The organism is Pseudomonas sp. 5.2, from assembly GCF_059025405.1.
Window position 1 is genome coordinate 569,046 of record NZ_JBYBHH010000001.1, and the last position, 107,374, is coordinate 676,419.

A 107,374-nucleotide genomic window follows, 5' to 3' on the forward strand; every position below is an offset into this window, starting at 1 on the left:
TGCGTCCTTCTCCAGTGATGGAAGATAAGTAATCGACCAGGCCTGCGCATTGTTCAATGATTCGGTGGGGGAGGGGCGAACTGCCCTTGCCCTCATCGAGCTTCGTTTCCGATCATTTCAGGAGTTTTGGTGTCTGCTAATGGACGCTGTGGTTGCCAGCCAGGCAGCTGCTCAAACGGAGTAATTATGAAAGCCGACAAAGAAATTTTCGTCTCCGTAGATATCGAGGCATCAGGCCCGATCCCGGGCAAGTACAGCATGCTGTCAATCGGCGCGTGCCTGACCTCCAACCCGAAGGAGCAGTTTTCTTGCTACCTGAAGCCAATCTCTGACGAGTTTGTTCCTGCAGCCCTGGAGGTTACGGGCTTGTCCTTGGAAAAGCTTCGCGAGGAAGGCTTGGAACCCGCTGAAGCGATGTCACAGTTCAAGGCTTGGGTTGAGTCTCTAGCGGGCGTTGACCAGTCGGTAGTGTTCGTGGGCTTCAATGCATCCTTCGATTGGAGCTTTGTGAATTACTACTTCCACCATTTCCTAGGTGAGAACCCTTTCGGTATCGCGGCGCTGGACATCAAGTCGATGTTCTTCGGTACCGCTCAGTGCACCTGGAAATCGACTCGGTCGAGTGAGATTGAAAAAGTTGTGAATCCTGAAAGCTCTGGCAATCACGATGCGTTGGACGATGCCGTGTACCAGGCTGAGCTGTTCAATTTGATTCGAGATAAGCTGGTAGCTAGTAAGCGGTCATAGGTTTTCTGGAAGCGCTGCTCGGTACCCTATGGTTACTTTTACGGGGAGAGCTAAAGCACATTCCTAGCTTGCAGAGCCTAAATGCAAGCGTGGTGACCGGGCGCACCCGAGCGCTACCATGGATTAGGTGGCCTCGGGTGCGAAGGCTTTCAGGGGATCCTAAAGTAGCTCAGCCTTGTTGTGATACTCGAAGAATTTCCGAATGATTCCAGAAAGCCGCGAACTGGGTTCAGCTCTCAAAATGCTTCGGCATGCCTTAACAAAGCGATCACCCACATCGCCAAAGTCCTGGTATGCCGTCTTGTGAAGCACAAACTGCATGCTTTGATTGAAGATCACTTCAAGATTACGACCTTTGGCCTTAGAAATTTCAGCTTGGTACTCAGTTGCCTTGATGTGCTTGAGCAGATGCTCCTCAGCGTCGCCCCACCCTTTGGTCTTGCGGATGTGAGAGCATGCCTCGGCAAGGGTTGTTGTGGAGGACAGGCGCGCATATGCAGCGTTCAACACAGCTTCCACCTCAGGGCGAATCGGCCGAGTGGATGGCCACTGTGGGGGTACTAACCCGTCGGGATGGGCGGCGTCTAGAGCTGTCGACCAGGAAGATAAAAATTCTTCGCTCAATTCCGGGCCGCCTGTAAGCTCCTCTGACAGATCCATGAGGTAGCTGAGAGTCGGAGGCTCGATAAATTCTGCGCCTGGAACCAAGCTGCGTAGCTCAGCTACCAGTTGCTCCGTTGAGAATTCAGGATGCCAGTTGTAGTGCTGGATAAACTGCGCAACGCTCTTGCTTGTACCCAAAATTCTTCCGTCGAGCTGGTAGCGCTCGATCAGCTCTCGGACAGCCTGCGTATCCATCAACCCGGTGCGAAGAACCTCAACGACCAGTTTTTCAAACTCACCACAGCTGTAAATATTCAAGGATCTCAGTAGAGAGTCCCACTGTCCATGCTGAGCATCATCTTCGCTTTCATCTTGATCGCCTTGCTGCGCTCGGATGGCTCTGAGGGTTGCTGACACCGTACCATTGTAATCAACCAGATACTCGAACGTAGGGCCATCCGGTAGCGATTTAAAATGAATAGTGCTCAGTAGGACGACTGAAGGGATAACTTTCTCGATGACCTCGGCCTGAAGATTGCCGTGGCCCTCAAGAAGTCGATTGGCAAGGCGTATAATCTTGCAAAGAATGCGGATGTTGGTGACGCCGCAGGTGATCGTGGCCTTTTCCAGTGCTTCAGTCCAGTCGGTCTTGACAATATCTTTGGCAATGTCGAACGCTTCTGCCGGAGATGTGTCGAGCCGTAGCTCTTGGTCGATTACCTTTTCCCGGAACTGCTCCCAGATTTCCTTATCCTTCAGCTTGTCATCGTTGAGCACGAGCAGTACCCGACATTTGTGCACTTGGACGCACTCATCAATGAATCCGAGGATTTCGTCAATGTGCAGCTTGTCGTGCTTGCGCTCGATATCATCTATGACAAGTAATTTACCCTTTAGGAGGGTAGGAAGAACGACGAGGGGCAAGTCATCCAAAGCGTTAAAGCTACGATGGAGTCCCTGCGCGACTTTTTTGAGCCCGTTGAGAGTGCCATTAACCGTAGCTGCGACACCCTCGTCATTCAGGCTAGGGAGTAGGGCGTAAGCTACTTTGCTCTTGAGGTCAGCTAGTGAACTCACCCCAAAGAGGGAGATGGAGGCTGCTTTCTTGATCGTATCGTCCTTCGAGGTGTCACGAACCTGCTGCCATAGGTGCGTCTTGCCCGTACCCCATTTGCCTGTGAGAGCGATGACTCGATTATCCTGAGAAGCAAGGGTCAACAGTAAATTTTGCTTGCAACGTTCGATGGTCATCTAAGCTCCGAATGATAAAAGGGTATCCTTATGCGGTGAGGTGGTGGCGGACTGTAGGATTTCAAGTGTTTTAAGAGGATTTTTTTGCAATGGTGTGGCGTGCTTGGCATCGAGGTTATTTATGATTGATAGGGAAACGGTTGTAAACTCTCATAGCAAGGGGATATTCAAAGCTTCTAACTGGAAGAAAGAAGGTGATGGCCTGTTGGTGGCAGCAAAAGCTCTGAGGCAGCAGTGGCTTTCAAATAGAGAGGAAGTCATCAGAATCATTACTGACCAAAGCCCTAGGTCTTCTGAAGTATTTACTAAGGACTCCGCTTTGGCTCGGTCATCAATGCTACTGCTTGGCTATGCGGTTGAAATGTTTTTGAAGGGCGGGGTGGTCAAACTTTATTCACACTGTCCAGAAAACCTGGTTGAGCGTGTAGTTCGAAAAATTGGGCATGACTACGAATGCATGGCCGAGCGGCTGGATATAAACCTTGAGCCTGATCAGTTCAAGCAATTGAAAGATCTGTCTAGAAGTGTCGTAAACGACGCGCGATACCCAATCACACCGTCACTGGGTACAGACTTTTTCGAACAGACCAACCAAGTCACCCGATTCAACAATCGACAGCCAAACTTTGAGAGCCTAGTAGGATTGGTCGAACAGATACGTGATTTCGCACGGAAGATTGACTCGGACAGTTCCAATCCTGCCTGGTTTCAGCATCGCTGGACAGACTGGGGTTACGTGGTTGTAAGGTCGGGTGGGAACTTGCCTCCTACCATCGTATTTAGACATGAAGATCAACTGGTAGGGTCTGATTTGCGCAGTGCGATCGAAGCAGTGGTAACGCTATCTGCAGACTTTGATTGCTTTCAGATTTACGAGGACACGGGTAATGGTAGGAGTCGTCGATGCGAGCGGTGGAGTCTGCAGGAGTGAGTGGTATGAGAAAAACTATCCGACATATAAGTTTGCGCCACACAGGTTTCTCGTGATGGCAATTCTTTTGAGACCGAGGCGCTCAAAGCTTTGTGTGCTTCAGCACTGGGGTCGAGTCTGTCTGGAAAGTTACTAACCGTATTTTAGCGATAAAAATTCGCTCAGGACTACCGTCAGGGGAGTACGGTAGAGGTGATTTTTCTTATTTTTTGGTGGCAAAACCCTTCAGATAAATTTTGGGGATTTCATAGCTTTGGTGCCTCATGATTTCTTTAATCTCTTCTGCCGAAAAGGTAGAGAGTTCGAGTGCATATGCTTTTGCCACGGCCTGTCTCGATTTGTGGTCGGCCGGCTGATGGAGGTGGTGAAAATATGAGGTTTCTGTATTGTCGTATTTCATTAAATGCCTCCAAGGTTAGGGCTCCATTAAAATAGCTTCATGGTGGTCGCGTCAAGGGGTTTAGGAATTTTTCGTGATCGGTCATATATATTAAGAGTACGCTATAAATGTACTCTTAATTATCGAGTTGTTGAGTTTTTGGTTTGACATTCCCCTTGGGATGCTCGGCGCATTGATGACATTTGCGTTGCCGTCAATTCTTCAAGAAATAGCGGGACTACCTACCCCCAGCTTCATCTAGCTCCATGTTAGGTGCTTGGTACAGGGGCGAAGAAGACAGGTGCCAGTGTATAGGCAGTAGGCAGCTGAAAATTGGTGAAAATTGATACCTGGCTTTCCAAAAGGTTGGCACTACACGTTGGTGCTCCCTTCGAGAGTCATCGTTGGGGCATAGCGCGGCTGACGGAGTCGGCTGAGTCATTTCTACAGTGGTGAAAATGATTGGGCGACAATGGAAATTGCGCCTGTGGTAGGGACGCCCACAAGGGTCAATAGGCAAGCGTCATGACAGGGCTTCAAGCGCTGCGGGCCTTGAAATAAGGCGCAACTGCTAAGGTGCAACGAATTGCATCTTGTGAGACGGCAAGGCTTCAGAAATGGGGTTTCGTTGGAGGCCGCGAATTATTTGGTGTTGACAGCTGAGGTGGGTGAGGTCATCATGTCGTCCAAGGAAAGGGTAATAGGTTGAACCAGATATAACCGTTCGAATCTCTACGCTTCCGCCATATTCAAAGCCCTGATTATTCAGGGCTTTTTGCGTTTTTGGGGCATAGAAAAATTTCCCATGGGGCACGCCCGGGAATGGTTATTTCGGAAGCGCTTCCGATACTTTCTCTATTTAGTGGGTTTCGCGAGCGCCCCTACTCGGCGGTAAACCCGCTCCGTTATGTCGCCCTTGGTGTGGCCTTGATGCAGGCTGGCGTGGTCGACATCGACGATCTCGGATGCTGTTCTCGGGTGGATGACGCACAGCTGGAATCGGCTGATGCGGCCAGCCAACACCCGGTCGCCTACGGCAACCGCTTCCTTCATTACTTCCTCAGGGGCATCGTCCCAGCGAAGCGAAGAGTCTGGCGTCAAAGTCGGTATGGGAGGCGGGGCGGCGGTGCCAGGGGCGTTACCTTCTCATATCAGCGCTCTCTCAACTCGACAATATGCATGGCTTCCAGAGCCCAAGCATGCCGTCGAGTCGTTACAGGTCGCGCGCTCTATTTTAACGTTACAGCGCCTGATTTGTGCCAGGCGCTGTGTGGCGGTGGGTGCGTGAGGGGGGCTTAAGCTTTGATAGGTGGTCTCTCGAGTACTGAGGCCGGTGGTGCATGATCTGCGGAGTTAGGCTCTAAGGAATCGCAGGAGGGTGCTGTGCCCGGCTTTGGTTTGAAAAGAGGGAAAATACCGTAGCAAAACAGTATGAAGCCCAGTCCGCCGAGGAGGGAGATGCGCTGGCCTGGGTCTACAGCCATGCATGCGATCAGTAGCAGGCAGACGACGATGCAAGCGACAGTTAAGTACGGGAAGCCCGGAGCCGCATATTTGAGGTCTTTGCTCTTTCCACCCAGGCGCTCATAGCCTCGTCTGAATCTGTATTGGATTACAGCAATCATCAGCCAAGTAACGGTACCGGCCAGGCCGGCGATGGCAGCTAGTAAAACAAACAAGGTATCGGCTGCGATTACACTGCTGAGCAAGCAAACCAGCGACCCTGCTATGGTTGCAGCGAGTGCGATAACAGGTACGTTACGACGGTTTAACCTTCCGAATGCCGTCGGTGCCATACCGGAGCGCGACATTGACCAGAGAACGCGGGTAGCTGCGTACAGTCCCGAGTTTGCAACCGATAAAATAGCGGTGAGAATTACAAAGTTCATGACGTCGGCTGCATAAGGGATGCCGACTCGGTCGAACACCTGTACAAATGGACTTGCAACCAAGCCGGCTTCTGTCCAAGGAATCAGGCAGGAAAGAATAATAATGGAAAGAACATAAAATATGAGGACGCGGTAAACCATGTTGCGTGCGGCGCGCGGTATGCTTTTCTCTGGATTTTCAGTTTCACCTGCTGCCACCCCCATGATTTCGCAGCCTTGGAAAGAGTAAACGACGGCCATCATCAGCGTCAGGAGTGCTCCGATGCCGTTGGGGAAAATGTCTTCAGTCACAAAGTTTTTAAAGTAGGGTGCTGCTTCGCCGCTGGCCATAGGAATAACCCCGATCATTGCCAGCCCGCCAATCACGATGAATGCCAGGATTGCACTAACTTTGATCGCTGAAAACCAGTACTCGACCTCGCCAAAGAGCTTGGTGGTCAGCGCATTGATGCCAAAAAGCATGGCGGCAAAAAAACCGGACCAGAACCACACCGGCACGCCTGGGAACCACCGGGTCATGAGCATGCCTGCAGCAGTGAACTCTAAACCGACTGTCACAACCCAGCAGACCCAGTAAACCCACCCGAGCATGAACCCAGTTGCCGGGCCAATATAGCGGGTTGCATGAGCTTGAAAAGAGCCCGACACCGGCATTTCTACTGAAAGCTCTGCCAAACAAACCATCACCAGGTACATCACCAGGCCCGCGAATAAGTAAGCGAGCACGGCGCCCATCGGGCCACCTTGATTGATTATCAAACCGGAGCCCTGAAAGAGCCCCGTGCCAATGACTCCTCCCAGGGAAAGCATAAAAATATGTCGGCTTTTCAGGACACGCTGAAGCTGTGTTTTAGAGGACATGCGATGCCTCCGCAAAGGAGGTCAGCGGAGTTGTAGCGATTGGGGTCATTATTCTTATCTCCAAATACCATCGCGTGCAGGGGTGTTCGCGTTGCGCGCCCGACAGCGTGGCTGCTTGCAAGGGTTTTAGACCGTTCTTGTCACCTTGAGGGCTGAGCGCCACTGTACGGTGCCAGGATGGTGGACAAAAAGTACACCTAGAGAGATTTTGTGTCTATATTCTTGTGGGTGTCTAGAGCGAAAAGGGATTGGAGATGGCCGCTGATTGAGCCTTAAGTGTCTGTAATCAATAGGTTTTTGTGAAAAAGCTTGGTAGCTGGAAATCAACCAGGGCTACGTTTTTGTTATACGTATTGTCGAAAAAAATAGACATTCCTCTGTCCGGTAGGTATGTTTTGGGTTCAATAGCACCCCCACACCAAAACCGATAACGAATGGAGTGTTGCCCATGGCCCATCTTCCCGATTTCCGGCTTGAAACCTATTTCTCAAAATGGGAGTTCACGGCTCGCTACCACATGACGGCCTCTGACGCCCAGAGCATGACCATTAAGGAATTGCTTGAATTGGGGACGGAGCAAGACAGGGAGGACTTCCTCAATCTAGGCCTTGGCTACACTCAGACATGGGGTGAGCCCTCGCTAAGAGAGCTGATTGCCTCCACCTACGACCATCAAGCGCGTGCCGACATCCTGTGTTTCGCTGGTGCAGAAGAGGGGCTTTACATTGCGATGCATTCGATGCTCTCTGCAGAGGATCATGCGATCGTCATCACTCCAAATTACCAGTCAGCTGAGACTATTCCGCTGAGTATCTGCGAGGTAACCGGCGTCCCTTTGGATCCGGAGCAGAATTGGACTCTTGATATCGATGCCGTGGCCAAAGCGATTAGGCCAAATACACGGTTGATTTCGGTCAATTTTCCACATAACCCGACTGGGAAAATCTTGGAGCATGACCGGTTCCAAGCACTTGTTGAACTGTGTCGAAAACACGGGATTTATCTGTTCAGTGACGAGGCATATCGCCTGTTAGGCGTCGGATCAACGCCACAATTACCTGCTGCAGCGGATGCCTATGAGCTGGGCGTCTCGCTGTCGGTTATGTCTAAGCCATTTGGTCTGCCGGGGTTACGTATCGGTTGGATCGCTTGCCATGATCGCGAGCTACTCCTGCGAATGGAGCGCATGAAGCATTACCTCTCCATCTCCAACTCTGGCCCTTCAGAAGCTTTGGCTGCCATTGCGCTTCGTGCAAAAGATGTGATCCTGGGTCGTATCCAAACCCTCATGAGGGCCAATCTGAAAAAGCTGGATAGTTTCTTCGGTGACTACAGCGATCTTTTCGAGTGGTATCGCCCAGACGGAGGCTGTATCGCTTACCCTCGTTACATGGGTCCAGGTTCGGTAGAGGCGTTTACTACCCGCCTAGTCGAAGCCTCCGGCGTGCTCTTGCTCCCCTCTACGATTTACACCTCGGAACTGGGTGAAACTCCTAACGATCGGTTCCGAATCGGTTACGGTCGAGTGGGTATTGATCAGGGCTTGAACGTGATGCGCGAGTATATCGAGAGGAACCTGCGATGAACCAGTTTCCACTTTATGATTTAACGCAAATCCGCGGTTTGCTGAGGCAGGGAGATGTTCTAGCAGCTGTGCGAAATTCTTTTATTATACACAGCCGAGATGAAACGATTTGCCCGCCGGCAGGAGAGCTTCTCTTTAGCAAGCCACCTGGGGATTGCCATATTAAATATGGGCATCTTAAAGACGATGACTTCTTCATTGTGAAGGTGGCAACCGGGTTTTATCATAATCCGCAGTTGGGGCTTCCCACCAACAGCGGTCTGGTGGGCGTGTTTAGTAAACTGACAGGCGAAACGCTTGCCATTTTCGACGATCAGGGTTGGTTGACGAGCTGGCGAACGGCCGCGTCCGGAGTGATCGCTGCTCAGATAGGTGCGCCCTCGGGCAAGAATCGCCTGGGCATCATCGGAACGGGGCACCAGGCTGAGTTGCAGGCGATGTGGATCGCCCAAAACATGGACATCGAGGATGTTGTGGTCTGGGGGCGAAGTTTTGAAAAGGCTCAAGAGCTTTGCACTAAACTCAAAGCTGCGGATATTCGTGCCACCCCGGTTGTCACTGTCAAAGATGTATTCCAGGTTTGTCGGGTAGTGGTCACATGTACACCGTCTTCTGAACCACTCGTGCGTGCGGAATATGTGCAGCCCGGTACACATATTGTTGCCCTGGGTGCAGATAGCGGAGGCAAGCAAGAAGTGGCAGAAGCGGTACTTGGTATTGCTGATATTGTATATGTGGATGACGTGAAGCAAAGCAGTGGCTATGGTGAGCTCAGCCACGCTATCAAAGCGGGCACTATTTCTCTAGATGCTGTTTTCACAATAGGTGAAGCACTGTCTGGAATGGGGCCTCAGCGAAAAAATCGTGAGCAGATCACAGTTGCCGACTTGACGGGGCTGGCTGCGCACGACATCGCGATGGCTGGCCTGCTGCTCAAGCGTTCCGAGCATATCAAAAAACTGGCTGGCCAATTCTGTGAGACAGCTAGATGAGTTTTAATTTTCGAGCCTAACTAAGAGTCGGTCATGAAACCAATTTCCAGCGATCTTATTGTTTGCGATATTAGTGTTACTGAGCAACTTTTACCTTTCGAGGAGTTGGTGTCAGCTCTTAAAATTGCAGTGGCTGAGCATGCGCGCGGAGAAATCCTTTGCCCTGGGCGCGTCAGTGTTTCTCTGCCAGGTAGCGGGCTGCTCTTGAGCATGCCGGCAACTTCGCATGATATTGCAGTCGTTAAATTAATAACCTATCAGCCGGATAACACGGTTATTGGTCTGCCAACCCTTCATGGCCAGGTCTCGGTGTATGACGCTGTCCGTGGTACTCCGCTGATGTCGTTGGATGGCCCTACCGTAACAGGGAGGCGCACCGCAGCTGTCACACTGCTGGGTGTGCAGGAGCTCAGTGTTCAGCCGCCGAAGCGTTTCGTTATTTTCGGGACGGGGGCTCAGGCCGCTTATCATTTACAGGGGCTTGCTTGTCTTTACCCCGAGGCAGAAGTCTCTATCGCAGGGCTGACACGAGCAGATGAGGCTGCATTCTGCGAACGCATGCGGGGCGTACACGCTGGGCTGGCTCCTGCTACACGCGATGCTATTGATGTTGCGGACGTTGTCATCACTGTTACGACGAGCCTGGAGCCGGTTTATGATTTGGAGGCAAAACCTGGGAAGTTGATCATTGGTGTTGGCGCATTCACGCCCGAGATGGCAGAAATTGGCTCCCGTACGTTATTAGGTAGCAAGGTTTACGTAGATGATATCAACAGTACCCGGGTTGAGGCGGGTGATCTAATCCAGGCCGGAATCCCTTTTGATGCTGTCAGCGCGCTGGCAGACTTCATTTCAGAGGGGCGCCGCGTGGAACAGCCTATCGTGTTCAAGTGCGTTGGTAACGCGGCGTGGGACTTGGCGGCCGCCAGGGTGGCTATGAAAAGGGTGGCGAATACCATCGTTACTGAAGAGCGCTGTGCCTCGTAGGTGTCGGCCTGCGGCAGGGTTCATTATACAGTGCACCCTGCCTGCATATTTATTCTGTCATGCAGTCAGGCGGCTGGGGTCGTCGCTGGGAGTTAATATGCATAACCTCCTTCATTGGAAGCTTCTACTCCTGGCGGTGGAGCTCAAAAGCATGTCAAAGGCGGCTGTTGCGATGGGCGTTAGCCAGTCGGCGACGAGTCAAGCGATAGCGCATATCGAACATGGGTTAGGGGTGCAAATTCTATGCAGGACCAGGGAGGGCGTTACACCAACGCTGGCAGGAATCACTGTCATTGATGATGCGAGAGTAATGCTAGATGTATTCGCATCGTTGAAAAGTAAAGCCGTTGCTGAAGTGGATTACTTTCCAAGCACTGAGAAGGCTGCCCGAGCCACCTCTTTGCATCATGCTGATGCACGCCAATCCACCCCTGCTCGCAAATGATTACAGCGTGCGATATACTATCTCGTACCCACGTGTATTTTTGAGTGCGCGTAAGTTTCTGAATTGCAAAGAGATAGGTGAATATGAGTCAGTTGGTATTACTGAAAAATGTTTCCGATGCAATCGCTGCGCTGCTTTATCCAAATGTGGAAGCAGTCGTGCATGATCGAGTCAGTGGTTCAATTGTTCATATCGCCAATCCACAATCAAACAGACGAGTAGGTGACCCATCGCTGATAACTGATTTTTCCGATGAGGATGCATACAAGGATGTTATCGGGCCTTATAAAACCATTGGGCTCGCCGGAAAGGAATTGAGATCTATTACTGTGGTTGCCAGGGGTGATGACGGTGGCGTGGTTGCCTATTTGTGTCTTAACTTTGATAATGGCGTTCTTGATCAAATTCAGGGTCTGCTTGCAAATTTCACTCGCGGTCATTCTCTTGAGCAAAAGCCTGCTCCGCTGTTTAAGGCTGACTGGCGCGACGCCTTTAATGGTATTGTTGGAGAAGTGGCGCGCGAGTGCTCAGTTGCACCGGCAGCATTTACGAAGCGAGAGATTTTGAGGGTTCTTGCTCGTGCTGATGGTCAAGAGCTATTTCAAGTTAGAGGCTTTGTGGAGTTTTTGGGTAAATATTTCGGGCTTTCGAGAGCTACCATTTATAACTATATAAAGCTCTCATCCAATAAACAGGTAGGTTAGTGGTTGTAGCTTATAGCCTCCGCTTGCACAGAGTGGTATTCCAAATCAAGTGCTTCTGAGCGAGGCAGGTGTCGTCAAATTAAAAGCTTTGGTGGCGGTGCCTCTCTAGGATCCCCTCACCACCAACGCTAGTTTTCTTCCTACCTAGAAGCGAACCCAGCAAACCGCTTGTTGAACCCGGCTACCCGTCCTTCAGTTTTGGCCTTACGTTCTTGCCCGGTATACACCGGATGCGACGCGCTTGAGACGTCGAGCGTGACGTAGGGATAGCGTTCGCCATCGCTGTGAACGTAGGTCTTGTCGGTATCAATGGTGGATCCGACCAACCAGAACGCGTTCGCCGATACGTCATGAAAAAGGACGGGGCGGTAATTGGGGTGAATGCCAGGCTTCATCAGAATCTCCATTTGCAATGATATAAAGTAACAACATAAATGATATCGATTCTGATTTCAACGGGCAAAACAAAGCCCGCCAAGGCGGGCTAGGGCGGTTCCGTCAGAGGGCGAGCGTTATACTTTTTGCTGTTGCCGGCGCTGGAAACGGGTCACGGCGATCTGCACGGCAGCCGCTACGACGCAAAGCAGGCCGATTTTCCAGCTGCCCTCCAGCCCGAAATGCTCGGAGGCCTTCCCAGCGATGAGTACGCTAAAGAAGATGGCGACAGGCAGGATCAATTTATTCATTAGGGCTTCCAGCAGAGAACGACAAAAGGCGTAAAAGGCATGCGGTTCGGATCATTAGACTTGGTCAGCCTTGGCGGAGTGCATCTTGCGCACGATCACATCGATCCGATGCCAATTCACGGATTCAGAATCGATGATCATAGGGGATTCCGTTTCACGCAACAGGATAACCTCAAGCCCTTCTGAAAGCCGCCGAACGTCTTCCACGCTTTGAAATGACATCTGCACTTGGCTCGCCCAGCTGTGCCTCAGGCCGAAGAAATGGCCCACGAAGACGCCACCTGGCAGTAGTGCATCGCGCACCTGGCTCCAGAGGTAATCGAATCGGCCAGGGTGGCAAAAAGGCAGTGAAAGGCCGGCGTGGATCAAGTTCGAGGCAGGCAACTCGGTGAGGTGCTCAAAGTCTGCGACTTTCGCGTCGAGCATGCGGGCGTCGCTCAATGAGCACTTGCGGATCGTCCTGGCGATGGCTTCAGGTTCTTTGTCTATTGCCAGAACCTGCCAGCCTGCCTGGATGAGTTGCCAAGCCTCATTGCCGGCGCCGCACCCCAGGTCGACTGCGTGACGGGGGTATTGATCTTTGACGTGGTCAATCGCGTAACTGAGCAGTGGGGAGGGGGCACGTTTGTCCGTGCGCTCATAGAAAGCGTTCCAGCTCGTCATCGATAAAGCGTCCTGACCAGTCCATTGTTCATCAGGCCATTGAGGGAGTGGCCCTGCATCATCGATGGATATTATCTCGGTAACTCACCCCGCCTGGGTTCGGTGTATTACCGCACGTTACCGAGTACATCTAGCTTGAGTTAACCCCTCACCCTCAGCGCGCCAAATTCAAAGATGGGTACGTATCCACCCGTCAGCCACGTCGCCCATCGTCAACGGCTCGCCGCTCTTGATCCAGGCCATGAAGGTGCGATCAAACTTGAATGCGCTTCCGCACTCATCCGTCAGGAACCGTCGAACTTTTTGCGTGCTCCGGTAGTGTTTGTCCAGCGGGGTGCTTCTGGTGATCGGCCCTGCGTGCCAGTCAACGCTCATTTCCCTATTCCCGTACGAAGGCATGAGCAAAGAGCTTACCCGCGCAGACGCTAGAAATCACTGATGCGCTGGCCGCTGGCTGAACAGGGGCTACTGCAAGGTCGGTGGTTTGACCGTGCCCGCCATCTTGCTCAACACCGCCTCTATTCGCGCGATCGACTTATCAAGGTCATCGGCTTCCTTGTCATAGCCCTCCTTTCTAAATCGATCACGCGACTGGCGCAGGGTGAGCAGGTTCTTTTGCAGTTTCAGGGCCGAGGCATCGAACGGGTCCATGCTTTTCTCATGCGGTGGGCATCCGTGCCGTTGTAGGAAAATGGGACCGTAGCAGCTCGATTTTGCCGATGAAACTGATGTTTCATACAGGGAAATGCCACTGCTTGGATTTCTCCTACGATGCACGGGTAAAGATCCTACAAACTTCGCATCAGACCGTTTCAAATCGTGTGCTGCAGAAGGTCCTCAACGCCCCAGGCTCAAGGGTTTTGAGCAATTTCGGACGCGCCGTCGCCCGCAGCGGTGTAAAGCAAGGTTACCGAACGTTGTGAAACCTTATGTAACAATTACAGCCCCTGAAGTAGGGGCTGCTGACGCGGGAAACACGTCGGTGACTACAGGTGGTCCGCGTCGATCACTGCTTGAGCGAACGCATCGGGGGCTTCCTGGGGCAGGTTGTGGCCAATGCCGCCACTGATCAGGCGGTACGCGTACTTGCCGGTGAAGCGTTGTGCATAGCTTTCTGCCGGTGGGTGCGGTGCTCCGTTGGCATCACCTTCCAAGGTAATGGTCGGCACACTGATGCTGGGGAAGGTGGCCAGTTTCGCTTCCAGTGGGGCGTAGCGGGCCTCGCCTTGTGCCAGCCCCAAGCGCCAGCGGTAGTTGTGCACGGTGATGGCAACCTGATCGGGGTTGTCCAGCGCCTTGGCACTGCGCTCGAAGGTGGTGTCATCGAAGGCCCACTTGGGTGAGGCGGTTTGCCAGATCAGCTTGGCGAACGCATGGCGGTTCTTGTCATAACCGGCTTGGCCGCGCTCGGTGGCGAAGTAGTACTGGTACCACCATTGCAGTTCGGCACTGGGCGGGAGCGGCGCCTTGGCGGCTTCCTGGCTGCTGATCAGGTAGCCACTGACTGACACCAGTGCTTTGACCCGCTCGGGCCACAGGGCCGAGACGATGTCGGCAGTACGGGCGCCCCAGTCGAAACCGGCGAGCACGGCGTGCTGGATGTGAAGGGCGTCCATGAAGGCGATGACGTCGCTGGCCAGGGCCGAGGGCTGGGCATTGCGTAGGGTCTGCGCTGAAAGGAAGCGGGTCTGCCCATAGCCCCGTACGTACGGCACGAGCACGCGGTAGCCTTTTGCGGCGAGCTTCGGTGCCACCGCCTCGAAACTGTGAATGTCGTAGGGCCACCCATGCAGCAAGATGACCACAGGGCCATCGGCTGGGCCTTGCTCGACATAGGCCACATCGAGAACGCCAGCTTCAACGTGCTTGAGTGGGCCGAAGCGCTCCGCTGGGGTGGCCGTTGCCTGAGCCGGTGCTGACGCAGCCGAACAGGCGGCAGTCGCCATCAGGCCAAGGGGAAGAAGGGCACAGGCGAGGAGGTGGCGGATGCGGCGTGTTGGGTGGCGTGAAGGTGTCGAGGGGTGGGCAAGCATCGGGCATCTCCTTGGCAAGGCCATAGGTATGGGTTGATGCAAGCCAGTAAAGAGGACCTCTGTATCGAGGGTATGTCCGATTTAACTGTAGGAAACGTTCTTGTGTATCAGGTCTCAGTTTGTACACATAAAGATACAACCATGCCGTCGCAGCGTGTCAGACCGCTTCTGCTACGATCGATAATTTCCCCCAGGCCAAGGAGAGGCCCTATGCATTACGTCGTGATTGAGCGCCACCGCAGCGAATACCCAAGGCCGATTCGTTTTGCCAAAGGCACGCTGCTGGATATCGGCCCGCGCTATGAAGGCGAGCCGGGCTGGCAGGACTGGTACTTGTGTTCATGCCCTGGGCAGGAGCCGGGGTGGGTACCGGCGCAATTGATCGAGCGGTTCAGTGTGGAGAAAGGCAGGGCGCTTGATCACTACTCGGCCCATGAGCTGGATGCCGACCCCGGGCAACTGGTGCAGCAGGTGCGCTCGCTCAATGGCTGGATGTGGTGCCGGCGCCATGACGATGATGAGTTCGGTTGGTTGCCGCTGGCAAAACTGGAGCAATTGAGTTGAGGTGGGTCGCGCCGCTGTGCTGATCACTGGCATCTGATCCGCTTTTTTTCTACAAACCTGCATCTGTAACCGTATCAGCCATGGACCGACAATAGGCCCATCCCCGCATCACACTGTAGAGGTTCCGATGGGCAAGCTGACGCTGTTCCTGGGTGGTTTTCTGCTCCTGACCATTCTGATAGGTATTTTGGGCACCATTCCGCCAAGCTGACTTTCACCCGACTCCTCCCTTCGCGGCCCGTCTGATTCGCCAGATGGGCCCACCCGCCTGCGCCCTCGGCTACTCCGTTCATTCACCATGACTGATTAGTGGTACCTGCAAGTAATTCTCAAGTGCGAATGGCTCGTGTAATCTCCCGCCGCCGTCCTGCGGCCCACGTTGATGGGCCGGTCTTTTGCCTTGGAGTCGAAACACACATGGAATGCAAGAAAGGCACTTCAGCCATGCTGGAGTGGCGTAGCCGTTTTCTCGCTGAAGGCACGCTCGATGAGGACGCGTACGACGAGGCACTGCGCAGCGCGGGCGTATTGGAACAGGCGGGTGAGATCAGCACGCTTGAGTGGATCGAGTTGGTCAGGCTGGCCAATACAGCGTTGCTGCATGTGCGATAAGTCGTTCTTTGCGCTGGGAAATCTGTCCACAAAAAACGTGGGTAGGTCTGTGGATAAAATGCTGCAAGCCAAGCCGGAAGCGGGCTCTGTTAAATTGAGCAGAATTTGAACAGTCCTTTTGAGCCGTCGCCGTTAGGCCGACAGGCCGGCGCGGCGCAGGGCCTGCAGCAGCTCACGAACCCGCGCGGGCAACTCGCCGGCCGGGTACAGCGCGTGCATTTGCGGGTCTTGGCCGGTGCTTGAGGTCAAGCGGTATTGCGGGCACACCCGCACCAGGCGCCCGGCCTTGACCTGAGTTTCGCCCACCCAGGCCGCCAGGCGGGCGATACCGGCCCCGGCCAGTGTGCTGTGGTACACCGCATCGCCGGAATCCAGCCGAAGCCGTGGCGTCGGGCGCATGTTGGTGATCAGGCCATCTCGGCAAAAATGCCAGGCTTTGAGTATGCGTGGGGCGGTATGCAGAATCAGTGCGTGGTGTTCCAGGTCTTCTGGGTGTTGCGGGTTGCCGGCCCTGGCCAGGTAAGCCGGGCTCGCATAAAGATGGCGCTGGTAACCCCACAGCGGATAGCCGATCAGTTCGCTGGATTGCGGAAAGGCACCGCGTACCACGAAGTCAAACTTGTCCAGCAGCGGGTCCAGGGCGGCATCGCTGTACTGCACGTCCAGGGTCACCTGTGGATGACGCTGGGAAAACTCAGCGAGCACCCGGGGCAACACATGCTCACCCAGCAATTGCGGCACGGCGAAACGGATCCAGCCTTGGGCGCTACCGCTTAGCGCGGCCAACTCGTCGACGGCATCACGTTGCACATCCAGCAAGCGTTCGGCATGGGGGAGCAGGCGCTCGCCAGCTTCGGTCAGGGTCACCGCGTTGGCGTTGCGGTTGAGCAGTTTACTGCCGGCGTTGTCCTCCAGCGTTTGCACCGCTCGGGTTACCGCGCTGGGTGAACGCCCTAGGGCGCGTGCCGCAGCGACGAAGCTGCGCTTGTGGGCGACACTGACGAACGCCTGAATCTCCCGCAGCATGTCCAAGGCCATTGCCTGCTCCTCATTGCAGTTTTCGCAATGTGGCATTTCAACACAAGCGCGGCACTTTGATTAGCCTTGCAGCCTGTCTTACTGCCTGGAGCCGCGTCATGATGGATATCGCTGTACTTTCTGTGTTCGCCTTTGCCGCCGGGTTGATCGATGCCGCCGTAGGCGGTGGCGGGCTTATTCAGATCCCGGCGCTGTTCAACGTGCTGCCCACCGCGCAACCGGCGGCCTTGCTGGGCACCAACAAACTGGCCTCGGTGTGCGGCACTGCCTTTGCGGCCCGCTCGTTCATCCGCAAGGTCACATTGGACTGGGGGCTGATCGTGCCGGCGGCGCTCAGTGCCTTTGTCATGTCGTTTGCCGGCGCCGCCACGGTATCGCTGGTGCCGCCCAGCGTGATGCGCCCCGCCGTACTGGTGATGATCGTGCTGATGGCGATCTACACGTTCTGCAAAAAGGACTTCGGCACGTTGCACAAGCCCACGCAGATCGGCCGCAAGGAGCAATGCCTGGCGGTGTTGATCGGTGGGGCCATTGGTTTTTACGATGGCCTGTTCGGGCCAGGGACCGGCAGCTTCCTGATCTTTCTGTTCATTCGTTTTTTTGCCCTGGACTTCCTGCACGCCTCGGCTTCGGCCAAGGTGGTGAACATCGCCACCAACTTGGCGGCGCTGGTGTTCTTCGTGCCGTCGGGCAACGTGCTGTATGCCATCGCCTTGCCCATGGCGGCCTGCAACATCCTCGGTGCATTGACCGGCACCTGGCTGGCGGTGCGCAAGGGCGCAGGCTTCGTACGTGGGCTGTTCCTGATTTTGTTGTGCGTACTGATTGCCAAGCTGTCCTGGGATTTGCTGGCCGGTTGAGTCAGACCACTTGGCGCTGTGCCTCGGCCTGTTCGACGCGGTTGCGGCCGTGGGCCTTGGCCCGGTACAGCGCTTGGTCGGCACGCGCCAGCAGCTCGTCCAGGCTTGGCGCCGGGGTGTCGGCAGCGCAGCCGTCCAGGCCGATGCTCACGGTGATCTGCAGGCGATGGTCGGCGTGCACCACGTGCAGGTCCTGTACGGCCCGGCGCAGGCGTTCGGCAGTGAATTTGGCGCGATCTGGCGCAAGGCCTGGGAGGATCACGACGAACTCCTCGCCGCCCATGCGCGCGAACAGCTCGCCTTCGTGCAACTGGTCTTGCAGGGTGCGGGCGAACTGGCGCAGTACCTGGTCACCGATTGCGTGGCCATGCGCGTCGTTGATCGCCTTGAAGTGATCGATATCCAGCATCATCAACGTCAGCGGCAGCGCTTGGGCATGTTGCTGGCGGCTATCGAGCAGTGCATTGGCGCGGCGGGTGAACGCGCTGCGGGTCAGCACCCCGGTCAGGTGGTCGATGGTGGCCTGGTGCGCCAGGCGTACCATGAGGCTGCGATTGGCCTGGCTGACGCAGGCCACCACCAGCGGCCCGAGCACCAGCATGGCGATGCCCAAGCGCGCCGACATCAGGGTGGTGACCCCGGGTTCGCTCTGCGGCACGCTGAAGTGCATGAGGTTTTGCGCGACTGCGACGATGAGGGTGCTGCCGGCGGTGAGCGTCAGCATCGAGACCAGAAACGGCGGGTAGGTCCAGGCACACCACAGCAGGGCGGCGATCGGGAAGGCAATCGCCCCCGGCCCACCGAAGGCGATGCTGAAGGCCAGCGAGCCAAGCAGCACCAGCAGCGGCGGCAAACGCACTGCCTGGGCGCCACTGCGCACCATTGCCCGCACCGAGGGCGCCGTCAGCAGCACCGGCAGCACCAGTATACTGGTCGAGAATTGTTCACTGAACCAGGCCAGCCAGGTGGCCTGCAGCGATTGCTCGAACCACGGTGCGGCCATCACCGAGGCCATGCTCGCGGCAACCATCGCGCCAGCGGCGCATGCGGCAAATACACTGAGTACGCCATGCGGGCTGCGCATGCGTCGGTGCAGGCGCGGCACGCGTGACAACAACTGCCACACGGTGAACACCATGCCGAGGTTGCACAGGTTGAACCACAACGCCGGCTTCCAGGCGCTGCCGCACAGCAGGTCTGCCAGCACCATGGCCAGCCACACCAGCATGAAGCCGAGGGCGTTGGCCTGGCGGGGGTAGCGCAACAGCACGCCGACCAATACCGCATTCACCGGCCAGAACAGGGAGAGGGACTCGATGGGGCGTGCCAGGATGCCGCCGAGGGTCAGGGCAAACGTGAGGCAAAGCAGCGCGACATAGGGCAACAAGCGCGATTGGGCTGGAAAAACCATGAACTCGACCGGCAAGCGGAAACGAAATCCAGGACAACGGCTTGAAGCACCTGGGGCAATTACGTGTCAGTGTGTTTCGACAGGGTACTTGATGTCAATCTGCCGCGATCCTGCAAGATAATGCCAAATTGCCGGTATCCCCAGTCGATTTCCTTACAAGCCGAAGAACCACGGGACCATCACCACAGTCACCAGCATCACCAGCAAGGTGAATGGCACGCCGACTTTGACGAAATCACCGAACCGGTATTGCCCCGGGCCCAGCACCAGGGTGTTGACCGGTGACGAGACGGGCGTCATGAACGCAGCCGATGCGGCGAGGGCCACGGTCATGGCGAAGGGGTAGGGCGACATGCCCAGTTGCGTGGCCGTGCTGATTGCCACCGGCGCCATCAGCACGGCAGTGGCGGTGTTGGAAATGAACAGGCCAATCACCGCCGTCACGGCAAACAGGCAGGCAAGAATGGCACTGGGGCCGGCCCCGCCCAGCACACTGACCAGCCCGGTCACGGCCAAGTCGATGCCGCCGGTTTTTTGCAGGGCCTGGGCGAACGGCAGCATGCCGACGATCAGTACCAGGCTCTGCCAATGGATTGCCCGGTAGGCGCTGTTCATGTCGATGCACCGGCCTGCGCCCATCAGCAGGCAGCCGATCAGCGCGGCGATCACATTGGGCACCGCGCCGCTGACCATCAGCCCGACCATCACCGCCAGGCTCAACAAGGCCTGCGGCGCACGCGTGCGGGCCGGGGCGACCTGGTCGATCTCGGCGGGCAAGCTCAACACCAGAAAGTCGTGCGGTTTGCTCTGCAGTTGACGCACGGCTTTCCAGGGCCCGACCACCAGCAGGGTATCGCCCAGGCGCAGCTTTTCTTCCACCAGTTGCTCTTCGATGGCCACCTGATCGCGGCGCAAGCCGACCACGTTGAGGTCGAAACGGGTGCGGAACGCCAGCTCGAGGATGCTCTTGCCGATCAGCTGCGAGCCGGGTGGCAGCGACACTTCGGCCATGCCCAGTTCCTGCGACTGATCGATGAAGTAGGCCGCCTTGAAATGCAGGGGCTCCAGTTGCATGGTCTGGCACAGGCTGCGCAGGTCGTCGCGGTTGGCGAACAGGTCGAGCAGCAGCACGTCGCCCTGGTGCAGCACGGTATTGGAGTCGGCGGTGATCACCCGTGTGCTGAATTTGTGCTGGCGCTCGATGCCGATCACGTTGGCGCCATGCTTTGTACGCAGCTCCAGCTCGCCCAGGGTGTGGCCAATCAGCGGTGAGTGCGGGCGGATGCGCAGGCGCCGCTCGCGGCCGCTGAGCTTGTAATCCAGTACCAGGTCAAGCAACGTGCGGCGGGTTTCCACCCGGCCGTCCTTGCGCACTTCGCCGTTGAGCCAGTGACGGGTGAGCAGCATGTAGCCGATGCCCAGCACCAGCACCACCAGGCCGAACGGGGTAAAGCTGAAGAAGTTGAAGCCCTGTTCGCCATGGCGCACCAGTTCGCTGTGCACCACCACGTTGGGTGGCGTGGCCACCAGGCTGAGCATGCCGCTGATCAGGCCGGCAAAGCTAAGCGGCATCATCAGGCGGCTGGGTGAGAGCTTGAGGCGTGCGGCGATGCTCAGCACCACCGGGATGAAGATCGCCACCACTCCTGTAGAACTCATCACCGACCCCAGGCCCGCCACCGCCACCATCAGCAGTATCAGCAAGCGCGCCTCACTGTTGCCGGCGCGTTCGCTCATCCATTCGCCGATGCGGTAGGCAATGCCGGTGCGTACCAGGCCTTCGCCGATCACGAACAGGGCAGCGATCAGTACCACGTTGGGGTCGCTGAAACCGGCCAGCGCCTGTTCCACCGTGAGGATGCCCGATAACGGCAGGGCGAGGATCACCATGAGGGCGACCACGTCCATGCGCGGGCGGTTGATGATGAAGAGGACGACGACGATGGCCAGCAGGCCGAGGACCCAGAGCAGCTCGTGGTTCATGGGGAGGGGGTGTTCCTTCACACAGGGGCACGGTAGACATTAGCAGCCAGTGTGCCAGCTTGGGATGAAGGGTGTGTTGATGTGTTGCAGGGTTTAAGACGCAAAAGGGGCCGCTATGCGGCCCCTGTTTATCACTTGGATCAGTGACGGTGACGGTGGTGCTTCTTGCCGTTGTTGTCGCCCATGTGGTTACCGATGGCACCACCGGCCGCGCCACCCAGGCCGGCACCAATGGTGGAGCCGGCAGAACCGCCGACTTTGCCACCGAGCAGCGAACCGCCCGCAGAACCCAGGCCACCGCCGATGGCAGCCTCGGTGCGGTTGCCCTTGCGAGCGCCTACCGCACTGCCGGCAGCGCCGCCGACACCGGCGCCGATGGCAGCGCCTGTGCTGCCGCCGATCTGTTGGCCGACAACGTTACCCAGTACACCACCCAGGCCACCGCCAATGGCGGCGGTACCGTCACCGGCGAAAGCGCCCTGGCACAGCAGCAGGCCGAGGGCAAGGGAAGGCAGAGTCAGACGCATGGTACGAACCTCAAAAGGAATCATCAGGTTAAGGTGCCGCGCAGCGGGCGGCGGGTCAGGGTTGCAAAGACGCTTCAGCGGTAGTAGCGGTCACCGCGGTATTGACGGTCGTCGTCATCGTCACGGTCATGCCGATGATGGTGGCCATGGCCACGGTCGCGATCACGCCAGCCATCGTCGTCGTCATGGTAGCGATGGCTGTGGCAGCCAGCAGTCAGCAGGATGGCGGCAATCAGCGAAAAGCTTGCAAGGCGGGTCATTACGATATAGGTCCTTGATCCGCAAAGGTTTACGGGACACTTCCTGAGACTGGGATCGATCCATTTGGTTTCCTGGGCGGGCAAAAAATTGTCCTGCCAGCGATGAGTGGCGTGCTTGCCGGCTGCTGTTCTGTCTCGCTCGGTCATGGCCGAGCCGGCCGTCGGCACCTAGACTGCACGGTAAGCCGCAGCCAAGACGGCAAACTGCCACACGGTGAATCACGATGATCGCCCACACCCCCACGCTGTTCGCCGCGGTCGCCCTGGTAGCGACCATTCTGGCTTTCTGCCTGCTGCTGGTCGGCCGCAGCAACCGCCGCGACAACCTGCTGCTTACCGGCTGCGGGCTGCTGGTGCATGCCTTGGCGTATGTCTGCTACACCGTTTACGCGCAAGCGCCGCTGTGGCTCAGCTATGGCCTGGGCAACAGCTTGCTGTCACTGGCCCTGGCGTTTTATTCGGCCAGCTTGTTCCGGGTGCGTGAGCAAGTGATCCCGTGGCGGCTGATCTTCATCATCCCGGCGTGCATGCTGGTCGGGCTGATGCTGCTGCTCGACACCCTCGAACCACGCATGCTGCTGGCGACGCTGGTGCTGATGTTGCAATGCTCGATGATCCTTTACTGGGCCAGGCGGTACGTCGAGCGGCCAGGCAGGGCGCACCTGCTGCTGCAGATCGGTGCGCTGATCAGCCTGGTCGGGTTGGGCATGCGGGCCGTGGCGGTGGCCAATGGCACGGCGGTGGAAATGCGCTATGACACCAGCAACCTCAAACAGAGCATTTCGGTGGCGATCGGCACAGTCACGGTGATGATGTATTCCATCGGCCTGGTCTTGATGGCCAAGGAGCGTAGCGAATCGCGCTTGCAGCACTTGGCCTTGCGCGATGTGTTGACCGGCACCTACAACCGCCGGGCGATCCTCGAACGCTTCGGCGTCGAGTTGGACCGCGCCCGCGAGGCGCAGAGCAGCCTGGCCGTGGCCATGATCGATATCGATCACTTCAAGCGGATCAACGACCTGTATGGGCACTTGGCGGGTGACGAGGTGTTGTGCCATTGCGTGCGTCAGTTGCAGCAGCGTTTGCGCCAGGGGGACAGCCTTGGGCGCTATGGCGGGGAGGAATTCCTGCTGCTGTTGCCAGGTACTGACAGAAGCGGGGCGATGGCCGCGTTGCAGGGCTTGCGGGAAGCGATTGCCAACAGCCCCGCGCGTTTTGCCGGTGATGAGATCGAGCTGCGTTTCAGTGTCGGGCTGTGGTGCGGTGTGCCAGGGCCCAGGGACAGCACCTCCAGCCTGCTGGCGCAGGCGGATGCAGCGCTTTATCAGGCCAAGGCCGCCGGGCGCAACACCGTGCACATGGCGGCCTTGGTGCAGGTCATTTGATTCAGCTGGCCGGGTGGATCGCCAACACTACCCCATTGGTGATCTGCACCAGCACGAAGTGCTCGCCCATGCGTACCCAATGGCTTTCCTTTTCTGGGGTGGGCAGGCCTTTGGCCTTCCAGTCTTTTACCGTCTGATCATCGCGCTTGTATTGGTCGGGGGCCTTGTCACCCACCTTGAGTTCACGGTTGTGGGTTTCTGGCCCCGTAATGCTTTCTTCGGCGGACGGGGCGGCAGAAGCGGCCAACGGCAGGCAGGGCAGGGCGGCGAGCAGCAAGGCGGGTATCAGGTGATGCTTTTTCATCGCGGTTTCCTTGTGACGGCATGTTCCTACTGCGACAGCAGCATGCGCCCGACAATTCACTCGCGGTGCCCGCCAATGCTAGAGTCGCCTTCTTTTTTGCCCTGAGGATTGAACATGCGAGCGATTCTGCCGATGGCCGCAGTACTGATGCTGGTCGGTTGCGCTTCCGCGACCATGGAAACGGCACGTGGCGGCAAGCCGACCGCGCAGCTCGATTCGCACAAGGCGCCAGAATTGGTAGCCCAATGCATTCAGTTCAGCTGGCAGGAAGAGGCGGTGTTCGGGGACGATGCCAGTGGCTACCTGGAGCCGCGCAAACAGGGTGGTTTCACCGTGTATACCCGCGAGGCCGAGGCGTTCGTGGACGTTTATCCGCAGGCGGGTGGGGCGCGGGTCGATTACTACGCGCAAAAAAATGACGGCGTGGCGCTGCAGCGGCGTGCTGCTGCGGCGACGTGCCTGTAATAAAACAGTACGAGCAGACAAGGACGTCAACCATGGACCGATCGCTGCAACTCAACCGCACCAGCTGGGACGAACGCGCCCCCTTGCACGCTGCCTCGAAAGACTATGAGGTCGAGTTGCTGGTCGAACGCCCCGCGCATCTTTCCGAAACCGTTCGTTTCGACTTGCCGCTGCTGGGCGATATCCACGGGCTCAACGCCGTTCACCTGCAGTGCCACATCGGCACCGATACCCTGTCGCTCGCGCGCCTTGGCGCGCAGGTATGCGGCCTGGATTATTCTGCAGCTTCGCTGGCGCAGGCGCGGGCGTTGGCCGAACGCTGCGCAGCGCCAATCGCGTATGTGGAGTCAGATGTCTACGCCGCCGACCAGGTGCTGCCAGCGGGCACGTTCGACCTGGTCTACACCGGCATCGGCGCGCTCTGCTGGCTGCCCCGCATCGAGCCGTGGGCGCGCGCTGTGGCGGCCTTGTTGAAACCGGGTGGGCGGCTGTTCCTGCGTGATGGCCACCCGATGCTGATGGCCGTCAACGAAGACCACCAGGACCGCCTGTTGATCGAGTATCCGTACTTCGAGCACGAAACCCCGACGGTGTGGCACACCGACCAGACGTACGTCGAAACCGACCAGCGCCTCGTCCATACCGAGACCCATGAGTGGAACCACGGCCTGGGCGAGGTTATCAGTGCCTTGCTGGCGCACGGGCTGCAACTGACAGGTCTGGTCGAGCACCCGAGCATCCCTTGGGAAGCGCTGCCTGGGCAGATGGACAAGGGCGCCGACGGCGAGTGGCGTTTGCGCCACCAGCCGTCACGCCTGCCCTTGAGCTACACCTTGCAGGCGATCAAGGCCTGATCAGGACAAGTAACCACCGTCGACGTTGAGTGCGGTGCCGGTGGTGTAGCTGGAGGCGTCGCTGGCCAGGTACAGCACCGCGCCGGCCATTTCCTTGGGGTCGGCTACGCGCTTGAGCGGGATTTGCTGCAGGGCGGCGTTGAGGATGGCCTCGTTCTTCACCAGCGCCGAGGCGAACTTGGTATCGGTCAGGCCGGGTAGCAGGGCATTGCAGCGGATGCCGAATGGCGCGCATTCCTTGGCGAAGACCTTGGTCATGTTGATCACCGCAGCCTTGGTCACCGAATAGATGCCTTGGAAGTGCCCAGGCGAAACACCGTTGATCGACGCCACGTTGATGATGCTGCCGCCGCCGTGTTCGCGCATCAGCTTGCCGGCTTCCACCGACATGAAAAAGTAACCGCGGATATTGACGTCGACGGTCTTCTGGAAGGCGAGCAGGTCGGTGTCCAGCACGTTGCCGAACTGCGGGTTGGTGGCCGCGTTGTTGACCAGGATATCCAGGCGCCCGAACTGTTCGCGTATCCCCGCGAACACCTGCTGGATCTGCTCCATTTCGCCGATATGGCAGGCCACCGCGGTGGCCTTGCCCCCGGCGGCGATGATCGCGTCGGCAACGTGCTGGCAGCCGTCCAGTTTGCGGCTGGAGACAATGACATGGGCGCCCTGCTGCGCCAGCAGATGGGCAATGGCCTCGCCGATGCCGCGGCTGGCGCCGGAAACGAAGGCGATCTTGCCGTCAAGGTCGAACAAGTGGGTCTTGGACATGCTGTTTTCCTTGTTATCTGTCGTCAGAGCGTGGAGGTGCGTGTCACCTGCAAGGCCATCTGCTCCAGCAGCCGGTTCATGTGGATGAACTGAGCGAAGCGTTTGTCCTGGGTTTGGCCGTGGTAGTAGCGGTAGTAGATCTGCTGGACGATGCCGGCGAGGCGGAACAGGCCATAGCAATAGTAGTAATCGAAGTTGTCGAGGCGAATGCCGGCGCGCTCGGCGTAGTAGTCGACGAACTGCCGGCGGGTGAGCATGCCGGGGGCGTTACTGGGTTGGCGGCGCATCAGTTGCACGGGCGCCGGGTCTGCTGCCTCGATCCAGTAGGCCAGGCTGTTGCCCAAGTCCATCAGCGGGTCACCGAGGGTGGCCATCTCCCAATCCAGCACACCGATGATGCGCATCGGGTTGTCGGCATCGAGTATCACGTTATCGAAGCGGTAGTCGTTGTGGACGATGCCGGGGCGTGGGTGGTCGGCGGGCATCTTGTCGTGCAACCAGGCAATCACATGCTCCCAGCGCGGGGCATCATCGGTGATGGCTTTGGCGTAGCGGCTGGTCCACCCCTCGATCTGGCGTTGCACATAGCCTTCCGGCTTGCCCAGGTCGGCCAGGCCGCAGGCTTGGTAGTCGACCTGATGCAGCTCGACCAGGCGGTCGATGAAGCTTTTGCACAAGGCTTCGGTGCTGGCTGCGTCGAGATTGAGTTCAGCCGGGATGTCCGAGCGCAGGATGATGCCGTTGACCCGCTCCATCACATAGAACTCGCCGCCGATCAGGGTCTCGTCGGTGCAGTGCACGTACGCCTTGGGGCAGTAAGGGAAGCCACTGTTGAGCTGATTAAGGATGCGAAATTCACGGCCCATGTCGTGGGCCGACTTGGCCTTCTGCCCGAATGGCGGGCGGCGCAGCACGAAATCTCGGCCCGGGTAGGTGACCAGGTAGGTGAGGTTGGAGGCGCCGCCGGGGAACTGGCTGATGCTCGGCAAGCCTTCGAGGCCGGGAATATGGGCCTTGAGATAAGGGTCGATGACGGCCGCGTCGAGTTCTTCGCCGGGGCGGACCTGGGTGGACTGATCGGTGAGCGTCATGCGTTTTCCTTATTTTCGTTCGCAACAACTATTGGCTAATCTAATGGCCTGCCGGCGTTGGAACAAGCGTGCCAGCCGTCATATAGGTAAGGGTGTTGCTGATCGATCAATGGCCTTGATGTGATCGGGCAAAAAAAAACCGAAGCCGGTCAGGCTTCGGTTTTTTGATCAATCGGCGTGCCCTTCACTCAGGACGGGAACAGCTCGCTGAGCTTCATCGACAGCATCATGTCGCCCTCGACGCGCAGCTTGCCGCCCATGAAGGCCTGCATGCCGTCGGTCTCGCCACTGACGATACCCTTGAGGGTCTCGCTGTCCAGCACCAGGGTGCAGTTGGCGTCTGGGTTTTCGCCTTCTTGGATGTCACACGTACCGTCCTTGATGATCAGGGCGTACTTTTTGTCTTCGTCGGTGATGTCGAAGCCGAACACCAGGTCCAGACCGGCAGCGGCAGCTGGATTGAACTTTGCTTTCATCGCTTCGACGGCTTTAGCTACATCGCTCATGGCGTAATCCTTATTAAGTTATATTCGCGTCCGCAGGGACACAACAAGCCGGGCTCATCGGTAGGTGACAAGCTCCGGCGCCCTCAACAGCTGCACGTGGGCTTGGCTGTTGAAGGAGGCCAGTGCCACGTCGCGGCCCCGAAACTTCAGTTGGCTGAGCGACGTGTTGATGATCTGCCAGTTCAGCGCGAAGGCTTGGCTGGGGGTAATGCCGGTAACCAGATGGAGCAGGGCCGCAATGGTGCCGCCGGAGGTGAAGATGGCGATGTTGTCGCCACTGCCTGCGCCTTCGAGCACACGTTGCAGGCCACGCTGGACGCGCGCGGTGAAGGCCTGCCAGGTCTCCAGGCCATCGTCGGCAGAATGATCGCCAGCGTGCCAGCGCTGCACCATCAGCGCGAACAGGCGCTGGAATTCGCTGCGATGCTGCGCGCCATTGCGCAGGATGTGCAGGGCATCGGGTTCTTGCGCCAGCAGGCCGGGCAGCAGGGCACGGATCACGCCATCGGCATCGAACTCATTGAATGCCGCATCGGTCTCAACAGCCGGAACCGGGCAGCCTGTGGCGTGCAAGGCCTCCAGGGCCAGGCGTGCGGTGTCCTGCTGGCGGCGCAGGTCGCCGGCCACGCAACGATCCAGCTGCACGCCGAGCAGGGCCAGGTGTTCACCTAGGGCTTGGCTCTGACGCACACCGATGGTCGAGAGGACGTCGTAGTCCTCGGCACCGAAGGAGGCTTGGCCATGTCGGATCAGGTAGAGGTTGCCCACGGAGGTATCCGGCCTGTTGGAGGTTGCTGCGAGGTTAGGATGTGCCACACAGGCTGTCAACGAAAAAACATACAAGCGTTTGAAAAGGTTGTTTGAACTGTGTTGCCAGCGTTTACACCGGCTGGCAGCGCCTCAGGCGCACCGGTATGCTTGCAGCAGTTACGCGCCGAACTGGCGCTGGTCTATGAAGGAGTCAACGTGGAGTTTCTTGCCGAATACGCAAGCTTTCTCGCCAAAACCGCCACCTTGGTGATTGCCATCCTGGTAGTGCTGTCGGCCATCGCCGGTTTGCGCGGTAAAGGGCGGCGCAAACCGGGCGGGCAATTGCAGGTCACCCGCCTCAATGAGTTCTATAAAGAGCTGCGTGAGCGCTTGGAGTCGGGCCTGCTCGACAAGGCCCAGCTCAAGGCCCTGCGCAAACAGCAGGCCAAGGCGGAAAAACAGCAGAAAAAAGGCAAGGCCGAAGAAAAGGGCCGAGTTTTCGTGCTCGATTTCGATGGCGACATCAAGGCCTCGGCCACTGAGAGCCTGCGCAACGAAATCACCGCGCTGCTGACCCTCGCCACCCCGCAGGACGAAGTGGTGCTGCGCCTGGAGAGTGGCGGCGGCCTGGTACACAGCTACGGCCTGGCGGCTTCGCAGCTGGCGCGTATTCGCCAGGCGGGCATCCCGTTGACCGTGTGCATCGACAAGGTGGCGGCCAGCGGCGGCTACATGATGGCCTGCATTGGCGAGAAGATCATCAGCGCGCCATTTGCCGTGCTGGGTTCGATTGGTGTGGTGGCGCAACTGCCTAACGTCAATCGCCTGTTGAAGAAGCATGACATCGATTTCGAAGTGCTCACAGCGGGCGAATACAAGCGCACCCTCACCGTGTTCGGCGAAAACACCGAAAAGGGCAGGGAGAAATTCCAGGAAGACCTGGACATCACCCACCAGCTGTTCAAAGACTTTGTCTCGCGCTATCGCCCGCAGTTGCACATCGACGAAGTGGCCACCGGCGAAGTCTGGCTGGGCGTGGCGGCTCTCAACCGCAAGCTGGTTGACGAGCTGCAGACCAGCGACGAGTACCTCAGCGACCGCGCTCGCAACGCCAACCTGTTCCACCTGCACTACGCCGAACGCAAGAGCCTGCAGGAGCGTATCGGCATGGCTGCCAGCGGCACGGTGGAGAACACCGTGGTGGGGCTTTGGAGCAAACTCGGCCGCTTGCGCTAACACCTTGAACCCCTTGAAATTTTTTTATGTTCAGGGGGTTGCAAGGTTTGATGATTGAAGACATAATGGCGCCCATCGAAACGCAGCGAACTTTGAAAAAGGTTCAGTGTTTCAAGGAGATAGCAAAGCGCAAGCAGCTAGATCCGACTTTGAGGCCGAGTAGCAAAGTGGTTATGCTCCGGATTGCAAATCCGTCTACGCCGGTTCGATTCCGACCTCGGCCTCCATTATTCGAAAGCCCCGCAGATTAACGTCTGCGGGGTTTTTCTTTGTGGGGCGGAAAATACAGAAGCCCCTTGAGGCGTGACGCCTAAGCTCAGCACGTGTTGGGCTTTTCCGTTTTTAGCGACAGGGTTATTTTTCAAGGTGTACCGACTGTTGCGATTCACAAAAAAGAAACTCTCCAGAGCGCTGCGAAAATGGTTCGTCTACCTCGCTATTGCAGGTGTCGCGGGCCATTCCAGCCGAGTGTTCGACCACCTTTCCCTGTGGAAACCCTGGCGTTTAGCTAAGGGCGTTGCCGCATACCTCATTGCCTTTTGATGACGTTTTATACTGAAAGGGGTACTGCAGCATGAAGCGGTGTGCCAGGGTACAAATTTATAAGTAGCGCTTCCGACCCTGGAGGAGTATTGATGGCTTCCCGGCGCAATGTCGGAGGGAGTCACCTCAATGGATCGCAAGCCAAGCAATCAGGAAGTCGCTGTGGCGATCGGCATTAGCGAAGCGGAAGTCATTCGGTACAGAAGCGAGACGTTGTTGCTCGGCGATGGGTCATGGCTCATCCACTTCACATTCTTGATGCCCAAAGAGCTTCGGTTCGGCCTGACCGGGAGCTTTACCCACATCTTGAAAGCGGCGCCGCCGGCCGGTGACCGGCGAGTGGAGGCCCTGTAAAGGTAGTCTCTGGTGGCAAGGGCAGGGGATTTCGCCCATTCTGTGGCCGATGCAGCGTATAGTGACAAACGAGTTGCTGCATTTCAGTGACTCCTCTATCGAGGTTCAGTCATGAATGCCTCCCATCAGTCCCCCACGCACAAAGCCCATCTGCGGCTAGACGAGCAGATCAAAGCATTCCTTTCTAAGGGCGGAGCCATCCAGGAAGTGGCGTCTGGCATTGGTGCATCCGATCGTGTTGGCCCCAAGCTGCCATCGGCGAGGTGGCCCAGCTCCAAAGTCGTCAGATAAGGCGAATGGGGTCGCACAGCGACCCCAATGACGGCTGAAGAAGCGTTATTGAGGTGGGTAGCGTGCCAAGTCCGCTTCCAGCTTTTCAGCGTCGCCTACCCGCTTGCGCACTTCGGCGTAAAACTGCTGGCTTTGGTTCTGAAACCGAATGTAGTCGCGGTCGCACGCTTCTTGCGCGGCCGTGAGTTCGTGGCCGGCAAGCCCTTGGATGGATTGGCGTGACAGGATGTAGGCCTGCCAGCAGTTCTCTACTTTGAGTAACCCGCGAGCGAACGCTTTTGTCTCGATTGTCGCCATTGGAGCACCCTCTTTGTGCCGAAAATCGGCACGTCGGTGTGAATCGCCAGAGCGACGATGGGCAATGTGTGGAAAAGCCGAATACCCGAGTATCGGATAGTGGAGCTTAGTGCGTTTTGAAGGGGGCGCTCGTTGGTCAGCCGGTCGGGCGATGCAATAGAAAAGAAAAGCCCGCCTACAAGGGGCGGGCTAAAAGAACGTACGGAGCAAGGTCAGTGTGCCGCCCCTATTGTCGGTAATACGTGAAGCGGGGGTCATTAGGCTGTCGTTTTGGTGTGGGTAGGGTTCAATTCTGGCGGGGGTATGTGGGCTGCGAAGTGTAAGGCGTTGGCGTTTCTGCGCTTATAAGATCGAGCGCCGCCCCCGCGGCGCTTCGCAGCACAAGGCTGCTCCTACATCTGTTTCGGGCCAGTTATTCCTGGGGCATTGGCGCGCGGCTCCTTGGCGCATGGCGCGATATCGGGTCGGGCAACCAAGGCAGATGCCATAGGCGTGACTGGCCCGAAACAGATGTAGGAGCAGCCTTGTGCTGCGAAGCGCCGCGCGGGCGGCGCTCGATCTCAAAGGCGCTAAAAATCTCAAGCCAGGCCCTTCGCCCCGCTATCAAAAAATCACCGCCCAAAAAAAGCCCGCCATGAAAAGGCGGGCAAATAACGTTTGAAGGGAGAGCCTGCAGATTGCGCCCGCTCCGTTAACTCAGCATTAAGTCGCAACCCATTGACCTCGCCCCCTGTTCAGCCTATACAAGCCTCCCGCCATTCCAGGAGCCCGCCCCGCATGCGCGACGAAGACGATCTGCACGAGCCCGAGCATGACCACCTGCTCGACCACGAATTCCTTTACGACGGCATCGACCCCGAGGCAGACGCCCAAGGCGCGGAAGACCCTGTCGAGGAGGATGAGGAAACGCTGGATGACCTCGATGACGAGGAACGTGATCATCCAGCCTGGTTCGACGACTGCGAAGACGCGTGAGTCAGCGACGGTCCAGTGAGAAGCGGCCGGGGCCACTCACGGCCAGCAACAGCAAGCCGCCAATGATGCTCAGGTTTTTCAGGAACTGGGTCATGTTGGCGCTGCGCTCGGGGTCGACCATGTTCCAGAACGGGTGGCCGATCAATGCGGTGCCCAGCACGAACAGTGCAAACAGGAAGGCCAGCGGGCGCGTGTAGAACCCCAGAATCAGCACGATGCCGACGAAAAACTCCATGATCACCGCAACGGCCGCGGCGATCGTAGGGGCGGGGGCGCCGAGGGAGGTCATGTAGCTGACCGTGCCTTCAAAGCCGGTCAACTTGGCCCACCCGGACACAACAAACAGAATCATCAGCAGAATGCGGGCAACCAAGATGATGAAGTCGCGTTGACCATCGAACAGGGAGTAGCGCATGGCGGCATACCAGTGGACGGGGACAAGCTCCACTCTAGCAGTTGCACCGGGGATTTCCGCTGGGCAGCAAAAAGGCGCCACCAGGGCGCCTTTTCGAAGGAATTTGGTGCGAGTGGCGGGACTCGAACCCGCAAGGCTCACGCCGGCAGATTTTAAGTCTGCTGTGTATACCAATTCCACCACACTCGCACTTGAATGGGCCTTGACGACCGACGGGCTTCTAAGCAGAGGTATCTAAGTAGAAAGCGCGTTGCATTCAAGCGCGCTTTATAACCCATTGTTATAGTTGCGTCAACCGCAGCACCTATGATCAAGGGAAGACAGCCCTCACCCGTGGCCGCAATGCCTGTACTCGTCGACCGAGAACGCTGACAATCAGTTGCCACAAGGGCGGCTGCAGAGGACACTCCTGATCACGCCCAATTCCTCCCCGCTGTGCCTGTGGAGTTTGCATGGTTTCAGCTGACTGTCTCGAACACCCTGTCATGCCCGCGCACCGCTACGAACAGCTGGTTCAGTCGGTGGTGGACTACGCCATCTACATGCTCGACCCGACGGGGCATGTGGTGTCGTGGAACGCTGGCGCCGAACGCATCAAGGGCTACCGGGCCGATGAAGTGATCGGCCAGCATTTCTCGTTGTTCTTCACCCCCCAGGATTGCGCGCAAGGGCGCCCCGAGCGCTTGCTGCGCCAGGCGCTCGAGCAAGGCGTGGCGCAGGATGAGGGGTGGCGCGTGCGCAAGGACGGCTCGCAATTCTGGGCGCTGGCCGCGCTGGATGTGATTCGCGATGACCTTGGGCAGATCATTGGCCTGGCCAAGGTCACCCGGGACATTACCGACCGGCGCGAATCGGCACTGCAGCTCGACGCTGTGCGTGCGCAGCTGTTCCAGGCGCAGAAGCTCGAAGCGCTCGGCCAGCTGACGGGTGGGCTGGCGCATGATTTCAACAACATGCTCACGATCATCCTGAGTTCCGCCCGGCTGGCCCTCACCTCCCATGACCCGGAGCGCGTCCAGCGCCTGTTGCATCACATCCTCGAGGCCGGCGAGCGGGGCACCGAGCTGACCCAGCAACTGCTCAGCTTTGCCCGCCACCGCAAACTGGATGTCACGCGCATCGCGCCCCTGGAATTGATCGCTGCCACGCGTGGCTTGCTCGAGCATTCGCTGACAAGTGAAATCGACCTGCAACACCATTTGCCCGCGAGTCTGCCCGCCATCGAAGTGGATGCCGGGCAGTTGCAGATGGTGCTGCTCAATTTGCTGTTCAACGCCCGTGATGCCATCGAGGGTAAAGGCAGCATTGGCCTGGCGGTCGATGTTGTTGAACTGGCCGGGGATGTGGAAGGGTTGCGGGGCCGTTATGTGTGCTTCGAGGTGCAGGACAGCGGCAGCGGGATTGCTCCCGACGTACTGCCACGCATCTTCGAGCCGTTTTTCACCACCAAGGCCTTCGGCAAGGGCACCGGCCTTGGCCTCAGCCAGGTCTATGGCTTTGCCAAGCAGAGCAATGGCGCCATCAGTGTCGACAGCGTGCCTGGCCAAGGCACGTGCATGCGTCTCTATTTGCCCGCGTGTGACCCATAAGCGGATCGCCAACCTACAGGTACACACCATGGCACAAGCACTCAAGCGGCTGGTGACGGGGATCGAAGGGCTCGATGCCCTGCTCAAGGGCGGGCTGGTCGCGGGCGCGTCCTACATCATTCAAGGCCCGCCTGGCGCGGGCAAAACCATCCTCGCCAATCAGTTGGCCTGTGGCCACGTACAGGGTGGCGGCAGGGTGTTGGTGGCGACGTTGCTCAGTGAATCGCACGAGCGGCTGTTCCAATACCTTGGGACGCTGGCGTTTTTTGATCCGACCCTGGTGGGCGACCAGATCCAGTTTGTCAGTGCCTTCGATACCCTGGAGCAGGAAGGGCTCGATGCCGTGGTCAAGCTGCTGCGCCAGGAAATCAACCGGCAGCAGGCCAGCCTGCTGATCGTCGATGGGGTGCTCAATGCCCGCGTGCGCGCCGAAACGACCCTGGACACCAAGAAATTCGTGTCGGAACTGCAAGGCCACGCGGCCTTTGCCGGCTGCACCCTGCTGTTGTTGACCAGCGCCCGGCTGGACGAGGGCAGCCCGGAGCACACCATGGTCGATGGCGTGATCGAGCTGGGTGAGCAACTGGTGGGCAGCCGTGCCGTGCGCCATATTCAACTGCGCAAGACGCGTGGTAGCGCAGCCCTGTCGGGGCGCCATGAATGCTTGATCGATGAAGTGGGCATGCATGTTTTTCCACGTCTGGAATCGCTGTTCAGCCACCCCAGCCACTTGGGCAGCGCCAGCCTGAGCCGTGTTTCTTCGGGTATTCCGAGCCTGGATGGGATGCTCGACGGCGGGCTGGCCACAGGCTCGGTCAGCCTCATCATGGGGCCCTCCGGTATCGGCAAGACGTCCCTGGGCCTGGCCTTCCTTAGCGCGTGCACGAAAGAAGCCCCTGGTGTGCATTTCGGCTTCTACGAAACGCCCGAACGCCTGCGCCTCAAGGCGGCATCGCTGGGCTACGATTTTGCCGCTCTGGAACGCGAAGGTGCGCTGCAGATGTGCTGGCAGCCCACCACGGAGGGTTTGCTGGACCAGGTTGGTGCGCGCTTGCTTGAGCATATCGAGGCACAAGGCAGCAAGCGTGTGGTGATCGACAGCTTGGGCGCCTTCAGCCGTCTGGCAATCGACCCGACTCGGCTCAACGCGTTTTTCCGCGCCTTGACCGGCGAGTTGCGGGCGCGAGACGTCAGTGTGCTGCTGACCTGGGAGATGCGTGACATGTTCGGGTCGGAAATCATGGCCCCGGCACCGGACCTGTCGAGCATCGTCGACAACTTGATGCTGATGCGTTTCGTCGAACTGGATTCCCAGCTGCGGCGCATGCTGTCGATTCTCAAGGTGCGTGACAGCCACCATGACCCCGCGCTGCACGAGCTGTTGCTCGGCCCGCAGGGCATTACCTTGCGCAAGGCCTTCGAGGGCGCCAGCGGCGTGCTCTCGGGGACGCCAGTGCAGCAAGGGGGCGGGTGACGGGGCGGCTGATGAACACCATTCTGATCGTCGATGACGAATACCTGATCGCCGACATCCTCGGCTTTGCCCTGGAGGATGAAGGTTATCTGGTGGAAAAGGCGAGCAATGGCCTGAAGGCGCTGGAAGCACTGAAGGAAAAACGCGTCGAGCTGGTGATCACCGACTACATGATGCCATTGCTCAATGGTGAAGAGCTGGCACGCAGGATGCGCGATGAGCTGCAGCTAAGCGACTTGCCGGTCATTCTCATGAGCGGCGCGCAGGCCAGCCAAGGATGCCCGGAGCTGTTCGCCGCGGTGTTCGACAAGCCCTTCGATATGGACAGGATGATCGCCAAGGTGCGCGAACTGCTGGGCACCTGAGGCGCAGGTCGATCAAGCGCGTCCGTGCGGCTTGAGGCAGTGTGTTCAGTGCGAGTCGTCGTGTTTTTCCGGGGCTGGGTTGCCAGCCTGGATACGCTTGAAGATCTCTTCGCGGTGCACCTGAACATCTTTCGGTGCATCGATGCCAATCCTCACCTGCATCCCTTTGACGCCCAGAATGGTGACTTTGATGTCATCGTTGATGACGATGCTTTCGCCAACCTTACGGGTGAGTATCAGCATGTAGTTCTCCTTGGTAATGTTGAAATCCGTCGGGCTAATTGCCGCGGCGGTGGGAGCCAGTCCCTCTTCCTTCTCATTAAAGACGCTTTCGGCGGATAGGAATTCCCCGACAGACAAATTCTGTTGCGTATCTTCAGGTGCAGGCGCCGGTAACTGCCGCAAGCGGTGTCCCGGCGAAGGTGCTCGGTGGCAAGAATAGGGGGGTTCAGCCCGGATGGGAAATTTCTCTGCATCATGGCCTAAATAGACAGTGTCAATGATCGTCCTGTTCCTCCAGCGCCTGTAGAAATAACAACAGCGCCACTTCTTCTGGATCCAGGCCTTTGCGATTACGTTTGCGGGGCAAGCTGGCCAGGCGGCCGAGGGCAAAGTGTTCCAGCACGGCTGGGTGGATGTAGCAGCGCCGGCATACCGCTGGGGTATTGCCCAGGCGCGTGGCGACCTGCTTGACGATGGCAGCGACCTGGCGTTTCGCTTCGGTTTCCGGCTCCCAGGCCAGCGGCCTGAGCAGGTTCAGCGCAAGGCTGCTGCCAGCCCAGGTGCGGTAGTCTTTGGCGGTAAAGTCAGCGCCAGTAAGCGCCTGCAAGAACTGGTTGATATCGCTGGAACCGATGCTGTGGCGTTGCCCCTCTTCGTCGAGGTACTGGAACAGCGCTTGGCCCGGCAGCTCCATGCAGCGCTTGAGTAGGTTGGCCAGGCGCCTGTCGTGCAAGGTGACATCGTGCTCGACGCCGCGCTTGCCACGGAACTGGAAGCGGATGGTGCCGCCTTGCACCTTGACGTGACGGTTGCGCAGCGTGGTCAACCCGTATGACTGGTTGTCACGCAGGTAACGCTGGTTGCCGATGCGGATCAGGGTGTGGTCCAGCAGGCTGACGACCAGTGCCATCACCTTTTCCCGGTCCAGGCCCGGTCTGGCCAGGTGGGTCTCCAGTTGCGAGCGCAATTTCGGCAGTGCCTGGGCAAATGCCAACATGCGCCCGTATTTGTGCTGGTCGCGCAGTTCGCGCCATTGCTCATGGTAGCGGTACTGCTTGCGGCCACGGGCGTCGCGGCCGGTGGCTTGCAGATGGCCTTGCGGGTCAGCGCAGATCCACACATCGCTATAGGCCGGAGGGATCACCAGTGCGGCAATGCGTGCGAGGGTGTCGGCGTCGCGAACCCGCTGCCCCTCGATGTCCAGGTAGATGAAGCGGTCGCGCCAGCGCCGTCGGCTCAGGCCCGGTTGGCTGTCGTCAACGTAATGCAGGGTGCGGGGCAGGGGGCAGTCGAGCATTGGCGGCAGGCCTCGATCAGGTCTCTGATCAATGGACAACGGCCGCGTCAGGGTTGCTCAGCCCAATAAAGCCACCGATTTGATCTGGGCGACCAGGGCCTGGCCTGGGTGTAGGCCAAGCTGGTCTGCCGAGAAGCGGGTGATGCGCGCCAGCAAGGCATTGCCCCCGGCATCCAGGCTCACCAGCACATGGGCCGGATTGTCTGCCGGGCGGGTTTCGCGCACCTGCACCGGTAGCCGGTTGAGAATGCTGGAGGCGCTGTCTGCCGTCAGGGCCAGGCTCACGTCGCGCGCCTGCACCTTTACCCGCAGGGTGCTGCCCATGACGTGAGCGGGGTGGGCGATGCGCAGTATCGGCGCGCCGCTGCCGGGCAGGCGCAGGTCGAGCAGGTCGTAGTTGGGGTCATGCCCGACTACCAAGCCTTCGAACACCACCCCGGCATCTTCGCCCTGGGCCAGCGACAGGTCCAGGCGTGCAAGCGTTTCGCCAATCGGGCCGCTGGCCACGGCCTGGCCTTGCTCCAGCAGCACCAGGTGGTCGGCAAGGCGCGCTACTTCGTCCTGGGCATGGCTGACATACACCAGCGGAATATCCAGCTCGTCATGCAGGCGCTCCAGGTACGGCAGGATTTCGCGCTTGCGCGGCCCATCGAGGGCAGCCAACGGCTCGTCCATCAACAACAGCCGTGGGCTGCTCAGCAGCGCGCGGGCGATACCGACGCGCTGCGCCTCACCGCCGGACAACGTGGCGGGCCGACGTGCGAGCAGGTGGCCGATGCCCAGCAACTGGCACGCCTGTTCGAGGCTGACCTTGCGCTCGGTTGGTGCGACCCGGCGCCAGCCAAATTCCAGGTTGCCGCGCACCGACAAGTGCGGGAACAGGCTGGCTTCTTGGAATACATAGCCCACCGGGCGCAGGTGAGGCGCTTGAAAATAGCCGCGGCTGCTGTCTTCCCAGACCTCGCCATTGACTTCGATGTAGGCGCTGGCGGCGCGCTCCAGCCCTGCCAGGCAGCGCAGGCAGGAGGTTTTACCAGACCCGGAGTGGCCGAACAACGCGCTGATCCCGCGCCCTGGCAGTTGCAGGTCGACATCCAGGGTAAAGTCGTCGCGTGCCAGTTTCAGCCGCGCCACAATCGATGCAGTCATTTCAGCTCCAGCCAGCTTTGCCGCGGCGCCCAGCGTACAGCAGGAGCAGCACCAAGAACGAGAACACCAGCATGGCACCGGCCAGCCAGTGGGCTTGCGCATACTCCATGGCCTCGACGTGATCGAAGATCTGCACCGAGACCACGCGGGTTTTGTCGGGGATATTGCCACCGATCATCAGCACCACGCCGAACTCGCCGACGGTATGGGCAAAGCCCAAAATGCTGGCGGTGATGAACCCGGGGCGGGCCAGCGGCAGCACCACATGGACGAAGGTGTCCCATGGGCTGGCGCGCAGGGTGGCAGCGACTTCCAGCGGCCGTTGGCCGATCGCGCCAAAGGCGTTTTGCAAGGGCTGCACCACAAAGGGCATGGAGTAAATCACCGAGCCGATCACCAACCCGCTGAAGCTGAATACCACGCTGCCCAGGCCCAATGCCTGGGTGGCCTGGCCAAGCCAGCCATGGGGGCCGAGGGCGATCAGCAGGTAGAAGCCGATGACCGTCGGTGGCAGCACCAGCGGCAGGGCCACCACCGCGCCCACCGGCCCGCGCAGCCAAGAGCGCGTGCGCGCCAGCCACCAGGCGATGGGCGTGCCGACGATCAGCAGGATCAAGGTGGTCAGGCTGGCCAGTTTGATGGTCAGCCAGATGGCACCCAGGTCACTGGCGTCCAGTGGCATCAGAGCTCATAACCGTAGGATTTGATTACCGCGGCGGCTTTCGGGCCTTTCAGGTACTCGACCAGCGCCTTGGCAGCGGCACTGTCCTTGCCTTTGTTGAGGATCACAGCGTCCTGGCGGATCGGGTCGTGCAGGTTGGATGGCACGATCCAGGCCGAGCCGCTGGTGACTTTGCCGTCCTTGTAGATCTGCGACAGCGCGACGAAGCCCAGCTCGGCATTGCCGGTGGACACGAACTGGAAGGCCTGGGTGATGTTCTGCCCTTCGACGATCTTGCCCTTGGTGGCCTCGGTCAGTTTCAGCTTGTCGAGCACCTGGGTCGCCGCCAGGCCGTAGGGGGCGGCTTTAGGGTTGGCGATGGACAGGTGCTTGTACGTGTTCTGCTTCAGCACGTCCCCCTTGGCATCCACGTAACCTTCTTTCGCCGACCACAGGGCCAGGGTGCCGATGGCGTAGGTGAAACGCGAGCCTGGGACGATTTCCTTTTCCTGCTCGAGCTTGGCCGGGGTGCTGTCGTCGGCGGCGAGGAACACTTCGAACGGCGCGCCATTCTTGATCTGGGCGTAGAACTGCCCGGTAGCACCATAGGCGGCGACCAGCGTGTGGCCGGTGTCCTTTTCAAAGTCTTTGGCTATGGCCTGGATGGGGGCTGTGAAGTTCGCTGCGACCGCGACCTGGACTTCGTCGGCCCAGGCAGTGTTAAGGCAGATCAGGCTGGCCAGTGCAGTGGCGGCCAGGTGGAATGGGCGGATACGCATGAAGACAGCTCCTTGGGTTATCGTTATAGCGTGAACTATATAGCGATAGGCCATTGGCCGGGAAGGGGGCTGGACGACGACGACGGTAATGGCCTGCAAGTGCTGTTCAACGCGATAGCGTTTGCAGTGCCTTGCTGGCAATTTCCTGGGTCAGTTCAGCTGCCGGCATGTGCCTGCCTAAGCGCAGCGCCTGGCCCGACCACAGGTTGCTGAAGTCGCTGTTGCCTTGCGGGTCGGTGATTGCACGCAGTGGCATCAGCGCGCCACCTGCCAGCGGGAAGCGCGGTGCCAGGTCGCTCATCGGCCCCAGCTCACGCATGATGCGGTTGTTGATGCCCCGCGCTGGGCGGCCGGTGAACAGGTTGGTCAGGGCCGTGTCGCTGGCGGGCGCGGTGTCCAGCGCGCGGCGGTGGGCCGCAGACACCTTGGCCTCGGGGCAGAACAGGTAGGCCGTGCCGATCTGCACGGCCGATGCGCCCAACGCAAGGGCCGCGACCAGGCCACGGTGGTCGGCGATGCCCCCGGCTGCAATCACCGGCACCGTGACCGCGTCGACGATCTGTGGCACCAGGGCGAAGGTGCCAATCTGGCTGGTGATGTCTTCGCTGAGGAACATGCCGCGATGGCCGCCCGCTTCATAGCCCATGGCAATGATCGCGTCACAGCCGTTGCGCTCCAGCCACAGTGCTTCTGCCACCGTGGTAGCACTGGACAGCACCTTGGCGCCACTGGCCTTGACCCGTTGCAGCAGGTGGGGCTCGGGCAGGCCGAAGTGAAAGCTCACCACTTCAGGGCGCAACTGTTCGACCAGCTGGCAGCTTTGCTCATCGAACGGCGCACGGTTGGAGACCGGCGTAGGGGCGTCGAAATCGGCACCCACCTCGCTGTAGTAAGGCTTGAGTACCTGCTTCCAGCGCGCCTCGCGGATCGCGTCGGGCGGTGGTGGTTGGTGGCAGAAGAAGTTCAGGTTCAGCGGCCGCCCAGGGCAGCCGGCGCGGAACGCTTCGATCTCATCACGTACCTGGTCACTGCTCAACATGGCGCAGGGCAGTGCGCCAAGGCCGCCCGCAGCGCCCACGGCAATGGCCATGGCCGAGCCCGTCGCACCTGCCATCGGCGCCTGCAGAATAGGCACTTCAATGCCCAGCAGATCGAGAATACGGCGGTCGGGCCAAGGGCTCATGCGGGTCTCCTTGCGGGCGGCGTGATCGGTGCGGCAGTACCTGCGGGGCGTTTACAGGGCCTTGCTGACCTGGATGTCGCTGATCTTTTCGGCGTCTTCGCCGTGGATCTTGCGCAGCGCTTGCAGCGCCTGCTCCTGGGAAGCATCGCTCATGAGTGCGAAATCCCAACGGCGCTCGCCGTCGATTTTGTATTTGATGACGTACTTGATGGTCTGGGTCATGGCGGTCTTATCTGAGTTTCGACGACGAGCGACGGATGATCTTGATCTTGTGGGTCAAGGTCGGCTTGCGCGTTACCGAGATCGGGCGCGTGGTCACGGTATCGAGGGTGATGTTCCAGAAACCGGTACTTGGAACGGTGATCTTGGCCGGGAACTTGTCGAAGGCACCACCATGGTAGGTGTGTCGACCGCCATTTTTGAAGCTGCGGAAGTTGGCGTCGTTCATCAGGCGGATGTTGCAGCGCTGGGAGCACTCGATGACGACGATATCGTCCTCGTTGAGGTGCTCGCGCTGGTGTACGAATTTCATGTGATGCTCCGCAAGGTTTGGATCTGCAAAGGCGAAAGATACCACGATGTCACGCTAAGCTGCCGCGCTCGATGGCCAGGCGTAGATAATTCTGCCAAAGCAGGGAGCAAACAGGCCTGGCTGTGGTCGAACTGGATTCTTGATGGCAGAGGTGCTGCAAATGAAGTGGATGGTGGCGGCGTTGTTCCTGGGGCTTGGGGGCTGTGTCAGCGTTTCGGAGCTTGAGCAGTCGCACGAAACGCTGGATGTGATGTCTGGCAAGACACCGCGTGAATACGCCGATTGCGTCAAGCAGAAGCTGGCCGATACCCGTGATCCGTTGGTCGAGGAGCAACGCGGTGATGGCTTGCGCCTGATCGTCCCGCAAAAGCTCACGGCCGGGGCTGGGCCGGCGGCACTGGTCGATATCGACTCGCGTGGCAGCGGCAGCAGCATCAAATTGCATGAACGGTTGAACAACTTCCCGTTGCGCCTGGGTGATGTGCGCACCGCAGCGACGCAGTGCATTTCTGGCCATTGATCTGGCGCAACGGATGCGCGGTTAAAAGGCCAATAGCTGTCACCTGGTAGGTGTTGGCGTTGTTGCGACTTGCCCTACGGGTCTAGTATCCATTTGCTTATGTTTTTTAAGCCTAAGCTTATAACAAAAGAAATGGAGATTCGTGATGACCCCGTTGAGTCGAGTCGTGATCGGCAGCCTGCTGATCCTGGCCTGGCCCACGGCGCATGCCGCCGATGGCCAGAAGATCTTCACCCAGGGCGGGGCGAACCCCGCCGCCATGGCCTGTATAGGTTGCCATGGCCCAGACGGCAAGGGCATTGCCGCTGCCGGGTTCCCTCGCTTGGCCGGCCTGCCGGCCGGTTACCTCAGCAAGCAATTGCAGGATTGGCGCAATGGCACCCGCAAGCAGCCGGTCATGGAACCGCTTGCCAAGGCCCTGAGCGACGACGAAATCAAAGCCGTCAGTGCCTACCTGGCCAGCCTCCCGGCTGAGCCAGCAGCCGATCTGCGCCGCCAGCAGATAGCCGATGACCCCACCACGCGCCTGGCACTGTATGGCGACTGGGGGCGGCAGATTCCGGGGTGTGTGCAATGCCACGGCCCAGGCGGCAGCGGCGTGGGTGAGCATTTCCCACCGCTGGCAGGCCAGCCTGCGGCTTACCTGGTAGCCCAACTGAATGCCTGGCGCGACGGCAGCCGCAGCAATGACCCCAACCAACTGATGGTCGGCGTGGCCAAGGCCATGACCGATGACGAGGTCAAGGCGATTGCCGCGTTCTTCGCCCGTCCCGCCCACCCGGAGGTCACGCCATGAAGCCGATGATTCCAGCCGTGCTGCTGCTGGCAATGGGCAGTGCCCAGGCAGCCCCGATCGCCATGGAAGACCAGTCGCAGTTGAAAGTGCCGGGCGTGCAGGCCGCGCCCCAGTTCGTGCCGCCAGCCGAGAGCGAGTTGCCGGACAATGCCTTTGGCAAGATGGTCCGCCAGGGCCATGCGCTGTTTGTCGATACCCGGCGGCTGATGCCCGAAGCCGTGGGCAACGGCATGAACTGCAGCAACTGCCACCTTGATCAGGGGCGCCTGGCCCACTCCGCGCCGATGTGGGGTGCGTATCCGATGTACCCGGCGTATCGCAAGAAAAACGACAAGGTCAACACCTATGCCGAGCGCATTCAGGGGTGTTTCCAGTTCAGCATGAATGGCAAGCCACCGGCAGCTGACAGCCCGCAGATGACGGCGTTGTCGGTGTATGCCTACTGGTTGTCGACCAAGGCGCCGACAGGCGTGGAGATCGCCGGGCGCGGCTACCCGGATGTCCCTCAGCCCAAGGGTGGCTACGACTTCAAGCGTGGCCAGCAGGTCTACCGTGACCAATGTGCGATTTGCCACGGCGACAATGGGGAAGGGCAGCAGGTGGCCGGCGAGTATGTGATGCCGCCGCTGTGGGGCAAGAATTCCTACAACTGGGGGGCCGGGATGCACCGTATCAATACGGCGGCGTCCTTCATCAAATACAACATGCCGCTGGGCAAGCCTGGCAGCCTGAGCGATGAACAGGCCTGGGATGTGGCGGCATGGATCAACCGCCATGAGCGCCCGCAGGACCCGCGGTTGGTGGAGGGCTCTATCGAGAAGACGCGGCTGAAGTTTCATGCCAATGACGGGGTGAACCTGTATGGGCAGAAGGTCGAGGGGGTGCTGATCGGGCAGGGAACCGGTAGCTGACGGGGTTGCTGTGCTGGCCTCTTCGCGGGCTTTCCCACGAGGAGGCCAGCACAGGCAACAACCGTTTTTGTCATCTACCCGTCACCGCCCTGCAACCACTGCCGGGTTGCAATGGCCGCCATCATCCTCAAGGAGCGCGGCCATGGAACTCTGTGTGATCGGGGCGGGGTATGTTGGTTTGGTGACGGCGGCCTGTTTTGCCGAAATGGGCAATCGCGTGGTCTGCCTGGAACGCGACCCGCAGCGCCTGATGCAACTGCGCCAAGGCCACTGCCCGATCCACGAGCCAGGCCTGCAGGCGCTGTTGCACAGCGCCATGCAGGCGGGCCGGCTGGCCTTCAGCGATGACTGGCAGCTAGCCCTGGCCGCCGCCGAGGTGGTGTTCATCGCAGTGGGCACACCGAGCCAGGAAGACGGCTCCGCCGACCTGCAGCATGTGCTGGCCGTGGCCGACAGCCTGGGGCGGCACCTGACCCACCCGTGCCTGGTGGTAAACAAGTCGACTGTTCCCGTAGGCACCGCGGAACGCGTAGCCCGGCACATTGCGCTTGGCCTGCGCGAGCGTGGCGCAGGCTTCGTTGTCGAGGTGGCGAGCAACCCCGAGTTTCTCAAGGAGGGTAGCGCCCTCGAAGACTTCATGCGCCCGGACCGCATCCTCATCGGCACCGACAGCGCAGCCGCCAGCCAGTGCCTGCAGCGGCTGTATGCGCCGTTTGTGCGTAACCGTGAACGCATCCTGTTGATGGCGCCGCGCGCCGCCGAATTCAGCAAATACGCCGCCAATGCCTTTCTGGCCACCAAGATCTCCTTCATCAACGAGCTGGCCGGGCTTTGCGCGCAGCTGGACGTGGATATCGAGCAGGTGCGACGAGGCATTGGCAGCGACCGGCGCATCGGCAGCCATTTCATCTATGCCGGGTGTGGCTATGGCGGCTCATGCTTCCCCAAGGATGTCCGGGCGCTGATCCGCACCGCCGAGCAGCTTGGCTACCCGGCGGGTATCCTGCAGGCGGTGCAAGCCCGTAACGAAGCGCAGAAGACCTTGCTGTTCAAGGCGCTGCACCAGCATTTTGGCGGCTTCATGCGTGGGCGTAGCGTGGCGCTGTGGGGGTTGGCCTTCAAACCCGGTACCGACGACCTGCGCGAGGCGCCCAGCCTGGTACTGATCGACGCCTTGCTGGCGGCCGGTGCGCGGGTACAGGCCTGCGACCCGGTGGCGCTGGGCGGCATGGCAGGGCGCTACCCGCACGCCTTGGCCACTGGCCAACTGCGCCTGAGCGAAGACCCTTACGCCTGCGTCGAAGGCGCGGACGCCCTGGTACTGGTGACCGAATGGAAGCAATTCAGGCAGCCGGATTTCCTACGGGTGCGGGGGCTTATGCGCATGCCAGTGGTATTCGATGGTCGCAATATTTACGATGCTCAGGAACTATCTACACTGGGTTATCTCTATCATGGCATCGGTCGGCCTCAGGTGGGGCATTGTAAGGTGACTGCCGCCTGATTAGACTGCGCCGAATTCCACAGGCCTAGCCTTCGTTAAGGACGTATATGATCAAAAAATGCTTGTTCCCGGCCGCCGGCTACGGCACCCGCTTCCTGCCCGCTACCAAAGCCATGCCCAAGGAAATGCTGCCGGTGGTCAACAAGCCGCTGATCCAGTATGGCGTTGAGGAAGCGCTGGATGCCGGGCTGAACGAGATCTCCATCGTGACTGGCCGTGGCAAGCGTGCCTTGGAAGACCACTTCGACATCAGCTACGAGCTGGAAAACCAGATCAAGGGCACCGACAAGGAAAAATACCTGGTCGGCATCCGTCGTCTGCTCAACGAGTGCTCTTTCTCCTACACCCGTCAGACCGAAATGAAGGGCCTGGGCCACGCGATCCTCACCGGCCGCCCGCTGATCGGCGACGAACCGTTCGCCGTCGTCCTGGCCGATGACCTGTGCGTCAACCCGGAAGGTGACGGTGTTCTGACCCAGATGGTCAAACTGTACAAGCAGTACCGCTGCTCGATCGTTGCCATTCAGGAAGTCGACCCGCAGGAAACCAACAAGTACGGTGTGATCGCCGGCGAGATGATCCGCGACGACATCTTCCGCGTTACCGACATGGTCGAAAAACCGGCCCCTGAAGACGCGCCATCGAACCTGGCGATCATTGGTCGCTACATCCTGACCCCGGATATCTTCGATATCATCGCCAACACCAAGCCGGGCAAAGGCGGTGAAATCCAGATCACCGACGCCCTGCTGCAGCAGGCCAAAGATGGCTGCGTGATCGCCTACAAGTTCAAGGGCAAGCGTTTCGACTGCGGTGGCGCCGAAGGCTACATCGACGCGACCAACTTCTGCTTCGAGAACTACTACAAGACGGGCAAGGCTTACTGATAAGCCTGGCAGGTCTGAGAGCCACCCTTCGGGGTGGCTTTTTTGTTTGCGGCGGCCAACGGCGGTATGCTGGGCGCCAGCCTAGGAGACTGAATAAATGGCCTACGATTTTGATCTGTTCGTGATTGGTGCCGGGTCCGGCGGTGTGCGCGCCGCGCGCTTTGCCGCGGGCTTTGGCGCGAAAGTGGCAGTGGCCGAGAGCCGCTACCTGGGCGGTACCTGCGTCAACGTCGGCTGCGTGCCGAAAAAGCTGCTGGTGTATGGCGCGCACGTCGCTGACGAGCTGGAACAAGCCGCAGGCTTCGGCTGGACCCTGGAAGAAGGGCATTTCGACTGGGGCACCTTGATTGCCAACAAGAACCGGGAAATCGAGCGCCTCAACGGCATCTACCGTAACCTGCTGGTCAACAGCGGGGTGACCTTGTTGCAAGGCCATGCACGGCTCACCGGCGCCAACGAAGTGGACGTCGATGGCCAGCGCTACACGGCCGAGCACATCCTCATCGCCACCGGTGGCTGGCCGCAGGTGCCAGACATCCCAGGCAAGGAACTGGCCATCACCTCCAACGAGGCGTTCTACCTCAAGGCATTGCCACGCCGTGTGCTGGTGGTGGGCGGTGGTTACATTGCCGTCGAGTTTGCCGGCATCTTCCAGGGCCTGGGTGCCGCCACCACCTTGCTGTACCGCGGCGACCTGTTCCTGCGTGGCTTCGACGGCTCGGTGCGCACGCACCTGAAAGAAGAGCTGGAAAAACGCGGCCTCGATCTGCAGTTCAACGCGGACATCCAGCGTATCGACAAGCTGGATGACGGCAGCCTCAAGGCCACCCTCAAGGACGGCCGCGAGCTGGTTGCCGACTGCGTGTTCTACGCCACCGGTCGCCGGCCGATGCTGGACAACCTGGGCCTGGAAAACACCGGCGTCGAGCTGGATGCCCGCGGCTACATTCGCGTTGACGACCAGTACCAGACCACTGCGCCATCGATCCTCGCCATCGGCGATGTGATCGGCCGGGTGCAGCTTACCCCCGTGGCCCTGGCCGAGGGCATGGCCGTTGCACGGCGGTTGTTCAAGCCCGAGCAGTACCGCCCGGTGGACTACCAGAACATCCCCACCGCAGTGTTCAGCCAGCCGCCGATCGGTACCGTCGGCCTGACCGAAGAGCAGGCGCTGGAAGCCGGGCATAAGGTGCAGATCTTCGAGAGCCGTTTCCGGGCCATGAAGCTGACCCTTACCGACATCCAGGAAAAGACCCTGATGAAGCTGGTGGTCGATGCCGAGACCGACAAGGTCCTGGGTTGCCACATGGTTGGGCCGGATGCCGGTGAGATCGTCCAGGGCCTGGGGATTGCGCTGAAGGCCGGGGCGACCAAGCAGCAGTTCGACGAGACCATCGGTGTGCACCCGACGGCGGCCGAAGAGTTCGTGACCATGCGTACCGTTACCCGCTGATAATCGCGTGTGACGACACCACCCTGTGGGAGCGGGTTTACCCGCGAAGAATACAACGCGGTGTATGGCACCGGCTTTGCCGGTGTTCGCGGGTAAACCCGCTCCCACAGGGTTCTGCTGCACAAGCAGCAGCTGCGTTGTTCAGCGCAATCTCTTCTATTAATAAACCTTGGTTATAGCCAAAACCAATCACCAGCATCAGCTTTGCCAATGAGCCTTCAATGGGATGAACGGTTAGGATTCTCTCCATCAACTGATTCCAACCCCATGAAGGAGCGTCTCTCATGCCTATCATCAACAGCCAAGTCAAACCGTTCAACGCCACTGCCTACCACAAAGGCGAGTTCGTCCAGGTCAGCGAAGCCGACCTGAAAGGCAAGTGGTCTGTCGTGTTCTTCTACCCGGCTGACTTCACCTTCGTCTGCCCAACCGAACTGGGTGACCTCGCTGATAACTACGCCGAGTTCCAGAAGCTGGGCGTCGAGATCTACGGCGTGTCCACCGACACCCACTTCACCCACAAAGCCTGGCACGACACTTCGGACACCATCGGCAAGATCGAATACCCGCTGATCGGTGACCCGACCCACATCATCTCGCGCAACTTCGACGTACTGATCGAAGAAGCCGGCCTGGCCGATCGCGGTACCTTCGTGATCAACCCAGAAGGCCAGATCAAGATCGTCGAACTCAACGACGGTGGTGTAGGCCGTGACGCCAGCGAGCTGCTGCGCAAGGTCAAGGCTGCCCAGTACGTTGCCGCCCACCCAGGCGAAGTCTGCCCGGCCAAGTGGAAAGAAGGCGAAGCCACCCTGGCACCGTCGCTGGACCTGGTTGGCAAGATCTAAGGTCGTGCGCCAGTCGCGGGCGGTAAGCAGCCGCCAAAGCTGAAGTACCTACCGCCCCGCCAAACGCCCGGGCGCTACTGCCTGGGCGTTTTTGTATCTGAAGATTGAAAAAGGAATCGCCCGTATGTTGGACGCCACGCTTAAATCGCAACTGAAAACCTACCTGGAGCGGGTCACCCAGCCGATCGAGATCGTTGCCTCCCTCGACGACGGCGCGAAGTCCCGCGAACTGCACGACCTGCTGGTGGAAATCGCCGGCCTGTCGAACCTGATTACCCTGCGCGCGGACGGAAGCGACGCCCGTCGTCCTTCGTTCTCGCTCAACCGCCCGGGGGCTGACATCAGCCTGCGTTTCGCCGGCATCCCCATGGGCCACGAATTCACCTCCCTGGTGCTTGCGCTGCTGCAAGTCGGCGGCCACCCGTCCAAGGCCAGCGCCGACGTGATCGAGCAGATCCAAGGGCTGCAAGGCGAATTCACCTTCGAAACCTACTTCTCGCTGTCGTGCCAGAACTGCCCGGACGTGGTCCAGGCGCTGAACCTGATGGCGGTGCTCAACCCCAACGTGCGCCATGTGGCCATTGATGGCGCGCTGTTCCAGGACGAAGTCGAAGCGCGCAAGATCATGGCGGTGCCGAGCGTTTACCTGAACGGCGAAGTGTTTGGCCAGGGCCGCATGGGCCTGGAAGAGATTCTGGGCAAGATCGACACCAGCGCCGGCACCCGCCAGGCCGAGAAGATCAACGCCAAGGACGCATTCGACGTATTGGTGGTCGGTGGTGGCCCTGCTGGCGCCGCGGCGGCGATCTATGCCGCGCGTAAAGGCATCCGCACCGGTGTTGCCGCCGAGCGCTTTGGTGGGCAGGTGCTCGACACCCTGGCCATCGAAAACTTCATTTCAGTGCAGGAAACCGAAGGGCCGAAGCTGGCCACCGCGCTGGAAGAACACGTCAAGCAGTACGACGTCGACATCATGAACCTGCAGCGCGGTGAGGCGTTGATCCCTGCCACCGACGGCGGTCTGCACGAAGTACGCCTGGCCGGTGGTGCCTCGCTCAAGGCCAAGACCGTGATCCTGGCCACCGGTGCCCGCTGGCGCGAAATGAACGTGCCGGGTGAACAGGAATACCGCGGTCGCGGCGTGGCCTACTGCCCGCACTGTGACGGCCCGCTGTTCAAGGGCAAGCGTGTGGCGGTGATCGGCGGCGGCAACTCTGGTGTGGAAGCGGCCATCGACCTGGCCGGCATTGTCGCCCAGGTGACGCTGATCGAGTTCGACAGCCAACTGCGTGCTGACGCCGTGTTGCAACGCAAGCTGCACAGCTTGCCGAACGTGAAGGTGATCACCAGTGCGCTGACCACCGAAGTGCTGGGCAATGGTGAGAAAGTGTCCGGTTTGCGCTACAAGGATCGCACCACCGATGAGCTGCATGACCTGGCGCTGGAGGGCATCTTCGTACAGATCGGTCTGCTGCCGAACACTGACTGGCTGAAAGGTACGGTCGAGCTGTCGCCGCGTGGCGAGATCATTGTCGATGCCAAGGGCGCGACCAACATCCCAGGCGTGTTTGCCGCCGGTGACGTGACCACAGTGCCGTACAAGCAGATCGTCATCGCAGTAGGCGAGGGCGCCAAGGCTTCGCTGGCAGCCTTCGATCACCTGATCCGCACCTCGGCGCCGGCGTAAGCCAAGCGCAAGCCTGAGGGTGTCTATGATTACCCCAGACACTCTCAGGAATCTCACCCATGACCCTGATCAGCCGCGAACCCTGGTGGCTAGTGCCACCCAAGCCCGGGCAAAAGGAGCAGGACCTGCACTGGGGCTATCTGGAAATCTACGCCGACGGCCGCACTGTGTTCGTCGACCAGCGCCCCAGCGATAAAGAACTGGCCGAGCGCAAAAGCTGCCGCAACTTCCCCGACCCCGAGCACTGAAGGGCTTAGCCTTCGAGTTCGGCCAGGCGCGCCTCCAGCGCTGCAATCCGGGCTTCCAAGGCCTCCATGCGCTCCTCCGAAACACTGCCGCCACTGCTGCGGGCGCCCCCCTCCTGCTGGCGCGCAGCCAAAATCGCCTCGATTTCTGCCGGGTCACCCAGCGCATGGGTATAGCGGTCTTCGCGTTGGCCTGCCTGGCGCGGCAGGTGCAAAGCTAAATTCCGTGAAATCAGGCGCTCCAGCTGGTGCTGGATTTGTTCAGTGTCGTCGAAGTCGTGCAGGCGGTTGCTGCGGCTGAGCAGCTCGTTGAGGGTTTGCGGCCCGCGCAGGAACATCAGGCCCATCAGCACCAGCTGCGCCGGCACCAGCTCCAGGGCCTTGTCCACGCGTTGCTCCCAGCGGTCGGCGCGGCTGCCCATCTGCAAGCGTGTCATGCCCTGGCCTTCGAGTGCGCGCAAGGCCTGGCCGACCTGGCCTTGGGTGAGGTTCATCACCGGCTCGCGGCTGGTCTTCTGGTTACAGGCCAGGACCAGGGCATTGAGAGTCAGTGGGTAGCTTTCCGGGCTGGTGGCCTGTTTTTCGATCAGCGAGCCGAGAATGCGGATCTCGGTGCTGTTGAAACGGCCTTCACCTGCGGGTTCGTGTTCTGACATGGCCCAGTCTCATTGCGAGGAAAAGGCCACTAGCGTAGGTAAAGCCGCTGCATTAGGCAATTGGCAGCGCTTGTTGAACGGCCTTGCCGGGGCTCCGGGCTGGTCGAAAGGGCCGCAAAGCGGCCCCAACACGCTTAAGCCCCGCGTCGCTCTTCAGCCTGGCACGCCGCCGCCGTGAACAGCACGTCGGTCGAAGAATTCAGCGCAGTCTCGGCCGAGTCCTGCAGCACGCCAATGATGAAGCCCACGGCAACCACCTGCATGGCGATCTCGCTGGGGATGCCAAACAGGCTGCAAGCCAGCGGAATCAACAGCAGCGAACCACCAGCCACGCCCGAAGCGCCGCACGCGCAGACCGCTGCCACCACACTCAGCAACACCGCAGTCGGCAAGTCGACCGGGATACCCAGGGTATGCACGGCCGCCAGGGTCAGCACGGTGATGGTGATCGCGGCGCCGGCCATGTTGATGGTCGCGCCCAGTGGGATCGACACCGAATAGGTGTCTTCATGCAGGCCAAGGCGCTCCGAAAGTGCCAGGTTGACCGGAATGTTGGCGGCCGAGCTGCGGGTGAAGAACGCCGTGATACCGCTTTCGCGCAGGCACAACAACGTCAGTGGGTACGGGTTGCGGCGAATCTTCCAGAACACGATCAGCGGGTTCATCACCAGGGCCACGAACAGCATGCAGCCAATCAGCACGGCCAGCAGGTGCAAGTAGCCGAGCAGAGCGTTCAAGCCTGACTGGGCCAGGGTCGCGCTGACCAGGCCGAAGATGCCCAGCGGTGCGAAGCGGATGACCACGCGCACGATCAGGGTCACGCCGTTGGACAGGTCCTCGACCACAGTGCGGGTGGTTTCGCCGGCATGGCGCAGCGCCACGCCCAGGCCGATCGCCCAGGTCAGCACGCCGATGAAGTTAGCGTTGAGCAAGGCATTGACCGGGTTGTCGACGGCGCTCAGCAGCAGGTTCTGCAGCACTTCCGTGATGCCGCCCGGCGCACTCAAGGCGGCGTCGCCGGCGCTCAGTGCCAGGTGCGAAGGGAACAGCATACTGGCGACCACGGCCACCACGGCTGCGGCAAAGGTACCCAGCAGGTACAGCCACAGGATCGGGCGGATGTGGGTTTCCTGGCCGTGGCGGTGGTTGGCGATCGAGGCCATGACCAGGATGAACACCAGGATCGGCGCCACGGCCTTGAGGGCGCTGACGAACACCTTGCCGAGGAAGGCCAGGTTGCGGGCGACGTCGGGCGCCAGCAGTGCCAGGGCGATGCCCGCGAGCAGGCCGATGACGATCTGCGTCACCAGGCTGGTGCGGTTGAGGAGGCGGAAGACAGGGGTCATGTGCAGCGCAGTCTCGGTTTTTGAAAGGGCGGGACTTTACCACAGACCGCTGTAGGGCTTGCCGGCAATGAAGTGGGAAAAATTACCAGTGGAACAGCTCCCGCCGCGCCCCCTCGGTAATGGCCACGATGCCCGGGTGCTTGACCTTGCGCTCCACTGAGATGGCATAGAACGACTCATGCACCGCCTCGGTCTGCCCGATCAACTGCACGCCATACTGGCGGCACACCTCCTCGGCGATGACGCTGGGCGCGACGAAAATGCCGCTACCCGATTGCCCGAATGCCTGCATCAAGGCGCTGTCGTCGAACTCGCCAACGATGCGCGGCTGCACCTGTTGCTCGCCCAGCCAACGCAGCAAGCGGCTGCGCACCACGGTTTCCTGGCCTGGAATCAACAGCGGCGCATCTTGCAGGCAGGCCGGGAAGGGGCCGGCATGGCGTTGTGCCAAGGCCTGGGTGGCGAAGAAACTCAGGCCGCACTCGCCCAGCTTCTGGCTGTAGCCCTTGATGTCTAGGTGGCTGGGCATCGGGCTGTCGGAGATGACCAAATCCAGGCGCTGGATCGCCAGGTCTGCCAGCAGCCGCTCGAGCTTGTCTTCGCGGCAGTTGATGCGCAGCACTTCGTCCAGCTCCATGGTCGGCGCCAGCAGGCGGTAGACGATGGATTTGGGGACCACGTCGGCCACGCCCACACGGAACAGGATCTGTTCCTGTGGGCCGGCACGCAGCAGGGCTTCGAGCTCGCCGCCGATCTGGAACATCTGCTCGGCATACACCAGCGTCTGGCGGCCGGTCTCGGTCAACTCCAGTTGCCGCCCGACCCGTTGAAACAGCTCCAGGCCATAGGTCTGCTCGAACAGGCTGATCTGCCCGCTGATGGTCTGGGGCGTCAGGTTCAATTGCTCACTGGCCCGCGCAATGCTGCCGGTCTTGGCCACGGCCCAGAAGTAGTGCAACTGGCGGTAGTTGAGCATCGGGTTTTTCTCGATTCGTAAAAATCGAAGTATAACCGCTGAAAATACGAATTTTCCTGATGTATTGGCCTCTTTAGAATGCGACCCCATCAGGCGCTGCGTGCGCCGCCGGAATATCGACAAGCGAGGAACCCATGTTGCAGCTTAAATCCATTGGCACGCCTTTGGTGTTGGCCCTGGCCCTGTTCACCCTGGCCGGCTGCGATCAGGCCGAGAAATCCGCCCAGCAGATGCTCGACCAGGCCGCCCAGTCCGCCAAGCAGGCCATCGACAAGACCAACGAAGCGGCGCAGCAGGCCCTGAGCGATGCCATCGGCAGCGAAGGCCAGCCGCCAAAAGACGTTGAAAAGCAAGAAAAGACCCAGGACATCTGACCCCAAGACCCGATGCAGGATTGATTAAATGGAATATTTGCTGGAACTCGCCGCAAGCCCGACCGCCTGGGTCGCCCTCGCCACGCTGGTGGCCATGGAGATCGTGCTGGGTATCGACAACCTGATCTTCATCTCCATCCTCACCAACAAACTGCCCCTGGAGTACCGCTCCAAGGCGCGGCGCATTGGTATCAGCATGGCCTTGGTCATGCGCCTGGCGCTGCTCAGCACTGTGGCCTGGATCGTCCAGCTGACCGAGCCTGTGGTCGATGTGTTCGGCCATAGCTTCTCGTGGAAGGACATGATCCTGATCGCCGGTGGCCTGTTCCTGCTGTGGAAGGCGACCAAGGAAATTCACGAAAACGTCGACCCGCACGGCGCCAAGGAAGAATCCAAGGCCGGTTCCACCATCACCTTGGGCTTCGCTGCGGCCATCGGCCAGATCCTGTTGCTGGATATCGTCTTCTCGATCGACAGCATCATCACCGCCGTGGGCATGACCGAACACCTGCCGATCATGATCATTGCCGTGATCGCTGCTGTGATCGTGATGTTGGTGGCGGCCGACCCGCTGGCCAAGTTCATCAATGACAACCCGACCGTGGTGATGCTGGCCCTGGGCTTCCTGATCATGATCGGCATGACCCTGATTGCCGAAGGCATGGGCGCTCACGTGCCGAAAGGGTATGTGTATGCGGCGATGGCGTTCTCGACCTTGATCGAGATCCTCAACATCATGGCCCGTCGGGCGCGGATGAAGCGCGAAGCGGCTGAGGGTTGATCTAGAAACAGCGGGGCCATGTGGGAGCGGGCTTGCCCCGCGAACACCGGCGAAGCCGGTGCCAACCACCGCGTGGCCCCATTCGCGGGTCACGCCCGCTCCCACAGGTATACATCAAATACGTGCGTTTAATGTGCCTCAACCTGCCGCCGCGCCCTGGGCACAGCCTGAGGTTCGGCCACACCCTGCGGTGGCAGGTGATGATGGGAATGACGCCGTACGATACGCAGTACACCCCACAGCATGGCGGCTGCGACGCTCAGCCACATACCTACCAGCATGAGGATTGCCAGGGTCAGGCTCATGTGTGCCTCCTTCTCTCGGGCCAGCGCGCTGTCAGCCAGGGCTCGCCTTACAGACACTTCATTAGTCTAGCCTGCCCCTTGTGACGTTCCATTGACCTTAGGTCTATTGCTGAGGCCGATTCGCTACAAGCCGGTGTCGGACTATACCCGCGCACCTGTGGGCCCTATGATCGGTGCCCAGAGCCGGGCGCTGCCTGCCTGGCATCGGAACAAGCGAGTGCCCATGGAGCAAGTTTCCTTCAAATCGCTGGCTTCAGCCCCACGCCGGTTGCTGCTGGCTGGCCTGGTGGCAGTCAGCCTGGCCGGTTGCGCCAGCGCACCGCCCGCTAGCCTCAAAGGCCTGCCGCAGCGGGTCGAAATCAGCAGCGTGCCGTTCTACCGGGGTAACGCCAACCACAGCGGGGCCATGGCGCTGGCGGCGCTGCTTTCGCAACAGGGCGCGCCGATCACCCCCGGGCTGCTGGATAAACCTTTGAACCTGCCCCAAGGCGCCGAGACCCTGGATACCAGTATCCCCCGTGTCGCACGGGACTATGGCATGGTGGTGTATGCGCTGGACAAACAACTGGACGCCTTGCTCACACAAGTGGCGGCGGGCAACCCGGTGTTGCTGCGTTACGAGGAGGGTTCGGCCTGGTGGAGCGAGCCACGCTACGCCGTGCTGATCGGTTATGACCGCTACAAGCAACGGGTGCTGCTGCGCTCAGGCATGCACCGTCGGCAACTGATGGCCTTTGATGACTTTGCCTCGGCCTGGGCCAAGCAGGGGAGTTGGGCGGTGCTGCTGCAACCGCCGCGGCAACTGCCCGCCCAGGTTGACCGGCAACGCTGGTTGCAGGCTGCCGATGAGCTAGCCCGCGCAGGGCAGGAAGTCGCCGCCAAACAGGCGGTGAACAGCCTGGGGCGGTAAGCCGCGCACCGGCCGCTTCGCGGGCTTACCCGCAAAGCGGCCGGTGCGATGTTACAGAGGGATCAGAAGCCCAGGCGGTCGCGCAGGCTGTAGTACCAGGCACCAATGGCGCTGAACGGTACACGCAGCATCTGGCCACCCGGGAACGGGTAGTGCGGCAGGCCGGCGAACGCGTCGAAACGTTCGGCCTGACCACGCAGCGCCTCGGCCAGCACCTTGCCTGCCAGGTGCGTGTAGGTCACACCGTGGCCCGAGCAGCCCTGGGAGTAATAGATGTTATCGCCAATGCGGCCGACCTGAGGCAGGCGCGACAGGGTCAGCAGGAAGTTGCCGGTCCAGGCGTAGTCGATCTTCACGTTCTGCAGCTGCGGGAAGGCCTTGAGCATCTTCGGACGGATGATCGCCTCGATGTTTGCTGGGTCGCGTGCGCCGTAGACCACGCCACCACCGAAGATCAGGCGCTTGTCGCTGGTCAGGCGGTAGTAGTCGAGCAGGTAGTTGCAGTCTTCGACACAGTAGTCCTGCGGCAGCAGGGTACGTGCCAGGTCTGCGTCCAAGGGCTCGGTGGTGATCACCTGAGTACCGCATGGCATGGACTTGGAGGCCAGTTCTGGCACCAGCTTGCCCAGGTAGGCGTTACCGGCGACGATGATGAACTTGGCGCGCACTTTACCCTGTGGGGTATGAACGACCGGGTTGGCGCCACGCTCGATGCGAACGGCCGGGGTCTGCTCATAAATGATGCCGCCCAGCGATTCGACCGCGGCAGCTTCGCCCAGGGCCAGGTTCAGCGGGTGGATGTGGCCACCGCTCATGTCCAGCATGCCGCCGATGTAGCTGTCGCAGGCGACGACTTCACGGATGCGCTTCTGGTCCATCAGCTCCAGCTGATTGTGGCCAAAACGTTCCCACAGGCGCTTTTGCGACTCCAGGTGGCCCATCTGCTTGGAGGTGAGGGCAGCGAATACGCCACCGTCTTTAAGGTCGCACTGGATGTTGTACTTGGCGACGCGCTCACGAATGATGCGGCCACCTTCGAACGCCATCTGGCCCAGCAGTTGTGCCTGCTTGGGGCCGACGGTGCGTTCGATCACGTCGATGTCACGGCTATAGCTGTTGACGATCTGGCCACCGTTGCGGCCGGATGCGCCGAAGCCGACCTTGGCCGCTTCGACGATGCTGACCTTGAAACCGTTTTCCAGCAGGAACAGGGCGCTGGACAGGCCGGTGTAGCCGGCGCCGATGATGCACACATCGGTTTCCACCTCACCCTGCAGCGCCGGACGTGGCGGCACCGGGTTAGCCGAGGCGGCGTAGTAGGACTGGGGGTAGGGGGTGTTGGCCATGCTCGAGGAACCTCGTGTTTTATATTTTTAACGAATGTAGCGATGCTATCAATAATAATAAACACCCGCTAGTCGTCCGTTAAAAATCCTTTACCCGGCTGTCGCCGAAGCCTTTCTATAAAGAGGTTAAGATTCAGTGAGTTAGCACGAAAAAAAGTGTTGACAGGGTTTTTGGATTGCGTAGAATGCGCACCACACGACAGGCACATAGCTCAGTTGGTTAGAGCACCACCTTGACATGGTGGGGGTCGTTGGTTCGAGTCCAATTGTGCCTACCAAATCGAAAAGGGGTGATCCGCAAGGGTCACCCTTTTTTATTGCGCACGCGTTTTACTGTAGGAGCAGCCTTGTGCTGCGAAGAGGCCAATCCCGCTGACATTGATCTGCGGTGACCACTCGGGCCCTTTCGCAGCACAAGGCTGCTCCTACAAAACTCGGTAGCGCAGCAAAGCTGAAAGTTTTTGATTTTTCTGAAAAAAACGCTTTACAGGTACGCATTCGATGTCTAATATGCGCACCACACGACAGGCACATAGCTCAGTTGGTTAGAGCACCACCTTGACATGGTGGGGGTCGTTGGTTCGAGTCCAATTGTGCCTACCAAATCGAAAAAGGGCGATCTACACAGATCGCCCTTTTTTATTGCCTGCTAGAAAGCCGCCGGCAACCACAGCGCCAGTTGCGGGAAAGCGATCAACAGCGCGATCAGCACCAGCAACGCCAGGCAAAACGGCAGCGCGCCGTACACCACGTCCATGAAGTTGCCCCGCCCACGAATACTCTGCACCACAAACAGGTTCATGCCGAACGGCGGCGTAATCTGGCCCATCTCGCACAACACGATCAACACCACCCCAAACCACAGCGGATCGAAGCCCAAGGCGACGACAATCGGCACGATCAGTGGCGCGGTGGTGATCAGCATGGCCAGTGTGTCCATGAAACAGCCCAGTACGATGTAGAAGAGGATGATCGCCAGCAGTGTGGCCATCGGCGACAGGTTCAGGTCGGTGACAAAATTGACCAGTGTGGTGGTCAGTCCGATGGACGCCAGCACAAAGTTGAGAAAGAACGCCGACAGGGTGATGAAAATAATCATGCCGGTGGTGCGCAGGGTAGCCTCGAACGCCTGGCCCAGGCTTTGCCAGGTGAATGCCCGGCGCCACAGGCCCAGGCCAAAGGCACTCAGCACCCCCAGCGCGGCTGATTCGCTGGCCGTGGCGAAACCGCTGTAGATCGAACCAATCACCAGGGCGAAGATGGCCAGCGGCGGCAGCAGGTCAGGCAGGCAGGCCAGGCGCTCGGCCCAGCGGGTAGTCTCCTTGCGGCCGCCCAACTGTGGCCGAATCAGGCACGCCACCACGATCAGTGCGATGAACAGCATGCTCAGGATGATGCTGGGAAGCGTCGCGGCCAGGTACAGCTTGGGCACTGACACATTGGCGATCAAGGCAAACAGGATCATGTTGATCGAGGGCGGAATCAGGATGCCCAGCGTGCCGCCGGCGGCAATCGAGCCGAGAAACAGCGGCGCGTTGTAGCCTTTGCGTTCCTGTTCAGGGATGGCCAGGGTCGAAATGGTAGCGGCGGTCGCCACGCTGGAGCCGCTGGTGGTGGCGAACAGTGCGCTGGCGCCGATGTTCGAATTCATCAGGCCACCCGGCAACCACGACAGCCACTTCTCGACGGCCTGGTACATGCGCCCGGCGACGCCTGAACACACCAGCAGCTCACCCATCAGGATGTACAAAGGGATCGCCACCAGCAGGAATTCGCTGCTGGTATTCCAGGCGATCTCGCCCATGGCGCTACTCAACGGCAGCGTCGAGAACAGCTGCGACAGCGACATCCCCAACAGGCCGACACTGACGGCCGCGGCAACGCTCAACGCCAATAGCGCCAGCAGCATGAACAGGGTAAGGCTCAGCATGGCGTGCGCTCCTTGCCCGGGGTGCTTTCTGGGTAACGTTCTGCCTGGATGTCCTCTTCCACCGAGTTGATGCCGATCAGTGTGCTGATAGCGTGCCAGCGGCCCTTCAGCAAGTGGCCCAGGCAGGTGATCGCCAGGCTCGACAGGGTCAGGGCAAAGAACAGGTAGCCGGCGAACCACAGCGACTGGGGTATCCATTGTGGTACCTGCAAGGGCGTGTTCGATACCGAGCGGTATTCGATGGAGTCCCACAGCACGTTCCCTGCGTGGTAGGCCAAGGTGCTGACCAGCAGCGCCATGCAGGTGAGGGCGAACAGGTCGAGTGCCACCCTGGGCCGTAGGCCTAGGCGCGTGTAGAGAATGTCCACGCGTATGTGCGCGCGTTTCAGCAAGGTGACCGGAAAAGCCCAGGCGCTGGTGATCGCCAGCACGTACCCGGCCATTTCATCGGCGCCGCCTAGGGAAACACCCAGGGCCTTGCGCAAGATCAAGTCGATGCTGATCAGCAACGCACAGGCGAGCAGGGCGAAGCCGCCGACCCAGGTGCTGGCTTTGGCAATGGTGTTGATGACACCCATGCCTGAGCGGGCGGTGTGCATGTCGGTAGTCTCCGGGGCAAGGTAACTCATGGGGCGAGGCGCATGCCGATGGCATCGCCCACGGTGGCATTCCAGCGCGCCACGCAAGGGCCGCCGCAGCGTTTGCCCCAGTCATTGGCGATGTGCAGCGCAGCCTGGCGCAGCGCCTGTTTTTCGCTGGCGGTCGGGGCCGAGGCGGTCATGTGCGCGGGGTGGTGAATCTGGCAATCAGGGCTGCCGACATTGCAGGCTTCGGCATAGCGGTTTTCATTGGCGGTCTCGCGCCACAAGGCGTCTTCCAGCACCTGCGATTGCGCCTGCAGCAATTGCTGCACCTCGGGCGGCAGTTGCTGCCAGCGCTTCAGGCCGATGCCATAAAAGCCGATCGACCAATCGACGGGCAGGTTGTAGAGGTAGCCTGCAACGTCGTACCACTTGGCGGCATTGCCAGAGCCAATACCGGTGATGGCGCAGTCGATGACGCCGGTCTGCATGGCGGTCACCACTTCGGCAAAGGGCAGGGTAACCGGCGCGGCACCGATGGCCTTGACCAGTTCGGCCATGTTGCGCCCGCGTGTGCGGATTTTACGGCCCTGCAGGTCGGCCAGCGCGTGCACGGCGTCGCGGCAGAAGAACACCTGCGCGGTATACGGCACGGTGGCCAGCAGCTTGATGCCGTGGCGCTCGGCCATGCGTTGTTCCAGCACCGGCTTGTAGGCGTCGGCGATGGTGTGGGCGGTGTCGATGGTATCGGCCAGGCCGGGCAGGTCCACGCCCTCGAAGGTGGCATCGTCGCCGGCCACGAAGGCGAACACGCCCATGCCGATATCGACTGCGCCAAAACGCATCAGGCGAATGATCTCCGGGCCCTTCAGGCCACTCTCCGACAACCCCAGCAACTGCGCGGTGACCTTGCCTTGCGATTGCGCTGGCAACGTCTGGTTCCAGAACGGCTGTTCAACCGCGCGGAACGTGTAGTTGTGGCTGCCACCGCCGACCACGTTGAAGCGGATCACAGGCGGCGCTTGTTGCGGCGCAGGCGTGTCCGCAAACGCAGGCGAATGACTGAGCAGCGCGCCGAGCGCCAGGGGGATGAGCAGGGAGCTGAACTTCACGGTAGTCCTCTTGTTCTTGTTCGGGAGCTACTTCAGGCGATGTTGAGTCAGCGTGGGCGGGACGCAGCCTCGATGGTCGACCGCGAGCCGACGATATCAGGGAACTTCTCACCCTTGGCCAACCGCGCCAGTGTGTGCTTTTCGTTGCGCTGGAAGTCGATGGCACGCTGAGCCAGTTCGATGACCTGGCCCGGGCGCAGAAACACCATGCCGTTTTCGTCGGCCACCACCGCATCGCCGGGGTGGACAATCACCCCCCCACATTGGATGGCCGTGCAGAACTCGCCCTCCTGGCCGATCACGCGGGTGGTGATCGCGCTGGCGCCGCGAGACCACACAGGCACGCCATGCTCGCGGATTTCGCCCAGGTCGGTGACATAGCCATCGACGATGATCCCGGCCACGCCAGCCTGCTTGGCGGCGTACGCCATGGCGCCGCCCAGTGCGGCGGTTATGCGCTCGCCGCAGCGGTCTACCACCAGGAAGTCGCCTGGGCGCACGCAGCCCATGGCGTAGTGCAAAATCCCGCCATCGTTGCCGGGCATCCTCACGGTGACCGCAGTACCGACGGCCCGCACATTCTGAAAGTGGGCCTTGATGTGGGGGTTGGCAATACCGTGGGTAATGAAGTGGCCGATCGTTGCCGGTTCGGCGTTGATCAGTACTTCAAGTTCGGTGGCGTTGATCGGGGCGGGCAGTGCTTCGATAATATACATAGGAAGTTCTTGTTATGCCGGATGCTTTTTCGAAGGGTTTCGGTCATCCTAACAAGCACGCCGAACGGTCGATAATAAAAATCCGTAAGCAGTTACCGGAGCAGTTTTTATCATGCGTATTACGCTGATGCAGATCGAGGCGTTCTACTGGACCGCCCGCCTTGGGGGTGTTCACGCGGCCTCCCGCCATCTTCACCTGACCCAACCTGCGGTGTCGGCGCGGATCAAGGAAATGGAATCGCTGCTCAGCGTCAAGTTGTTCGACCGCAGCAAGCAGCGCATGAGCCTCACCGCAGACGGCCATACCGCCTTGCGCCATGCCGAACTGGTGCTTAACAACAGCACCCAACTCGAGCAATTTGCCGCGCAGCAAAAAAAGCACCGGCGTTTGCGCCTGGGCGCGGACGAGTGCTCGGCCATGGTCGGGCTGACCGCGGTAATCAGCGATATAAAGGCGCACTTCCCGGAGATCACCCTGGAAATTTCCATCGACGTCGGCGCCGTGCTCAACCGCAAGCTGAACGATCACGAACTCGACATCGCGCTGCTGACCAACCCGGCCACGCGTGAGGATGTGACCGATGTGTTTCTCGGCTGGATGACATTCCAGTGGGTGGCCGCGCGGCACCTGGACGTGGCCCAGGGGCCTTTTTTGGCGGAGCATGCCCGGCAATATTCGATCGTGACCCACAGTGCGCCCTCGACACTGTATTCAGTGGTGGACCGCTGGCTGAAAGAAAGTGGCTCGGTCAGCCATGCCTTTCATTCAAGCAATTCGCTGGCCTTTATTGCCAAGATGGTCTCGGCGGGGCATGCCATTGGTATTTTGCCGGTGCCATTGATTCGCGACATGTTGGCCGTGGATATGCTGAAGACTTTGCCGTGCGATCCGCCGATTCCGCCAGCCAAGTTCTGCCTGTCGTATTTGACCGAACGCCCGGATATGCAACTCGATACCTTGGTGTCGATTATTCGCGCGACCTTGGTCAAACAGAATTTCTTGGTTGATTAGTTAGTCGCTTTTATAAGGCAGCAATAGGGCCGGCCGGGCACATGCACCCTGGCCGGCCGGCATTTAAGCCAATGCGTGTTTCACGGCCGCTATCTGTTGCCCGGCCTGGTTCAGCCAGGACAGGTCACTGCCCATCAACAGCATGTCGCTGCCCATTTCGATCAAGCGTTGCGCCGTGGCTTGGTCTGCGGGGAAGCACGGCACCATCACCTGGATCGAGCGGGCGTGGCATTTCTCGATCAGCAACTGCAAACGTTGCAGCACTTCCGGGTTGCCCAGGCGATAGTCGACCGGCAATTGTCGCGACAGGGAGTAGTCGGCAGGGCCGAAATGCACGGCGTCGATCCCCTCCACATCGAGTATTTCATCGATGTTGTCAAAGAACTCGTAGCTCTCGGCCATCGGCACGATCACGCTGCGGGTGTTCTCTGCCTGGGTATACGTGGCCCAGTCGAAGCCAGGCCCGGCGTAGCCTGCCGAGCGCACCGAGCTGTCACCGCCGCGGCGCCCCAGCGGAGGGAACTTGCTGTAGCGGATGATCTCGCGCATCTGCGCCGCGGTATGCACCTGCGGCACGATCACGCCCGCCGCGCCCATTTCCAGCGCCTTGCGAATGTCCCACTCCAGCGTGCCACGCACCCGCACCAGGCCGGGGATGGCGGCGCTGTTGGCGGCCAGCAAGAGTTTTTCCATCTGGCTGTCGACACCCAGCGCAGTGTGCTCGGCGTCGATGAAGACAAAGTCCAGCCCCCAGTTGCCGGCCACTTCGATGGCCATGCAGGCTGTGCTGTAGATGTTCATGCCAAAGGTGGTACCGCGTGCCATGCGGGCCTTCAGCGATGTGTTTGGGGTGTTTGGGTTCATGCTTGAGGTCTGCCTTTGGCGGGTATCAGATGCGGTAGGTTTCGGGCAGCCGGTCGCGGAACGGGTGCACTTCGAACACGCCAGGGTCGCGGATCAGCGATTTGTTGCGGGCCTTGGCCAGGTCGATCTCGACGCTGTACACACCGTCTTCGAGCCCTGCGCGTACCAAGGTCTTGCCGGAAGGTTCGATGATGTGGCTGGTGCCGATGAACTGCATGCCTTCATCCATGTCGTTGCGGTTGGGGGCGACGAAATAGACCATGTTCTCTGCCGCGCGGACGGTGCTGAAAATGTCCGGTAGCATGCGCGCCTGCTCGGGCCAGGCGGCGGGCAGCACGACAATGTCGGCGCCTTCTAGCGCCAGCGTGCGCACTACCTCGGGGAAGCGGATTTCATAGCAGATGGCCAAGCCGATACGGCCGATCTCGGTGTCGAATACCGGCGGTGTCCACTCGCTGGGGCGGTCGGTGAAGCGGTCGCCGATCATGAATGGCAAATGGCGCTTGCGGTGCAGGCCGATGATGCCCTGCGGGCCGATCAGCGCGGCGGTGTTATAGACCGAGGCCTCATGCCGCTCGTAGAACCCGACCACGATCAGGATGCCGCTCTGTGCCGATACCTGCAGCAATGGCGCCAGGGCGTCGAGGGTGATGGCGCCGCGCTCGAGGTCTTCGCGGCTGTCGAAGGCGCCACCGGTGATCAGGCATTCTGCGAAGGCGATCAGGCGTGAACCTTCGGCGGCGGTCTGGCGTGCCAGTTCGGCGACTTTTTCAAGGGTGCGCGCCGGGTTGCCGGCCACCGGGTGAATCTGGGCGACGGAGATTTTCATGCTGTTCCTTATTGGCAATAGAGGGCGCCGCGGGGGCGGCGCGGGTAGCGTCACTGCGCCTGGTAGCCCATGGCCTGGTAGACCTTGCTGACCAATTCGGGGTTGATCTGGGCGGCGTACTTGTCGACCACTGGGCGGATCTTGGCCTGGATGCGTGCGAGCTCTTCGGCCGGCAGGTCGTTAACCTGCATGCCATCGCTGCGCAGGTCGGCGATGGCCTTGATGTCGGCCTCGCGAGAGATCCGGCGCTGCTCCAGGCGCACTTCCTGGGCGACCTCGGTAAGCAGTTGCTGCTCGTCGCGGTTGAGGGTGTCCCAGAAGGTTTTGCTGATCAGCACGATCTGCGGGTTGTAGTTGTGCCGGGTCAGGCTCAGGTACTTCTGCACCTCGTTGAAGCGCGAGGCGAGGATCAGCGCCGCGGGGTTTTCCTGGCCATCCACCGTGCCGGTTTCCAGCGCCGTGTGCACCTCGGTGAAGGGCAGCGGGGTGGGGTTGGCGCCCAACGCCGCCCACACGTCGAGGAACAACGGCGATTGCTGGGCACGGATCTTCAGGCCCGCGATGTCTTCAAGGTTTTGCACCGGGCGCACGTTGTTGGTCAGGTTGCGCACGCCGAGCTCCCAGAACGCCAGGCCTACCAGGTTTTTCTCAGGCAGCTGATCGGTGAGCATCTTGCCCACTTCGCCATCGAGCATGGCATCCACCTTGGCGGTGTCGGTGTACAGGAACGGGAAATCGAGGATGCCGAAGTCGGTGACGTGGTTGATCATCAGCCCGGCGTTCCAGGTCATCATTTCCACTACGCCACCTTGCAGCGACGACAGCACCTGCACGTCGCCACCCAGCACGCCATTGGGGAAGGTGCGCACCTTGATCTTGCCATCGCTGCGTTCTTGCACTTTCTTGGCGAACAGCTCCATGCCGATGGCCGGTGGCGTGCCCTTGGGGCTGGTGGCGGCGAATTTGATCACGCGCGCGTTGTAGTCGGCGGCCATGCTCAGGCTGCTGGAAAGCAACAGGGCGGCGATGACGGCGAGCTTCTTCATGCTGTGTACCTTTTATTGTTGTGGGGATCAGTGGCCAAACCACTGGGCAGGGACGGTGACCAGTTCGGGGAAGATGACCAGCAGGAACAGCACGATGACTTCGGCGATCAGGAACGGGAACGTGCCCTTGAGCAGCGCTTCGTAGCGCATCCTGCCGATGCCACAGACCACGTTGAGCACCGTGCCCACGGGCGGGGTGATCAGGCCAATCGAGCAATTGATCATGAACAGCACGCCGAAGTAGATCGGATCGATGTTCGCCGCGGTCACCACCGGTACCAGGATGGGGGCGAGCAGCAGCACGGTCGGGGTCAGGTCCATGACCATCGAGATCACCAGGATCAACAGCATCAGCACCACGATCAGCAGGCGCGGGTTGTCCATCACCGGCTGGATCAGGTCGATGATCTGCCCGGGGATATCGGCGATGGTGATCATCCAGGCCGGTATCGAGGCGGCGGCGACCAGGAACATCACGGCGGCGGTAGTCTTGCCGGCGCGCAGCAGCAGGTCATTGAGCGACTTGAGGCTCAGTTCGCGGTAGATGCACGACGACACCAGCAGTGCATAGACGCTGGCCACCGCGCCGGCCTCGGTGGGGGTAACCACGCCAAAGCGCAGCCCGACCACGATGATCACCGGCAGCATCAATGCCCAGAAGCTGTCGACCAAAGCCTTGAGGCGCTCTTTGCCGCTGGCCTTCGGGCTCAGTTCGACGTCGGTGTTGCGCCGCGACATTAGCCACCAGGCCACGACCAGGGCGGCGGCGATCATCAGCCCGGGGGCGATGCCGGCCAGGAACAGCTTGGTGATCGACAGGCCGGACGCGACGCCCAGCACGACGAACCCGATACTGGGCGGGATGATTGAGCCAAGCACCGATACCGAGGCGATCAGGCCGCCGGAGCGGTCGCGGTTGTAGCCGGCGAGGACCATCATCGGCAGCAGCAGGGCGGTTAACGAGGCGGCGTCGGCCAGTGCCGAACCGGACAGGCTGGACAGCAGCACGCCGGCGAAGATGGTGACGTAGCCGAGCCCGCCGCGCAGGTGGCCGACCAGGGTGATGGCCAGCTTGATGATGCGCTTGGACAGGCCACCGCTGTTCATGACCTCGCCAGCGATGATGAATAGCGGAATGGCCAGCAGGGGGAAGCTGCCTGCCGAATTGATGATGTTTTGCGCGATGATCTGGCCATCGAACAGGCCCAGCAGCCACATCAGGGCCACGCCGCAGAGGATCAGGGCGTAGGCGATGGGGGCGCCGATCAAGATGGCGGCCATCAGCACGCCGACGAAGACTGACAGGGCCATTATTCGACTGCTCCGTGTTCGGCTGCCGAGGGCTCGGCCGGGGTGTGCGCGGGAAGGGTGCCCATCAGGTTTCTGACCAATTGGGTGAAGATCAGCAGCCCGCTGAGGATGCAAAAGACCAGGCCCGCCCCATGGAACAAGGCCATGGAAATGCCGGTGGAGGGGGCGCCGACATGCAGGTTGATCACGGTCTGCTTCCAGCTGCCGTCAAGGAACAGCCAGGTCACGTAGAGCATGAGTAGTTGCGTCAGTGCCAACAGGCACCTGGCCACACCGGGTGAAACCCGGCGGGTGACGATGTCGACACCGATGTGGCCGTTTTCGTGAAGCATCAGTTGCGCGCCGGCAAACACCAGCCAGACGAATGCCAGGCGGGAGATCTCTTCGCTGAAGAACAGGCCCGAGTTAAAGCCATAGCGCAGCACGACATTGGTGAAAATCAGGCAGGTGATGGCCACAAGGCAGGCGATCACCAGCGTTTTCAGAACCAGAAAGTAACTATCGATCAGTGTTTTCATGGCGCCTCCTGGAGCAGAGCTGCCCAGGGAGCGCCGAAAGCGCTTGGTGCGAGAGCGCGGACAGCAACATCCACCTTTAGGTGTAAGCGGGGCATGGGGTCACCTTTTTATTATTGGACATACGTCGTCGTACGACTGGCTGGATTGTTGTCTGAAACGCCCGGTTTCGGCTGCCTCAAGTTTTTTATCAGGGGGATAAGAAATGGCGATCAGTGCGCGGGCCGTGGCTGCGCAGGGGCCCGTGGTCGGCGCATCGCGGTAGCAGGGTGTAACGTATGGTCGCGGTCCTTGCCCGGGGGCGGCATGCTAGAATCCGCCCCTTCGAATCTGGAGGTACACGCGTGCGCAAACTGGCTGTGGTAATGGCAGTGCTCGCCCTGGCGGGCTGTGAGAACGAAGTCGAAGGCGTGCACAAACAGGTGGCCGAGCACCTGCACAACCCCAAGACTGCCAAGTTCGGCAACGTGCGGATCGACACTCATGGCACCATCTGCGGCCAAGTCCGCGGCAAGGACGACGCCGGGCAGTACGAAGCCTACCGCAGCTACGTGGCGATCAAGCGTGATGGCCAATACGAGATCATCGTCGACGACAGCGGCAACAACCTGCGTATCCGCGAGCTGTGCGGTGGTGCCGACTTGCAGCGCCGCGCCGAGGCGCTGGCCGGTGAGCCGGCCCCAGAAGGTTGGGATGTCGAAGTGGTGCAGGGGGCGAACATGGGCGCTTTGAGCGACATGACGGCGCGCCTGATCGAGAAGGGCATCCCGTCTTCGGTCGAATACCGCAACGGCAAGCCGGTGGTGCTGATGGGGCCATTCCCGACCAAGGAAGAAGCCGAGGCGCGCAAGGCCGAGGTGATGGCCAAGCTGGGCACCGACTCGGTGGTCATCCAGCATGGCGCCCAGCGCTAACCCCGCAACCCACACCGTGTAGGCGCAGCCTTGTGCTGTGAAGCGGCCGGTGCAGCCACCTGAATACAGGGCGTCTGCACCGGCCTCTTCGCAGCACAAGGCTGCGCCTACAAAGGCTGGGCGTATATGCCCGTGCGGGCTATGCTTGCACTGGGAGAGCTGAACGGGGAGGGCCTCATGTCTACACTGGAGCGGGCCATTGCCGTGGCTGCCAGGGCGCATGAAGGGCAATACGACAAGGGTGGGGCGGCCTATATCCTGCACCCGCTACGTGTGATGATGCGGGTTTCCACGCCCGAGCAGCGGATCGTCGCGGTGCTTCATGATGTAATCGAAGACACGCCGATGACCCTGTCCGACTTGGCGCGTGAAGGCTTTGCACTGAAAATTCTTGCCGCGCTGCTGGCGCTGAGCCGACGTGATGGCGAGTCTTACCAAGACTTCGTCCAGCGCCTTGGTGGTGACCCGTTGGCGCGCACCGTCAAACTGGCCGACCTGGCCGATAACAGCGACCTCTCGCGCATCCCAGTTCCTGGCCCCGCCGACTTGGCGCGGCTGGCCCGTTACCGGGAGGCCAGCGCCTACCTGCAGACACTGGCTTGAGCCTCAGCCGCAGGCCTTGAGGTTCACCGGCCCAACAAACGCATTGCCGTGCCCCATCACGCAGGCCACCTGCTGGTTGCGTTGCAGCTCCCATACCTGCGGCGGGTACGTTTTGTTCCACGCTTCGAACAGCTGCCGGTCCTGCTTCGACAAGCGCAGGTTGTACTGCTTGCTCATGTAGAAATACGTGCGTGCGATCATGCCGCGGATCGAAGGGCGTGGCATGACCTTCTTGGCCTTGAAGTCGACTTGGGTCAGGCAACTGCCGTACTGGCCCTGCTGCTCAGGCAGCCAACCGAAACTGAAGTTGCTGCGGTCGCCATTGACCTCACCGATGCTGGGCACCAGGTTGTGCAGGTCGGCCTCGGCGCGCTTGTACACCTCATCGTGCTGCGAGCACTGTTTGCGCCCACCGTTCTGCCAACACTGGCGCTGGTGGCCGATCTGCCAGGCCGGCACGATGTGCTCCCATTCGATGCGCGAAGCCCGTTGGGCATTCTTGCGCGGTGTATAGCCGCAAGAGGCCAGGTCGACCTTGTTGCCTTTGTACTTGCAGCCGCAATAAAACTCCGTCGATTGTGGTGCGTACAGCTTCCAGGCGACCTTCTTGGCCTCCTGGAACGTGCGTGGGGCATCGGCATGGGCGAACGGGGTGGACAACAGCAGGCAGGCTGCAGCGAAAAGCGAAACTCTCATGCGCAATCAGTCTTCCTTGGGCACGGTCCAGAAAATCTGCACGCCGCCATCGTCGCGATGGGCGAGGGTGACGTTGTCGTTCTCGGCGATTTCTTCGAGCAGGGTCTCCCAGTCATCCGGGGACTCTTGCTCCAGGCGGAAGATCAGCGCTGCACGGCTGCGTTGGGCGGTGGGGCTGTTGATGATCTTCTGGATACGTACGCCCAGTTGTTCATAGCTGCTCGGTGTTGCTGAGGAGGTGCTGGCCACAGGCATTTCCTTGTTTTTGCTGTATGTGCGTACAGTATTTCACCGTAAGTAAATTCGCAACTGCCTGTGAGGCAAAAGTGTGTGTGGCCGAGGTGAAGGATTGGTACCATCTGTGCCATCACCTCTCCGCTATCATTCGCGCGCTCTGTGCCTGGACACAGCAGTGACGCCTTGGGCATGACGCGAAATCGGTCAGGCCCAAGCTTCAGGAAGCTTCACATGTACCCATTCCGTTTGCATCGACCTGCCCCCTTGCGCACAGGCCTGACCCTGTTGCTGACCGGCAGCATCAGCCCGTTGATCCATGCCAGCAGCGAGGCAGTCGATGTGCTGATCACCGACCCGGTGGTGGTCACTGGCGCCTACGCGCCAACCGGCAGTTTCGACCTGCCTTTTTCGATCGATACCGTGGACCTTTCCCACGGGACCGACGGCCAGTTGGGCGTCAATCTTTCAGAAGTGCTGACCAAGGTGCCCGGCCTGGTGGTGCAAAACCGGCAGAACTATGCGCAAGACCTGCAAGTGTCATCGCGGGGTTACGGCGCACGTTCGGCCTTTGGTATTCGCGGCCTCAAGCTGCTGAGCGATGGTATCCCGGCCAGTACGCCAGACGGCCAGGGGCAGGCGGCCTCGCTCAACCTGGATGTGGCCGATCGCATCGAAGTGTTGCGCGGCCCCGCAGCGACCCTGTACGGGAGCAACGCCGGCGGCGTTATCCAGATGTTCAGCCGGGACGGGCAGGGGCCTGCAAGGGTAGGGGCCGAAACCACTTTTGGCAGCGACGGTTTCAACAAGAATCACCTGTCGGCCGAGGGTGGCAACGAAACCGCCGGCTTCGTGCTCGATGCATCGCGCATGGACACCGACGGTTACCGTGACCACAGCGCCGCCCGACGCGACCAGACCTTCGCCAAGGTGCACGTAAGGCCCGACGCTGACTCGCGCCTGGCGCTGATCTACAGCAGCCTAGAACAGAACAACACGCAAGACCCGCTGGGGCAAACCTGGGACGCCTATAAACATGACCCTCGCTCCACCGCAGCGGTGGCGGACCTCTACAACACCCGCAAGAGCATCGACCATCAGCAGTTGGGCATGAACTACGAGCGCTATTTCGGCGATGCCACGTTGCAGTTCAACCTCTACGCGGGGCAGCGTAGCGTCGTGCAGTACCTGTCCATTCCGAAGACAGTGGCCTCCAACAGCCAGCGTGGCGGTGGGGTAGTGGACTTCGACCGTGCGTTTCACGGCGGCACCTTGCGCTGGATACAGCCGGTTGTAGCCGCCCCCGGCAACCTCACGGTCACGGTTGGCGCCGACTATGACCAGAGCAAGGACGACCGCCGCGGCTACCAGAATTTCAGCGGCGACACGCTGGGCGTCAAAGGTGAGCTGCGGCGTGACGAGCAAGACACCGCCACCAGCCTGGACCCATATATCCAGGCGCATTGGGAGCTCGGCAACTGGACCACTGACCTTGGCCTGCGCCACAGCTCGATGCAAATGCGCGTCGATGACCACTACCTGGCCAATGGCGATTCCAGTGGCAAGAAGACGTACCAGCAGAACACGCCATCGCTGTCGGTGATGTATGCGTTTACGCCGGATGTGCGTGGTTACGTGAGTGTCGGCAAGGGTTTCGAGACCCCGACCCAGGCTGAAATGGCGTACGCCCCTGGCCAGGTTGAACGCTTTAACTTCGGGCTCAAGCCAGCCTCCAGCACCCAGTATGAAGTGGGCGTCAAATACCGGCTCGGCGAACGTACCCGGCTCAACGCCGCGGTTTACGAAATCCATACGGATGACGAAATCGTGGTGGCCAGCGCCACCGACGGCCGTACCAGTTACCGAAACGCCGGGAAGACCTTGCGCCGCGGGTTTGAGGCGAGCCTGCACAGTGACCTCAGCGATCAGTGGCAGACGACCGTGGTGTACACCCGCACCGATGCCCGCTACGCCGAAGACTTCGCCCAAGGCACGCAGACCATCGAGGATGGCAACCGCCTGCCGGGCGTGCCGCTCGACAACCTGTTCGGCGAGCTCGTGTGGAAGCCAGCGACGTTTGTCAGCATGGGGGTTGAAGGGCAGTACCGCAGCAAGGTGTATGTGGAGGACAGCAATACCGCAAAACCGGCGCCGGCCTATACCGTCTTCAACTGGCGGACGCGCTTCGAACAGCACGCTGGGCCGTGGACGTTCCACCAGCTGATCCGCTTGGACAACCTGTTTGATCGGCAGTATGTGGGGTCGGTGATCGTAGGTGACGGCAACGCACGCTACTACGAAGCTGCGCCGGGGCGGTCGTGGTATGCGGGCGCGGGGTTGGAGTATCAGTTCCGCTGAAGCACGGCTATGCAAACCGCTCGAACCGATAGGGGCTCGGGTCGATCAACGTGGGTGACTGCGAAACCAGGTCCGCCGCCAATTGGCCCGCTGCCGGTGAGGTGCCGAAGCCATGCCCGGAAAACCCGGTCGCCAAGGTCAGGCCGGGAATGGCCGGCACCGGGCCGATCACGGGGTTTGAGTCAGGGGTGACGTCAATCGTGCCAGCCCAGGAGGAGGCGATCCGGGCCTGCTCGAACACTGGCCAGGCTGCCTTCAGGTTACGCAAGGCTTCATCGTTCAATGCCGTGTTGGCCTGCGGGTCCTGAACCCTGACGCGCTCGAAGGGCGTCACCTGCGACGGACCCCAGCGCCGGGCCAGGGCCAGGTCCTTGAAGAAGTACTTGCCGAAGCTGATGCGCAAAAAGTCACGCTGTGCCCGCAGTTGCGGCAGGTAACGCCTGCCCAGCAGCAGGTGGTCCAGGGTCAGGAACGCATCGAGCGCCCCGCGCTGGGTAATGATGTAGCCGCCATCCTTGTGTTTGCGGAAGGAAAAGTCCGGTGCGCCCACCGCAATGTCGGTCGGGCCGTCCAGCGGGTGGGTGCGCAGTACAGAACAGGTCAGCGGCAGGGTGGGCAGGTCGATATTGAGGTTGCCGAGAAACTTGCGAGACCACAAGCCGCCGGCCAGCAATACCTGGTCGCAGCGAATCTCGCCTTGCTCGGTGACTACTCCGCTGACCCTGCCAGCGGCGGTGACCAGCGTGCGCACCGCGCAGTTTTCCACGAGCACCGCGCCTTTGGCGATCGCTGCACGGGCGATGGCGCTGGCGGCCAGGGTCGGCTCGGCGCGCGCGTCCGAGGCGGTATAGATGCCCCCGGCCCAGTCGGCACGGCCGCCGGGCACCTTGTTGGCAATCTCCTTGTTGCTGAGCAGCCGAGAGTCCAGGCCAAGGTGCTCGACGCTCTTGAGCCAGCTTTCGTGCATGCCCATCTGCGTGTCGTTGCGGCCGATGAACATGATGCCTGCTTGCCGGTAGCCGACATCGCTGCCGACCCGTTCCGGCATTTTCGCCCACAGTTGGTCGGCGGCCAGGGCCAACGGAATATCGTGCGCATGGCGGTTGGTCTTGCGCACCCAGCCCAGGTTGCGCGACGACTGCTCACCCGCAAGGCGCCCCTTCTCCAGCAGCACCACGGGGATGTTGCGTTCGGCCAGGGTAAGGGCCGCGGTCAGGCCGATGATGCCTCCCCCGATGATCACCACGCTCGTGGCCTGAGGGTGGGTGGTAGGGGTGTGCACAGGGTCGATGACGGGGGACATGGCTTCACTCGGCGGCAGTGTGAACGGAATGTTGCGGTTCAAGGCTGGCGGCGCATTACTCGCCCAGGCGGATCAGCGTGACCTGCGCGCGCGAAGCCCCCCGGTACGCCGTCACTTCCAGCTCGACTTTGTAGACGGTCGAGCCCAGGGGCGGGCAGGTGACGGTGGTGGCCGGGTCGATGCCTCGGAATTTTTCGCCGATCACTTCCATGACCGTTGGCACGTCGGCCGGGTCCTGGATGAACACACGCGAGCTGATCACATCCCCCAGCCCGGCATCGACTGCCGCCAGTGCGGTTTCGATGTTGGCGAATACCTGGTGGGTCTGTTCGATCACGTCTTCAGGGATGACCTGGGTCTGCGGGTTGCGCCCGGCGGTGTTGGAGACGTGGATCCAGTTGTCCACCGCCACCAGGCGGGAATAGCTGGCCAGGTCTTCGAATTTCGAGCCGGTTTTCAGTTTGGTGATCTGCGTCATGGGGGAGCCTTTTTTGAGTGGTTGAGGAGTCAGCTAAGGACAGGTTTTTCCCAGAGATTGAGCTTCACGCCGATGCCTTTCTCGAGCGCGTTGCGGTACACGACGGTGCCCCAGGCAACGTCTTCCACAGGCATGCCACCCACCGACATGAGGATGATTTCGTCGTCGTTCAGACGGCCTGGCGCATCACCCCTGATGATCTTGCCGATGTCCTCGACCTGCGCGGCGTCCAGCTTGCCTTCGGCGATCATGTCCATGAAGCGCACGCCTACCAGCGGCACATGGTTGTGCGCAGGCTTGGGCAGTTCTTCGAACCAGGCTTGGTACAGCCCTGTGTTGTCCACCACCTTGCGCACGTCCGCACGCTCCATGCCGTCATCGATGCTGCACGGGGCAGGCATGGCCAAGAACGCACCGGGCTTGACCCACTCGCGCCGCACCAGCGGGTAAGTGCTGGGGTCGCCGACTTCGCCCGAGCTGCAGTAGCTGACCAGGTCGGCGTCACGTACCACTTCTTCCAGGGTCTGCACGACCTGGATGTGGGTGATTTGCGGGAAGGTCGCCTGGACCCAGGCAACGAAGTCATCCAGGTTCTTCTGGCCTCGGCCCTTGATCTTGATCGTGTCGATCAGCGGGCACACCGCCATGAACGCGGCAACCGTGGTCTTGCCCATCACGCCCGGCCCGGCCAGGCCGATGACCTTGGCGTCCTTGCGGGCCAGGTGGCGCGCACCAACCCCGGGGATAGCGCCGGTGCGGTACGCCGACAGCAGGTTGGCCGACATGTGTGCCAGTGGGGCGCCGGTGTCGGCGTCGTTGAGGGTGAACATCAGGATCGAGCGTGGCAGGCCCTTTTCGCGGTTGGCGATGTTGGAGCCGTACCATTTGGCGCCCGCGGTGCGGAAGTTGCCGCCCAGGTACGCCGGCATGGCCATCATGCGACGGTCTGCGGTCGGCTTTGGCATGTGCGGAAACGGCGATTGCTCGGGGAAGGTGATCATCGCGCCGTGGGAGTCGTTGTTCGGGCCGGCCATGCGGTAGTCGCCTTGGTAGAGCAGGTCGAACATTTCTTCCATGGTATCGACACAGGCGGGCATGTCGGTCACGCCGGCGCGGATCATGTCCTGTTCGGACAGGTAGATGAAGTCAATGCGGGTATCGAGGGTCATGGCGGGTCTCGCAAGGCGGCCGTTGTCAGGTTTTGTTCTTGTGGGCGGGGGCTGTCATTCGTGGTGTCAGTTTCGCTAACGAGCGGCAGGCCGTCTTGCGTCAGCGTGCCAGGCGACTTGACCTGCCGTGCCACGGCTGAGCTTTGTGTGGAGCAGCCTTGTGCTGCGAAGAGGCCGGCGAAGGCAGCGGAGATCTACTGTGTTTTCACCGGCCTCTTCGCAGCACAAGGCTGCTCCTACAGTGGTTCATGTGCTGATCTAGAACGGCACCGCGACTGTCAGCGTGCCAGGCAATTTGACCTGCCGTGCCACGGCTGAGCTTCGTGTAGGAGCAGCCTTGTGCTGCGAAGAGGCCGGTGAAGGCAGCGGAGATCAACTGTGTTTTCACCGGCCTCTTCGCAGCACAAGGCTGCTCCTACAGTGGCTCATGTGCTGATCTAGAACGGCACCGCGACTGTCAGCTGGCTGTAGACGTTGGTGCCGTTGCCGCCCACCTGATTGCCGCCGTTGCGCTCGTCCTTGCGGGGCTGATACAGGCCCACCAGCGGGCTGATGATCAGGTGGTCGTTGACCGCCCATTCCAGGTAAAGGTCGAGTTCCCGGGCATCGAGGTTGAGGCTGTCGCGGGTACGCACCGTGTCGAAGTCGAAATACAGCGCACCGACCGTGAGGTTTTCCAGCGGGGTCGCCTTCACGCCGACATGGTGGATGCCGGTGTTGCTGTTGAAGGGCCCGGCATAGTTGGCGGCGACTTCACCCTGGAACCAGGTGCCATAGCCACTGGACAGGCCACTGAACAGCGCGTCCCAGCCTGCCGAGTAGCGGGTGTAGCGGTAGGTCACCTGGGGTGCCCAAGGCAGGTCGGCGAAGGTATAGCCGGCCTGCAGGTACCAGGCTTTTTCCGGGCCGCCTTGCTTGTCTTGCCACGCGTATTCGAAGGCGAAACTGGCATTGTCGATGCCTGCGTTGCCTTCGCCACGCAGGCTGTAGACGTCCATGCCCTCACGCGCTTTCTGAAACGCGCTGGCCCATTGGTCGGTGACGTCGATACCGTGCACCCAGGTCAGCCCCAAGGTGCCCAGAGCATGGGTGTAGTCCAGGGTGCCGGCGGCCAGTTCGGTTTCGGCCTGCGCGCGGTTATCGGACTTCAGCCACAGCAGGCTGCCATGCAGGCCATCCTGCCCGCCCAGGCGCAGTACTGCGGTGCGGTCGAAGGCGTGACGCGCCGCCAAGTAGTAGGCGCCGCCGCGGTCCAGGTGGCCGTCGGCCACGCCGTTGCCCAGGTTCGGGCCGTCGTCGTTGATCAGGAAGCCGCTGCCCAGGCGGACCACCTGCCGCCCTCCAGAAAGGTCTACGCCATCCTTGCCCAGCCAGGGCAGCAGGTCGCCTGAACGCCAGCCCAGGTAGGCGTCCTCGATCTTGGTGGTGCGCTCGGAGCCATCGGTGTTGCCGGCAGCATCCCCATCGCCCCAGGTGGCGGAGCTCACCCAGTTCAAGGCGCCATAGAGGCTGCCGTTGCCTGCCAGGCCCTGGTCACCGCTCAGGCCATACTTGATGAAGCCCTCGCGCCAGGTCGAGCCACCGGCCGTACCGTCATAATTCTTGCGGCTGTTGAACATGCCCCACACCGCGAGCATGTCGGCATTCACGTGGCTGTCGTCGTCGGCGTAGAGTTCGTAGGCCGGCGCGGCCTGGCTGGCCAGCAGCGTGGCCAGGGCCAGGATGGACAGCCGTTGCGGTTTGAACATTGCACTTCCCTCGATTGTTCTCGGCACCTCGCAAGGCGGCCTTTGTTGTTCGGGGGCAGCCTCGTGGAGGCGAGGCGCCGTCGCGGTTGGCTGCGACGGCCTATTAGTGCGTGGATGGCTGGGTGGGGTCTTGTTCGTGGCTGCCAAGGCGCTTGCCCGCCTTGGCCAGGTGCATGCAGCAGGGCGCTTCAGTAACGGATCATCACCGACTTGAGCTCGGTGAAGTCATCGATGAACGCCGAGCCGAACTCGCGGCCGATGCCGGACGCCTTGATACCGCCGAAAGGCACGGCGGGGTCGAGCAGGGTGTGCATGTTGACCCACAGCGTACCAGCCTGGATTTGCGGGACCATCCGCATGGCTTTGCCCAGGTCGTTGGTCCACAGGCTGGCGCTGAGGCCGTAGGGCGTTGCGTTCATCAGGTGCAACAGTTCGTCTTCGTCGTCGTACGGCAAGAAGGTCGCCACCGGGCCGAAGGTTTCCTGGTTGAGCAGGGTGTCGCTGGCGCCCTTGGCGAGAATCACCGTCGGCTCGACAAAGCAGCCTGGGCCATCGCCAATGTGCCCACCATGAATGATCTGGCTGCCTTCGGCGCGTGCGGTGGCGAACAATTCGGCCAGCTTCTGCTGGTGTGGCTTGTTGGCTACCGGGCCGAACTGGGTCGACTCATCCAGCGGCGAACCGACCTTCAGCTGGCCCAGGCGCTGGCACAGTGCGTCAAGCAGTGGGTCGATGCGCGAGCGGTGGACGAAGAAGCGCTCACCGGCGGCGCAGATCTGCCCGGAATGCAGAAAGCCAGCTTCAATGATGCCGTCGACGGCTTTGTCGAGCGCTACATCGGGCAGGAACGCTACCGAGTTCTTGCCGCCCAGTTCCAGTGTCGCACGGGTCAGCTTGGCGCCCATGGCGGCTTGGCCGACGGCGATGCCGGTGGGCACGGAGCCGGTGAACGAGACCTTGTCGGTACCGGGGTGCTCGACCAGCGCTTTGCCCACCAGGCCGCCGCCGGTCAGTACGTTGAGGGCGCCCGGCGGCAGGCCGGCCTCGCTGGCCAGTTCGGCGATGCGCAGCAGCGTCAGGGGCGTGAACTCGCTGGGTTTGAGAATGATGCTGCAGCCGGTGGTCAGCGCCGAGGCCAGCTTCCAGATGGCGATCATGGTGGCGAAGTTCCACGGCACGATGCCCACCACCACCCCGATCGGTTCGCGCAGGGTGAAGGCGCTGTAGCGCTCACCGGCGAACGAGGGCAGGGACGGGGTGATGGTTTGGCCGGTGATCTTGGTGGCCCAGCCTGCGTAGTAGCGCAAGAAATGCGCGGCCTGCTCTACCTCGAACGCGCGCGCGATGCCGATCAGCTTGCCCGACTGCAAGGTCTCTAGCTGGGCCAATTCTTCGCGGTTGGCTTCCAGCAGGTCGGCCAGCTTGAACAGCACGCCGGCGCGGGCGGCCGGGCTGGTGCGCGACCAGGTGCTGAAGCCTTGGCGCGCCGAGCTCACGGCATGGTCAATGTCGGCCTGGTTGGCATGGGCGATGCGCGCGAGGGTTTCGCCATTGGCCGGGTTGACCACGGCAAGGGTCGAGGCGGATTGGCTGGCGATGGAGTGGCCGTGAATGAACACGCCATGTTGGCGGGCCAAGAATGCCGTGACCGCGGGAAGAAGGGTAATGTCGCTCATGCTGGCTCCTGAGGCAGAGGAACGCGGCCTGACCGGCCGCCAAAGCGTGGAGCATAGTGAACGGGCACGGTGCTGATCTTGCATCTCCCTGACGGCGGCATGACGCTGCCTGCCAGGCATGCAGGTGCTGGCAGGCAGCAACAAGGGCCACGGCAGCCATGGGCAAGACGCCCCGCCGGCTGCGGCGCACAGTGATGACGCAGGGAGGCAAACAACAGCCGTGCGTGCAGGTTCACTTGCCGCGTTCAACGCCACAAAAACAAGCCGGGGCATAACGATGTCACTCAACAATAAGCTCACCGAGCATCTCAACCGGGGCAGTGTCGGTTTTCCTACGGCGCTGGCCAGCACCGTCGGGCTGATCATGGCCAGCCCGGTGATCCTCACCGCGACCATGGGGTTTGGCATTGGCGGCAGTGCCTTCGCCTTGGCCATGGTCATCGCGGCATTGATGATGCTGGCGCAGTCGACCACCTTTGCCGAAGCGGCCTCGATCTTGCCAACCACAGGGTCGGTCTACGACTACATCAACTGCGGCATGGGCCGCTTCTTCGCCATCACGGGCACGTTGTCGGCCTACCTGATCGTGCACGTGTTCGCCGGTACTGCCGAAACCATCCTGTCTGGGGTCATGGCGCTGGTGAACTTCGAGCACCTCAACACCCTGGCTGAGTCGGCGGGCGGTTCGTGGCTGCTGGGTGTCTGCTTCGTGTTGGCGTTCGCCGTGCTCAATGCCTTTGGGGTCAGTGCGTTCAGCCGGGCCGAAGTGATCCTCACCTTCGGCATGTGGACCACGCTGATGGTGTTCGGCGTGCTGGGCCTGATCGCCGCACCGGCGGTGGAGCTGGAAGGGCCGTTCGGGACGTCGCTAGTCGGCACCGACCTGATGACCATCCTCTCGCTAATCGGCATGGCCATGTTCATGTTCGTCGGCTGTGAGTTCGTCACGCCGCTGGCGCCGGAGCTGCGCCGTTCGGCCTGGGTGTTGCCGCGGGCCATGGCCTTAGGCCTGTTTGGCGTGGCCAGCTGCATGTTCATCTATGGCGCAGCCATGAAGCGCCAGGTGGAAAACGTCGTGCTCGATGCTGCCAGCGGCGTGCACTTGCTCGACACACCCATGGCCATCCCGCGTTTCGCTGAACAGGTGATGGGCGATATCGGCCCGGTGTGGCTGGGTATCGGCTTTTTGTTTGCCGGCGCCGCCACCATCAACACCTTGATGGCCGGGGTGCCTCGCATCCTGTACGGCATGGCGGTGGACGGCGCGCTGCCCAAGGCTTTCGCCTACCTGCACCCGCGGTTCAAGACGCCCTTGCTGTGCATTCTCGTGGTTGCCCTGATCCCTTGCCTGCACGCCTGGTACCTGGGCGGCAACCCGGACAACATCCTGCACCTGGTGCTGGCGGCAGTGTGTGCCTGGAGCACGGCATACCTGCTGGTGACGCTGTCGGTGGTGATCCTGCGCATCCGCCGGCCCGACCTGCCACGGGCCTACCGCTCGCCACTGTTCCCGCTGCCGCAGATCATTTCCAGTGGCGGTATCGTCATTGGCATGGCGTTCATCACCCCACCAGGCATGAACCCGGCCGACATCTATGTGCCGTTCGCCATCATGCTGGCCGGCACCGCTACCTATGCGCTGTTCTGGACGCTGTGCGTGCAGAAGGTCAACCCGTTCAAGCCGGCGCGGGTCGAGGATGTGCTGGAAAAAGAATTTGCGGCAGAGCCGGGCCATGCAGTGGAGCACCTGCACCATGATCAGACGTTTGCGTGATCGCCTGCTGGCGCCGCGTGCCCCGGCCGGCTACCGGCCCGGGGCCACGCTGGGGCTGCTGTCGCGTAACCTGGGGCAGGTGCACATGCAGTTGCTGGAACCCGCCCGCGGGGTGATCGACAACCCGGCGCTGGGCTGGCGTGCTGAGGTACGTGAGTGTGTCGAGGCGCACTTGCTGATGCATGTGGTCACCTGCGAATTCCGCCTGTGCCTGCCTGCCCTGCAAGGGGGCGGGGTAATGCTTGAAATGCGTCATGCGGGTGCAATCCGTCGTACCGGCCTGGCGTGCGTGTACCGCAGCGGCGACAAGGCGCGTTTCGCCCAAGTACGTGAGCAACTGCTGAACAATGCGCAACTGACCGCCGCCCTGATGCCGCTGGATTTCAAGCGCCTGACCCTGGAATGCCGCGATGGCCACTGGTGGCTGACCTTGGAACACATGGGCGGCAGCGAAGTGGTCAACCGCATGCCAGCGTTTCGTCGCTACATTCAGATCAGCCCGCCGCAACGCGCGCACCTGATGGCCTGCCTCGGCCTGTTCGGGCAATCGCTGCCGCGTATCTAAGCCTTTTTTGGCACGTGCCTTGCTCAAGCTTCAGACGAGAGATCACAGTTGTGCGGCCATTGATAACATGTTAACAATGGCTGCATAACAATAAATTCTGCGTCGAGGGCATCCATGCACACTCAACAACCCAACCGTCAGGGTCTGGAACGCTGGACCACGGAAATGCAGCAGATCTGCGGCCGTTTCGAGACCGAGCTGGCCTCCAACCCGGCGTTGTTCATCGGCGAAGTGTCGACGTTTTCCCGTGCGGGGTTACCACTGGCCAATCTGCGCACCAATGCCGGCAACATCCGCCGCCTGGGCGAAAACCCGACCCTCGACGATGACCAGCATTGCTTTCTGGTCAGCCAGCGCATGGGCTATTCGACGGTGGCGCAGGGCGGCATGCAGGTCAGCCTGGCGCCGGGCGAGTTGCTGCTGATGGACTCTGTCGGGCGTTGCGAGATCACCCCCAGTGGGTTGATCGAGCATGTTTCGCTGGCCCTTTCCCGCGAGCAGGTGCGCAAGCATGTGCAAGGCAGCGGTGCGATGTTCGGCAAGATTTCCTCATCGAATGCCTGCGGGCGCATGCTGCATGTTTTGATGGACCAACTGTGCAAGGACGACCATGCCAGTGGCGATGGTGCGCAAGGCGATGCGTTGCAGACGGCATTCATTGCGTTGCTGGAGCCCGGTTTCGAGCGCAATGGCGACTCGCCGCACACCCTTGGCCCGCTCAGTGGGGCCAACCTGCGTAGCTATGTGCAGCAGGTGATTGACGAGTCCTTGTCACAGCCCGGGCTGACACCGGCCAACCTGGCCGGCCGGCTGAACATTTCGGTTCGGCATTTGTACCGCCTGTTCGAGGAGGAGGGCGACAGCGTCTGCCGCTACATCCAGCGTGCGCGCCTGAAGCGCAGCGCGGACGACCTGGCCAACCCGTTCTTCAAGCGCGAGTCGATCACCTCGATCGCCTACAAGTGGGGCTTTACCGACTCGGCGCATTTCAGCCGCTCGTTCAAAAAGCAGTTCGAGCAATCGCCCAAGGACTTCCGCGCCCAGGCCATGGCCTGACACGCGCTTCAGCGACCCAGGTAGGAGCAGCCTTGTGCTGCGAAGAGGCCGGCGACAGCAGTGAAGATTCACTGTGTTTTCACCGGCCTCTTCGCAGCACAAGGCTGCTCCTACCCGGGTCGTGTCAATCCGGGGGCAAGCCTCAGGCCACTGCCAGGTAATGCTTGACGAACGATTCGCTCAGCACCTCCCACAGCACCGGCGTACCTTTGCTGACGAACCAGGCATCACCGGCCTTGAAGCGGGTGACTTGCCCCGTGGATTCATCGGTCAGCTGGATTTCGCCGGTGACGATCACCGCCTGCTCGTCGAACGGGTAGACCATGCGGAACTTGCCACGCGTGGTGCCGAAGTAGGCGCTGCTGACTGGGTCAGTCGGCGCGCCGTGGGTCATCTTGCCGAAGGCGTTGACGTCGCCTTCGAGAATCTCCGAGCCCAAGTCAGCAACGCTGCCCCACGGGTCGAGTTCGGACAGTTGGACGCCTTGTTTGGCGGCGGTGAGGGTCATGGCAGTGCTCCAGTGATGAGAGGGAAAGGTTCAACGGCGGCCGTTGAAATAGCCCGACAGCTGGTGCGCGGCCTTGCCGGCGGTGAGCAGCAGCGGGCGGAAATGGTCCTTGCCGAGGATTCGCGCATGCTTGACCGAGCTGAGCAGGCCATAGCGTGCGGACCCTTCGTGCATGCCTTCGGCGAGGATCTTGCAAATGATGTGGCTAGGCGTCACGCCAAAGCCTGAATAGCCCTGCACATAGAACGCATTGGGGCGGTTGCTCAGCGTGCCGATCTGCGGGAACAGGTTGGCGCTGGTGGCCATCGGGCCGCCCCAGGCCAGGTCGATGCGCACGTCCTTGAGGTACGGAAAGATCTTCAGCATCAGTGCACGGTTCCACGCCTTGAGGTCCAGCGGGATATGCTCGATGCAGGACGTGGCAGCGCCGAACAGCAGGCGGTTATCGCGGGTGACCCGGTAGTAGTCGATCACCGGGCGGATATCGCTGTAGGCACCGCGGATCGGGCTGATGCGGTCGATCAGCGCCTCCGGCAGCGGCTCGGTCATCATCTGGAAGGCGTAGGTGTTGATGGTGCGGCTGTGCAGTTCGGGCTCCAGCTTGTTGAGGAAGCTGTCGCAGGCCCACAGCAGCTTGCTGGCGCGCACCGAGCCGCGCCCGGTACGCACTTTGATGCGCTCACCGTAGGTCACTTCCAGCGCCGGGCTGTGCTCGAAAATGCGTGCACCGTGGCCGACCAGGGCCTGGGCTTCGCCGAGCAGCAGGTTGAGCGAATGCACGTGGCCACCGCCCATGTGCAGCAGGGCGCTGCTGTAGGCGTCGCTGCCGATGATCTGCCGCACTTCCGAGCCGCCCAGAAAACGGATTTCGTCATGTGGGTTGATGACCTTGAATTGCTTTTCCCAGGCGCGCAGGGTCTTTTCCTGCCGGCTGTTGAAGCCCATGTAGCCATAGCCGTGGCAGAAGTCGGCGTCGATGTCGTAGCGGGCGATGCGTGCCTTGATGATGCCGGCGCCCAGTTCGCTGATCGCGAAGATCTCCTGCAGGCCCTTGTCGCCGACACTGCGCCGGATCTTCTCAAGGTCATGGCCGATGCCCGCCATTATCTGCCCGCCGTTGCGCCCGGTGCCGCCGTAACCCAGGTAGCGCGCTTCGAGCACGACGATGTTGGTCACGCCTTTTTCCGCCAACTCCAGCGCGGTGTTGATGCCGGAAAAGCCGCCCCCGATGACCACGACATCGGCGTCGATGTCACGTTCCAGCGTGGGGAAGTTCAGGTTGTACTTTTTGGTTGCGGAGTAATAGGTCGGGCTCTCGAGGGTGATCATGACGCCGCCTGCTGAATAGAAGTGTGATAGGGCCGTTTGGCAAGCGCTCTGGCACATGAGGCCATTGAGCGCCTGACCACCGGCGGGTGTCTTGTCCTTGCCTGCCAGCGAGTGTAACCAGCCTGCCAGTGCCACTGGCAGCGGTTGCACAGGGCTGCCAGCGGCTGATTGGTTAATGTATTAATGAGCCCGTGCTGGCATACTGGCCTGCTCGCCACTTTCCATGATGCTCGGGCACGCATGACCACACCAAGACCCTCTTTGACCCTTACCCTGCTGCAGGCTCGCGAAGCCACGATGGCGTTCTTTCGGCCGGCATTGAATGCCCATGACCTGACCGAACAGCAGTGGCGGGTGATTCGTATCCTGCACCAGCAAGGCGAGCTGGAAAGCCATCAGCTTGCCGAGCTTGCCTGCATCCTCAAGCCCAGCATGAGCGGTGTGCTCAAGCGGCTCGAGCGCGATGGGGTCGTCGCCCGGCGCAAGTCGCCAGAAGATCAGCGCCGGGTGTTCATCAGCCTGACCGACAAGGGGCAGCAGGCGTTCATGGCCATGAGCGAGGAAATGGCCCGCAACTATGAACGGATCCTCAGCCAGTTCGGCGAAGACAAACTGCAGCAACTGATGCAGCTGCTCAACGAAATGAAAAAGATCAAACCGTGACCCGCCAGAGCCCACCGCACCTCGGTTGATCAACACCATGGAAAGTGCAATTTTCCCGCCGTAACGTGCATTTCGAGGCGCACTCGCACCTCACATACTGAACGCGTCTTTACCGACTTGCCGGCTGTGCCACAGCACCGTAACGCCTGCGCCACAGGGCGTGCGCAGCCGCAGCTGACTCTCCAATAATAAAGAGACCGTTCATGAAAAAGCCAAATCCCCTGCTGGAAGACCTCAAGTCGATCCTGCCGACAATTGCTGCGAATGCGGTGCGTGCAGAGCAAGATCGCAGTGTCCCGGCAGAGAATATCGCGCTGCTCAAGAGCATCGGCATGCACCGTGCCTTTTTGCCTAAACACTATGGCGGCATGGAGATCTCGCTGCCGCAGTTTGCCCAGTGCATCGCCTTGCTGGCAGGCGCCTGCGCCAGCACCGCGTGGGCCATGAGCCTGCTGTGTACCCACAGCCATCAGATGGCGATGTTCTCGCCCACGCTGCAGCAGGAGGTCTGGCAAACCAACCCGGATGCCACGGCCAGCAGTAGCATCGCGCCCTTTGGCCGTACCGAGGAAGTCGAAGGCGGCGTGACCTTCAGCGGCGAAATGGGCTGGAGTTCCGGCTGTGACCATGCCGAGTGGGCGATCATGGGGTTCCGCCGCAAGAATGCCGAAGGTACGCAGGACTACTGCTTTGCCGTTCTGCCGCGCAGCGATTACGAAATCCGTGATGACTGGTATGCCGTGGGCATGCGCGGCAGCGGCAGCAAGACCTTGATCGTGCGTGACGCCTTCGTGCCGGAGCACCGCATCCAGAAGGCCAAGGACATGATGGAAGGCAAGTCGGCAGGCTTTGGTCTGTACCCAGACAGCAAGATCTTCTTCGCCCCGTACCGCCCGTATTTCGCCAGTGGTTTTTCCACCGTCAGCCTCGGTGTCGCCGAGCGCATGCTGGAGGTGTTCCGCGAGAAAACCCGCAACCGCGTACGTGCCTACACCGGCGCCGCAGTGGGGGCTGCAACCCCTGCGCTGATGCGCCTGGCCGAGTCCACCCATCAAGTGGCCGCCGCCCGTGCCCTGCTGGAAAAAAGCTGGGATGAAATCGCCGAGTACAGCGAGCGCCACGAATACCCCACACGCGCCACACTGGCGTTCTGGCGGACCAACCAGGGTTATGCCGTGAAGATGTGTATCCAGGCGGTAGACCGGCTGATGGAAGCGTCCGGCGGCGGCGCCTGGTTTGAAAGCAACGAGATGCAGCGGCTGTTCCGTGATGCGCACCTGACCGGTGCCCACGCCTACACCGACTATGACGTTTGCGCGCAGATCCTCGGCCGCGAGCTGATGGGCCTGGAGCCTGATCCGGCGATGGTCTGACCCGCGCGCGGGTCAATTCCCCTTACAACCACAACAACAAACAGGGCGGGCCCTTGGCCTGCCCGGGAGTCTTGCATGTCCACTGAAAACACCACGGCCTTCGATAGCCGAGCCTTCCGCCGCGCGCTGGGCAACTTCGCCACCGGCGTCACCGTAGTCACCGCCGCTGGTGCCAGCGGGCGTAAGGTTGGCGTCACCGCCAACAGCTTCAACTCGGTCTCGCTGGAGCCTGCGTTGATCTTGTGGAGCATCGACAAACGTTCCACCAGCCATGAAGTATTCGAAGAAGCGTCGCACTTTGCCGTGAACATTCTGGCGGCGGACCAGATCGAGCTGTCCAACAACTTCGCGCGGCCCAAGGACGATCGGTTCGCAGGCATCGATTACCAGCAAGGGGCGGGTGGCGCACCGCTGTTGGCTGACTGCTCGGCACGCTTCCAGTGTGAGAAGTTTCAGCAATTGGACGGCGGCGACCACTGGATTCTGGTGGGCAAGGTGGTGGCGTTCGATGACTTCGGCCGCTCGCCGTTGCTGTACCACCAAGGCGCCTATTCGATGGTGCTGCCCCACACGCGCATGACCCAGCGTGCAGAGGGCCAGGCGCCGAGCAGCCACTTCCAGGGCCGCCTGCAGCACAACCTGTACTACCTGATGACCCAGGCGTTGCGTGCCTACCAGGGTGATTACCAGCCACGTCAACTGAGCACCGGGTTACGTACCAGTGAGGCGCGCATGTTGATGGTGCTGGAGAACGATGCCGGGCTCAGCCTCAACGACCTGCAGCGCGAAGTGGCGATGCCTGCGCGTGAGATCGAGGAAGCGGTTGCCAACCTCAAGCGCAAGGGCCTGATTGCTGACGATGAGGGGCGGGTGCGGCTTTCGGTGAAAGGCGTGGATGAGACCGAGGCGCTGTGGACCATTGCCAGGGAGCAGCAGGACAAGGTGTTTGGGCAGTTCAGTGAAGAGCAGCTGGATACCTTCAAGACGGTGTTGAAGGCGATCATTCAGATGTGAGCTGGTGATAACCAGGGGCCGCTTTGCGGCCCATCGCCCCAGGGATCACGCGGTCCCTGAGCGAGCTCGCTCGCGAAAGGGCTGCAAAGCAGCCCCATTGCTGTTCAGTAAACCCCGCCCCCGTCACTCACCGACGCCGACGTACCTTTGAACTTCCCCGCCAGATCCTGCAGCCCACGCATCAGCACCGTGGTATCCACCCCCACCGCCACAAACGCCGCGCCCAAGGCGATGTAGCGCCGCGCCAGCGTCTCGTCCGCACTGAGAATACCCGCCGCTTTGCCTGCCTTGCCGATGCGCACGATCGCGTCCTCGATGGCTGCCTGCACCTCAGGGTGCCCAGGGTTGCCGCGGTGGCCCATGGCGGCGCTCAGGTCGGCCGGGCCGATGAACACGCCATCGACGCCCTCGACCGCAACGATCTCATCCAGGTTGGCCAGCCCTTGTTTGTTCTCGATCTGCACCAGCAAGCACATCTGCGCGTCGGCTTGGTCGAGGTAACCCGGGATGCTGTTCCAGCGCGACGCCCGCGCCAGAGCGCTGCCCACGCCGCGTATACCCTTGGGCGGGTACTGCATGGCCTGCACCAGCTGGCGTGCTTGGGCGGCGGTTTCCACCATGGGTACCAGCAGGGTCTGCGCGCCGATATCCAGCACTTGCTTGATCAACGCTGTGTCACCAATGACCGGGCGAATTACCGCCTGGCTCGGGTAGGGCGCCACCGCCTGCAACTGCGCGAGCATGCCGCGCAGGTCGTTCGGCGCGTGCTCGCCGTCAATCAGCAACCAGTCGAAGCCGGCATTGGCCGCCAGCTCCGCACAGTATGCATCGGCCAGGCCGAGCCACAGGCCAATCTGCGGCTCGCCACTGCGCAGGCGTTGTTTGAAGCGGTTGACGGGCATGTCCATGGGCAAGTCCTCAAACGAAACGGCAGGCAATCGAGCCGAGCAGGTCATAATCGACGTGGAAGGTGTCGCCAGGCCGTGCGGCTACTGGGCGAGTGAAGGAGCCACCGAGGATGATCTGGCCCGGCTGCAGGGTGACGTCGTACGCGGCCAGCTTGTTGGCCAGCCACGCGACACCCTTGGCCGGGTGGTTGAGCACCGCGGCGCTGACCCCGGACTCTTCGATCACACCGTTGCGGTAAAGCACGGCCGGCACCTTGCGCAGGTCGATCTCGGTGGGGCGTACTGCGCGCCCGCCCATGACCACGCCAGCGTTGGCGGCGTTGTCGGAAATGGTGTCGAACACTTTGCGCGTGGCCTGGGTCTGCGGGTCGACCTGTTGAATGCGCGCGTCGATGATTTCCAGCGCCGGGATGACCCACTCGGTGGCGTCCAGCACGTCGAACACCGTCACATTCGGGCCCTTGAGCGGCTTGCCGAGAATGAAGGCCAGCTCGACCTCGACGCGCGGCACGATGAAACGCTCAAACGGAATATCGCTGCCTTCATCGAACAGCATGTCGTCCAGCAGCGCGCCGTAGTCAGGCTCGGTAATGTTCGACGAGACCTGCATGGCGCGGGAGGTCAGGCCGATCTTGTGGCCGACCAGCTTGCGCCCGGCGGCGAGCTTCTTGGCCACCCAGGCACGCTGGATGGCGTAGGCATCTTCGATAGTGATGGCGGGCTGGTCGAGCGAGAACTGGCGCACCTGTTCGCGCGAGCGCTCGGCCTGGTCGAGCCGCTCGGCGGCCTGTTGGATGAATGCGTTATCGAGCATGGTTGAAGTCTCAAGGTTCAAGGGTTGACGATGGCGGCGCGGGTACGCAGCACCAGCAGGCCGCCGAGGGTGATGAACGCAGCCAGCACATACAGCGCGAGGCTGGCGCTTTGCGTGGTGTCGCGGACCCAGCCGATGAAATAGGGCGTGGCAAACGAGGCGATGCTGCCCAGCGAGCTGATTAGGGCGATGCCGGCAGCCTGGGTGCGGTCATTGAGAAACGCCGTAGGCAGTTGCCAGAACATCGGCAGGGCGGCGCTTGCCCCCATGCCTGCCAGCACCAGGCCGGCCAATACGGGCAGTGCCTGGTTGGGCGCGAGGGCAGCGATCGCGATACCGGCCGCGGCCATCAGCAGGGGGATGGACAAGTGCCAACGGCGCTCGCGGTGGCGGTCGGACGAGCGTCCGCAGGCCAGCATGAACACGCAGCCGGCCAGGTACGGCACGGCGCTGAGCAGGCCGACACTGGCGTCGCTGCCGATGCCGGCGGTGTGGATCAGGCTGGGCATCCAGAACGCCAGCGTGTTCACCGCCAGCATGACTGCGCAGTACACCGCCACCAGTAGCCACACGGCAGGGCTGGCGAGGATGCCGGCGAACGAGGTGACCGGCTTGCGCTGGTCTTCCTGGCCGAACTGGGCGCGCAGGGCGGCTTTTTGCTGGGCGTCGAGCCAGGCCACCTGCTCGAAACGCTCGGGCAGGACCGCCAGCACCACCAGGCCGAGCAGGATCACCGGGGCGCCTTCGATCAGGAACATCCACTGCCAGCCACGCAGGCCCGCAGCGTCATGCATGAACGCCAAAATGCTGCCCGACAGCGGCCCGCCGACCACGCCTGCCAGCGGCACGGCAATGGCGAACAATGCCGTGACCTGGGCACGGCGGCCCGCGGGGTACCAGCGGTTGAGGTACACCAGAATGCCTGGGAAAAACCCGGCTTCCGCCGCGCCCAGGGCAAACCGCAGCAGGTAGAACGCGCTGCTGGTCTCTATCAGCAGCATGCAGGTCGACAGTGTGCCCCACACCACCATCAGGCTGGCGATCCAGCGGCGCGGGCCGACGCGGTCGAGCATCAGGTTACTGGGTACGCCAAACAACGCATAGGCGATGAAAAACAGCCCGGCGCCCAGCCCGTAGACCGTGTCGGACAGGTGCAGGTCCTGGCTCATCTGCATCTTGGCGAAGCCGATGTTGATGCGGTCCAGGTGGGCGAACAGGTAACACACCAGCAGCAACGGCATCAGCCGCCAGGTGACGGCCCGGTGTGTACTGTCCATGAGTGTGGCTTGCGCCGTACTGCGCGAAGCGTGCTCGAGTGTGCTCATATTTGTTGTACTTGTTGTGTGATGAGACGGTGAAAGGTGTCGGCCGTTGGCTCAGGCCGGTTTGTTGAACAGCGGGTGCAGGGTGCTGTGCTTGGCGTCGTAGACCTGCGCGTTGCTCTCGTCGATCTGCAGGGTGATGCCGATGGGGCGTTGCTGGAGCAGCGCGTCCAGGTGTTGTTTGAGCACGTGCAACAGGCTGTCGCCGACCGCTTTGTGAACCTCCGCGGAGCGGCCGTTGGCCATCCGCAGGTTGGCGTACAAAAAGCCATAGTCGCCGTTGCCATCCGCCACTGCGCAGTGCGCGGCGGGGTAGGCCAGCACGCGGGTACCGCCGGTGGGGAATACGGCCTTGCCGGCGGCATCGCGCTGTTCGAGCATGGTGTTGGCCAGGGCACGGCACAGGCCCGGGATGTCGGTGTCTGTTTCCAGGTCGGGGGTGTAGAGCAGAACCAGGTGTGGCATGAAGGGCATCCTCTTGGCAGAAACGCCTGGCCGCCCGGCAGAGCGGCCAGGCAGCGGAACTACAGGCGGCTGGTGGACACCACCGCGGCCGGGTTGGCGGCCTGCGCGGCGGGGATGGCAGCACCATCCTGCGGGGTGACCGGGAAGATCGCGTTGATCTGGCCGGTGCCCGACGAGCCGAAGTAGGGCGTTACCACGTCGGCCTTGCCGTCGTACTTCGACCAGCCCAGGGCACCGAGCAGCATCGCGGTGTCATGCATGAACCCTTCACCGTGGCCCTTGGCGGCGTATTCGGGGAGCATGCCGCAGAAGTCTTCCCATTCAGCGTTCTCCCACATCTTCACCACGCGGTGGTCCAGGGTTTCCAGGAACGGGCTCCACACCTTGGTGGCGAAATCCGGCGCCTGGCCGTTCTGCGCAAAGCGGTGTGACAGCGAGCCACTGGCCAGGAACGCCACGGTGCCGTCGTAGTGGTCTTCCACGGCCTTGCGCATGGCCCAGCCGAGGCGGGCGCTGTCGGCCAGGTAGTGGGAGGTGCACAGCGCCGAGACCGAAACCACCTTGAAGTGCTGGTCTTGGTTCATGTAGCGCATCGGCACCAGGGTGCCGTACTCAGGGCCCAGGGTAGTGGCGTGGTGGGCCATGGTCTCGACGTTGAAGCGGTTGCATTCGGCTGCCAGCAGTTGGCCGAGTGCAGTGTTGCCCGGGAACTCGTATTCCATGTTGCTGATGAAGTGCGGCAGTTCGTTGCTGGTGTAGACGCCCTTGAAATGCGGGCCGCAGAGCACGTGGTAGTTGGCATTGACCAACCAGTGGGTGTCGAACACGACAATCGTGTCGACCCCGAGCTCACGGCAGCGTCGGCTGATCTCGTAGTGCCCGTCGATGGCGGCTTGCCGAAAGCCCTGACGCGGGCCAGGCAGCTCGGACAGGTACATGGACGGTACATGGGTAATCTTGGCAGCGAGAGCGAGTTTGCCCATGGAAATCTCCGGTAAGAGGATGTTGTTAGGGTGTAGAAGCCTGTGGGAGCGGGCTTGCCCGCGAACACGGGCGCAGCCCGTGCCATGCACCGTGGGCTCCCACAGGGTTACCCGCTTGATCGAGACGGTTTTATACACCCCAGCGCGGGATGTGGTGGCTGCCCATGGAAATGCACACGTTCTTGATCTCGGCGAACACTTCGAAGCTGTATTGCCCACCTTCACGCCCGGTGCCGGAGCCTTTCACGCCGCCGAACGGCTGGCGCAGGTCGCGCACGTTCTGGCTGTTGATGAAGACCATGCCAGCTTCGATGCCACGCGCCAGGCGGTGCGCCTTGCCGATGTCCTGGGTCCAGATGTACGAGGCCAGGCCGTACTCGGTGTCGTTGGCCAGTTGCAGTGCTTCGGCCTCGTCCTTGAACGGGATCAGGCACACCACTGGGCCGAAGATTTCTTCCTGGGCGATGCGCATGCTGTTGTTCACGTCGGCGAACACGGTGGGCTGGATGAACTGCCCCTTGGCCAAGTGCGCCGGTAGGTTGGCCGGGCGCTCCAGGCCGCCGGCAACCAGGCGTGCGCCTTCTTCGATGCCGATGCGGATGTACCCGGTGACCTTGTCATAGTGCTGCTGGGTGATCATCGAGCCTACTTGCGTTTTCGGGTCGGTCGGGTCACCCACGATCAGGCGCTTGGCGCGGGCGGCGAACTCGGCGACGAACTGCGGGTAAACGCTTTCCTGGATGAAAATGCGGCTGCCGGCCGTGCAGCGCTCGCCATTGAGCGAGAAGATGGTGAACAGCGCTGCATCCAGGGCGCGTTCCAGGTCGGCGTCTTCGAAGATCACCACCGGCGACTTGCCACCCAGCTCCATCGAGTATTTTTTAAGGCCGGCGGTCTGCATGATCTTCTTGCCGGTGGCGGTGCCGCCGGTAAAGGAAATCGCACGCACGTCGGGGTGGCGCACCAGCGCATCGCCAGCGGTGGCACCGTAGCCTTGGATCACGTTGAGCACGCCATTGGGGATGCCGGCTTCAACGGCCAGGCGGCCGAGTTCGTTGGCAGTCAGCGGCGACAATTCGCTCATTTTCAAGACGGCGGTGTTGCCCAGGGCCAGGCACGGCGCAGTCTTCCAGGTGGCCGTCATGAACGGCACGTTCCAGGGGCTTACCAGGCCGCACACACCCACCGGCTGGTACAGGGTGTAGTTGAGCATCTGGTCGTCGACCGGGTAGGTGTGGCCATCCATGCGGGTGCACACTTCGGCGAAGAAGTCGAAGTTGTGCGAGGCACGCGGGATCAGCACGTTCTTGGTCTGGTGGATCGGCAGGCCGGTATCGAGGGTTTCCAGCTCGGCCAGTTTCGGCACGTTCTGGTCGATCAGTTCGCCCAGCTTGCGCATCAGACGGGCACGTTCCTTGGCTGGGGTGTTGGCCCATTTCGGGAAGGCTTCCTTGGCCGCCGCAACCGCCTGCGCGACCTCTTCGGCACCGCCGCTGGCGACTTCGCAAATCGCGTCACCGGTGGCTGGGTTGTAGTTGACGAAGGTGTCTTTGCTCTCGACCTCACGGCCGTTGATCCAGTGCTTGATCATGCTGCTCATGCCTTGTTGTTCTTGAAGAAGTCAGCTTCGCTGACGATGCGGTTGACCAGGCGACCGACGCCTTCCACTTCCACCACCACTTCATCGCCTGGCACCACATCGGCCAGGCCTTCTGGGGTGCCGGTTGCGATCATGTCGCCCGGTTGCAGGGTCATGAAGCTGGAGAAATATTCGATCAGGTAAGGGATGTCGAAAATCATGTCCGAGGTGCTGCCTTCCTGTTTCAGCTCACCGTTGATCCAGGTGCGCAGCTTCAGGTTGGACGGGTCTGGCACGTCGGCCGCATCGACGATCCACGGGCCGACCGGGGTGGTGGCGTCGCGGTTTTTCACCCGCAGGTTGGGGCGGTAGTAGTTTTCCAGGTAGTCGCGGATGGCGTAGTCGTTGCACACGGTGTAGCCGGCCAGGTACTGCAGGGCGTCTTCGCGCTTGACGTTACGTGCCTGCTTGCCGATCACCGCCACCAGCTCGCACTCGTAGTGCATGTAGGCGACGTTGTCCGGGCGCCAGGTGACCTGCTTGTGGCCGGTGTAGGTGCCCGGCGACTTGATGAACGCCAGCGGCTCGGTGGGCGGCGTGAAGGCGAGTTCCGCAGCGTGGTCGGCGTAGTTCAGGCCAAGGGCGAACATGCTGCCGGTGGCCGGTGGCAGCCAGGTCACCTGGTCTTCATGCACCAGGCGGCCGTCGGCCAGGCGCAGGTGGTCGTCTTCGACGGTGACGTTATGGACCTGGCCGTCGAACTGGATACGGGCGTGTTTCACAGGTGCAATCCTCATTCGGCGACGATGTGGTTGGTGAGCGTGCCCAGGCCATCGATCTCGATATCGACGCGGTCGCCTGGCTGCACATCGACGCGCCCCTCGGGGGTGCCGGTAATCAGAATGTCGCCCGCATGCAGGGTCATGAATTCGCTGATCTCGGCGATCAGCTGGGCAACCGTGCGCACGCAGTTGGCGGTGGTGTTCTGCTGGCGCACTTCACCGTTGACCCGCAGGCGCAGGCCCAGGGCGTCGGGGTTGGCCACCTGGGCTGCCGGCACCAGGGCGGGGCCGACCGGGCAGAAGCCATCGCGGCACTTGGCCTTGACCGCAGGGCGGTAGTAGCTGGTCTCAGGCAGGCTGACTTCGTTGACGATGGTGTAGCCCGCCACGTAGCCCAGCGCGTCTCCGGCGCTGACCCGGCTGGCGTCCTTGCCGATCACCACGCCCAGGGCAGGGCCCGGTTGCAGGCGCTCAACACCGGCCGGGAACACCACGTTGCCTTCATGGTGGTTGCGGGTGTTGGGCGTCTTGACGAACAGCACCGGCTTGACGGGCGGTTGTTTGTAGGGCGCTTCGTGAAACGCCGCTTCGTGCTGCTGCAGCAGACCCTGGTAGTTCAGCGCAACGCCGAACAGGGTGCCGGTCGCAACGTCATGCAGGGCATGGCTCATGCTTTTCTCCAGGCGGTGCAGGGCGAGGGTCGTCCTGCCGAGATTGTTAATGTGTTAATGTTATAGTTAATATGTTAACGAAGGTCAAGGCTTCACCCAGTGGCATCTGCCAAGCAGCCGGGGCACCATGGGTGATCGTCAATACGGGCAAGCGCTTTGCGGGTAAGCAGTCATGAGTGATCGGCATCCCATTCCGAACATCAACATCGGCCAGGTCTATGACCAGCGCTACAGCGACAGCGAGGTGCACTACGACCGGCTGGGCAACCTTGCCGGGTTTTTCGGGCGCAACATGCCCGTGCACCGGCACGACCGGTTTTTCCAGGTGCATTACGTGAAGTCCGGTACGGTGCGGGTGTACCTGGATGATCAGCAGTACATCGAGGCCGGGCCGATGTTCTTCCTGACGCCGCCGACGGTGGCGCATGCCTTCGTCACCGAGCCAGACAGCGACGGCCATGTGCTGACGGTGCGTCAGCAACTGGTCTGGCAGCTGATCGAAGCCGACGCCAGCCTGTTGCCGGCCGGGGTGCAGGTGCGGCCTGCCTGCGTTGCCCTGGCCAAGGTGCCGGCTGCGTACAAGGCCGAGGCGCGCAGGCTCGAACGCTGGCTGGAAGCGCTCAGCGACGAAGTTGCCACGCCTCATCCGGGGCGCGATGCGGCGCTGCAGTCGCTGACCCGGCTGATCATGATCAGCTTGCTGCGGCTGTGCCCCAACTCGCGCGAGGCCACCCCGGCCAGGCACGAAGACCTGAAAATCTTCCACCGCTTCAACGCACTGATCGAAGCGCATTACCTTGAGCACTGGCCCCTGGCGCGCTATGCGCAGCAGATCGGCGTGACCGAGGCGCGGCTGAACGATGTGTGCCGGCGCATCGCCGACTTGCCGTCCAAGCGCCTGGTGCTTGAACGCGTGATGCAGGAAGCCAAGCGTCTGCTGTTGTTCTCCGGCAGCACGGCAAACGAAATCTGCTACCAGCTGGGCTTCAAGGACCCGGCCTATTTCAGCCGGTTCTTCAACCGTTACGCCAAGCTCACGCCCGGCGAATACCGCCAGCGGCAAGCGGAGTTGTTGTGAGAGGGCCATGGCGTACCGCCCGGATCGCGTCGTTGTTGTTTGATCCGGATGGTCGCAGCTTGGCGGGCGGCCTTGAATGGGTTTTCCATGGAAGAGCTTGCACTTTCCAGGCGTCTTGTCCCTTTTTGCCTATGCCCCTAATCTTGCCAGTCGTACCCCAAACACAGGCGCCCACATGACCAAGACGCAACCCTCGCTGACATTGAGCCTGCTGCAGGCCCGGGAAGCCGCAATGGCATTTTTCAGACCGTTGCTGAACGAACACGACCTGACCGAGCAACAGTGGCGAGTCATTCGTATTCTTAGCCAGCAAGGTGAGTTGGAGAGCTACCAGCTCGCCCACCTGGCGTGCATCCTCAAACCGAGCATGACCGGGGTGTTGAGCCGTTTGGAGCGCGATGGCCTGGTGCGCCGGCAGAAGGCCGCGCAGGACGCGCGGCGCGTGTTCGTCAGCCTCACCGAACGCGGCGAGGCCTGTTTCGAGTCGATGCGCGAGGGCATGGAGGCCAACTACCGCAAGATCCAGGCGCAGTTCGGCGAAGACCAGTTGGCGCAACTGATGGGGTTGTTGAACGAGCTCAAACGCATCGAGCCGTAGGCCGGGCTGCGGGGGAGGGCCGGTGCAACCCGTGCACCGGCCTTGGCATTACAGCACTCAGTATTCCCAGAAAATCCGCTGCAGCTCTTTGCTGTCCTGAGTCTTGGTCATTGCGACCATGGCCAGGATGCGGGCTTTTTGTGGGTTCAGGTCATGGGCCACGACCCAATCGTTCTTGTCGTCCGGCTGCTCGGCGTTACGCAGCACGAAACCGCCTTGGTTGACGTGGGACGAACGGATGATCTGCACGCCGTTCTTGCGCAGCTCTTGCAGCGCCGGTACTACCCGCGACGACACCGAGCCATTGCCGGTACCGGCATGGATGATCGCCTTGGCGCCGTTCTGCGCCAGTGCCTTGTAGGCGGTGTCGGTCACGTTGCCATAGCCGTAGGCGATGTCCACGGCCGGCAGGCTGCTGATCTGCTTGATGTCGAATTCCGAATTGACCGTATGGCGCTTGGCCGGCAGGCGGAACCAGTAGGATTTACCTTCAACGACCATGCCCATCGGGCCCCAGGCGCTCTTGAACGCTTCGGTCTTGATGTTGACCGACTTGCTGACATCGCGGCCAGACTGGATCTCATCGTTCATGGTCACCAGCACGCCCTTGCCACGCGACTGCTTGTCGCTGGCCACGGCCACGGCGTTGTACAGGTTGAGCATGCCGTCTGCCGACATGGCGGTGCCAGGGCGCATCGAGCCGACCACCACGATTGGCTTGTCGGTTTTTTCCACCAGGTTAAGGAAGAAGGCGGTCTCTTCCAGGGTGTCGGTGCCGTGGGTGATGACGATGCCGTCGACGTCGTTGCTGTCGGCCAATTCGGCGACGCGCTTGCCCAGTTTCAGCAGGTCTTCGTTGGTGATGCTCTCGGAGGCGATCTGCATCACCTGTTCACCGCGCACGTTGGCCAGGTCGGCCAGCTCGGGCACACCGGCGATGAGCTTGTCGACGCCCAGTTTGGCCGCTTGGTAGGTGGCGCTGTTGGCCGCGCTGGCGCCCGCACCGGCAATGGTGCCGCCGGTGGCGAGGATGACCACGTTGGCCAGCTTCTGTTGGGTTTCGGCTTCTTTGGCGGAAACGGCGGTCGGCAGGATCAGCAGCAACGCGAGTGCGCTGGGGGCGAAGGATTTAAGTGCAGCATTCATAGTTATTGTTCTCTCTCTTCCTATTGAGGCGATTGCTGTATCGCACAAGAAACAACGCATGTTTCGTACCATCCCTGGCAAGAGCCCGTATTTGCCTGCGCAACCCTGCCCCTGTGGGAGCGGGCTTGCCCGCGATGGGGTGCGCAGCGGCCCTATTCATTCGGAATCCCGAACAAGCATAGGAAAACCTGTTCGGTTTTTCGGAAAAATTCCGGATAATCTGCGCCAGGCGTGACTCGCCTTTAACAGCCAAACGGATTTGACAAAACCAGGTCCTGTTTCCATAGTGAGTCAACGCAAACGTTTGCGATCCGATAAAAAACACAAGATTCGGAGTCATCGTCCATGAAACTGCCGTTCCCCGGTCGTCTGCTGGCCCTCGCTGTCGTCTCGTCACTTTCCCTGGCCTTGCCGCTCAGTGCTGCACACGCCGAAGAAAAGCCCAAAGTCGCCTTGGTGATGAAGTCCCTCGCCAACGAATTCTTCCGCACCATGGAAGACGGCGCCAAGGATTATCAAAAAAGCCACGCCAATGATTTCGACCTGATCGCCAACGGCATCAAGAACGAAACCGACACCGGCGAGCAGATCCGCATCGTCGAGCAGATGGTCAACGCAGGGGCCAAAGCCCTGGTGATTGCGCCAGCGGACTCCAAAGCCCTGGTTTCAGCCGTTAAAAAAGCCATGGACCAAGGCGTGGTGGTGATCAACATCGACAACCGCCTAGACCCCGAACTGCTCAAAAGCAAAGGCATCAGCGTACCCTTCGTAGGCCCCGACAACCGCAAAGGCGCCCGCCTGGTGGGCGACTACCTGGCCCAGCAGAAGCTCAAGGCCGGTGACCAGGTCGGCATCATCGAAGGCGTGCCGACCACCACCAACGCCCAACAGCGCACCGCTGGCTTCAAGGATGCGATGGAAGCCGCTCAGATGAAGATCGTTTCGGTGCAGTCCGGCAACTGGGAAATCGACAAAGGCAACGCCGTCGCCGCCTCCATGCTCAACGAATACCCCGAGCTCAAGGCCCTGCTAGCCGGTAACGACAGCATGGCCCTGGGCGCCGTGTCGGCCGTGCGCGCCGCAGGCAAGGCCGGCCAGGTGCAAGTGGTCGGTTACGACAACATCAATGCCATCAAACCCATGCTCAAGGACGGCCGCGTACTCGCCACCCTCGACCAGGCCGCCAGCCAGCAGGCGGTGTTCGGTATCCAGGCGGCGCTGAAGATGATCAACGGTGAGAAGCCGGGCGTGGATGCCGACAATGTCATCCAGACCCCCGTCACGCTCATCACCCAGCCCTGATACCCGCCAGGAGAGAGGGCCATGCCTGCAACGGCCAATGAAGTGGTGCTCGCCGCCAGCGGGCTGGGCAAGACCTACGCCCAGCCGGTGCTCGGTGACGTCGGCCTGAGCCTGCGCGCCGGTGAAGTACTGGCCCTGACGGGCGAGAACGGTGCTGGCAAGAGCACGTTGTCCAAGCTTATCAGTGGCCTCGAGGTGCCCACCACCGGGCACATGACCTACCGCGGCCAGCCCTACGCGCCCGGCAGCCGCAGCGAGGCCGAGCGCCTCGGTGTGCGCATGGTCATGCAGGAACTCAACCTGCTGCCGACCCTGACCGTGGCCGAAAACCTGTTCCTCGACAACCTGCCCAGCCGCTTCGGCTGGATCAGCCACAAGCGCCTGCGCCAACTGGCCACCGCTGCCATGGCCCAGGTCGGGCTGGACGCCATCGACCCGGACACCCCGGTCGGCGAGCTGGGCATCGGCCATCAGCAGATGGTCGAAATCGCCCGCAACCTGATCGGCGATTGCCGTGTGTTGATCTTCGACGAACCCACCGCCATGCTCACTGCGCGTGAAGTGGAGCTGCTGTTCACCCAGATCGAACGCCTGCGCCAACGCGGCGTGGCCATCGTTTATATCTCCCATCGCCTCGAAGAACTGCAGCGCGTGGCCCAGCGCATCGTCGTGCTGCGTGACGGCAAGCTGGTGTGCGACGAGCCGATCCAGCGCTACAGCAGCGCCGAGCTGGTCAACCTGATGGTCGGCCGTGAGCTGGGCGAACACATCGACCTGGGCCGCCGCGAGATTGGCGCGCCGTTGCTGAAGGTCGACCGGCTTAGCCGGGGCGACAAGGTGCGTGAGGTGTCGTTCGAGGTCAGGGCAGGGGAGATCTTCGGTATCTCTGGCCTGATCGGCGCCGGCCGCACCGAGCTGCTGCGCCTGATCTACGGCGCCGACCGCGCCGACAGTGGCAGCATCGCCCTGGGCCAGCCGCCACAGGCAGTGACCATCGACTCACCCAAAGCCGCCGTCAAAGCCGGTATCGCCCTGATCACTGAAGACCGCAAAGGCGAAGGCCTGCTGTTGACCCAGTCGATCAGCGCCAATATCGCCTTGGGCAACCTTGGCGCGGTATCGCGCGCCGGTGTCCTCGACAGCGAGGCTGAAATGGCCCTGGCCGAACGCCAGATCCAGGCCATGCGCATCCGCAGCGCCGGCCCGCACCAGGCTGTGGGCGAACTGTCCGGTGGCAACCAGCAGAAGGTGGTGATCGGCCGTTGGCTAGAGCGTGATTGCAAGGTGCTGTTGTTCGATGAGCCAACCCGAGGCATCGACGTTGGCGCCAAGTTCGACATCTACGGTTTGCTGGCCGAACTGGCGCGCCAAGGTAAGGCCTTGGTGGTGGTGTCCAGCGACCTGCGCGAACTGATGCTGATCTGCGACCGCATTGCCGTGCTCTCGGCTGGCCGCCTGATCGACACCTTCGAGCGCGACCATTGGAGCCAGGACCAGCTGCTTGCCGCAGCCTTTGCCGGCTATCAGACACGTGACGCACTGCTGCATGACGCAGCACCCAGGATGGATGCATGAAAACCACTCCCCTCGACAGCCAAAACGCCGCCCCCGTGCGCCGCAGTGGCACGTACTTCGGCCTGGGCACTTACCTGGGCCTGGCCGGCGCGCTGCTGGCGATGATCGTGCTGTTCTCGTTCCTCAGTAGCCACTTCTGGTCCTATGCCACTTTCAGCACCCTGGCCAACCAGATCCCCGACCTGATGGTGCTGGCGGTCGGCATGACCTTCGTGCTGATCATCGGCGGCATCGACTTGTCGGTCGGCTCGGTGCTGGCGCTGGCGGCCTCGACAGTCAGCGTGGCCATCCTCGGCTGGGGCTGGGGCGTGCTGCCCTCGGCGCTGCTCGGCATGGCCGTGGCAGCCCTGGCCGGTAGCATCACCGGCGGCGTTACCGTGGCCTGGCGCATCCCCTCATTCATCGTTTCGCTCGGCGTGCTGGAGATGGCCCGCGGCCTGGCCTACCAGTTCACCGACTCGCGCACCGCTTATATCGGCGACGCCTACGCCTGGTTCTCCAACCCGATCGCGTTCGGTATTTCGCCGGCATTCCTCATCGCCTTGCTGGTGATCGTGTTGGCCCAACTGGTGCTGACCCGTACGGTATTCGGCCGCTACTTGATCGGCATCGGCACCAACGAAGAGGCCGTGCGCCTGGCGGGCATCGACCCGCGCCCCTACAAAGTGCTGGTATTCGCCCTGATGGGGCTGCTCGCCGGCCTGGCGGCGCTGTTCCAGATTTCGCGCCTCGAAGCCGCCGACCCCAACGCCGGGTCCGGCCTTGAACTGCAGGTGATTGCCGCCGTGGTGATCGGTGGCACCAGCCTGATGGGTGGCCGCGGTTCGGTCATCAGTACCTTCTTTGGCGTGCTGATCATTTCAGTGCTGGCCGCAGGGCTGGCGCAGATCGGCGCATCGGAACCCACAAAACGCATCATCACCGGGGCGGTCATCGTCATCGCCGTGGTGCTCGACACTTACCGTAGCCGGCGTGCAGGCCGGCGGAACTGAAAACATGGCAACCATTAAAGACGTCGCGGCACTGGCGGGTATTTCTTACACCACCGTGTCCCATGTGTTGAACAAGACCCGCCCTGTCAGTGAACAGGTGCGGCTCAAGGTCGAGGCCGCCATCGTCGAGCTCGACTATGTACCCAGCGCGGTGGCGCGCTCGCTCAAGGCGCGCAGCACCGCCACCATCGGTTTGCTGGTGCCCAACAGCGTCAACCCGTACTTCGCCGAACTGGCGCGAGGGATCGAAGACGCCTGCGAGCGCAACGGCTACTGCGTGATCCTGTGCAACTCCGACGACAACCCGCAAAAGCAGCGCAGCTACCTGCGTGTACTGCTGGAAAAACGCATCGATGGCCTGGTGGTAGCGTCTGTAGGTGAAGACAGCGACCTGTTGCAAAGCCTGGCCTGCGTGCGCACGCCCATGGTCATCGTCGACCGCGAGCTGGACGGCGTTGACGCCGACCTGGTGCGCATCGACCATGAGCACGGCGCTTACCTGGCCACCCGGCACCTGCTGGAGCTTGGCCATCGCGACATCGCCTACATCGGCGGCCCGGCCGAAACCGGTGTCAGCCAACTGCGCCTGGCCGGTTTCCGTCGCGCCCTGCAAGAGGCTGGCGTAGCGGTGGAGCCCAGCCGCGTGCTGCATTGCGATTTCACCAGCCCAGGCGGCCACGGCGCGGCCGCACAGTTGCTGGACGGCAACCGGCCGACGGCGATCTTCGCCGGTAACGACATGATCGGCTTTGGCGTGCTGCGCGCCGCCGCCGAGCGCAACATCAACGTACCGGGTGAACTGTCGGTAATTGGCTTCGATGACATCGAGCTCAGCCGTTACGTTTACCCGCCGCTGACCACCGTGGGCCAGTCGATCCGCGAGCTGGGCGAAAACGCCGCCGCGTTGCTGCTCTCGCGCATCGCCACGCCTCGGCAGGGTTCGGCAGAGCAGCGCATCGTTGCCCCGCGCATCGTGCAGCGCGAGTCCACCGGGCCACGCCCGGACCTGTTCAATGATTACCGCTAAGGAGCGCTTATGCATGCCAAGGTAGTGGTGGTCGGTAGCCTCAACATGGACTTGGTCGCCCGCGCCCAGCGTTTGCCACGGGCGGGCGAAACCTTGCCTGGCGAGGCGTTTTTCACGGCGCCCGGCGGCAAGGGCGCCAACCAGGCGGTGGCGGTGGCACGGTTGGGAGGCAGTGTGGCGATGGTCGGCAACGTCGGTGATGACGCCTATGGCCAGCAACTGCGCAAGGCGCTGGAGCGCGAAGGCGTTGATTGCCAGGCGGTGAGCGTGTGCCAAGGGGTTTCCAGCGGTGTGGCGCTGATCACCGTCGACGCCTCCAGCCAGAACTGCATCGTCATCATCCCTGGCGGCAATGGCCTGCTGACGCCGCAGTCGGTGCAGCGTTTCGACAAGTTGCTGCAGGCGGCCGACGTTATCATCTGTCAGCTGGAAGTGCCGGCCGAAACCGTGGCCTGGGCCTTGGCCAGGGGGCATGAATTGGGCAAACGTGTGATCCTAAATCCGGCGCCTGCTACAGGCCCGCTGCCCTCAACCTGGTTCGGCCATATCGACTACCTGACCCCAAACGAAAGCGAGGCCGAAGCACTGACCGGTATCACCGTCACCGACCAGGGCAGCGCCCTGCGCGCCGGTGAGCGATTGCTGCAACTGGGCGCTGGCAAAGTGATCATCACGCTCGGCGCCCAAGGCGCCCTGTTGGTGACCGCGCAGGGCCATCAGCACTTCCCCGCGCCCGTGGTGCAGCCGGTGGACACCACGGCCGCTGGCGACACCTTCGTGGGTGGTTTTGCCGCAGCTTTAGTGCGTGGCCTGGAGGAGGGCGAGGCAATCGCCTTCGGCCAGCGCGCCGCCGCATTGTCGGTCACCCGCGTGGGGGCGCAACCGTCGATTCCCTACCTCTCGGAGCTGCAGCCATGAAGAAGACCGCGCTGCTCAATATCGCCCTGTCACGGACCATTGCCGGCTTGGGGCATGGCGACATTCTGGTGATTGGCGATGCCGGGCTGCCGGTGCCGCCTGGCGTCGAGCTGATCGACCTGGCGTTGACGCCGGGCATACCGGACTTTGCCAGTGTGCTGCGGGTGGTGCTGAGCGAGATGCAGGTAGAGCGGCATGTGCTGGCCGAGGAAATGCAGAAAGTGGTGCCACCCGGGCTGGTCGAGATTGAGCGCTTGCGGGGTAAGCTGGGCAAGCGGGAGTGGATGAGCCATGAGGAATTTAAAGTGCTGTCGCGCAGTGCGCGTGCCGTGGTGCGCACGGGGGAGTGCCAGCCGTACAGCAACATTGCCCTGATATCCGGGGTGACCTTTTAGCCGAGGGCGCTGCCCTCGATCGCCGGCAAGCCGGCTCCCACAGGTCCTGTGCAGTTTGCCGAAGTATTCACAATCTCTGTAGGAGCTGGCTTGCCGGCGATTGGGCTGCAAAGCGGCCCCGCAACCGTTACCAAGGCAACAGGAGTGCCCCATGCTCAAACCCCTGCTACAAGGACTCACCCTCATGGCCGCAGCCACCACCACCAGCCTCCAGGCCGCCCCGCGCGATCTGATCATCGACACCGACCCCGGTGCCGATGACGTGGTCGCGCTGTTCCTGGCCATGGCCTCGCCCGATGAGCTGAACATCCGCGCCATCACCACCGTGGCCGGCAACGTGCGCCTCGATAAAACCTCGCGCAACGCCCGCCTGGCCCGCGAATGGGCTGGCCGTGAAGACATCCCCGTGTACGCCGGGGCCGGCCGCCCGCTGGTGCGCACGCCCATCTACGCCGCCGAAGTGCATGGCGAAGAAGGCCTGACCGGTGTGCAAGTCCACGCGCCGCAAAAGCCGCTGGCCCAAGGTAATGCTGTGCAATACCTGGTCGACACCCTCGGCAGCGCACAACCCCACAGCATCACCCTGGCCATGCTCGGCCCACAGACCAACCTGGCCCTGGCACTCATCCAGCGCCCGGAGATCGCCCAAGGCATCAAAGAAGTCGTGGTCATGGGCGGCGCCCACTTCAACGGCGGCAACATCACCCCTGCAGCCGAATTCAACCTGTACGCCGACCCGCATGCCGCCGAGGTGGTGCTGGCCAGTGGCATACAACTGACTTACCTGCCGCTGGACGTCACCCACAAGCTGCTGACCAGCGAAGCACGCCTCAAGCAACTCGCGGCGGTCAACAACCAGGCCAGCAAGCGGGTCGTGGATATTCTCAATGCCTACATCACCCACGACATGGACCTGTACGGCATGCCTGGCGGCCCGGTGCACGACGCCAGTGTCATTGCCTACCTGCTAAAACCCGAGCTGTTCAGTGGGCGACGCATTCACATGGCCATCGACAGCCGCGAGGGCCCGACCTTTGGCCAGACCATCGCCGACTGGTATGGCGTGCTGAAACAGCCCGCCAACGTCATGTGGGTAGAGGAGGGGAATGCTCAGGGCTTTTTCGACCTGCTCAGCGCGCGCCTGGCTCGATTGCAATAGGGGAATGCCTGGCGAAGCGCTCGAACGCTTGGTCCATAAAGCTGCGCGCCGCTTCGCTGCCGCGGTCGCGCACCAGCAGGTCGATGGCAATCAGTAGCAACTCCTCCGGCGTGCTGGGGCTGTAGGCGCTCTGGCCCTCCGCCCATTTGACCTTGATATCGGCGTCGATGCTGTGGCTGCTCATGAAAGGCTCTCACTGGGGGCCTGGGACGAAGGGGCGAACACCGGATCCTGATGTTCGAGGGAGGCACGGCGCGCTCCACTTCTTGCAGTAAATCATGCCTTTGCGTCAATGACTCTGCGACATAAGAATAAAAAGCTTTGCGCGGCAAACCAAGCGTATTGTGCAAAATCCAGTCACGATTCCATTTCGCCTCCACCGGCATGTTCAGGCAGACTTGTGCGGTTTTGCAACAAACAATGCGCGCAGCTGTCGGATCAGACAGTGCCCAGATCGATTTTAGGAGGATTCATGTTCCGTACCCGTGCTTACCTGGCGACCCTGGCGGTGGCTGCTGTGCTGGCTGGTTGCAGTACCGGTGGCAATTCTGCTGGCAGTGCGCCTGCCGCACCGGCAGGCAACGACGGTCGCTGCGAAGCCAGCGGTGCCAATTTTGCCATCGGCAAGCCGGGCAGCCCAGACCTGCTGGAGCAGGCCCGCAAGGCCAGTGGCTCGCAGATGGCCCGTATGCTCAAGCCGCACGATGTGGTGACCCTGGAGTACCGCTCCGAGCGCCTTAACCTGAATGTGGATGAGCAAGGTGTGGTAACCCGCGTCAACTGCGGCTAAGCCGTTGCGAACCCCATAAAAAAACCCGCCACTTGGGCGGGTTTTTTTACAGCTGTCCGAATTACTCCGGACGAACCTGTGCAGCCTGCATGCCTTTCTGGCCTTTTTCGGCCACGAAGGAAACAACCTGGCCTTCTTTCAGGCTCTTGAAGCCGTCAGATTCGATGGCCTTGAAGTGTACGAAGAGGTCGTCGCCGCCGCTTTGTGGGGTGATGAAGCCGTAGCCTTTTTCATCATTGAACCATTTGACGGTGCCGTTTTGGCGATTGGACATGGGGTGAATCTCCAGACATTTGATTTTTTCAGTGGTGCGATGTTGCCGAGGCTCCGAAGCACCGGCAACATCATAGTCTAATTCTGCGCATCTAGCGCCTTTTACGTTCGCCAGATGTTGATCCAGCGCAAACAATGGGTGTCGAATCGCGGCTTTATGGTTTCAGCCCTTCATGCATGCTTGCTGCACAACCGTTTGTGCTTTCTGCATCAGCTTGGCGTCAACGCCATCCTTGCTGTCTAGGTCCTTGATCTGCTCATCGCTGAAATTCTTTTCAATAGCCGTTGCGCCACAGCTGCAGTGCTGCTGCGCCGCCTTGGCGTCCAGGCCCTGGGCGGTGGCGGCCTCGATGCACTGGGACATGTAGTTTTGCTTCGCGCCAGCCGGGAACGAACCCGCGTTGGCCGCAACCGGCAGCAGCAGGGCGCCAGCAACGCTCAGGGCCAGAAGAGACGGAAATCTCATAACCAGACACTCCTTGGTTTAGGTCTCATCAAGAGTAGGATGCTTCCCAAAGTCTGATAGGAATTTTTCCGCGTAAGTTCACCCCGGTTGTGTAATTTCCAAATATTTCTGCATCGTGCCCAACCCCGCGTGCTAGCATGCTCGGCTTGTAGCTGACAACGTGCAGCTCACCTGTTTTTTACCTTCCAGTCACTCTGGTTCGCCCCTGGTAAGCCGAAAGGCTTCTGCCACTGTGAGGCAGGCTTTCTCTTGAGAAAGACAGCGCGGATCTTGTACTGGCTCATCCCAACCCACGTGACCTTTGGTAGGGGTCACCACTAGGAGAGGAGGCGCCATGCCCACTATTACTCTTCCCGATGGCAGTCAACGTTCGTTTGATCACGCCGTATCCGTAGCCGACGTCGCCGCCTCCATTGGTGCCGGTCTGGCCAAGGCCACCCTGGCCGGCAAGGTCGACGGCAAGCTGGTCGACGCCTGCGACCTGATCACCCGCGACGCCACCCTGCAGATCATCACCCCTAAAGATGAAGAGGGACTGGAGATCATCCGTCACTCGTGCGCCCACTTGATCGGCCACGCGGTGAAACAGCTGTACCCGACCGCCAAGATGGTGATCGGCCCGGTGATCGACGAAGGCTTCTATTACGACATCGCCTATGAGCGCCCCTTCACCCCAGAAGACATGGCCGCCATCGAAAAGCGCATGCTGCAGCTGATCGAGAAGGATTACGACGTCGTCAAGAAGATGACCCCGCGCGCCGAAGTCATCGACGTGTTCAAGGCCCGTGGCGAAGACTACAAGCTGCGCCTGGTCGAAGACATGCCGGATGAACAGGCCATGGGCCTGTACTACCACGAAGAATACGTCGACATGTGCCGTGGCCCGCACGTGCCGAACACGCGCTTCCTCAAGGCATTCAAGCTGACCAAGTTGTCCGGCGCCTACTGGCGCGGCGATGCCAAGAACGAGCAGCTGCAACGCGTCTACGGCACCGCCTGGGCCGACAAGAAGCAGCTGGCCGCCTATATCCAGCGCATCGAAGAAGCCGAAAAACGCGACCACCGCAAGATCGGCAAGCAGCTCGACCTCTTCCACCTGCAGGAAGAAGCCCCAGGCATGGTGTTCTGGCACCCGGACGGCTGGACCGTCTATCAGGTGCTCGAGCAGTACATGCGCAAGGTTCAGCGCGACAACAACTACCTAGAAATCAAGACCCCGCAGGTTGTTGACCGTATTCTGTGGGAGCGTTCCGGCCACTGGTCCAACTACGCCGAGAACATGTTCACCACGTCGTCGGAAAACCGTGACTACGCGGTCAAGCCGATGAACTGCCCGTGCCACGTGCAGGTGTTCAACCAGGGCCTGAAGTCGTACCGCGACCTGCCGATGCGCCTGGCCGAGTTCGGTGCTTGCCACCGTAATGAGCCGTCCGGCGCCCTGCACGGCATCATGCGTGTACGTGGCTTCACCCAGGACGACGCGCACATCTTCTGCACCGAAGATCAGGTGAAGAAAGAAGCCGCCGACTTCATCAAGCTGACCCTGGACGTCTACAAGGACTTCGGTTTCAGCGACATCGCCATGAAGCTCTCGACCCGCCCAGCCAAGCGCGTGGGCTCTGAAGAGCTGTGGGACCGCGCCGAGGGCGCCCTGGCCGATGCCCTGAACGAATCTGGCCTGGAGTGGGAATACCAGCCGGGCGAGGGCGCGTT

At 61.1% G+C, this 107,374-nt stretch carries 118 protein-coding genes and 4 tRNA genes (2 of these 122 only partly in view); 57 read left to right on the top strand and 65 right to left on the bottom strand.

The genetic code is table 11. The annotated features are described in order from the left end of the window. A protein-coding gene (locus AC5PZ0_RS02455; protein ID WP_493854241.1) for an AAA family ATPase crosses the window boundary here: on the top strand, positions 1-32 show its 3' end. It extends 865 nt beyond the left edge of the window; only the last 32 of its 897 coding nucleotides appear in the window; its start codon lies beyond the left edge, outside the window; its stop codon occupies positions 30-32. 154 nt (positions 33-186) lie between these two features. Beyond that, complete coding sequence (locus tag AC5PZ0_RS02460; RefSeq protein ID WP_493854242.1) at positions 187-747, top strand: 3'-5' exonuclease; 561 nt, start codon at positions 187-189, stop codon at positions 745-747. 159 nt (positions 748-906) lie between these two features. Here AC5PZ0_RS02460 and AC5PZ0_RS02465 read toward each other — a convergent pair whose 3' ends face one another. Further along, a complete protein-coding gene (locus AC5PZ0_RS02465) occupies positions 907-2,601 on the bottom strand; it encodes a P-loop NTPase fold protein (protein WP_493854243.1) in 1,695 nt (564 codons plus the stop codon). Positions 2,602-2,722: 121 nt separating this feature from the next. Here AC5PZ0_RS02465 and AC5PZ0_RS02470 point away from each other — a divergent pair, with 121 nt between their 5' ends. Then, a complete protein-coding gene (locus AC5PZ0_RS02470) occupies positions 2,723-3,532 on the top strand; it encodes a hypothetical protein (protein ID WP_493854244.1) in 810 nt (269 codons plus the stop codon). Positions 3,533-3,734: 202 nt separating this feature from the next. Here the strand turns inward: AC5PZ0_RS02470 and AC5PZ0_RS02475 are convergent, their stop codons facing one another. After that, entirely contained in the window at positions 3,735-3,932 is a 198-nt protein-coding gene (locus AC5PZ0_RS02475) for a hypothetical protein (RefSeq protein ID WP_493854245.1), read from the bottom strand. 1,274 nt (positions 3,933-5,206) lie between these two features. Next, positions 5,207-6,661: an amino acid permease gene (locus tag AC5PZ0_RS02480; RefSeq protein ID WP_493854246.1), complete on the bottom strand. Its 1,455-nt coding sequence runs from the start codon at positions 6,659-6,661 to the stop codon at positions 5,207-5,209. A 448-nt stretch (positions 6,662-7,109) separates the two neighbouring features. On the opposite strand from AC5PZ0_RS02480, the gene AC5PZ0_RS02485 reads away from it, so the two are divergent. The 5 genes from AC5PZ0_RS02485 (at position 7,110) to AC5PZ0_RS02505 (ending at position 11,374) form a co-directional block, all read left to right on the top strand. Beyond that, a complete protein-coding gene (locus AC5PZ0_RS02485; RefSeq protein ID WP_493854247.1) occupies positions 7,110-8,246 on the top strand; it encodes an aminotransferase class I/II-fold pyridoxal phosphate-dependent enzyme in 1,137 nt (378 codons plus the stop codon). Then, entirely contained in the window at positions 8,243-9,238 is a 996-nt protein-coding gene (locus AC5PZ0_RS02490) for a Rossmann-fold NAD(P)-binding domain-containing protein (RefSeq protein WP_493854248.1), read from the top strand. Before AC5PZ0_RS02485 ends, AC5PZ0_RS02490 begins: the two co-directional genes overlap by 4 nt. A 33-nt stretch (positions 9,239-9,271) precedes the next feature. Next, positions 9,272-10,225 carry a delta(1)-pyrroline-2-carboxylate reductase family protein gene (locus AC5PZ0_RS02495; RefSeq protein ID WP_493854249.1) on the top strand — a complete coding sequence of 318 codons (954 nt, stop codon included), beginning with the start codon at positions 9,272-9,274 and terminating at the stop codon, positions 10,223-10,225. Between the two features lie 97 nt (positions 10,226-10,322). Continuing rightward, entirely contained in the window at positions 10,323-10,670 is a 348-nt protein-coding gene (locus AC5PZ0_RS02500; RefSeq protein WP_493854250.1) for a LysR family transcriptional regulator, read from the top strand. An 83-nt stretch (positions 10,671-10,753) separates the two neighbouring features. Beyond that, positions 10,754-11,374, top strand: a complete 621-nt coding sequence (locus AC5PZ0_RS02505; RefSeq protein WP_493854251.1) for a helix-turn-helix transcriptional regulator — start codon at positions 10,754-10,756, stop codon at positions 11,372-11,374. A gap of 140 nt (positions 11,375-11,514) precedes the next feature. Here AC5PZ0_RS02505 and AC5PZ0_RS02510 read toward each other — a convergent pair whose 3' ends face one another. The 6 genes from AC5PZ0_RS02510 to AC5PZ0_RS02535 all read right to left on the bottom strand — a co-directional run bounded on the left by AC5PZ0_RS02510 (position 11,515) and on the right by AC5PZ0_RS02535 (position 14,756). Next, positions 11,515-11,769: a type B 50S ribosomal protein L31 gene (locus AC5PZ0_RS02510; protein ID WP_238217269.1), complete on the bottom strand. Its 255-nt coding sequence runs from the start codon at positions 11,767-11,769 to the stop codon at positions 11,515-11,517. Positions 11,770-11,886: 117 nt separating this feature from the next. Continuing rightward, positions 11,887-12,060, bottom strand: coding sequence for a hypothetical protein (locus tag AC5PZ0_RS02515; protein WP_172960347.1), 174 nt, complete (start codon positions 12,058-12,060; stop codon positions 11,887-11,889). A gap of 54 nt (positions 12,061-12,114) precedes the next feature. Next, positions 12,115-12,723 carry a class I SAM-dependent methyltransferase gene (locus AC5PZ0_RS02520; RefSeq protein WP_493854252.1) on the bottom strand — a complete coding sequence of 203 codons (609 nt, stop codon included), beginning with the start codon at positions 12,721-12,723 and terminating at the stop codon, positions 12,115-12,117. A 168-nt stretch (positions 12,724-12,891) separates the two neighbouring features. Next, the gene (locus AC5PZ0_RS02525; RefSeq protein ID WP_099428831.1) at positions 12,892-13,098 is read right to left on the bottom strand and encodes a DUF6434 domain-containing protein; all 207 of its coding nucleotides are present in this window, start codon (positions 13,096-13,098) and stop codon (positions 12,892-12,894) included. A 90-nt stretch (positions 13,099-13,188) separates the two neighbouring features. Beyond that, a complete protein-coding gene (locus AC5PZ0_RS02530; protein WP_099428832.1) occupies positions 13,189-13,374 on the bottom strand; it encodes a hypothetical protein in 186 nt (61 codons plus the stop codon). A 335-nt stretch (positions 13,375-13,709) separates the two neighbouring features. Beyond that, positions 13,710-14,756, bottom strand: coding sequence for an alpha/beta fold hydrolase (locus tag AC5PZ0_RS02535; protein ID WP_274885447.1), 1,047 nt, complete (start codon positions 14,754-14,756; stop codon positions 13,710-13,712). Positions 14,757-14,966: 210 nt separating this feature from the next. Between AC5PZ0_RS02535 and AC5PZ0_RS02540 the strand changes: the two genes are divergently transcribed. Further along, on the top strand, positions 14,967-15,320 hold the full coding sequence (locus tag AC5PZ0_RS02540; RefSeq protein WP_099428834.1) for an SH3 domain-containing protein: 354 nt from the start codon (positions 14,967-14,969) through the stop codon (positions 15,318-15,320). 417 nt (positions 15,321-15,737) lie between these two features. Continuing rightward, entirely contained in the window at positions 15,738-15,932 is a 195-nt protein-coding gene (locus AC5PZ0_RS02545; RefSeq protein ID WP_027592704.1) for a hypothetical protein, read from the top strand. Between the two features lie 132 nt (positions 15,933-16,064). Here the strand turns inward: AC5PZ0_RS02545 and AC5PZ0_RS02550 are convergent, their stop codons facing one another. Then, entirely contained in the window at positions 16,065-16,970 is a 906-nt protein-coding gene (locus AC5PZ0_RS02550; protein WP_265967893.1) for a LysR family transcriptional regulator, read from the bottom strand. 98 nt (positions 16,971-17,068) lie between these two features. Between AC5PZ0_RS02550 and AC5PZ0_RS02555 the strand changes: the two genes are divergently transcribed. Continuing rightward, positions 17,069-17,830, top strand: coding sequence for a sulfite exporter TauE/SafE family protein (locus AC5PZ0_RS02555; protein ID WP_027592702.1), 762 nt, complete (start codon positions 17,069-17,071; stop codon positions 17,828-17,830). 1 nt (position 17,831) lies between these two features. On the opposite strand, the gene AC5PZ0_RS02560 is transcribed toward AC5PZ0_RS02555, so the two are convergent. From AC5PZ0_RS02560 to AC5PZ0_RS02575, 4 genes are all read right to left on the bottom strand, one after another. Beyond that, positions 17,832-19,256 carry a GGDEF domain-containing protein gene (locus AC5PZ0_RS02560; protein ID WP_493854253.1) on the bottom strand — a complete coding sequence of 475 codons (1,425 nt, stop codon included), beginning with the start codon at positions 19,254-19,256 and terminating at the stop codon, positions 17,832-17,834. 138 nt (positions 19,257-19,394) lie between these two features. Continuing rightward, complete coding sequence (locus AC5PZ0_RS02565) at positions 19,395-21,224, bottom strand: SLC13 family permease (protein WP_454243253.1); 1,830 nt, start codon at positions 21,222-21,224, stop codon at positions 19,395-19,397. Between the two features lie 140 nt (positions 21,225-21,364). Continuing rightward, positions 21,365-21,751 carry a glycine zipper domain-containing protein gene (locus tag AC5PZ0_RS02570; RefSeq protein ID WP_027592699.1) on the bottom strand — a complete coding sequence of 129 codons (387 nt, stop codon included), beginning with the start codon at positions 21,749-21,751 and terminating at the stop codon, positions 21,365-21,367. A gap of 74 nt (positions 21,752-21,825) precedes the next feature. After that, positions 21,826-22,011: a hypothetical protein gene (locus AC5PZ0_RS02575; RefSeq protein ID WP_027592698.1), complete on the bottom strand. Its 186-nt coding sequence runs from the start codon at positions 22,009-22,011 to the stop codon at positions 21,826-21,828. 224 nt (positions 22,012-22,235) lie between these two features. Between AC5PZ0_RS02575 and AC5PZ0_RS02580 the strand changes: the two genes are divergently transcribed. After that, positions 22,236-23,396, top strand: coding sequence for a GGDEF domain-containing protein (locus AC5PZ0_RS02580; RefSeq protein ID WP_454243254.1), 1,161 nt, complete (start codon positions 22,236-22,238; stop codon positions 23,394-23,396). Between the two features lies 1 nt (position 23,397). On the opposite strand, the gene AC5PZ0_RS02585 is transcribed toward AC5PZ0_RS02580, so the two are convergent. After that, on the bottom strand, positions 23,398-23,700 hold the full coding sequence (locus AC5PZ0_RS02585) for an RcnB family protein (protein WP_493854254.1): 303 nt from the start codon (positions 23,698-23,700) through the stop codon (positions 23,398-23,400). A gap of 114 nt (positions 23,701-23,814) precedes the next feature. Between AC5PZ0_RS02585 and AC5PZ0_RS02590 the strand changes: the two genes are divergently transcribed. Together AC5PZ0_RS02590 and AC5PZ0_RS02595 are read left to right on the top strand one after the other, a co-directional pair. Next, positions 23,815-24,165, top strand: a complete 351-nt coding sequence (locus AC5PZ0_RS02590; RefSeq protein ID WP_027592695.1) for a hypothetical protein — start codon at positions 23,815-23,817, stop codon at positions 24,163-24,165. Positions 24,166-24,197: 32 nt separating this feature from the next. Then, on the top strand, positions 24,198-25,019 hold the full coding sequence (locus AC5PZ0_RS02595) for a class I SAM-dependent methyltransferase (protein WP_493854255.1): 822 nt from the start codon (positions 24,198-24,200) through the stop codon (positions 25,017-25,019). On the opposite strand, the gene AC5PZ0_RS02600 is transcribed toward AC5PZ0_RS02595, so the two are convergent. The 4 genes from AC5PZ0_RS02600 to AC5PZ0_RS02615 form a co-directional block, all read right to left on the bottom strand. After that, positions 25,020-25,787 carry an SDR family oxidoreductase gene (locus AC5PZ0_RS02600; protein WP_027592693.1) on the bottom strand — a complete coding sequence of 256 codons (768 nt, stop codon included), beginning with the start codon at positions 25,785-25,787 and terminating at the stop codon, positions 25,020-25,022. It abuts the gene before it with no gap. Positions 25,788-25,810: 23 nt separating this feature from the next. After that, positions 25,811-26,878, bottom strand: coding sequence for a phosphotransferase family protein (locus tag AC5PZ0_RS02605; protein WP_412765215.1), 1,068 nt, complete (start codon positions 26,876-26,878; stop codon positions 25,811-25,813). Positions 26,879-27,066: 188 nt separating this feature from the next. Continuing rightward, the gene (locus AC5PZ0_RS02610) at positions 27,067-27,384 is read right to left on the bottom strand and encodes an SCP2 sterol-binding domain-containing protein (RefSeq protein WP_085273065.1); all 318 of its coding nucleotides are present in this window, start codon (positions 27,382-27,384) and stop codon (positions 27,067-27,069) included. Between the two features lie 54 nt (positions 27,385-27,438). Then, entirely contained in the window at positions 27,439-28,152 is a 714-nt protein-coding gene (locus AC5PZ0_RS02615) for a histidine phosphatase family protein (protein WP_493854256.1), read from the bottom strand. A 198-nt stretch (positions 28,153-28,350) separates the two neighbouring features. On the opposite strand from AC5PZ0_RS02615, the gene sohB reads away from it, so the two are divergent. From sohB to AC5PZ0_RS02635, 4 genes are all read left to right on the top strand, one after another. Then, on the top strand, positions 28,351-29,370 hold the full coding sequence (sohB, locus tag AC5PZ0_RS02620; protein WP_493854384.1) for a protease SohB: 1,020 nt from the start codon (positions 28,351-28,353) through the stop codon (positions 29,368-29,370). 153 nt (positions 29,371-29,523) lie between these two features. Next, positions 29,524-29,597: transfer RNA gene (locus AC5PZ0_RS02625), tRNA-Cys, on the top strand. Positions 29,598-30,042: 445 nt separating this feature from the next. Beyond that, the gene (locus tag AC5PZ0_RS02630) at positions 30,043-30,267 is read left to right on the top strand and encodes a hypothetical protein (RefSeq protein WP_027592688.1); all 225 of its coding nucleotides are present in this window, start codon (positions 30,043-30,045) and stop codon (positions 30,265-30,267) included. 111 nt (positions 30,268-30,378) lie between these two features. Further along, positions 30,379-30,558: a hypothetical protein gene (locus AC5PZ0_RS02635; protein WP_369124820.1), complete on the top strand. Its 180-nt coding sequence runs from the start codon at positions 30,379-30,381 to the stop codon at positions 30,556-30,558. A 45-nt stretch (positions 30,559-30,603) separates the two neighbouring features. On the opposite strand, the gene AC5PZ0_RS02640 is transcribed toward AC5PZ0_RS02635, so the two are convergent. Beyond that, positions 30,604-30,855, bottom strand: a complete 252-nt coding sequence (locus tag AC5PZ0_RS02640) for a hypothetical protein (protein ID WP_265967887.1) — start codon at positions 30,853-30,855, stop codon at positions 30,604-30,606. Positions 30,856-31,632: 777 nt separating this feature from the next. On the opposite strand from AC5PZ0_RS02640, the gene AC5PZ0_RS02645 reads away from it, so the two are divergent. Next, positions 31,633-31,830, top strand: a complete 198-nt coding sequence (locus AC5PZ0_RS02645; RefSeq protein ID WP_085273068.1) for a hypothetical protein — start codon at positions 31,633-31,635, stop codon at positions 31,828-31,830. A 1-nt stretch (position 31,831) separates the two neighbouring features. Here AC5PZ0_RS02645 and AC5PZ0_RS02650 read toward each other — a convergent pair whose 3' ends face one another. Both AC5PZ0_RS02650 and AC5PZ0_RS02655 read right to left on the bottom strand, forming a co-directional pair. Next, on the bottom strand, positions 31,832-32,245 hold the full coding sequence (locus AC5PZ0_RS02650) for a DoxX family protein (protein WP_085273069.1): 414 nt from the start codon (positions 32,243-32,245) through the stop codon (positions 31,832-31,834). 104 nt (positions 32,246-32,349) lie between these two features. Continuing rightward, a tRNA-Leu gene (locus AC5PZ0_RS02655) sits at positions 32,350-32,434 on the bottom strand. A 263-nt stretch (positions 32,435-32,697) separates the two neighbouring features. On the opposite strand from AC5PZ0_RS02655, the gene AC5PZ0_RS02660 reads away from it, so the two are divergent. The 3 genes from AC5PZ0_RS02660 to AC5PZ0_RS02670 are packed head-to-tail and all read left to right on the top strand — an operon-like array spanning position 32,698 to position 35,673. After that, on the top strand, positions 32,698-33,834 hold the full coding sequence (locus AC5PZ0_RS02660; RefSeq protein WP_454243258.1) for a two-component system sensor histidine kinase NtrB: 1,137 nt from the start codon (positions 32,698-32,700) through the stop codon (positions 33,832-33,834). A gap of 28 nt (positions 33,835-33,862) precedes the next feature. Further along, complete coding sequence (locus AC5PZ0_RS02665) at positions 33,863-35,308, top strand: ATPase domain-containing protein (RefSeq protein ID WP_342456460.1); 1,446 nt, start codon at positions 33,863-33,865, stop codon at positions 35,306-35,308. Between the two features lie 11 nt (positions 35,309-35,319). Continuing rightward, positions 35,320-35,673 carry a response regulator gene (locus AC5PZ0_RS02670; RefSeq protein ID WP_027592682.1) on the top strand — a complete coding sequence of 118 codons (354 nt, stop codon included), beginning with the start codon at positions 35,320-35,322 and terminating at the stop codon, positions 35,671-35,673. A gap of 45 nt (positions 35,674-35,718) precedes the next feature. On the opposite strand, the gene csrA is transcribed toward AC5PZ0_RS02670, so the two are convergent. The 8 genes from csrA to AC5PZ0_RS02710 form a co-directional block, all read right to left on the bottom strand. Then, entirely contained in the window at positions 35,719-35,916 is a 198-nt protein-coding gene (gene csrA / locus AC5PZ0_RS02675) for a carbon storage regulator CsrA (RefSeq protein WP_023381281.1), read from the bottom strand. A 253-nt stretch (positions 35,917-36,169) separates the two neighbouring features. Beyond that, positions 36,170-37,192, bottom strand: a complete 1,023-nt coding sequence (locus tag AC5PZ0_RS02680; protein ID WP_493854257.1) for a DNA topoisomerase IB — start codon at positions 37,190-37,192, stop codon at positions 36,170-36,172. A 57-nt stretch (positions 37,193-37,249) separates the two neighbouring features. Then, positions 37,250-38,341: a molybdenum ABC transporter ATP-binding protein gene (gene modC / locus AC5PZ0_RS02685; RefSeq protein ID WP_493854258.1), complete on the bottom strand. Its 1,092-nt coding sequence runs from the start codon at positions 38,339-38,341 to the stop codon at positions 37,250-37,252. A gap of 1 nt (position 38,342) precedes the next feature. After that, entirely contained in the window at positions 38,343-39,023 is a 681-nt protein-coding gene (gene modB, locus AC5PZ0_RS02690) for a molybdate ABC transporter permease subunit (protein WP_027592679.1), read from the bottom strand. Further along, positions 39,023-39,781 (bottom strand): molybdate ABC transporter substrate-binding protein, encoded by a 759-nt coding sequence (gene modA / locus AC5PZ0_RS02695; protein ID WP_099428849.1) that lies wholly within the window; start codon positions 39,779-39,781, stop codon positions 39,023-39,025. The genes modB and modA overlap by 1 nt, the downstream gene beginning before the upstream one ends. A gap of 106 nt (positions 39,782-39,887) precedes the next feature. Then, positions 39,888-40,964, bottom strand: a complete 1,077-nt coding sequence (locus AC5PZ0_RS02700; protein WP_493854259.1) for an NAD(P)H-dependent flavin oxidoreductase — start codon at positions 40,962-40,964, stop codon at positions 39,888-39,890. Between the two features lie 51 nt (positions 40,965-41,015). Continuing rightward, positions 41,016-41,186, bottom strand: a complete 171-nt coding sequence (locus AC5PZ0_RS02705) for a hypothetical protein (protein WP_265967880.1) — start codon at positions 41,184-41,186, stop codon at positions 41,016-41,018. A gap of 7 nt (positions 41,187-41,193) precedes the next feature. Continuing rightward, positions 41,194-41,496 carry a DUF1883 domain-containing protein gene (locus AC5PZ0_RS02710; RefSeq protein WP_027592676.1) on the bottom strand — a complete coding sequence of 101 codons (303 nt, stop codon included), beginning with the start codon at positions 41,494-41,496 and terminating at the stop codon, positions 41,194-41,196. Positions 41,497-41,656: 160 nt separating this feature from the next. Here AC5PZ0_RS02710 and AC5PZ0_RS02715 point away from each other — a divergent pair, with 160 nt between their 5' ends. From AC5PZ0_RS02715 to AC5PZ0_RS02755, 9 genes are all read left to right on the top strand, one after another. After that, entirely contained in the window at positions 41,657-42,016 is a 360-nt protein-coding gene (locus AC5PZ0_RS02715; protein WP_027592675.1) for a hypothetical protein, read from the top strand. 145 nt (positions 42,017-42,161) lie between these two features. Beyond that, positions 42,162-42,812, top strand: a complete 651-nt coding sequence (locus AC5PZ0_RS02720) for a c-type cytochrome (RefSeq protein WP_186681141.1) — start codon at positions 42,162-42,164, stop codon at positions 42,810-42,812. Next, on the top strand, positions 42,809-43,723 hold the full coding sequence (locus tag AC5PZ0_RS02725) for a c-type cytochrome (RefSeq protein WP_493854260.1): 915 nt from the start codon (positions 42,809-42,811) through the stop codon (positions 43,721-43,723). The genes AC5PZ0_RS02720 and AC5PZ0_RS02725 overlap by 4 nt, the downstream gene beginning before the upstream one ends. 142 nt (positions 43,724-43,865) lie before the next feature. Then, positions 43,866-45,227, top strand: coding sequence for a UDP-glucose dehydrogenase family protein (locus AC5PZ0_RS02730; RefSeq protein WP_493854261.1), 1,362 nt, complete (start codon positions 43,866-43,868; stop codon positions 45,225-45,227). 47 nt (positions 45,228-45,274) lie between these two features. Further along, positions 45,275-46,114 (top strand): UTP--glucose-1-phosphate uridylyltransferase GalU, encoded by an 840-nt coding sequence (gene galU / locus AC5PZ0_RS02735; RefSeq protein ID WP_027592671.1) that lies wholly within the window; start codon positions 45,275-45,277, stop codon positions 46,112-46,114. A gap of 97 nt (positions 46,115-46,211) precedes the next feature. Continuing rightward, entirely contained in the window at positions 46,212-47,567 is a 1,356-nt protein-coding gene (gene gorA / locus AC5PZ0_RS02740) for a glutathione-disulfide reductase (protein WP_265967877.1), read from the top strand. A gap of 284 nt (positions 47,568-47,851) precedes the next feature. Further along, positions 47,852-48,415, top strand: coding sequence for an alkyl hydroperoxide reductase subunit C (gene ahpC, locus AC5PZ0_RS02745; protein ID WP_027592669.1), 564 nt, complete (start codon positions 47,852-47,854; stop codon positions 48,413-48,415). A gap of 124 nt (positions 48,416-48,539) precedes the next feature. Further along, entirely contained in the window at positions 48,540-50,102 is a 1,563-nt protein-coding gene (ahpF, locus tag AC5PZ0_RS02750; protein ID WP_027592668.1) for an alkyl hydroperoxide reductase subunit F, read from the top strand. 59 nt (positions 50,103-50,161) lie between these two features. Then, positions 50,162-50,350 (top strand): hypothetical protein, encoded by a 189-nt coding sequence (locus tag AC5PZ0_RS02755; RefSeq protein WP_027592667.1) that lies wholly within the window; start codon positions 50,162-50,164, stop codon positions 50,348-50,350. 5 nt (positions 50,351-50,355) lie between these two features. On the opposite strand, the gene AC5PZ0_RS02760 is transcribed toward AC5PZ0_RS02755, so the two are convergent. The 3 genes from AC5PZ0_RS02760 to nhaR all read right to left on the bottom strand — a co-directional run bounded on the left by AC5PZ0_RS02760 (position 50,356) and on the right by nhaR (position 53,325). Then, on the bottom strand, positions 50,356-51,003 hold the full coding sequence (locus AC5PZ0_RS02760; RefSeq protein WP_493854262.1) for a YceH family protein: 648 nt from the start codon (positions 51,001-51,003) through the stop codon (positions 50,356-50,358). 134 nt (positions 51,004-51,137) lie between these two features. Beyond that, on the bottom strand, positions 51,138-52,349 hold the full coding sequence (gene sstT / locus AC5PZ0_RS02765; protein ID WP_027592665.1) for a serine/threonine transporter SstT: 1,212 nt from the start codon (positions 52,347-52,349) through the stop codon (positions 51,138-51,140). A gap of 82 nt (positions 52,350-52,431) precedes the next feature. Next, positions 52,432-53,325, bottom strand: a complete 894-nt coding sequence (gene nhaR / locus AC5PZ0_RS02770) for a transcriptional activator NhaR (RefSeq protein ID WP_085273080.1) — start codon at positions 53,323-53,325, stop codon at positions 52,432-52,434. Between the two features lie 134 nt (positions 53,326-53,459). On the opposite strand from nhaR, the gene AC5PZ0_RS02775 reads away from it, so the two are divergent. Then, positions 53,460-53,699 carry a hypothetical protein gene (locus tag AC5PZ0_RS02775; protein WP_027592663.1) on the top strand — a complete coding sequence of 80 codons (240 nt, stop codon included), beginning with the start codon at positions 53,460-53,462 and terminating at the stop codon, positions 53,697-53,699. 28 nt (positions 53,700-53,727) lie between these two features. Further along, positions 53,728-54,480 carry a TerC family protein gene (locus tag AC5PZ0_RS02780; protein WP_027592662.1) on the top strand — a complete coding sequence of 251 codons (753 nt, stop codon included), beginning with the start codon at positions 53,728-53,730 and terminating at the stop codon, positions 54,478-54,480. A 128-nt stretch (positions 54,481-54,608) separates the two neighbouring features. Here AC5PZ0_RS02780 and AC5PZ0_RS02785 read toward each other — a convergent pair whose 3' ends face one another. Beyond that, positions 54,609-54,785 carry a hypothetical protein gene (locus AC5PZ0_RS02785; protein ID WP_172960348.1) on the bottom strand — a complete coding sequence of 59 codons (177 nt, stop codon included), beginning with the start codon at positions 54,783-54,785 and terminating at the stop codon, positions 54,609-54,611. Positions 54,786-54,951: 166 nt separating this feature from the next. Between AC5PZ0_RS02785 and AC5PZ0_RS02790 the strand changes: the two genes are divergently transcribed. Then, positions 54,952-55,695, top strand: a complete 744-nt coding sequence (locus AC5PZ0_RS02790) for a peptidase C39 family protein (RefSeq protein ID WP_099428859.1) — start codon at positions 54,952-54,954, stop codon at positions 55,693-55,695. 62 nt (positions 55,696-55,757) lie between these two features. On the opposite strand, the gene AC5PZ0_RS02795 is transcribed toward AC5PZ0_RS02790, so the two are convergent. Continuing rightward, positions 55,758-57,041: an NAD(P)/FAD-dependent oxidoreductase gene (locus AC5PZ0_RS02795; protein ID WP_493854263.1), complete on the bottom strand. Its 1,284-nt coding sequence runs from the start codon at positions 57,039-57,041 to the stop codon at positions 55,758-55,760. A 201-nt stretch (positions 57,042-57,242) separates the two neighbouring features. Between AC5PZ0_RS02795 and AC5PZ0_RS02800 the strand changes: the two genes are divergently transcribed. After that, positions 57,243-57,319: transfer RNA gene (locus AC5PZ0_RS02800), tRNA-Val, on the top strand. 248 nt (positions 57,320-57,567) lie between these two features. Further along, a tRNA-Val gene (locus tag AC5PZ0_RS02805) sits at positions 57,568-57,644 on the top strand. A 46-nt stretch (positions 57,645-57,690) separates the two neighbouring features. Here the strand turns inward: AC5PZ0_RS02805 and AC5PZ0_RS02810 are convergent. The 4 genes from AC5PZ0_RS02810 to AC5PZ0_RS02825 are packed head-to-tail and all read right to left on the bottom strand — an operon-like array spanning position 57,691 to position 61,380. Beyond that, positions 57,691-58,971, bottom strand: coding sequence for a TRAP transporter large permease (locus AC5PZ0_RS02810; RefSeq protein ID WP_027596097.1), 1,281 nt, complete (start codon positions 58,969-58,971; stop codon positions 57,691-57,693). Continuing rightward, positions 58,965-59,600, bottom strand: coding sequence for a TRAP transporter small permease subunit (locus tag AC5PZ0_RS02815; protein ID WP_493854264.1), 636 nt, complete (start codon positions 59,598-59,600; stop codon positions 58,965-58,967). Before AC5PZ0_RS02815 ends, AC5PZ0_RS02810 begins: the two co-directional genes overlap by 7 nt. Next, positions 59,597-60,664: a TRAP transporter substrate-binding protein gene (locus AC5PZ0_RS02820; RefSeq protein ID WP_493854265.1), complete on the bottom strand. Its 1,068-nt coding sequence runs from the start codon at positions 60,662-60,664 to the stop codon at positions 59,597-59,599. The genes AC5PZ0_RS02815 and AC5PZ0_RS02820 overlap by 4 nt, the downstream gene beginning before the upstream one ends. A 47-nt stretch (positions 60,665-60,711) precedes the next feature. After that, entirely contained in the window at positions 60,712-61,380 is a 669-nt protein-coding gene (locus AC5PZ0_RS02825) for an RraA family protein (RefSeq protein ID WP_493854266.1), read from the bottom strand. Positions 61,381-61,492: 112 nt separating this feature from the next. Here AC5PZ0_RS02825 and AC5PZ0_RS02830 point away from each other — a divergent pair, with 112 nt between their 5' ends. Further along, positions 61,493-62,392, top strand: a complete 900-nt coding sequence (locus AC5PZ0_RS02830) for a LysR family transcriptional regulator (protein ID WP_027596101.1) — start codon at positions 61,493-61,495, stop codon at positions 62,390-62,392. Positions 62,393-62,455: 63 nt separating this feature from the next. Here the strand turns inward: AC5PZ0_RS02830 and AC5PZ0_RS02835 are convergent, their stop codons facing one another. The 5 genes from AC5PZ0_RS02835 to AC5PZ0_RS02855 are packed head-to-tail and all read right to left on the bottom strand — an operon-like array spanning position 62,456 to position 66,960. Continuing rightward, complete coding sequence (locus AC5PZ0_RS02835; RefSeq protein WP_342456459.1) at positions 62,456-63,256, bottom strand: HpcH/HpaI aldolase family protein; 801 nt, start codon at positions 63,254-63,256, stop codon at positions 62,456-62,458. A 25-nt stretch (positions 63,257-63,281) separates the two neighbouring features. Next, on the bottom strand, positions 63,282-64,085 hold the full coding sequence (locus tag AC5PZ0_RS02840) for a carbon-nitrogen hydrolase family protein (RefSeq protein ID WP_085273086.1): 804 nt from the start codon (positions 64,083-64,085) through the stop codon (positions 63,282-63,284). A 50-nt stretch (positions 64,086-64,135) separates the two neighbouring features. After that, the gene (locus AC5PZ0_RS02845; RefSeq protein ID WP_085273087.1) at positions 64,136-65,131 is read right to left on the bottom strand and encodes a TRAP transporter substrate-binding protein; all 996 of its coding nucleotides are present in this window, start codon (positions 65,129-65,131) and stop codon (positions 64,136-64,138) included. A gap of 27 nt (positions 65,132-65,158) precedes the next feature. After that, positions 65,159-66,442 carry a TRAP transporter large permease subunit gene (locus tag AC5PZ0_RS02850; RefSeq protein WP_027596105.1) on the bottom strand — a complete coding sequence of 428 codons (1,284 nt, stop codon included), beginning with the start codon at positions 66,440-66,442 and terminating at the stop codon, positions 65,159-65,161. Continuing rightward, positions 66,442-66,960 carry a TRAP transporter small permease gene (locus AC5PZ0_RS02855; RefSeq protein ID WP_027596106.1) on the bottom strand — a complete coding sequence of 173 codons (519 nt, stop codon included), beginning with the start codon at positions 66,958-66,960 and terminating at the stop codon, positions 66,442-66,444. Before AC5PZ0_RS02855 ends, AC5PZ0_RS02850 begins: the two co-directional genes overlap by 1 nt. Positions 66,961-67,301: 341 nt before the next feature. On the opposite strand from AC5PZ0_RS02855, the gene AC5PZ0_RS02860 reads away from it, so the two are divergent. Together AC5PZ0_RS02860 and AC5PZ0_RS02865 are read left to right on the top strand one after the other, a co-directional pair. Further along, a complete protein-coding gene (locus AC5PZ0_RS02860; protein WP_027596107.1) occupies positions 67,302-67,871 on the top strand; it encodes an SPOR domain-containing protein in 570 nt (189 codons plus the stop codon). Positions 67,872-68,048: 177 nt separating this feature from the next. Beyond that, positions 68,049-68,474 carry a GTP pyrophosphokinase gene (locus tag AC5PZ0_RS02865; RefSeq protein WP_027596108.1) on the top strand — a complete coding sequence of 142 codons (426 nt, stop codon included), beginning with the start codon at positions 68,049-68,051 and terminating at the stop codon, positions 68,472-68,474. A gap of 3 nt (positions 68,475-68,477) precedes the next feature. Here the strand turns inward: AC5PZ0_RS02865 and AC5PZ0_RS02870 are convergent, their stop codons facing one another. Both AC5PZ0_RS02870 and AC5PZ0_RS02875 read right to left on the bottom strand, forming a co-directional pair. Beyond that, the gene (locus AC5PZ0_RS02870; protein ID WP_493854267.1) at positions 68,478-69,170 is read right to left on the bottom strand and encodes an endonuclease; all 693 of its coding nucleotides are present in this window, start codon (positions 69,168-69,170) and stop codon (positions 68,478-68,480) included. 6 nt (positions 69,171-69,176) lie between these two features. After that, positions 69,177-69,419 carry a DUF1654 domain-containing protein gene (locus AC5PZ0_RS02875; protein ID WP_027596110.1) on the bottom strand — a complete coding sequence of 81 codons (243 nt, stop codon included), beginning with the start codon at positions 69,417-69,419 and terminating at the stop codon, positions 69,177-69,179. A gap of 219 nt (positions 69,420-69,638) precedes the next feature. On the opposite strand from AC5PZ0_RS02875, the gene AC5PZ0_RS02880 reads away from it, so the two are divergent. After that, the gene (locus tag AC5PZ0_RS02880; RefSeq protein WP_493854268.1) at positions 69,639-71,762 is read left to right on the top strand and encodes a TonB-dependent receptor family protein; all 2,124 of its coding nucleotides are present in this window, start codon (positions 69,639-69,641) and stop codon (positions 71,760-71,762) included. 7 nt (positions 71,763-71,769) lie between these two features. Here the strand turns inward: AC5PZ0_RS02880 and AC5PZ0_RS02885 are convergent, their stop codons facing one another. The 5 genes from AC5PZ0_RS02885 to AC5PZ0_RS02905 all read right to left on the bottom strand — a co-directional run bounded on the left by AC5PZ0_RS02885 (position 71,770) and on the right by AC5PZ0_RS02905 (position 78,136). Then, a complete protein-coding gene (locus AC5PZ0_RS02885; protein ID WP_493854269.1) occupies positions 71,770-73,065 on the bottom strand; it encodes an NAD(P)/FAD-dependent oxidoreductase in 1,296 nt (431 codons plus the stop codon). 55 nt (positions 73,066-73,120) lie between these two features. After that, the gene (locus AC5PZ0_RS02890; protein ID WP_099428869.1) at positions 73,121-73,543 is read right to left on the bottom strand and encodes a RidA family protein; all 423 of its coding nucleotides are present in this window, start codon (positions 73,541-73,543) and stop codon (positions 73,121-73,123) included. A 29-nt stretch (positions 73,544-73,572) separates the two neighbouring features. After that, positions 73,573-74,712: an ornithine cyclodeaminase family protein gene (locus AC5PZ0_RS02895; protein WP_027596114.1), complete on the bottom strand. Its 1,140-nt coding sequence runs from the start codon at positions 74,710-74,712 to the stop codon at positions 73,573-73,575. Between the two features lie 437 nt (positions 74,713-75,149). Beyond that, positions 75,150-76,460: an alginate export family protein gene (locus AC5PZ0_RS02900; protein WP_493854270.1), complete on the bottom strand. Its 1,311-nt coding sequence runs from the start codon at positions 76,458-76,460 to the stop codon at positions 75,150-75,152. A gap of 188 nt (positions 76,461-76,648) precedes the next feature. Then, complete coding sequence (locus tag AC5PZ0_RS02905; protein ID WP_493854271.1) at positions 76,649-78,136, bottom strand: aldehyde dehydrogenase family protein; 1,488 nt, start codon at positions 78,134-78,136, stop codon at positions 76,649-76,651. A gap of 277 nt (positions 78,137-78,413) precedes the next feature. On the opposite strand from AC5PZ0_RS02905, the gene AC5PZ0_RS02910 reads away from it, so the two are divergent. From AC5PZ0_RS02910 to feaR, 3 genes are all read left to right on the top strand, one after another. Next, complete coding sequence (locus AC5PZ0_RS02910; protein ID WP_493854272.1) at positions 78,414-79,910, top strand: APC family permease; 1,497 nt, start codon at positions 78,414-78,416, stop codon at positions 79,908-79,910. Continuing rightward, on the top strand, positions 79,891-80,475 hold the full coding sequence (locus AC5PZ0_RS02915; RefSeq protein WP_493854273.1) for a DUF3156 family protein: 585 nt from the start codon (positions 79,891-79,893) through the stop codon (positions 80,473-80,475). The genes AC5PZ0_RS02910 and AC5PZ0_RS02915 overlap by 20 nt, the downstream gene beginning before the upstream one ends. Before the next feature lie 114 nt (positions 80,476-80,589). Then, on the top strand, positions 80,590-81,531 hold the full coding sequence (gene feaR / locus AC5PZ0_RS02920; protein WP_493854274.1) for a transcriptional regulator FeaR: 942 nt from the start codon (positions 80,590-80,592) through the stop codon (positions 81,529-81,531). A gap of 142 nt (positions 81,532-81,673) precedes the next feature. Here the strand turns inward: feaR and AC5PZ0_RS02925 are convergent, their stop codons facing one another. Beyond that, complete coding sequence (locus tag AC5PZ0_RS02925; protein WP_027596120.1) at positions 81,674-82,039, bottom strand: cupin domain-containing protein; 366 nt, start codon at positions 82,037-82,039, stop codon at positions 81,674-81,676. Positions 82,040-82,069: 30 nt separating this feature from the next. Beyond that, positions 82,070-83,368 carry an NAD(P)/FAD-dependent oxidoreductase gene (locus AC5PZ0_RS02930; protein WP_274886195.1) on the bottom strand — a complete coding sequence of 433 codons (1,299 nt, stop codon included), beginning with the start codon at positions 83,366-83,368 and terminating at the stop codon, positions 82,070-82,072. 240 nt (positions 83,369-83,608) lie between these two features. Between AC5PZ0_RS02930 and hpaR (AC5PZ0_RS02935) the strand changes: the two genes are divergently transcribed. The 3 genes from hpaR (AC5PZ0_RS02935) to AC5PZ0_RS02945 all read left to right on the top strand — a co-directional run bounded on the left by hpaR (AC5PZ0_RS02935) (position 83,609) and on the right by AC5PZ0_RS02945 (position 86,418). Further along, complete coding sequence (gene hpaR, locus AC5PZ0_RS02935) at positions 83,609-84,031, top strand: homoprotocatechuate degradation operon regulator HpaR (RefSeq protein ID WP_085273095.1); 423 nt, start codon at positions 83,609-83,611, stop codon at positions 84,029-84,031. Between the two features lie 203 nt (positions 84,032-84,234). Further along, positions 84,235-85,404: a p-hydroxyphenylacetate 3-hydroxylase oxygenase component gene (locus AC5PZ0_RS02940; protein ID WP_027596123.1), complete on the top strand. Its 1,170-nt coding sequence runs from the start codon at positions 84,235-84,237 to the stop codon at positions 85,402-85,404. A 75-nt stretch (positions 85,405-85,479) separates the two neighbouring features. Continuing rightward, positions 85,480-86,418, top strand: coding sequence for a p-hydroxyphenylacetate 3-hydroxylase reductase component (locus AC5PZ0_RS02945; RefSeq protein ID WP_027596124.1), 939 nt, complete (start codon positions 85,480-85,482; stop codon positions 86,416-86,418). A gap of 104 nt (positions 86,419-86,522) precedes the next feature. On the opposite strand, the gene hpaI is transcribed toward AC5PZ0_RS02945, so the two are convergent. The 8 genes from hpaI to AC5PZ0_RS02985 all read right to left on the bottom strand — a co-directional run bounded on the left by hpaI (position 86,523) and on the right by AC5PZ0_RS02985 (position 93,942). After that, positions 86,523-87,326: a 4-hydroxy-2-oxoheptanedioate aldolase gene (hpaI, locus tag AC5PZ0_RS02950; protein WP_027596125.1), complete on the bottom strand. Its 804-nt coding sequence runs from the start codon at positions 87,324-87,326 to the stop codon at positions 86,523-86,525. A gap of 10 nt (positions 87,327-87,336) precedes the next feature. Continuing rightward, on the bottom strand, positions 87,337-88,140 hold the full coding sequence (hpaH, locus tag AC5PZ0_RS02955; protein ID WP_027596126.1) for a 2-oxo-hept-4-ene-1,7-dioate hydratase: 804 nt from the start codon (positions 88,138-88,140) through the stop codon (positions 87,337-87,339). Between the two features lie 17 nt (positions 88,141-88,157). Beyond that, positions 88,158-89,465 carry an MFS transporter gene (locus tag AC5PZ0_RS02960; RefSeq protein ID WP_493854275.1) on the bottom strand — a complete coding sequence of 436 codons (1,308 nt, stop codon included), beginning with the start codon at positions 89,463-89,465 and terminating at the stop codon, positions 88,158-88,160. Between the two features lie 51 nt (positions 89,466-89,516). Continuing rightward, a complete protein-coding gene (locus AC5PZ0_RS02965; RefSeq protein WP_493854276.1) occupies positions 89,517-89,927 on the bottom strand; it encodes a 5-carboxymethyl-2-hydroxymuconate isomerase in 411 nt (136 codons plus the stop codon). Between the two features lie 59 nt (positions 89,928-89,986). Further along, complete coding sequence (gene hpaD / locus AC5PZ0_RS02970) at positions 89,987-90,910, bottom strand: 3,4-dihydroxyphenylacetate 2,3-dioxygenase (RefSeq protein ID WP_493854277.1); 924 nt, start codon at positions 90,908-90,910, stop codon at positions 89,987-89,989. A gap of 130 nt (positions 90,911-91,040) precedes the next feature. Further along, complete coding sequence (gene hpaE / locus AC5PZ0_RS02975; RefSeq protein ID WP_027596130.1) at positions 91,041-92,501, bottom strand: 5-carboxymethyl-2-hydroxymuconate semialdehyde dehydrogenase; 1,461 nt, start codon at positions 92,499-92,501, stop codon at positions 91,041-91,043. Positions 92,502-92,506: 5 nt separating this feature from the next. Further along, positions 92,507-93,271: a fumarylacetoacetate hydrolase family protein gene (locus AC5PZ0_RS02980; protein WP_027596131.1), complete on the bottom strand. Its 765-nt coding sequence runs from the start codon at positions 93,269-93,271 to the stop codon at positions 92,507-92,509. Between the two features lie 11 nt (positions 93,272-93,282). Further along, complete coding sequence (locus AC5PZ0_RS02985; RefSeq protein ID WP_493854278.1) at positions 93,283-93,942, bottom strand: fumarylacetoacetate hydrolase family protein; 660 nt, start codon at positions 93,940-93,942, stop codon at positions 93,283-93,285. Between the two features lie 172 nt (positions 93,943-94,114). On the opposite strand from AC5PZ0_RS02985, the gene hpaA reads away from it, so the two are divergent. Together hpaA and hpaR (AC5PZ0_RS02995) are read left to right on the top strand one after the other, a co-directional pair. After that, positions 94,115-95,020, top strand: a complete 906-nt coding sequence (gene hpaA, locus AC5PZ0_RS02990) for a 4-hydroxyphenylacetate catabolism regulatory protein HpaA (protein WP_027596133.1) — start codon at positions 94,115-94,117, stop codon at positions 95,018-95,020. A 175-nt stretch (positions 95,021-95,195) separates the two neighbouring features. Next, positions 95,196-95,618: a homoprotocatechuate degradation operon regulator HpaR gene (gene hpaR / locus AC5PZ0_RS02995; RefSeq protein ID WP_493854279.1), complete on the top strand. Its 423-nt coding sequence runs from the start codon at positions 95,196-95,198 to the stop codon at positions 95,616-95,618. A gap of 57 nt (positions 95,619-95,675) precedes the next feature. Here hpaR (AC5PZ0_RS02995) and AC5PZ0_RS03000 read toward each other — a convergent pair whose 3' ends face one another. After that, positions 95,676-96,764, bottom strand: coding sequence for an asparaginase (locus AC5PZ0_RS03000; protein ID WP_027596135.1), 1,089 nt, complete (start codon positions 96,762-96,764; stop codon positions 95,676-95,678). Positions 96,765-97,109: 345 nt separating this feature from the next. Here AC5PZ0_RS03000 and AC5PZ0_RS03005 point away from each other — a divergent pair, with 345 nt between their 5' ends. From AC5PZ0_RS03005 to AC5PZ0_RS03035, 7 genes are all read left to right on the top strand, one after another. Further along, entirely contained in the window at positions 97,110-98,066 is a 957-nt protein-coding gene (locus tag AC5PZ0_RS03005) for a sugar ABC transporter substrate-binding protein (protein WP_027596136.1), read from the top strand. Positions 98,067-98,087: 21 nt separating this feature from the next. Continuing rightward, positions 98,088-99,641 (top strand): sugar ABC transporter ATP-binding protein, encoded by a 1,554-nt coding sequence (locus AC5PZ0_RS03010; protein ID WP_493854280.1) that lies wholly within the window; start codon positions 98,088-98,090, stop codon positions 99,639-99,641. Further along, positions 99,638-100,633, top strand: a complete 996-nt coding sequence (locus tag AC5PZ0_RS03015) for an ABC transporter permease (protein WP_027596138.1) — start codon at positions 99,638-99,640, stop codon at positions 100,631-100,633. Before AC5PZ0_RS03010 ends, AC5PZ0_RS03015 begins: the two co-directional genes overlap by 4 nt. Before the next feature lie 4 nt (positions 100,634-100,637). Continuing rightward, positions 100,638-101,660: a LacI family DNA-binding transcriptional regulator gene (locus AC5PZ0_RS03020; RefSeq protein ID WP_027596139.1), complete on the top strand. Its 1,023-nt coding sequence runs from the start codon at positions 100,638-100,640 to the stop codon at positions 101,658-101,660. Between the two features lie 9 nt (positions 101,661-101,669). After that, the gene (rbsK, locus tag AC5PZ0_RS03025; protein WP_493854281.1) at positions 101,670-102,578 is read left to right on the top strand and encodes a ribokinase; all 909 of its coding nucleotides are present in this window, start codon (positions 101,670-101,672) and stop codon (positions 102,576-102,578) included. Then, entirely contained in the window at positions 102,575-102,973 is a 399-nt protein-coding gene (gene rbsD, locus AC5PZ0_RS03030; RefSeq protein WP_027596141.1) for a D-ribose pyranase, read from the top strand. The genes rbsK and rbsD overlap by 4 nt, the downstream gene beginning before the upstream one ends. A 151-nt stretch (positions 102,974-103,124) precedes the next feature. Continuing rightward, positions 103,125-104,132 (top strand): nucleoside hydrolase, encoded by a 1,008-nt coding sequence (locus AC5PZ0_RS03035; protein WP_493854282.1) that lies wholly within the window; start codon positions 103,125-103,127, stop codon positions 104,130-104,132. Here AC5PZ0_RS03035 and AC5PZ0_RS03040 read toward each other — a convergent pair. After that, positions 104,104-104,316, bottom strand: a complete 213-nt coding sequence (locus tag AC5PZ0_RS03040; RefSeq protein WP_027596143.1) for a hypothetical protein — start codon at positions 104,314-104,316, stop codon at positions 104,104-104,106. The genes AC5PZ0_RS03035 and AC5PZ0_RS03040 overlap by 29 nt on opposite strands. A 288-nt stretch (positions 104,317-104,604) precedes the next feature. Between AC5PZ0_RS03040 and AC5PZ0_RS03045 the strand changes: the two genes are divergently transcribed. Continuing rightward, positions 104,605-104,922, top strand: coding sequence for an I78 family peptidase inhibitor (locus AC5PZ0_RS03045; RefSeq protein WP_493854283.1), 318 nt, complete (start codon positions 104,605-104,607; stop codon positions 104,920-104,922). Positions 104,923-104,983: 61 nt separating this feature from the next. On the opposite strand, the gene AC5PZ0_RS03050 is transcribed toward AC5PZ0_RS03045, so the two are convergent. Both AC5PZ0_RS03050 and AC5PZ0_RS03055 read right to left on the bottom strand, forming a co-directional pair. After that, on the bottom strand, positions 104,984-105,196 hold the full coding sequence (locus AC5PZ0_RS03050; RefSeq protein WP_493854284.1) for a cold-shock protein: 213 nt from the start codon (positions 105,194-105,196) through the stop codon (positions 104,984-104,986). Positions 105,197-105,358: 162 nt separating this feature from the next. Beyond that, entirely contained in the window at positions 105,359-105,661 is a 303-nt protein-coding gene (locus tag AC5PZ0_RS03055) for a hypothetical protein (protein ID WP_027596146.1), read from the bottom strand. Between the two features lie 334 nt (positions 105,662-105,995). Between AC5PZ0_RS03055 and thrS the strand changes: the two genes are divergently transcribed. After that, positions 105,996-107,374, top strand: partial view of a threonine--tRNA ligase gene (thrS, locus tag AC5PZ0_RS03060; RefSeq protein WP_493854285.1) — the 5' portion only. 544 nt of this gene lie beyond the right edge of the window; only the first 1,379 of its 1,923 coding nucleotides appear in the window; its start codon is at positions 105,996-105,998; its stop codon lies beyond the right edge, outside the window.

Coding starts and splice junctions, on each gene's coding strand:
- AC5PZ0_RS02845 (WP_085273087.1), bottom strand. CDS start 65,131: ATGAAGAAGCTCGCCGTCATCGCCGCCCTGTTGCTTTCCAGCAGCCTG.
- AC5PZ0_RS02525 (WP_099428831.1), bottom strand. CDS start 13,098: ATGAGCGTTGACTGGCACGCAGGGCCGATCACCAGAAGCACCCCGCTG.
- AC5PZ0_RS02530 (WP_099428832.1), bottom strand. CDS start 13,374: ATGGACCCGTTCGATGCCTCGGCCCTGAAACTGCAAAAGAACCTGCTC.
- AC5PZ0_RS02520 (WP_493854252.1), bottom strand. CDS start 12,723: ATGACGAGCTGGAACGCTTTCTATGAGCGCACGGACAAACGTGCCCCC.
- AC5PZ0_RS02815 (WP_493854264.1), bottom strand. CDS start 59,600: ATGAGTTACCTTGCCCCGGAGACTACCGACATGCACACCGCCCGCTCA.
- sstT (WP_027592665.1), bottom strand. CDS start 52,349: ATGACCCCTGTCTTCCGCCTCCTCAACCGCACCAGCCTGGTGACGCAG.
- AC5PZ0_RS02760 (WP_493854262.1), bottom strand. CDS start 51,003: ATGTCAGAACACGAACCCGCAGGTGAAGGCCGTTTCAACAGCACCGAG.
- AC5PZ0_RS02915 (WP_493854273.1), top strand. CDS start 79,891: ATGATCAGACGTTTGCGTGATCGCCTGCTGGCGCCGCGTGCCCCGGCC.
- AC5PZ0_RS02550 (WP_265967893.1), bottom strand. CDS start 16,970: ATGGCCTTGGACATGCTGCGGGAGATTCAGGCGTTCGTCAGTGTCGCC.
- AC5PZ0_RS02720 (WP_186681141.1), top strand. CDS start 42,162: ATGACCCCGTTGAGTCGAGTCGTGATCGGCAGCCTGCTGATCCTGGCC.
- AC5PZ0_RS02490 (WP_493854248.1), top strand. CDS start 8,243: ATGAACCAGTTTCCACTTTATGATTTAACGCAAATCCGCGGTTTGCTG.
- rbsK (WP_493854281.1), top strand. CDS start 101,670: ATGCATGCCAAGGTAGTGGTGGTCGGTAGCCTCAACATGGACTTGGTC.
- AC5PZ0_RS02610 (WP_085273065.1), bottom strand. CDS start 27,384: ATGAGCGATGTAGCTAAAGCCGTCGAAGCGATGAAAGCAAAGTTCAAT.
- AC5PZ0_RS02480 (WP_493854246.1), bottom strand. CDS start 6,661: ATGTCCTCTAAAACACAGCTTCAGCGTGTCCTGAAAAGCCGACATATT.
- AC5PZ0_RS02640 (WP_265967887.1), bottom strand. CDS start 30,855: ATGGCGACAATCGAGACAAAAGCGTTCGCTCGCGGGTTACTCAAAGTA.
- AC5PZ0_RS02635 (WP_369124820.1), top strand. CDS start 30,379: ATGAATGCCTCCCATCAGTCCCCCACGCACAAAGCCCATCTGCGGCTA.
- AC5PZ0_RS03035 (WP_493854282.1), top strand. CDS start 103,125: ATGCTCAAACCCCTGCTACAAGGACTCACCCTCATGGCCGCAGCCACC.
- AC5PZ0_RS02535 (WP_274885447.1), bottom strand. CDS start 14,756: ATGCTTGCCCACCCCTCGACACCTTCACGCCACCCAACACGCCGCATC.
- AC5PZ0_RS02840 (WP_085273086.1), bottom strand. CDS start 64,085: ATGAAAATCTCCGTCGCCCAGATTCACCCGGTGGCCGGCAACCCGGCG.
- AC5PZ0_RS02785 (WP_172960348.1), bottom strand. CDS start 54,785: ATGAGCCTGACCCTGGCAATCCTCATGCTGGTAGGTATGTGGCTGAGC.
- feaR (WP_493854274.1), top strand. CDS start 80,590: ATGCACACTCAACAACCCAACCGTCAGGGTCTGGAACGCTGGACCACG.
- AC5PZ0_RS03040 (WP_027596143.1), bottom strand. CDS start 104,316: ATGAGCAGCCACAGCATCGACGCCGATATCAAGGTCAAATGGGCGGAG.
- AC5PZ0_RS02825 (WP_493854266.1), bottom strand. CDS start 61,380: ATGTATATTATCGAAGCACTGCCCGCCCCGATCAACGCCACCGAACTT.
- AC5PZ0_RS02590 (WP_027592695.1), top strand. CDS start 23,815: ATGCGAGCGATTCTGCCGATGGCCGCAGTACTGATGCTGGTCGGTTGC.
- ahpF (WP_027592668.1), top strand. CDS start 48,540: ATGTTGGACGCCACGCTTAAATCGCAACTGAAAACCTACCTGGAGCGG.
- AC5PZ0_RS03005 (WP_027596136.1), top strand. CDS start 97,110: ATGAAACTGCCGTTCCCCGGTCGTCTGCTGGCCCTCGCTGTCGTCTCG.
- AC5PZ0_RS02945 (WP_027596124.1), top strand. CDS start 85,480: ATGTCCACTGAAAACACCACGGCCTTCGATAGCCGAGCCTTCCGCCGC.
- AC5PZ0_RS02600 (WP_027592693.1), bottom strand. CDS start 25,787: ATGTCCAAGACCCACTTGTTCGACCTTGACGGCAAGATCGCCTTCGTT.
- AC5PZ0_RS02730 (WP_493854261.1), top strand. CDS start 43,866: ATGGAACTCTGTGTGATCGGGGCGGGGTATGTTGGTTTGGTGACGGCG.
- hpaH (WP_027596126.1), bottom strand. CDS start 88,140: ATGCTCGATAACGCATTCATCCAACAGGCCGCCGAGCGGCTCGACCAG.
- galU (WP_027592671.1), top strand. CDS start 45,275: ATGATCAAAAAATGCTTGTTCCCGGCCGCCGGCTACGGCACCCGCTTC.
- AC5PZ0_RS02465 (WP_493854243.1), bottom strand. CDS start 2,601: ATGACCATCGAACGTTGCAAGCAAAATTTACTGTTGACCCTTGCTTCT.
- AC5PZ0_RS02575 (WP_027592698.1), bottom strand. CDS start 22,011: ATGACCCGCCTTGCAAGCTTTTCGCTGATTGCCGCCATCCTGCTGACT.
- AC5PZ0_RS02880 (WP_493854268.1), top strand. CDS start 69,639: ATGTACCCATTCCGTTTGCATCGACCTGCCCCCTTGCGCACAGGCCTG.
- AC5PZ0_RS02715 (WP_027592675.1), top strand. CDS start 41,657: ATGAAGTGGATGGTGGCGGCGTTGTTCCTGGGGCTTGGGGGCTGTGTC.
- nhaR (WP_085273080.1), bottom strand. CDS start 53,325: ATGCTCAACTACCGCCAGTTGCACTACTTCTGGGCCGTGGCCAAGACC.
- AC5PZ0_RS02795 (WP_493854263.1), bottom strand. CDS start 57,041: ATGGCCAACACCCCCTACCCCCAGTCCTACTACGCCGCCTCGGCTAAC.
- hpaR (WP_493854279.1), top strand. CDS start 95,196: ATGACCAAGACGCAACCCTCGCTGACATTGAGCCTGCTGCAGGCCCGG.
- AC5PZ0_RS02680 (WP_493854257.1), bottom strand. CDS start 37,192: ATGCTCGACTGCCCCCTGCCCCGCACCCTGCATTACGTTGACGACAGC.
- AC5PZ0_RS03000 (WP_027596135.1), bottom strand. CDS start 96,764: ATGAATGCTGCACTTAAATCCTTCGCCCCCAGCGCACTCGCGTTGCTG.
- modA (WP_099428849.1), bottom strand. CDS start 39,781: ATGCGTATCCGCCCATTCCACCTGGCCGCCACTGCACTGGCCAGCCTG.
- AC5PZ0_RS02665 (WP_342456460.1), top strand. CDS start 33,863: ATGGCACAAGCACTCAAGCGGCTGGTGACGGGGATCGAAGGGCTCGAT.
- AC5PZ0_RS03020 (WP_027596139.1), top strand. CDS start 100,638: ATGGCAACCATTAAAGACGTCGCGGCACTGGCGGGTATTTCTTACACC.
- rbsD (WP_027596141.1), top strand. CDS start 102,575: ATGAAGAAGACCGCGCTGCTCAATATCGCCCTGTCACGGACCATTGCC.
- AC5PZ0_RS03045 (WP_493854283.1), top strand. CDS start 104,605: ATGTTCCGTACCCGTGCTTACCTGGCGACCCTGGCGGTGGCTGCTGTG.
- AC5PZ0_RS02885 (WP_493854269.1), bottom strand. CDS start 73,065: ATGTCCCCCGTCATCGACCCTGTGCACACCCCTACCACCCACCCTCAG.
- AC5PZ0_RS03050 (WP_493854284.1), bottom strand. CDS start 105,196: ATGTCCAATCGCCAAAACGGCACCGTCAAATGGTTCAATGATGAAAAA.
- AC5PZ0_RS02485 (WP_493854247.1), top strand. CDS start 7,110: ATGGCCCATCTTCCCGATTTCCGGCTTGAAACCTATTTCTCAAAATGG.
- hpaR (WP_085273095.1), top strand. CDS start 83,609: ATGACCACACCAAGACCCTCTTTGACCCTTACCCTGCTGCAGGCTCGC.
- AC5PZ0_RS02605 (WP_412765215.1), bottom strand. CDS start 26,878: ATGACGCTCACCGATCAGTCCACCCAGGTCCGCCCCGGCGAAGAACTC.
- AC5PZ0_RS02650 (WP_085273069.1), bottom strand. CDS start 32,245: ATGCGCTACTCCCTGTTCGATGGTCAACGCGACTTCATCATCTTGGTT.
- AC5PZ0_RS02515 (WP_172960347.1), bottom strand. CDS start 12,060: ATGAATAAATTGATCCTGCCTGTCGCCATCTTCTTTAGCGTACTCATC.
- AC5PZ0_RS02470 (WP_493854244.1), top strand. CDS start 2,723: ATGATTGATAGGGAAACGGTTGTAAACTCTCATAGCAAGGGGATATTC.
- AC5PZ0_RS02725 (WP_493854260.1), top strand. CDS start 42,809: ATGAAGCCGATGATTCCAGCCGTGCTGCTGCTGGCAATGGGCAGTGCC.
- AC5PZ0_RS03010 (WP_493854280.1), top strand. CDS start 98,088: ATGCCTGCAACGGCCAATGAAGTGGTGCTCGCCGCCAGCGGGCTGGGC.
- AC5PZ0_RS02810 (WP_027596097.1), bottom strand. CDS start 58,971: ATGCTGAGCCTTACCCTGTTCATGCTGCTGGCGCTATTGGCGTTGAGC.
- AC5PZ0_RS02570 (WP_027592699.1), bottom strand. CDS start 21,751: ATGCGTCTGACTCTGCCTTCCCTTGCCCTCGGCCTGCTGCTGTGCCAG.
- AC5PZ0_RS02895 (WP_027596114.1), bottom strand. CDS start 74,712: ATGACCCTCGATACCCGCATTGACTTCATCTACCTGTCCGAACAGGAC.
- AC5PZ0_RS02660 (WP_454243258.1), top strand. CDS start 32,698: ATGGTTTCAGCTGACTGTCTCGAACACCCTGTCATGCCCGCGCACCGC.
- AC5PZ0_RS03015 (WP_027596138.1), top strand. CDS start 99,638: ATGAAAACCACTCCCCTCGACAGCCAAAACGCCGCCCCCGTGCGCCGC.
- AC5PZ0_RS02630 (WP_027592688.1), top strand. CDS start 30,043: ATGGATCGCAAGCCAAGCAATCAGGAAGTCGCTGTGGCGATCGGCATT.
- AC5PZ0_RS02585 (WP_493854254.1), bottom strand. CDS start 23,700: ATGAAAAAGCATCACCTGATACCCGCCTTGCTGCTCGCCGCCCTGCCC.
- hpaE (WP_027596130.1), bottom strand. CDS start 92,501: ATGATCAAGCACTGGATCAACGGCCGTGAGGTCGAGAGCAAAGACACC.
- AC5PZ0_RS02505 (WP_493854251.1), top strand. CDS start 10,754: ATGAGTCAGTTGGTATTACTGAAAAATGTTTCCGATGCAATCGCTGCG.
- hpaD (WP_493854277.1), bottom strand. CDS start 90,910: ATGGGCAAACTCGCTCTCGCTGCCAAGATTACCCATGTACCGTCCATG.
- AC5PZ0_RS02900 (WP_493854270.1), bottom strand. CDS start 76,460: ATGTTCAAACCGCAACGGCTGTCCATCCTGGCCCTGGCCACGCTGCTG.
- AC5PZ0_RS02890 (WP_099428869.1), bottom strand. CDS start 73,543: ATGACGCAGATCACCAAACTGAAAACCGGCTCGAAATTCGAAGACCTG.
- hpaI (WP_027596125.1), bottom strand. CDS start 87,326: ATGGACATGCCCGTCAACCGCTTCAAACAACGCCTGCGCAGTGGCGAG.
- AC5PZ0_RS02460 (WP_493854242.1), top strand. CDS start 187: ATGAAAGCCGACAAAGAAATTTTCGTCTCCGTAGATATCGAGGCATCA.
- AC5PZ0_RS02475 (WP_493854245.1), bottom strand. CDS start 3,932: ATGAAATACGACAATACAGAAACCTCATATTTTCACCACCTCCATCAG.
- AC5PZ0_RS02755 (WP_027592667.1), top strand. CDS start 50,162: ATGACCCTGATCAGCCGCGAACCCTGGTGGCTAGTGCCACCCAAGCCC.
- AC5PZ0_RS02960 (WP_493854275.1), bottom strand. CDS start 89,465: ATGAGCACACTCGAGCACGCTTCGCGCAGTACGGCGCAAGCCACACTC.
- AC5PZ0_RS03055 (WP_027596146.1), bottom strand. CDS start 105,661: ATGAGATTTCCGTCTCTTCTGGCCCTGAGCGTTGCTGGCGCCCTGCTG.
- AC5PZ0_RS02940 (WP_027596123.1), top strand. CDS start 84,235: ATGAAAAAGCCAAATCCCCTGCTGGAAGACCTCAAGTCGATCCTGCCG.
- gorA (WP_265967877.1), top strand. CDS start 46,212: ATGGCCTACGATTTTGATCTGTTCGTGATTGGTGCCGGGTCCGGCGGT.
- AC5PZ0_RS02865 (WP_027596108.1), top strand. CDS start 68,049: ATGTCTACACTGGAGCGGGCCATTGCCGTGGCTGCCAGGGCGCATGAA.
- AC5PZ0_RS02565 (WP_454243253.1), bottom strand. CDS start 21,224: ATGAACCACGAGCTGCTCTGGGTCCTCGGCCTGCTGGCCATCGTCGTC.
- AC5PZ0_RS02965 (WP_493854276.1), bottom strand. CDS start 89,927: ATGCCACACCTGGTTCTGCTCTACACCCCCGACCTGGAAACAGACACC.
- AC5PZ0_RS02905 (WP_493854271.1), bottom strand. CDS start 78,136: ATGAGCGACATTACCCTTCTTCCCGCGGTCACGGCATTCTTGGCCCGC.
- AC5PZ0_RS02700 (WP_493854259.1), bottom strand. CDS start 40,964: ATGAGCCCTTGGCCCGACCGCCGTATTCTCGATCTGCTGGGCATTGAA.
- modC (WP_493854258.1), bottom strand. CDS start 38,341: ATGACTGCATCGATTGTGGCGCGGCTGAAACTGGCACGCGACGACTTT.
- AC5PZ0_RS02710 (WP_027592676.1), bottom strand. CDS start 41,496: ATGAAATTCGTACACCAGCGCGAGCACCTCAACGAGGACGATATCGTC.
- AC5PZ0_RS02555 (WP_027592702.1), top strand. CDS start 17,069: ATGATGGATATCGCTGTACTTTCTGTGTTCGCCTTTGCCGCCGGGTTG.
- AC5PZ0_RS02595 (WP_493854255.1), top strand. CDS start 24,198: ATGGACCGATCGCTGCAACTCAACCGCACCAGCTGGGACGAACGCGCC.
- AC5PZ0_RS02780 (WP_027592662.1), top strand. CDS start 53,728: ATGGAATATTTGCTGGAACTCGCCGCAAGCCCGACCGCCTGGGTCGCC.
- AC5PZ0_RS02495 (WP_493854249.1), top strand. CDS start 9,272: ATGAAACCAATTTCCAGCGATCTTATTGTTTGCGATATTAGTGTTACT.
- modB (WP_027592679.1), bottom strand. CDS start 39,023: ATGCCACTGGACGCCAGTGACCTGGGTGCCATCTGGCTGACCATCAAA.
- AC5PZ0_RS02705 (WP_265967880.1), bottom strand. CDS start 41,186: ATGACCCAGACCATCAAGTACGTCATCAAATACAAAATCGACGGCGAG.
- AC5PZ0_RS02500 (WP_493854250.1), top strand. CDS start 10,323: ATGCATAACCTCCTTCATTGGAAGCTTCTACTCCTGGCGGTGGAGCTC.
- AC5PZ0_RS02985 (WP_493854278.1), bottom strand. CDS start 93,942: ATGAGCCATGCCCTGCATGACGTTGCGACCGGCACCCTGTTCGGCGTT.
- AC5PZ0_RS02855 (WP_027596106.1), bottom strand. CDS start 66,960: ATGAAAACACTGATCGATAGTTACTTTCTGGTTCTGAAAACGCTGGTG.
- AC5PZ0_RS02670 (WP_027592682.1), top strand. CDS start 35,320: ATGAACACCATTCTGATCGTCGATGACGAATACCTGATCGCCGACATC.
- hpaA (WP_027596133.1), top strand. CDS start 94,115: ATGAGTGATCGGCATCCCATTCCGAACATCAACATCGGCCAGGTCTAT.
- AC5PZ0_RS02540 (WP_099428834.1), top strand. CDS start 14,967: ATGCATTACGTCGTGATTGAGCGCCACCGCAGCGAATACCCAAGGCCG.
- AC5PZ0_RS02790 (WP_099428859.1), top strand. CDS start 54,952: ATGATCGGTGCCCAGAGCCGGGCGCTGCCTGCCTGGCATCGGAACAAG.
- AC5PZ0_RS02775 (WP_027592663.1), top strand. CDS start 53,460: ATGTTGCAGCTTAAATCCATTGGCACGCCTTTGGTGTTGGCCCTGGCC.
- AC5PZ0_RS02510 (WP_238217269.1), bottom strand. CDS start 11,769: ATGAAGCCTGGCATTCACCCCAATTACCGCCCCGTCCTTTTTCATGAC.
- ahpC (WP_027592669.1), top strand. CDS start 47,852: ATGCCTATCATCAACAGCCAAGTCAAACCGTTCAACGCCACTGCCTAC.
- AC5PZ0_RS02830 (WP_027596101.1), top strand. CDS start 61,493: ATGCGTATTACGCTGATGCAGATCGAGGCGTTCTACTGGACCGCCCGC.
- AC5PZ0_RS02870 (WP_493854267.1), bottom strand. CDS start 69,170: ATGAGAGTTTCGCTTTTCGCTGCAGCCTGCCTGCTGTTGTCCACCCCG.
- AC5PZ0_RS02850 (WP_027596105.1), bottom strand. CDS start 66,442: ATGGCCCTGTCAGTCTTCGTCGGCGTGCTGATGGCCGCCATCTTGATC.
- csrA (WP_023381281.1), bottom strand. CDS start 35,916: ATGCTGATACTCACCCGTAAGGTTGGCGAAAGCATCGTCATCAACGAT.
- AC5PZ0_RS02545 (WP_027592704.1), top strand. CDS start 15,738: ATGGAATGCAAGAAAGGCACTTCAGCCATGCTGGAGTGGCGTAGCCGT.
- AC5PZ0_RS02925 (WP_027596120.1), bottom strand. CDS start 82,039: ATGACCCTCACCGCCGCCAAACAAGGCGTCCAACTGTCCGAACTCGAC.
- AC5PZ0_RS02910 (WP_493854272.1), top strand. CDS start 78,414: ATGTCACTCAACAATAAGCTCACCGAGCATCTCAACCGGGGCAGTGTC.
- AC5PZ0_RS02645 (WP_085273068.1), top strand. CDS start 31,633: ATGCGCGACGAAGACGATCTGCACGAGCCCGAGCATGACCACCTGCTC.
- AC5PZ0_RS02580 (WP_454243254.1), top strand. CDS start 22,236: ATGATCGCCCACACCCCCACGCTGTTCGCCGCGGTCGCCCTGGTAGCG.
- AC5PZ0_RS02835 (WP_342456459.1), bottom strand. CDS start 63,256: ATGAACCCAAACACCCCAAACACATCGCTGAAGGCCCGCATGGCACGC.
- AC5PZ0_RS02930 (WP_274886195.1), bottom strand. CDS start 83,368: ATGATCACCCTCGAGAGCCCGACCTATTACTCCGCAACCAAAAAGTAC.